Below are 115,343 nucleotides of genomic sequence, written 5' to 3' on the forward strand. Positions count from 1 at the left end.
AACATCCCGGTGACGGCGGTGGTGTTTCATAACCGGCAGTGGGGCGCGGAGAAGAAGAACCAGGTGGACTTCTATAACCGGCGTTTCGTAGCCGGCGAGCTGGATAACCAGAGCTTTGCGGAGATCGCCAAGGCCATGGGCGCTGAAGGGATCGTGGTGAACCGGCTCGAGGACGTGGGCCCTGCGCTCAAGCGTGCGATCGATTTGCAGATGAATCAAGGCAAGACCACCATCATCGAGATCATGTGTACGCGTGAGCTCGGCGATCCGTTCCGTCGTGATGCACTCGCTAAGCCCGTGCGCATGCTCGATAAGTACAAAGACTACGTGTGAACGTTCCAGTTTCCGTGGGCTCATCAGGCTCTCGTGAAACCCGACGTGCAGGAAATGGACCACTGCCGTTTCCTGCATCAGTCCACCGTCTTTTGGCAACCGTGACCGAGTGACCCATGAAGCTGATCAACCGCATCATCGAGCGCGCTCGCATTCATCCTATGCGCATCGTACTGAGCGAGGCGGAGGACCCGCGGATTCTCCAGGCGGCGCAACGCGTGACCGAAGAACGCATTGCCCGCGTGATTCTGGTGGGGGATGTCCCACGCATTCTTCAAGTGGCGGCCAATGAGGGTGTCGATCTGGCCGGCATCGAACTGGTGGACCCATTCACTTCGCCGCTCGGACCATCCTTATTCCTATGCCTCTTCGAACTGCGATCCGGCAAGGGCATGACGCTGGACGAGGCGAAGCGGGAAGTGCTTAAACCGCTTTGCTTTGCTAACCTGATGGTGCGCCTTGGTCATGCCGATGGTTCTGTATCAGGCGCAGTCAATACCACCGCCGACGTGGTTCGCACCGCTATCCAGATCATCGGCATCGATCCATCGTTCAAGCTGGTTTCCAGTTTCTTCCTGATGATGTTGTGCGAACCTTTCCACACGCTCAAGGGTGGGCTTATCTTTTCCGATTGCGGGTTGGTGGTGGACCCGAATGAGGATGAACTGGCTCAGATCGCCATGGCCGCAGCGGATAGCGCGCAGACCCTTCTGATGGATGAACCACGCGTGGCCATGCTGTCATTCTCGACGAGCGGCAGTGCCCGGCATGCGGCGGTCGACAAGGTGGTGGAGGCAACGCGCCTGGTCAGGCAGCAGCGCCCGAACCTTGCTATCGATGGCGATGTGCAGCTCGACGCGGCGCTCGTCGCCGAGATCGCAGAACGCAAGATAGATCACTCGAACGTCCACGGCCGGGCAAACGTGCTGATCTTCCCGAGTCTGGAGGCCGGCAATATCAGCTACAAACTGGCGGAAAGGGTGGGTGGCGCAAAGGCGATCGGCCCGCTTTTGCAGGGCCTTCGAAAGCCCGCCAACGATCTGTCACGCGGCTGCAGCGCAGAGGATATTTATTACGTCATTGCCGTGACCGTGGTGCAGGCGCAAGCGACATTGGATGCCACACAAGCACTCGCAGACTCTCGCATCGACAATCACCCGTCGTGCTGATGCACGGCTGGCTACGGCGCCTTGCAAAAGATGCAGATGATAACGCTCGAGACGCGTCAAGACGCCACTTCAACGGACGCTCATACCCGGCATTGAGTCCAGCGAACTCGGGACCAAAATTTCCGCTGCTCAGTGGACCTTTTCAGCCGCCTGGAAAATCCGCCCACGCACGATACCGATAGCCTGCTTGAGAGCATAAACGTCCTGAAAATAACGCTCAGGCATCCTTATCTGGCTAGCATGCGCATCGATGCTCTCGATTTCTTCGCGCCATTGCGCAATTTTGTCCGGGGTCGGTTGCGGAGTTCTCCATATTTCATCTTCCAGCGATTTGATTTCCTTATACCAGACCACGAGCCGGTTTTTTATCCGCGTCTGTGCCATGCGCGGTAATGCCTGCAGCAAGCCTATCAGCAAGGCCATGAAGGGCAGCAGGATCAGCAGTCGCCTTTCGATAAAGCTGGCCAGCCAGAACGGAAGGTATCTCTGCAGGAAAGGGCGGCCGGATTTGAAATAGCGCGTGCTTTCGTCGGAGATAGGAAATTCATCGGTGTTCAGGTTGGGAAACGCGCCGAGCGGGGTGAAGTAATCTTCACCGCCGTGAACGGTTTTGGCCGCCTCCAGCAGCAGGTAGGCGAGAGCAGGGTGCAGGGTGTCCTTGGACACAAGCAGGGCTGTTGCGGCCAGCAGGGTGACATCAGTCTGCGGAAGATCGTTGACGATGCTGGTCGACGCACGCGGAAAAATAATCTTGGAAAGTGACGGGAATTTTTGCACCAGGGCGTCGGCCTGGGCAAAACTCATCAATTTCAGATTGCTATTAAGCAACGTTTGCTGCGTGGAAGCATCGGGCCTGCCGATAAAGAAAGCGGCATCCAGAGTACCATTTTCGAGGTCTTGATATGCCTTGGATGCGTCCATTTCCAGCAGCTTGGTGTTGTTGCCGGTGATGCCGCTATAAGAAAGCAATACCTGGGCAACGTTGAGCAGACCGCTGCCGGGAACGCCTATGGCAATCCTTTTGCCGCGTAGCTGTGCCAGCCGGTTAATCGTTGTATCGGTCGCATCGCCACGATAAAAAACCCAGATCGGTTCATATGAAACGGCAGCGATCGTCTGCAGGTCGTCCGTCTCTTTCGGTCGGGTGGTGCCTGACTGGATAAAGCCCACTTCATATTCGCTATCAGGATCCTTCAGTCGCTGATAGTTTTCGATCGAGCCCGAAGAACTGCGGATATCAAGGGTTATGCCGTCGCGTTTCAGAAGGGGGGCATACCGATCCGCGAAGCCACGATAGATACCGTTGTCCGCCCCGGTTGTAATGACGATGGTGTGCTGGATGGCGGGCTTGAGTAAGGTCGCCAACCCCCAGCCGAGTGCGGCGATCAGCAGTATGGCGCCAATGGTGAGAAGCCGCCTGCGCCCCGGTGTGATGGGGGCTTTCTGGCTACGATGAAGCGCTGGGTTGTGCCTGGGCATTGCTCGGCCTCTCTCGTCAGGTCTCTCAGGCCCGGGCTGCGGCACCTGAAGGCATGTCCTTTACGAATGGATGGGCATGCTCTGGGAGGAGAGCATGTCGAAAGTCGATGGAACAAAGCCCGCCGTCGATCAACAAATTTTCCCACCGCCTGTATAGGTCATCTTTATCATATTATCCTTGTTGCGACCGTCGACATTACGTTGCACGGTCCACCTTTGGCAAGAGTCCACCTGAATTGCCAACTGTTCCGGGCAACCTGCAGGGCTGCAGGACTCGATCACCAGTCTCGTCAAACGGCATTGAAAACTGCGCCCGTGCACTATTATAATTTGGATAACTTATCAAGGCTGTTCGCCCGATCACGGCGAATGCTGTCATCGAGACCGTGGCGCTGATTGCCGTTTGCCTGGGGGTCGGCTCGGCGCTCGCATTGTGGCTGGCAGGCACAGCGTTCGAGTTACCCGCGTTCGTGTGCGTTTTGTTCGTCGGCGTTAGTCTGCGCAACGGCCTTTCCCTGCCGGGCTGGTATGAGGTCTTCGAGGACGAAGTATCGCTGGTTGGAAATGTCAGCCTCGGACTGTTCCTCGCGATCGCGCTGATGAGCCTGCGCTTAGGGGAACTGGCCTCGCTCGCGCTGCCGCTCTTCGCCATCCTGGTCGTGCAGGCGATCGCCACAGATAGTCAAACCCACAAGCCGGCTTTCCAGTTGCTGTCTCTCCAGCCGGCAACCGAGTGAAAAAGCAAATCGATGGCCGGCTGCGAGGGCGCCTGATTAGCTGAGCGCGTAGCGTTCGAGCCAATGCGCGTAAGGTGCGGGCAGCGTCCACGATGGGCGAGCAATACCGAGCTTCTTCGCGGCGTAGTACGGCCAGTGAGGATTGGCCAGATTTGCCCGGCCGACCATGACGAGATCGAGCTGGCCTTCGCGGACTACGTTATCGGCGAGTTCCGGTGTATCGATTCCCCAAGCCGACGATACAGGCAGTTGCGCCTCACGCCGCACGCGGTGCGCAATAGGCGCGAGGAACGCGGGCGCCCACGGAATGTTGGCGGTCGGCGTAGAAAAACCCACGCTGACGCTGAGCATGTCGAGCCCTTCACGCTTGAAATTTTTCGCCAGCTCGATCGACTCCGCGAGGGTTTCCTCATCGCGGCCGTCATATTCGATTACGCCGAAACGAGCCGTCAGCGGCAGATGCTCGGGCCATACTTGGCGCACTGCAGCCAGCGTCTCCAGCATGAAGCGGCTGCGGTTCTCGAGGCTCCCGCCATAGGCATCGTCGCGTTGATTGGAGTGCGTCGAGAAAAAGCTCTGACCGAGATAGCCGTGGGCGAAGTGCAGTTCCAGCCATTCAAAACCCGCATCGAGTGCTCGTTTTGCAGCATCTACAAAATCCTGGCGAACGCGGGCGATATCGTCGAGTGTCATCGCTTTGGGTACCTTGGGCAAGGCGGCCCCGAAGGCAATAGCCGAGGGAGCGATAGTGTCCCAGCCGCGCGGATCGTCTTCGCTGATGTGGTCGTCGCCTTCCCACGGCCGGTTGGCGCTGGCCTTGCGACCTGCGTGGGCGATCTGGATCCCCGGCACGGCGCCGGCTGCCTTGATCGATGCAACAACGGGTACGAACGCCTGCGCCTGCTCGTCATTCCAGATGCCAGTGCATCCCGGGGTAATCCGGCCTTCAGGGGATACGGCCGTCGCCTCGACGATAACCAGGCCGGCGCCACCGCGCGCGAGACCCGCCAGATGCACGCGATGCCAGTCGTTGATCAGGCCGTCGACAGCGGAGTACTGGCACATCGGCGGGATCGCGATGCGGTTGCGCAACGAGATGTCTTTGAGTTTGAAGGGTTCAAATAGTGCGGGCATGGGGCAGGCTCCGTGGAATAATCTAGTTCGATTGTTCGATATAAATCGAACTATCGATTATCACAGAAACCGGTACCATCTGCAGTATGCGCATATATAACCATCCTGAGCCCGAGGGCTTCACCCTCCAGCGGATCTTCAACGCCTTGAGTGACCCGGTGCGTCTCGACATCGTGCTGCATTTGTCGCATGTCACCGAAGCCACCTGCGGGGAGCTCGACGGGGGCCGCCCGAAATCGAGCATGTCCCATCACTTCCGCATTTTGCGCGAGGCGGGTCTCGTGCAAACCCGCGTGGCCGGCACGGTTCATCAGAACACGTTGCGACGTGCCGAACTCGACAGCAGGTTTCCGGGACTCATGGACGCCATCCTCAGCCAGACTCCCTGACGAGCTTGCTGATCACTTGACCGGCGCCGCCAACCGCGCGTCTTTTGTCAAGGTGGCGGATGCGCGTACCTTGCGCCTTCACAAGCCGCTGACGAACGCGTGAGTTCGCTCATAGCGGCACGGGCCTTCGCCGCGCTTGCAGATTGAAATCCATAACTTAAAAGGAATGATCGATGGCCCGACTGCTTCCCGACGCGCTCACCGCGCTTGCTGTTGACTCGTTGCTTGCGGCCGGCGCATTGCCCTCGACCGCACAATCGACGGCCCGTGCGCTTGTTTACGCTGACCTGCGCGGGTTGTCGTCGCATGGGGTATCGCGTCTGCCGATGTATTGCGCGCAACTCAGGAATGGCCGCGTTGATCCGTTGGCGCAACCGGGCATTGTCTCGGATCGCGGTGCGACCGTGCTGGTCGACGGCGCGGATGGACTCGCTTATCCCGCCTGCGATCTCGCGACCAGTGCGTTGATCGAACGCGCGCGGCAGTTCGGCAGCGCGGTGGCAGGCGTCAGGCGCAGCCATCATTTCGGCGTCGGCGCCGCACATGTGCAGGCGCTTGGGGCTGCGGGCATGGTCGGTCTTGCGTTCAGCAACTCGCCTGCGGCCATGCCCGCGTGGGGCGGTCGGAGGGCGCTCTTCGGCACCAACCCCATTGCCGCCGTCTTCCCGCGCCGTCACGCGGAACCGCTGGTGATCGACCTGGCGCTCTCGCAGATTGCGCGCGGCAAGGTCGCCATTGCCGCCCGCGACGGCAAGCCCATTCCTGAGGGCTGGGCGACCACCCGCGACGGCCACCCGACAACCGATGCCCGTGCCGCCCTCGACGGCATGATGCTGCCGTTCGGCGGGGCGAAGGGTGCGATGCTGGCGTTGGTCGTCGAGTTGCTGGCAGCGGCGCTGACCGGCGCGAACTTCGGTTACGAAGCCGGTTCGTTCCTGACGGAGGAGGGCGAGCGGTCTCGCATTGGTCATTTATTCTGGGCGATCGATCCGGGCGCACTGGCCGGCGACGACACCTATCTCTCACGAGTGGAAACGCTGATCGAAATGATGCTCATGGACGACGACGTCCGGCTTCCGGGCTATCGGAGAGAACGTCTTGCCGAAGCGTCGGAACAGGAAGGTGTTGAAATTCCCGATGCACTGATCGCGCAACTGAAGGCAAATTGAAACCATCAGCGTAGCGGATAGTTCCTCTCGCAAATCGCGATTTCCCTTGGCGACCGGCGGCGATTAGGATGGTCACGATCGGATCGGTACCGCTTCGACATACCGGAAGCCGCGAGGGAGAACCAGCATGGAACATCACGCCCGCACGCAGAACGAGCGGCTTGAGATCAAGACGACCACCTGCTACATGTGTGCTTGTCGCTGCGGCATTCGCGTGCATTTGCGCGAAGGCGAAGTGCGTTATATCGATGGCAACCCGGAACACCCGCTCAACCAGGGCGTGATCTGCGCGAAGGGCGCGTCCGGCATCATGAAGCAATATTCGCCCGCTCGCCTCACGCAGCCATTGATGCGCAAGGCGGACGCCGAGCGTGGCAGTGCGCAGTTCGAACCGGTGTCATGGGAAGTCGCATTCGAGATCCTCGAAAAGCGCCTTGCCGGGATTCGCGCTACCGATCCAAAGAAGTTCGCGCTGTTTACCGGCCGCGACCAGATGCAAGCGCTGACAGGTCTCTTTGCCAAACAGTTCGGTACGCCTAACTATGCGGCCCACGGCGGCTTTTGTTCGGCGAACATGGCGGCCGGCATGATCTACACGATCGGCGGCTCGTTCTGGGAATTCGGCGGTCCCGATCTCGACAGCGCCAAACTGTTCTTCATGATCGGCACGGCGGAAGATCATCATTCGAATCCGCTGAAGATCGCGATCTCGAAGTTCAAGCGCGGGGGCGGACGCTTTATCGCGATCAATCCCATACGCACCGGTTACGCCGCTATTGCCGACGAATGGGTGCCGATCAAGCCCGGCACCGACGGCGCCCTGTTCATGGCGTTTCTTCACGAGTTGATTGCAGCCGACGCCTGGGACCACGAGTTCGTGCAGCGCTATACGAACGCCGCCGACCTCGTCGATCTCAACGAAGGGAGTGAGAACTTCGGCCTGTTCGTGAGCGACCCCGGCACACCTGCCGGCAATCCGCTGTTTCCGCAAAATCACGCGTGGTGGGATGCTGAAGCAGCGCGTGCCGTGCCGCATCATTCGCCCGGCGTGAGGCCCGCGCTCGATGGCCGCTATACGCTTGAGGACGGCACGCCCGTCGCGCCGTCGTTCACGCTGCTGCGCGAGCGCGTGGCGGATTGCACGCCCGAGTGGGCCGCTGACATTACGGGCATTCCCGCTGCCACCATTCGTCGCCTCGCGCAGGAGATGATCCAGACGAGCCGCGATCACCGGATCACGCTGCCCATTCGCTGGACCGATGCATGGGGCACGACCCACGAAACTGTCACGGGTAATCCCGTCGCGTTTCACGCCATGCGTGGGCTCGCGGCGCACTCCAACGGCTTCCAGTCGATCCGCGCGCTCGCGGTGCTGATGTCGCTGCTGGGCACTATCGACCGGCCGGGCGGCTTTCGGCATAAGGCGCCGTTTCCGCGTGCCGCGCCGCCATCGGCGAAACCGCCGAACAGCCCCGATGCCGTCAAGCCGAACACACCGCTTGCATCGGGACCGTTGGGCTGGCCCGCAGCGCCCGAAGATCTTTTCATCGATGAAAACGGCGGCCCCGTTCGCATTGATAAAGCGTTCTCGTGGGAGTACCCGCTTGCCGTGCATGGTGTGATGCATAGCGTGATCACCAACGCGTGGCGAGGCGATCCGTACCCCATCGACACGCTCATGATCTTCATGGCCAACATGGCCTGGAATTCGTCGATGAATACGACGAAGGTGCGCGAGATGCTCGTCGACAAAAACGCGAATGGTGACTACAAGATTCCGTTTCTCGTGGTGTGCGATGCGTTCCAGTCGGAGATGACGGCGTTCGCCGACCTCATCCTGCCGGATACGACTTACCTTGAACGCCATGATGCGATGTCGATGCTCGATCGTCCGATCTCCGAATTCGACGGTCCAGCCGATTCCGTACGCGTGCCGGTCGTGCCGCCTTCGGGGCAGTGCAAGCCGTTCCAGGAAGTGCTGATCGAACTCGCGTCGCGGCTGAAGTTTCCGGCCTTCACCACGGCCGAAGGCACGCGGCGCTTTCGTGATTATCCTGACTTCGTGGTCAATTTCACGACGACACCCGATTCCGGGGTAGGGTTCCTGATTGGATGGCGTGGCAAGGACGGGGACAAGGCGCTCGTCGGCGAGCCGAATCCGAAGCAGTGGGAGCAGTATGCGAAGAACAACTGCGTGTTCCATCACGTGATGCCCGAAGACCTGCAGTACATGCGCAACTGCAACGGGCCGTATCTGGACTGGGCGGTGAAAAACGGGTTCCGCAAGTTTCGCGAGCCTATCGTTATCCAGCTTTATTCCGATGTCATGCAGAAGTTTCGTCTCGCGGCGCAAGGGCGAACGAAAGGCAGGCAGCCTCCTGATCACTTGCGCGAGCGTGTCGAAAAATACTTCGATCCGCTGCCGTTCTGGTATGCGCCGCTTGAAAGCGACTCGACCGATCTTGAGCGCTTCCCGCTTGCCGCGGTGACGCAGCGGCCGATGGCGATGTATCACTCATGGGACTCGCAGAATGCGTGGCTGCGGCAGATCCATGGCGAGAATTATCTCTACATGAATCCGTTGATGGCCGCAGAGAACGGCATTGCTGACGGCGGCTGGATTTACGTTGAATCACAGTGGGGCCGCGTGCGCTGCATGGCTCGCTTCAGTGAAACGGTTGAACCGGGGACGGTATGGACCTGGAATGCGATCGGCAAGGCGTCGGGTGCATGGAACCTCGGCGCGAGCGCGAGTGAATCGCAACGTGGTTTCCTGCTCAATCACCTGATCACCGACGAGCTGCCCGGTGCAGATGAAGCCGCCGGGCGTCTCTCGAACTCGGACCCGATAACAGGACAGGCTGCGTGGTACGACGTGCGCGTGCGGGTCTATCCGGCGGAGGCCGACGCGCAGCACACGCTGCCGCAGTTCGACGCCATGCGTGCGCTGCCGGGCTCGAATGGCGTGATATCGCGGATCGTGCAGACCTACTTCGCCGGGCAAGGCGAATTTGCGGCACGGCTGCGCGGCGCGGTAGGGCGCAAGTAGCGACTCTAAGAAGCAACTGCGAGAAGTAAGGGGAAATGCAATGACTCAGATGGCGCTGGTGATCGACCTGAACGTGTGCGTGGGGTGCCATGCTTGCGTGACGAGTTGCAAGGAGTGGAATACATCGGGCGAGTCGGGCAGCCTTGCCGACCTGAATCCCTACGACGCCGATCCGTCCGGCACGTTCTTCAATCGCGTCCAGAGCTTCGAGGCGGGCAGTTATCCGAACGCCGAGACTATCCATTTCCCGAAGTCGTGCCTGCACTGCGAGGACCCGCCGTGCGTGCCGGTGTGTCCAACCGGTGCGAGCTACAAGCGCAAGGAAGACGGGCTCGTGCTGGTGGACTTCGATAAATGCATCGGCTGCAAGTACTGCGCGTGGGCGTGTCCGTACGGTGCACGCGAACTGGACGAAGAGCGCAAGGAGATGACGAAGTGCACCTTGTGCGTGGATCGTATCCATGACGAAAACCTCTCCGAGCGCGATCGACAACCGGCATGCGTGCTCGCGTGTCCGACCTCCGCGCGATTGTTCGGGGATATCCACGATCCGGAATCGGTGGTGTCGAAGGCGATCAAGGAGCGCGGCGGTTATCAGTTGATGCCTGAATGGGACACCAAGCCCGCGAACCATTATTTGCCGCGCAAGACGACGTCGGCTTCGGGTTGTGGAGAGGGCAGTTGTTCGTGCAAGACGGGTTCGGCTGAGTCCATGCCGCAAACCGTGGACGCGCAACTTGAGCGTGGGCAACTGCATCTTGCGTCGGTCGCGACGCGCATCTAAAGGACTCCGCAATGAACCCCGCTTTCTCAGTCGTCTTCCTCACCACGCTAAGTGGCGCCGCGCAGGGCCTGCTGATCGCGCTCGTCGGCGTGGAGACGGCAGCGTATCTTGGTCTTCTTGCAGCGCCGCCGACGGCGTTTTATGTCACGGGTGCAGGGTTGTCGGTAGCACTCGGCGGCCTCGGACTCATCGCCTCGTTCTTCCATCTCGGGCATCCCGAACGCGCGTGGCGGGCGGTCGCCATGTGGCGGACCTCGTGGTTATCGCGCGAATGCCTGTGCCTGCCCGCGTTTCTCGCGTGCGCGTTTTTCTATGGCGTCGCTCACTGGTTCGGCTCGCCATGGTCGCTCGCGCTGGGGGCGCTGGGCGTGCTCGCGAGCGCCGCACTCTTTGTTTGCTCGGCCATGATCTATGCATGCCTGCGCTTTCTCCAGGAGTGGGCCACGCCGCTCACGCTGGCCAACTTCGTCTTGCTTGGCTGCGCGTCCGGGTTCACACTGGTCACCGCACTCAGTGCGTGGTTCGCGCCTCCACTCACCGCCGGCCTTGCCGCCTGCGCGTGCGCGCTGACGCTTGCCGGTTGCGCGAGCCGGTCGGCATCCCTTGTGCGCAATGCACGACTGCGGCCCAAGTCCACCGTGCAGAGCGCGACCGGAATCAAGAACGCTAAGGTCGTCCAGGTATCGCGCGGTTTCACGGCCGGCGCATTCAATCTGCACGAGTTCTTTCACGGTAAATCGGCAGGTACGCTGCGCGGGGTCAAGTGGGGATTCCTTGTGACAGCGTTCGTTGCTCCCATTGTGCTGATGGCGTTGGGCGCAGGCGTGCATTCGATCGGCATTTCAGTCGTCCTGCTGGCCGCAGCGTGTCTCGTGCAGTACGCCGGCCTGGTGGCGGAACGATGGTTCTTCTTCGCCGAGGCGAAGCATCCGCAAAACCTGTATTACGCGCGAGTGGGATGACACCTGGCTTGGCGGTGAGGCGCGGTCTGATCGTGCACGAGACCGCCACAGCGGAGCAAATTGCTCCCTTCAAAACCATGCATGCGAAACGATCGGCGGGATGTTGAACCGCTGAATCATCTCGCGCGCTCAATACACGCGTGAAATATTGCGTAAGGCCTTGAGAAGGTCGCCTCCTGTTCGATCGGTTCATTCGCTCGAAAACAAGGATCATCCCGTTGACGAACTCAGACTTCAGGCATGCGCCCAAGCAACGCTCTCGCATAGGCGGTGGCGAACCGCGCTTGGGGGCGACAGGTATCGCAGACGTGAGCGATGAACCGTGAATATTTTTACGCGTCATCAGAAGTGCTTCCTGAAGTCGGCGTGCGACCGTTCGTTTCAAGGCTACCGCTTAAAAGCTTAGCCGGGCGAATGGAGGGCATTGCGTTCGATCACCGCAACTTCAACGATGAATCAACGGGGGCAGGAATGACCAAGTCAGGAAAATTGAAATCGAAACTGTTCAACGTAAGGCGCGCTGCCGGGGCCGCCACGCTGGCGTTATTGCTTTTGGGCAGTGGTTTTTCCGGATCCGCGCAGGCCGCGAGCTTCCATTGCGGCAAGAAGGTCTCAAGCTCGGAAAAGCTCGTTTGCAACGATCCCGAACTGTCGTCTCTCGACGACAAGCTGGCGATCTCGTACAAGCGCGCGAAAGACGTTACGCCCGATACGGCAGCTTTTGAGGACGACCGGGTCAAGCAGTGGCAGTGGCGCCAGCACAACTGCAAGGACAAGGTCTGCGTGATCAACTGGTACAACCGTCGCATCAGTGAGCTCGATGCAGACTTCAATCAGGGAAGCGAGAACCAGGTGACCGTGCTTAAGGCCAGCCTTGCTCAGCAGAATCTGGTGCCCCCGGCTCAAGCTGCCGTGTTGAGGATGAAAGGCGACGCAGGTTCCTTATCTATGCAATAGCATGCAGACGCTGCTTGTCTGATGAAGGTATCTTGTGCGCAGGACTTCCCTGGCCGGCAGCAACTGTCGTGAGCGCGTAATGCCTGCCTTATGGTGGTTGATCTGGCTGGGGCCGAACCAACAATCGCTTGGTTCTCGGCCCCAGCATGCCTCGCGCGACTGCTCTACGGCTTGGCGCAGGATGTCGCTAGGGTTGATTTACTTAGTCCCGGGCTGTTCAAACGGGGACCGCGGCAAGGGCTCGCCGTCCACGAACGCCGTGGCGCTGCGCACAGCGAACTCGAAGGCACAGTCACGATTGGCGAACTGTCCAAGATTGCCAAGAGAAGTCGCTTCGCCATCCTCCTCCAAAATGGAAACGCGTGCGAGGAAGGTGTTGCCTAGTCTTGTTACCGACGGTTGAATAGCCGCACCATGGTGATAAAAGACCATCGCATCTCCTTTCATTGATTGTCGAGCTTCGATCACTGTAGTCCTGCCATTCGCCGATCAAAAATATTAATTTTTTGTGCGCTGGGCACATAATTAAAAGCAGAAACCCAGCACTTGGATAATCGGTACGTTCGTCCCGATCCGCGCACGCGAGCACGCTGAAAGCGGCAGTGGAGGGGGAGGTGGGAACATAAAACGATCGAATGGAGAGTTTTTTGAATCTACGCGGGTCAAGCGACCGTTCTGTGACGCAAGAGCTCGCAGACTGATCGAAGCGCGCGCGACGAACGCCCGTGCGCTGTAAACCTAGCCGTCGCACGAGACATAAACTCGCAGCAGAATTCAGCGCCGGATCACGTCTTCACGAGTAGTCGCATCGTGAACATGGCTTCATTGGCAATACGCAGAACCCATTGGCTGGTCGCTGAAGGGCAAGCCTGCGTCGGTCGACACGCATCGCAGCGTAATTGACATCATTGTGCTGGAGAATGAGGGCGCGACCGCAACTGGTGTCCCGGTTATATCGAGCCCGGGTTGCTTGAGTCGCACCCGCGCAGCTAACGACGCTGCTATAAGGATCATCCAATCGAATGCGTATTCTTCGGCCTCTCATGCTTCAGTTCGTGACCGACGACCCTGGTGCGCTGTTCGCGCGATATAACCCCCCAGGTTCACCGGGCACGTAATCAGCCTGACAGAGGGGAAGCGCCTGACGATGTCGGCGGTGCCGTCGGTCGAGCCGTTATCGACCACGATAACCTCGGCGAGCAGTGGATGTACCGTTGCAACGGCCAACACCGTGCCGATCCGTGGGGCTTCATTAAACGCGCAAATGATGCATGAGACACGGTGGCGTTGGACGATGTGGAGAGGGCAGTCATGCGGGACGGCAGAAGAGCGATTGGAGAAGCGGCACCAGGATGCCGCTAAGGCGCGGGTACTGAGCGCGACTTGCGATCTGGCATCCTACCGCATGCAGCGGCAACGCGTTCCGCGAGCCTGAGGCATCCTGGTGAGGGCGCCTGCTGAAGCTTATTGCCTGCGTCGCCTGGCTAGCATTCTCTAATCATGCTTTGGTCCGGTGATTGTTGTGCCGGCGTACGCATTAAGCGCAGGCGTATTGCGCCCAGCGCGGAGAGACAGCAGAGACAGCAATGGCTATTCACTACCCGGATGCACGCTCGTGCCGTCGGCTACCTCGGCTTCGAGATAACCCCGGCCCATCTCCTTGGCAAAGCGCGCCGGATTACCTTCCCAGACTATGCGGGCGTGCTCGAGCACGTAGACGCGATCGGCGTGCGGCAAAGCAAAGGTGACGTTCTGCTCGCCCAGCAGCACGGTTATCGGCGTTGTCTGTTGCAGTCTTTCCAATGCCTTCGAGAGTTGTTCCAGGATCACCGGTGCGAGCCCCAGGGTCGGCTCGTCCAGGACCAGGAGTTTGGGTTGCATCATGAGCGCGCGTGCAATGGCCAGCATCTGCTGTTCGCCGCCGGAAAGCGTGCGTGCTGTCTGACCCTGCCGTGACTTCAGGATCGGGAATAGCTCGAAAAGCCAGGTCAGCTGTGGCAATCGTGCGCCGGAGGGGAGGTGATAACCGCCGAGATCGAGGTTTTCACGCACGGTCATGTCTCCGAAGAGCTCGCGGGTCTCGGGGCATTGGACTATGCCGGCGCGAGCAACTGCCGCCCCTGTCATGCCGTTCAGGTCGCGTCCGCCGAAGCGGATCCTGCCTTGGTAGGGCAGCAGCCCGGAAATTGCGTTGAACAGAGTCGTCTTACCCGCACCATTAAGTCCTACTACTGAAACGAACTCGCCTTCGCGAACATGCATACTGACCGTGTCCAACGCACGGGCCTTGCCGTAGAACACGCTGAGGTCCTGAACCTCCAGGATCGACACCTTGCTGCGTGCCTCGTCAGGCGGACGCTCCCTGGTTTCGATCTTGCCGCCTATATAAACTCGCCGGACGGTTTCATCCTGCATCACCTCCTCGGCAGTGCCTTCTGCAACATGCTCGCCAAGATACATGGCCAGTACACGATCGACCAAGGCCGCCAGACTCTTGACGTTGTGATCGACCAGCAGCACCGCGCGGCCCTCGGCGCGAAAGCCCCGGATCAGTGCAGCGAAGGATTCCGACTCAGCCGCATTCAGCCCGGCAAAGGGCTCGTCGACCAGCACCACTTTGGGATCCCGCGCGATGGCCTTGGCCATTTCCATTCGGCGCAGATCGGCGAAAGGAAGGCTGGAGGGATGGCGGTGCATCACCGCGCCGAGCTCGACCCGTTCTGCGATTTCACGAGCGCGGCGCTCGACGTGTGGATCGGCGAACAGCTTGATCAGGGAGTCGGGCAGAAGCGCCAGCTTGATATGTTCGAGTACCGTTTGCCGATGCAGCGGCCGCGAGTGCTGGAACACGATACCGACACCGGCTCGCGCAATCCTGTGTGGCGCCCAGCCAGCCATTTCCACGCCGTCGAGCTTGACCGAACCTGCATTGGGCCGTTCGATGCCCATGATCAGCTTCATCACAGTCGATTTGCCCGAGCCGTTCGGACCGATGAGACCGAGGATTTCGCCGGCCTGGATGTCGAAGCCGATACCCTTCACGGCCAGCAAGCCGCCGAAGCGCTTGGTCAGGCCGCGTACCTGGAGGCGAGGGGTATCGGTACCGCTCATTCCCGCTCCCTGGCCGTGACACGCAGCAGATTGCCGAGAAGGCCGTCCGGAAAGAACAAAATGACGGCCAGCGCCACGGCCGCGACCACGAAGGTGTTGATCTGGCCAAGGGGGCGCAGGAATTCGCCGGCCACGATCAGAAACACCGAGCCGAGCACGGCGCCAAGTATGGTGCGCCGGCCGCCGAGCACGGCAGCGATGATGATCTGGACGCCCACGCCCAGGTCAACCACGGTGCTGACCGACGCGGTGCCCTGATAGAAAATCAGCATGGCCCCGGCGACACCCGAGAACACCGCGCTGATGCAAAACGCCGCGAGCTTGTGCTTCGTAACGTTGAAGCCAAGCGCTTGCGCGCCAACGGCGTCCTGGCCGCTCGCCTGCAAAATGAGTCCGATCGCCGAACGCGACAAGCCAAACAGAATGATCGCGCAAACAATCAGAAAGGCGAGTGCATACCAGTAGTTGTCTTCCGCGCGCACGGACAGGACGTCGGGTACCGTCATGCCGATCTCGCCACCGGTCACGCCCGCGAAAATCACGATGCAGTTCTGCAGCAACAGCACGGCGACCAGTGTGACGAGACCGAAGTAGGGACCGCGCAAGCGCAGCGCAGGCAGGGCGAGCAACAGGCCCCCGATCAACGCGACCAGCCCCCCGGCGATGATGCAGACCGGGATCGGCGGCCCCCACTTGGCATCAAGTATGGCGGCTGTATAAGCACCCAGGCCGATCAGGAACGTGGGGCCGAAGTTGACCTCGCCGGCGAAGCCGAACAGCAGGTCCCAGGCCATCGAGAAGACGCCGAAGTAGTAAGCAACCGTCAGGACGCCGAGCACGTAGCCGGACAGCCACCAGGGCAGGGTAGCCGCCACTGCCGCCAGCAGCAGCGCGGCCCAAAGCACAGGGGAGCGAAGCAGGTTCGTCATGGTGGCTTCCCAAGCTAGCGCCGGCCCAGCAAGCCCTGAGGCCGTACATAGACCACGAGCACGAGCAACAGGAGCGCGGGCAGGGGACGCAGCGTGGGTGCGATCAGATACGCAGTAATGGTCTCCAGATAGCCCACGACGTACGCCGCCATCAGCGAGCCCGAGACACTGCCAAGACCGCCGAGGACCACGATCGAGAAGGCGCTTGCCGTGAGCTGGCCGGTGTTGTTGGAACTGACGCCGAGGAACGACGCCAGTAGCACCCCAGCGACCCCGGCAAGCACGCCGTAGATGGTCCACGCCAGCAAGTAGACGCGAGCGAGCTCGAAGCCGAGCAGCGTCAGCCCGCGTGGGTTGATCGATGCGGCGAGCAGTGCCTTGCCTGCGCGCGTACGGTTGACGAACAGCCAGAGCAAGCCGATTACGACCCAGCAGATCACCGCGATCATGATTTCGTTAAGCGGGGTGCGTACGCCGGCAATGCTGACTACACCAGCAATCAGCGGACGCATGGTCACCGGGTTGTCGGTGAAGAGATAGGCCATGCCCTGCTGGATCATGATGCCCCACAGCAGAGTGCCGGTGAGCACGAAGATCTCTTTCTCCTCGCGGGGAATCGCGGCTGAGCGCTGGATGGGCCGCACGACCATGAGATAGGTCACATAGGCGCAGGCCAAGCCCGACAGCACGCCCAGCAAAGTGCCGAGATAGGTGCCAATGCGGGCCTCGCCCGCGAGCATCCAGCCCATCAGCGCGGCAACCAGCATGACGCCCCCGTGCGCGAGATTGAGGACGCCCGATACGCCGAAAATCAGCGTGAAACCAATCGCCCCCAGCGCGTACAGGGAGCTGATGGCAAAACCGTCGATCAAGATTTGCAGCCAGACCATTCCCGCCCCTTGTGGCCCGGCAAGTGACCGGATCCCTTGAACGACGTAGTGAATGACGTACTTGAATGAGCAGCGGCCGTGATCCAGATTCATCTGGAGCGCGGCCGTTTTTCGTTTTCGGGGCTAGTTGGCCGCAGCTTGCTGCAGCTTGATGAAGGACGGGAATTTGACCGTCGCGTTGGCTACGCTCTTCGGCCAGATTGCTACTTGCTTGCCATCCTGCCACTGGAGATTGATACCGGTAATGTAGCCCGGGCCGTACTTGAGGGCGTGCGTGAACTGGTCGTTTTTGCCATAGAACTGCCAGCGGCCTATCGTCCCTACATAGTCGGTCTTCTCGAGCGCGTCGACCATCTTGTCCGGATCGGTTGCACCCTGGTTTCGCTTGATGGCGTCCGCGAGGATGTAGACCAGGTCGTAGCTCGTGAACCCGCAATAGGCCGGAGAAACGCCGAACTGCTTGGTGTAGGCATCGACGAACGGCACCGTCTTCGGCGTTATGGCAATGCCCGGAGCCGCGGCGCTCGCCGTAATGACACCTTCGGTGGCACCGTTGGTGTCCTTCCAGAAACTGCTGGTCGTGGCCTGCGAACTTTGGCCGCTCATGGGGATCGGTACTTGCTGGTCATGCCATTGCACGGTCGGTTGAACGCCTACATGGCTGATGCCCGTGGTGATTGTGTCGGGGTGCTTGCTTTCGATCTGATTGAAGATCGGCGTGAAGTCCGACGTGTCTGGGTTGAAGCGAATGTGGTCGAGCACCTTGAGCCCGGCTTTCGGCAGACATTCGAGGAAACGCTCGTCGAGCGGTTTGGTCCAGGCGGCATCTTCGCTCATCACGACGGTCGTCTTCATGTGGAACTGGCCCACCAGGACGTCGTGCGAGAAGTCGCAGATCGACTGGGCGATAAACGCCGACGTCATCCAGCCGTGAAACGTGTATTTGTAGTTGTTGTAGTCATCGTGGACGTGCTTGGAAATATCGTTGCTCGCCGCGCCGGGCGTGATGAAGGGCATCTTCAGGCGTGCCGACCAGGGTTCCATCGCGAGTGCTACCTCGCTGATGTAGCTGCCGATCACGGCAACGACCTTGTCCTGGGTAGCCGCACGCTGGAAGGCGCGGACCCCGTCGGATGCAGAGGAGTGATCGTCGTAGGCGATGATCTGGATCATCCGGCCGTCTACGCCGCCATGAGCGTTGATCTCATCGGCTGCAAGCTGGGCCGCCTTGGTAATCGATGCGCCGGTTACCGCAGACTCCTCGCCAATAACCCCGATCTTGATGGGATCTCCCGCAGCGTGAGCCGAAACGGCGACGCCGAGCGACGCAAACGCTGTACCCACCCGAATGAGGCCGCACAGGCGCTGCCACGTTGAATTCTTGGACATCGTGGGTTCCCCGTTTCTTTTGTCGTGGAGGAGCACCTGTCAGAAGACATCGCGGTAAATAAGTAGGTGCGCAAATAACAATAGCATTCGCACAGAAGTCCGACATTGGTAGTAACGATGATGGGTTCGGGTACAGGCACGACGCCTGGGAATATGAGCAGGGAATTGAAGGGGGTGGACTGAGCAAACGAACTGACAGCCGGTGGTGGGCCAGGTGAGATGTCTGAAGCGGGTGGTTCGTGCGTGCGTCAGGTAGGCGCGTCAATTTCAGATCGCTACCTTCATCACGCTCGATGAAGGACGGATGTCAAACGTTGCTCGATTCCGTCGTTGACGTTTGACGATGGAATAATGATTCGTTATCCTATTTTTTAAGAAGTCAGTCAATACCCATTGGCCCACGTGCGTCAAGTGTGCATTCTCGCGGGAAGGGTCCTTCTCGGTAACACCCGTCCCCGGCTTGATCCGCGACCATTCAGGTAGCTGCGCGCAGCGCCGCCTCTTTCACATAGTCAATAAACAATGCGGGCCCGGGCTCCGGTTGGTCACCCCGTTTCAGCGCGAGTACGTCTGAGACAAGGCGATTGCTTTTCATCGGCCTGAAGACTACGCCCCTGTCAGGAGAGCTGCGCAATGCCTGAGGAACCAGTGCGATACCCATTGCGCGACCGACCATGGTCACGACGGTCTGCCAAAGCCTGACTTCGTGACGAATGCGCGGACTGAAGCCGGCTTCCACGCAAAGCGCAATGATCAGGTCGTGGTAATGAGGCGAGACCTGGCGCGGGAAAAGGATGAAGTCATCCTGCGATAGCTTACGCAGATCGATGATCTTGTTTGACGCCAGCCGGTGATGTTCCGGCAAGCAGCAGACAAACGGTTCAGTGACAATAGGGACCGAGACAACACCCGCCGGCAGATCGCACCAGTAGGCGCACCCGACGTCGATCTGCATTCGTTGGAGTGCAGGGACCTGTTCGTTCGTATTCATCTCGGTCAGGACAATCTCGAGTGCCGGATGATCGGCTTCGAAGCGCTTCACGGCTTCCGACAGGCCCCTGTACAGCATGGAATTGACGAAGCCGACGCGAAGCCGCCCGGCGAGCCCTTGCGCTGATCGCACCGTCAGCCGCTCAGCTTGCGCGGCCTGCTGCAACAGGTTGCGCGCTTCGCTAAGTAACACTTGCCCTGAGTTGGTCAGTGCCACGTTCTTGTTGGTTCGGGCGAGCAATTGCACACCGAGCTGTTCTTCGAATTTACGAATCTCGAAGGAGAGCGCAGGTTGCGAAACGTGAAGCCGTTTTGCCGCCCGGCCAAAGTGCAGCTCTTCCGCCGCCGCGACAAAAAACCGGAGTTGCCTGAGTTCCATGACCTTTTCCCATCGATAAGCTGCGTTTATCGTACCAAACAAAACCGGTATTAGACGATTATCGATGTGACGCCTAAGCTTGGGAAAACTGCAAAAACGTGGAGACAGCATATGGGCGTCATGGAGCGCGGGCCGGTCATTGGCCAGTCGAATATTCCCGACAGCCGGGGCACCAATTTCTACTGCAGCGATCCGGGCTTTGGGTCGCTGTTGCGTGTGTACCTCGGCCAATCTGCTTACGAGACCCTTGAGCCGAAACTGATCGATCTAGGTCGCCGCGCTGCGGACGAACTTGATGCGCTGGCCGCAACGGCCGACAAGAACCCGCCGGCGTTACGCCACCGGACACGGCGTGGCGAAGATCTCCAATCGATCGACAAACATCCCGCTTACGTCGAACTCGAGCGGATCGCTTATTCCGAGCTCGGACTTGCGTCCATGAGTCATCGCGGTGAGGCCATTGCGCCGCTCGTGAAATACGCGCTGACTTTTCTTTTTGTCCAAGCCGAATTCGGTCTGTGCTGCCCGGTGAGCATGACGGATTCCCTGACACGCACGCTGCGCAAGTTCGGCTCCGCCGCCCTGGTCGAACGATTCCTGCCGAACCTGGTTTCGCAGGACTTCGACACCTTGTTTCAGGGCGCGATGTTCATGACCGAGCAAGCAGCCGGTTCCGACGTAGCGGGCATTACGACGCAAGCGCTGAGGACGGGTGACGAATGGCGGCTCACTGGCGATAAATGGTTTTGTTCCAACCCCGATGCAGACCTGGCGATGGTGCTCGCTCATGTCGATGGCGCTGCAGCCGGCATGAAAGGACTGGGGCTGTTCCTGCTTCCCAAGACCCTCGCTGATGGCACGCGCAATCATTATTGGATCGTGCGGCTGAAGGACAAGCTGGGTAGCCGCTCCATGCCGAGCGGCGAAATTATTCTCGACGGCGCTCATGCTTATCTGATCGGCGAGGTAGGACGCGGCTTTCATCAGATGGCCGACATGATCAACATGTCGCGGCTCTCCAACGGCGTGCGGGCGGCGGGACTGATGAGGCGCGCCGTCAATGAAGCGCTGCATGTTGCGCGCAATCGAGAGGCCTTTGGCGCCAAGCTCGTCGACCTGCCCCTGATGCAGCGTCAACTGGTCAAGATGATGTTGCCCACGGAGCAGGCCCGGTCCATGTTCATGCAAATCGCGATCAATCTGCCTCGCGCCGATGCGGGCGATGAGCAAGCAAAGAAGATCGTGCGCATCCTGACTCCGCTGATCAAGTTCCGGGCGTGCCGCGACGCGCGTCGCGTGACCGGCGACGCCATGGACGTGCGCGGCGGCGTGGGTTATATCGAGGAATGGAGCGACCCGCGGCTGGTACGTGACGCGCATCTCGGATCGATCTGGGAAGGCACCAGCAATATCGTGGCGCTGGACATTGCGCGCGCGGTCAGGCGCGAAGGCGCGCTCGGACCGCTGCAAGACTATCTCGCACGGCTGCTCGATGAAGCGCGATTGCCGCCACGCAGCCATGCGCTCTTCGCGTCATTGTTGGAGCGTGCTTGTAGCGCCATGCTGCGAGTCGCCCTCGGTGCCGACGGTGCAGATACCCAACGCGATGAATTCGTGCGCGAGGCAGGGACGGCGCTTTATCACGCGTGCACGGCGATCTTCATGGCAAGCGAAGCCTCAAAGCAGGCACCTGACTACAGAAGGCTGGGACTCGCCCACCTGATCGCCCGATACAAGCTTCTCCCGCGAGACCCACTTGCCATTGGCGCAGAGGACGACATGCAGGAAACCCTGGCGTTGATGGTAGCCGAGGTGCCGCTGTCGCTGGATGATGCGCTTCGACTGCTGCCGGAGCAAAGTGAGCAAGCATCATGAGCGCGAAAACAGGCGCCCTCCAGGGGCTGAAAGTCATCGATCTGAGTCGCGTTCTCGGTGGCCCGTATTGCACGCAGGCCATTGCCGATCATGGCGCTACCGTCATCAAGCTCGAACCTCCCGCAGGCGATGAAACGCGAGGCTGGGGACCGCCTTTTGTCGGAGAAACCGCGTCGTACTTCGAAGGGGTGAATCGCAACAAGCAGGGCATCGTGGTCGACCTCACGCGCGAAGAGGGCCGCGAGATCGTCCTGCAACTGCTGGCCGATGCAGATGTCCTGATCGAGAACTTCAAACCAGGCACGCTCGAGCGCTGGAACATGGGCTATCAGCAGGTACTGAAGTCGCGTTTTCCCAAACTCATCCATTGCTCGATCTCAGGTTTCGGCCCGGACGGCCCGCTTGGTGGCTTACCCGGCTACGACGCGGTCATCCAGGCGATGACCGGCCTCATGAGCGTGAACGGCGAAGCGGGAGCAGGGCCGTTGCGGGTGGGTTTGCCGATTGTCGACATGGTGACCGGGCTCAACGCGTTCGCCGGCATCCTTCTCGCGCTCCACGAGCGAGCCTTGAGCGGACTCGGCCAGTCGATCGATATTGCACTTTACGACTGCGGGGTATCCCTGCTTCATCCGCATCTGCCGAACTACTTCGGCTCCGGCAAGACGCCTGTTCGCACCGGCAACGCGCATCCGAACATTGCGCCTTACGACAGCTACCGGACCGGAAGCGAACCGATTTTCCTGGCCGTGGGAAATGATCGCCAGTTCTTGAAATTGTGCACGCACCTCGGTGCCTCACAACTTGCCGCCGATGCACGCTTTATCGACAACCGGACGCGCTGCGCGCATCGAGCAGAACTGAAAGAAGCGCTCGAAGCACTGCTTGTCACGCACGAATGCAGGGCCCTGGCTGCAATGCTGATCAGGGAAGGCGTGCCGTGTGGCCCCGTGCAAGGCGTCGACGATGTCGCGCGCCATCCGCACACGCTGCATCGAGAGATGGTGGTGGAGATGGGCGCGTATCGCGGAACCGGTACGCCGATCAAGTTGTCCCGCACGCCCGCGACGTATCGATCACGTCCACCCGCGCTTGGAGCCGACACGGTCGCCGTGCTGGATTCACTCGGTATCGACCAGGAAACGCAGGCGAAGCTGATTGCAGCAGGTGTGGTCAAAGCCCGATAAACCGCGCGAAGCGGACCGCTCGAGTCCGTGCGCAGAGCCTACACAGGAGACAAGCAAATGAACCCAGACGTACAGCACCCGGGACAGCGCCAGCCCGCGCGGGCCGCAGGTGCGGCATTCGTTGGCACTACGATAGAATGGTATGATTTCTACATCTATGCGACCGCTTCAGCGCTGATCTTCGGCAAACTGTTTTTTCCCTCGCATGATCCGTTTCTCAGTACCCTCGCTTCTTTTGCCACGTTCGCGGTCGGCTTCTTTGCGCGGCCGTTCGGCGGGCTGGTGTTCGGTCATTTGGGAGATCGCATCGGCCGGAAAAAAGCCTTGCTGACGACGCTGGTCATCATGGCGATCGGCACTGTCGGGATTGGTTTTCTGCCGACCTTCGAACGCATTGGCGTGTGGGCGCCCGTGTTGCTCATCGTGCTGCGGGTGGCGCAAGGTGTGGCGATTGGCGGTGAATGGGGCGGAGCAGTGCTGCTTGCGGGTGAGCATGCACCCGCGAAGCGCCGCACCTTCTTTGCGTCCTTTGCGCAGTTGGGGAGTCCCGCAGGGTTGATTCTGTCGCTGATCGCATTCCGGGTCGTTTCGTCGATGCCTGCCCAGGATTTTTGGAGTTGGGGATGGCGAGTCCCGTTTCTCGCGAGCGCGGTGTTATTGCTGGTCGGTCTGGTTATCCGCCTGGGTGTGGCCGAATCGCCCGCGTTCGAGCAGATGAAACTTGAACACAAGACCGTCAAGCTGCCGATAGCGGTCGTCGTGCGGGACGAATGGCGCACGGTCCTCCTCTGCCTGGGAGCGAACGTCATTGGCGTAGCGGGTGCGTGGTTCGTGAACACCTTCATGTTGAGCTACACCACGCAGACACTTCACTTCGACCGGGCAATGGTGCTGAGTTGTCTGTTCATTGTCGCAATCGTGCAGTTTTGCACCCAGCTCGCGTCTGGCTGGCTGGCCGATCGAATCGGTAACGTGCGCTTTCTTAAACGGGCTGCCTTGCTCGCGATGTTGTCACCGTATCCCATGTTTCTACTGGTCCAGACGGGCCGGCCTGTGGCCATTGTGATCGGCGTGGGGTTTGCCGTCATGTGCATGTCCAGTTCGTACGCGGTCATGGCGGGCTTCATGACCAGCGTTTTTCCAGTACGCGTGCGCTACTCGGCCATCTCTCTTTCTTATCAACTTTGCGCGGCGTTGGCGGGCGGATTGACACCGTTGATCGGAACGGTGCTCGTGCATCAGTACGCCGGGCAATGGTGGCCTCTGGCCGCGTTCTATAGCGTGCTCGCAGCCATCACGCTGATTTGCATCGCCCGATTGGAACGGCGGCGCAATGCAGGATCGCCCTCAATGGAACGAGCGTTTGTCGAGCCGCAGTCGTGAAACCAGATTCGTTCGACACGGAGCGCTGCCGGTGCTTGCGCGAACCTGCTCAGGGCATCTCCCGCAGCATGTCGACGAATGCTTTCAGCCCTGAGGGCACATGGCGGTGCCCGGGGTAATAGAGGAACAATCCGGGGATGGCAGGGCACCAGTCGTCCAGCACCGTCACGAGCTTCCCGGTATCGATAAACGGCTGCGCGGTGCGATCCGGCACATAGGCGATCCCCATCCCGTCTGCGGCCGCCTCGGTCATTAACCCCGGATGGTCGAGGGTCAACGGACCCGGCGCATCGACTGTCAGTTCCTGGCCGTGTTTCTCGAACTCCCATCGATAAAGCTTGCCGCTTGGCAGGCGAACGCGAATGCAAGCGTGCTCCTTGAGATCGTCCGGTACGAGCGGCGGTTTGCGCCCGGCGAGGTACGCGGGCGATGCAACGGCAAGAAAGCGCACCGGGCCGCCAAAGCGCACGGCGATCATGTCCTGCGGCAGTGCTTCGCCAAGTCTTACACCGGCATCGAAACCACCAGCGACAATGTCGACCAGCCGGCCCTCCGTTGCGAGGTCGACAGACATGTCCGGATATCGCGCAAGGAAGGCAGGGACAACCGATTGCATGAGCAGCCGCGCCGCCGGCTCGCTTGCGTTGATACGAAGCGATCCGCTGGGACGACTACGCACCGCATCGACTTCTTCCAGCGCAAGGTCGAGTTCTTTCAGCACCGGTTGCAAGCGGGAGACGAGACGTTCGCCGGCCTCGGTCGGAGAGACACTGCGTGTCGTGCGGTTCAGCAGACGCACGCCCATCTTCAGTTCGAGCGTTCGCATCATGTGACTGAGCGTGGAGGGCGAGACCCCCAGTTCGTCCGCCGCTTTGCGGAAGCTGCGATGCGTGACGATCGCGGCCAACGCCGTCAGGTCGCCAAGAGCGGGCCGGTCATTCATGGCTAATTTTCACTAAGTAATCCGAGATCGTGCGGATAGTATCAGGAATAGAGGGGGTCTAGTATGGTCTTCAGGACACGCTGCAATCTCGTGGCGCGGCTCTTTTTTGGAGACAACTCACATGGCTCAAACATGGCTTATTACCGGTAGCTCTTCCGGTTTCGGGCGCCTGCTGACTGAGAAGCTGCTGGCGCGTGGCGACAGCGTGGCGGCGACGTTGCGCAAGGTGCACGCCCTCGACGGCTTGAAGGAGCAGTTCGGCGAGCGCCTTTGGGTGGCGTCGCTGGATGTGACGGATACGCCAGCCATTCAGCAGGTAACCAGCCGGGCATTTGCCGAGATGGGGCGTATCGATGTCGTCGTCAGCAACGCGGGCTACGGACTGGTCGGTGCAGCGGAAGAACTGAGCGACGAGCAGATCCGGCAGCAGATCGACACGAACCTGATCGGCTCGATCCAGGTCATACGCGCCGTGTTGCCGTATTTGCGGCGCCAAGGCGGCGGCCGGATTCTTCAGGTGTCCTCAGAGGGCGGTCAAATTGTGTATCCGGACTTCAGCCTGTATCACGCGACGAAATGGGGAATTGAAGGCTTCGTCGAGGCCGTTGCGTTGGAAGTCGCATCGTTTGGGATCGAGTTTACGATCGTGGAACCGGGCCCCGCAAAAACGAGTTTCAGCGGGGGCATTGTCAAATCGGTGCCCATGGCAGCCTATGACAACACGCCGGCCGGCGATGTCCGGCGCGCAATCGAAGCAGGTTCGTTCGTGTTGAAAGGCGATCCGGACAAGATGGTCCAGGCCATGATCGATAGCGTCGAGCGCACGCCTGCACCGATGCGGTTGACCTTGGGCAGCGACGCTTTCGACAGGGTTCGCGCCGGGCTGTCAAAACGGCTTGCCGAGCTCGATGCGCAGAAGGACGTTGCCCGGTCGACCGAGCTGGACGACGCGTAACTCAATGACGTAACTCAGTGACGTAACTGAGTGACGTACTCAGTGTTTCCCGTAGACGTCGTTGTCGTTCGCCAATATCTGCCGTTCGCGCCGGATCCTGCGTTTTTCGAACGCTTGCCGATGCGTCACGATCTGAGAACCGCCCAGTTGGTTGACCTTCACCGCAGTGACCTGGTTTGCGCCCGACTGCGTGACGGCACGTAGAAGCATTGCGCGCGCTTCGGAATCGGATACGTCGCTCGCTAGTGCGTCGCCTGCCGATCGCAAGACGCAGGGCACGTCGCCTGCCTTCTCGCAGGCCCGGGCAAGGCCCAGGGCTGAATCTCGCGCGCGCTCGCGCTGGACCAACTCGTTGGTGATTCGCTGGACATCAGCCCGTTGATCCTCACCTGGCGGAAGCATCGCCAGTTGCTGCCGAGCGGCGTTCAGCTCGCCTCGCACCATGGCCGAACGCACCGCATCGATGGTTCCCATTACATCGATCGCGGCGTTTTTTGCGGTGACGGGGGCGTTGATGCTGCCGGGCTGAGCGGCAACAACCAAGCCGTTCTCGGCGAGCGGCCCGGTCCCGGGCTTCGCTTCGTGGATGTCGTAGTTATTTTGACCGGACCCGTGGTACAGGTACGAAGCGCCCGCAATCAGCGCAGCCAGGGTGATGAGAGCGGCCCCGGCAAGCTTGATGCGCCGGCTCGACTGGCTTTGCGAGGCGAAGGTAGAAGTTTCCGCTTCCGACAGGCTCGGATAGGGCGAATCGACCGGGGTCCGCTTTTCTTGGAGCCGGTCGGGCAATACCTTTTTCGGCATTGCTTCAGGCGAGGGTGACTCTGCTGTGCTCGCGGCCGCGGGTTCAGTTTTGCAACGCGGACAAGCCGCATCAGGCGATGCCAGCAGGTTGCCGCATACGGGGCAATCACCGGCGGTTTCTTGGTTACGCACGTTTAAGTCAGTCATCAAAAGGCTAGGACAAGCATTATGCAGGTCACGGTGTTTTCTTACTGCGCGGTGCAGATCGATGCTGAAGCGTTCGCCCAGGTAGAGCCTGCCTCGCAGCGATAGGCTATACCTGGACGTAGCCGAAAACGGCCCGTCTAACCTAATTGCGGCTTGCTGCGCATTATGAACCGGGCGCAAGCCAATGCCTTGATTTCCGTGCGTTTTCAGCCACCGTGACCACCAGGCCCGAGTTGTACGCGTGATTGAATCGCCTCTATGACCTGCTGACGGACGAGCGCGCTGATCCCCTGCAAAAGCACAGCGCGGTACTGACGTTCTTTGGCCACGTAATCCTGGTTAGATAGGGCCAACGACCTAGCAGTTCATGCAGTCCCAAACCGGTGGACAACAGCACAACGCGAAGCCAAACGTCGCCCCGGCCACATGCCGCATGCTTGCCGCAAGTCCGTACTGCGCGCCGGCGCTCAGCGCGACGATATTGACCGGTCTGGGCGAAATGGACGTGGCCAGCGCAAAGGCTGCCATGGAAAGAAAGATGCTCGTGTATTACCCCTCGTCTATCAGCCGGCTCCCTCGTTGGGGAGGTCCTGGAGACCGAAGGTATAGGGCGACGTGGGTACCTGTATTGAAGAAAATTACCCTTTGAGTTTTTTACAGCCGAGTCTTTGGAGGAAATATTCGCAGACCACCCGCCACCGCATGCCCCGCGATGCCTCATAAAATAGTTCGCGCGCCATGTCGATTCCCGAGCGCACTGCGCGTCGTGTGGATAGGGCGGTGATCGGGTGCTGCAGTGCGATCCGATCCGAAAGATGTTGTTTCGCGGCCCCATTTATTTTCAACGACATGGAGAGTGTTCATGACTTACATAGATGGATTTGTCGTCGCGGTGCTTACGACCAATCGCGAAACGTACAGGAAGTTTGCTGAATCGGCAGCGGTAGTCTTCAAGGAAAACGGCGCATTGAATGTAGTCGAGTGTTGGGGTGATGACGTGCCGGAAGGGAAGCTGACGTCGTTCCCAATGGCGGTCAAACGCAACGACGACGAGACGGTGGTGTTTTCATGGATTGTCTGGCCGTCGCGTCAGGTAAGGGATGAAGGGATGAAAGCGGTGATGGCCGATCCTCGGGCGCAGCTTGACATGAATGCGATTCCGTTCGACGGCAAGCGCATGATTTACGGCGGTTTCGAGGTGATCGTGGACGTGTGAGTCCGCGTGACCACCACCCGGGAGATGCGGTTGCGGGCGCTACGAAAAGATACCCGCGCCCGCTTTATTTCACAGGCGCCTCGCGTCGCGCGCCCATGCCCGGAAGCCGCTTGATCACACCCGTAGCCAGGGCCGTCCCGACAAGAATAGCGACACACGCCTTGATCATTCCGGGTGATACGTGTTCCGAGAGGAAGAGCGCGCCCCACAGGATGCCGAAGATCGGGATGACAAACGTGACGCTGATCGTGCGCGCGGGGCCGGTTGCCGCGATCAGCCGGAAGAACAGCATGTAAGCGACGCCGGTACACGCTACGCCCAGCGCGATTACCGCTCCCCAGGACTGCGACGAAATGGGCGTGGCCGGCCACCAGAACACGGCGAACGGCAGCAGCACGACGGTAGCGGCGGTCATCGTGCCGGTGGCGACGGCGAGTGAATCGACACCGGTTAGATTGCGCTTGGTGTAGCTCGCCGCGATCCCATACAGCAGCGTGGCGCCGAGCGCTGCGACTGCGGCAAGCGCAGTGGTCACTGGCGGCACGGTCGTCCCAGCGCTGGTTGTCCCCACGTTTATCTGATTCCAGACCAGGGCGACCACGCCTGCGAAACCAATCACCAGTCCGGCGATGCGTAGCCCGCTCAGCCGATCCTTCAGCCACAGGAACGCAACGATCGCGCCCCACAGCGGCGTAGTCGCGTTGATCACCGACGTCACGCCCGCTGACAGCGTGAGTTCGGCATAAGCGAAGAGGCAGAATGGCGCAGCTGAGTTCAGGATGCCAACCACAAACAGCGGCCATGCATGGGTGCGCAGTAGCTGAAAAGAGCCGCTCGCGGACCTGCGCATGACCAGCACGATCAGCAGGAACAACGCGCCGATGCCGACCCGCAGTGCCATTAACGGCGCGACGCCAAAGTCGGCAACACCCATGCGGATAAAGAGGAACGACCCTCCCCATAAGGCGGCGAGGATGAGCAACTGGACGATATTTATAGGATTCATTTTTAGGGCGTCGAGCGCAATGGAGTCGCGACGCGGAGCCATCGTATAGGCGGTGTAGTGCTAGATGATTCAGTCCGGCGTGAAATGACCAAGCATTCGATCAAGCATTCCGACGGCAAACGTCTTGGTCCACTATACGGCTGCAATCGTAGGCCGTGGATAGGTGGCCGCCAAACGAACAATTCTCATGCGTATGTGAGAAAAATTACGATCGGATCGCACGGCAAGTTGAGTTGGCTAGCGGCGGATGGCTTTCTCAGGGTTATCTCTAGTATCTCGACAACTGGCGAAATTTGTATGATGACCACATCACCCAACAAATAGAGGCGGCATGTTCGACAAGATCCCTGCGCAAGCCTTGAGCGACACGGTCGCGCAGCAGATTCAGTTGCAAATCGAGAAGGGCAGCTTCGTAAAAAGCGGAAAATTGCCGACCGAAGCCGTGCTCGCGCAGGAGTTCGGGGTGAGCCGCACGGTCATCCGCGAAGCGATCTCGCGCCTGAAAAACGAGGGTATGGTCGAGCCGCGCCAGGGCAGCGGCGTGTTTATCGTCGAGCGGGCGGGGATCAGGCCGCTGCGGATCGATTACGCGCAAGCAGTCGAGCCCGGCGCGGTTGTGCAGATTCTGGCGCTGCGCCGGGCGATCGAAGCGGAAGTCGCGTCGGAGGCCGCCATGCGCCGCACGGACGCGCAGATGGACGAGATCGAAGCGAAGCTGGCGCGCATCGATGTTGCCGTGGCGAAAGGCGAGGACGGCGTAACTGAAGACGTCGAGTTTCATCGCGCGATCGCAAGAGCCACCGGCAACCCGTATTTCCTGACCACGCTTGCATTCCTGAACCAGTATCTCGAGGCCGGCACGCTCGTTACGCGCCGCAACGAATCGCTGCGAGAAGACTTTTCGCGGCAGGTTCGGGAGGAACATGCGCGGATCGCGGCTGCCATTCGCGCTGGCGACCCCATGGCTGCGCGCAATGCCGCACAGACCCACCTTTACAACGCCGCTCGCCGCCTCGCGGAAGCCGGCATTTGCTGACCAGTTGATTCGAAGGATAACGAAATGTCCAGAAACGTGGGAGTGATCGGCTTGGGCGCAATGGGCCTGGGCGTCGCGCGTTCGTTGTTGCGCGCGGGCTTCAAGGTTCATGCTTGCGACGTGCGTACTCAAGTGCTCGACGCGTTCGCGGGCGAAGGCGGTATCGCCTGCGCTACGCCTGCCGAGTTGGGCAGCCAGTGCGACGTCGTAGTAACCGTTGTCGTCAATGCGGCGCAAACGGAGACCGTATTGTTCGGCTCGGAGACTCAACCCGGCGCCGTCTCCGCGATGAAACCTGGCGGCGTGGTACTGGCTTGCGCGACGGTGTCTCCCGCGTTTGCCATCGAACTCGGCAAGCGTGTGGAAGCGGCTGGCCTGCATATGCTCGATGCCCCCCTGTCCGGTGGCGCGGCGCGCGCGGCATCCGGCGAAATGACGATGATGACGTCAGGCCCCGCGTCCGCCTATGAGGCCTGTGAGGACGTGCTCGAAGCGATTGCGGGCAAGGTTTACCGGTTAGGCGATGAGCATGGCGCGGGCTCGAAGGTAAAGATCATCAATCAGCTCCTGGCGGGCGTGCATATTGCCGCGGCGGCCGAGGCCATGGCGCTTGGGCTTCGCGAAGGCGTGGACCCGGACGCGCTCTACGACGTCATCACGCATAGCGCGGGCAACTCGTGGATGTTTGAGAACCGCGTCCCGCACATTCTCGCAGGAGACTACACGCCGTTGTCAGCCGTCGATATCTTCGTGAAGGATCTTGGTCTCGTACTCGATACGGCGCGCACCTCGAAGTTTCCGCTGCCGTTGTCGGCCGCGACACACCAGATGTTCATGATGGCGTCAACAGCCGGACACGGTGGTGAAGACGACTCGGCGGTGATCAAGATTTTCCCGGGCATCGACATACCGAAGGGGGCCAAATAATGACCAAAGCGCTGCTTGGCTGCATCGCCGACGACTTCACCGGTGCCACCGACCTCGCCAATATGCTCGTGCGCGGCGGTATGCGCGCGGTGCAGACCATCGGCGTGCCGGCATCGGACGCATCGGACACATCGGACACATCGGATATAGGCATTGAAGCGGACGCGCTGATCGTCGCGTTGAAATCGCGCACCATTTCCGCGCAAGAAGCGGTCGCGCAATCGCTGGCGGCGCTCGAGTGGCTGCGTGCGCAGGGCTGCCGGCAGTTCCTGTTCAAGTACTGCTCGACCTTCGATTCCACTGATAAAGGCAACATCGGGCCGGTTGCCGATGCATTGCTCGACGCGCTGGGCGAGGACTTCACCATCGCGTGCCCCGCGTTTCCGGAGAACGGCCGCACGATCTTTCGCGGCAACCTGTTCGTGGGCGATGTGTTGCTGAACGAGTCGGGCATGCAAAACCATCCGCTCACGCCCATGACTGATCCTAACCTTGTGCGTGTGCTGCAACACCAGACGAAATCCAAGGTCGGGTTGATCGCGTATGACGTCATCGCGAAGGGACCGCAAGCCGTGCGCGACAGAATCGCTGTGTTGCGCAACGATGGCGTGCGTATGGCCATCGCCGACGCCGTCTCGGATGCCGATCTCTACGTGCTGGGCGAAGCATGCTCGGATCTCAAGCTGATTACGGGCGGCTCGGGCATCGCGCTCGGCTTGCCGAATAACTTCCGCGCGGAGAACTTGCTCACTGAAGCGGACCATGCATCTGAGCTGCCCAGGATTGAAGGCCGATCCGTCGTGCTGGCGGGTAGTGCGTCGAAGGCGACCAACGAGCAGGTGGCGCAGTGGCGCGCAACGAAGCCGAGCTTTCGTATCGACCCGCTCGCGCTCTCGCGCGGCGAACCGGTGGTTGAGCAGGCCGTTGAATTCGCGACGAAGCATGCCGATGAACCGGTGCTGATCTACGCCACATCCACGCCCGAAGAAGTCAAGACCGTGCAGAAGGAACTGGGCGTCGAGAAAGCCGGACATCTGGTCGAACAAGCGTTGGCATCGATTGCACGCGGGCTTCGCGATGCGGGTGTGCGGAAATTTGTTGTTGCGGGCGGCGAGACCTCCGGCGCGGTCGTGCAGGCGCTGGGCGTGAAATCCCTGCGCATTGGCGCGCAGATAGATCCTGGCGTGCCGGCGACGCAGTCTATCGGCGAAGATCCGCTGGCGCTCGCATTGAAGTCAGGCAACTTCGGCACGAAGGATTTCTTCATGAAGGCGCTGAAGTCTCTCGATGGAGTCGCGTGACCATGGCGACGAATGAGAACCGCATTCGCGAGGAAATCTGCGAGACGGGCGCGAGTCTTTATGAGCGTCGTTATACGGTTGGCACTGCCGGGAACATCAGCGCACGGCTTGACGACGGTTGGCTGATCACGCCGACCGATGCCTGCCTCGGTCGCCTTGATCCGGCGGATATCGCCAAGGTCGATGCAGCGGGTAATCACGTGTCCGGCGGCAAGCCATCGAAGACTCTGGCACTGCATAGAAAGATCTACGAGAACAACAGCGACACGCACGGTATTGTCCACACGCACTCCACGCATCTGCTCGCTTTGACGCTTGCCGGTATCTGGCGCCGCGACGACGTATTGCCGCCCATCACGCCGTACTTCGTGATGAAGGTCGGCCATGTGCCGTTGATCGCTTACCGGCGTCCGGGCGATCCCCTTGTCGCGCAACAAGTGGCGGCGCTTGCGTCGAAGGTGCGGGCGGTACTGCTGGAAAGGCTGGGGCCGGTCGTTTGGGAAAAATCGGTCAGCCATGCGTCGTACGCGCTGGAAGAGCTTGAGGAAACCGCACGGCTTTGGCTCCTCGCGCGCTCGACCAATGCACCGCTTCCTGAGCCGCTCGATGAGGCCGCCATCGACGACCTGCGCAAGACCTTCAACGTGCGCTGGTAGCGTCCACCGCTCCCAAGCCACGTACGCAACAGAATCAACGAACACGAAACTGCCTTCCGGAGACAAGCATGACCCCTGACCAAGCGGTGCCTGGTGGCCCGCGCACGCCTGCAGCTTCTGCGTACGACAATAAAGAACTTACCCGCACCTATTCGAAGGTGTTCTGGCGCATCGTGCCGTTTCTCATGCTGTGCTACGTGGTGGCCTATCTGGATCGCGTGAATGTGGGGTTTGCAAAACTTCAAATGTCGCAGGATCTTGGTTTTAGTGAGACCGTATTCGGCTTCGGCGCAGGCGTATTTTTCTTGGGCTATTTTCTGTTCGAACTGCCAAGCAATATCCTGATGCACAAGATCGGCGCGCGCATCTGGATAGCGCGGATCATGATCACATGGGGCATTCTCTCGGCGCTCTTTGTATTCGTGAAGACCCCCACGCAGTTCTACATCTTGCGGTTCCTGCTCGGGTTGGCCGAAGCCGGGTTTTATCCCGGCGTGATCCTTTACCTGACCTACTGGTTTCCGTCGCACCGGCGCGCGAAGATTGTCGCTGTGTTCATGTCGGCTATTCCGGTGGCGGGCATCTTCGGTAATCCGTTGTCCGGCTGGATCGTGCAGACGTTCTCGGACAGCCGGCATTTCGAAGGCTGGCAGTGGATGTTCCTGATCGAAGCAGTCCCGGCGCTGTTGATCGGCATTGCGACCATCCTCTATCTGGACAACAACATCCGCAGCGCAAAATGGCTCAGCGAACGCGAAAAGCGCTTGCTGGAAGATGAAATCAGCGCGCAGCCGCAGCACGCCGGAGACAGCACCAGACATTCGCTGCGCGCGCTGTTCGCCGATAGCCGCATGTGGTGGATGTCGCTGATTTACTTTGCGTTCGTCACCGGTCAATACGGGCTGACGTTCTGGATGCCGACCTTCATCAAGTCCACGGGCGTGAGCGGGGCGTTCAATATAGGCTTGCTGAGCGCCATTCCGTTTCTGGTGGCTATCGTGGTAATGAACGTGTTGGGCCATAGCGCGGACAAGCGGCGGGAACGTCGCTGGCATCTGATTGTGCCGGCGCTTGCTGCCGCGATCGGCTTCTCGGTGGCTGCATCGTTCGCGGGCAACACGGTGGTGTCGATCATCGCGCTCTCCGTGGCCGCCGCCGGTGTGCTGACGTGCGCGCCGTTGTTCTGGTCCTTGCCGACAGCCTTCATGTCCGGAGCCGCAGCGGCAGCCGGGATCGCGGTGATCAATTCGATCGGCAATCTGGCTGGCTTTGCGAGCCCCTACATGATTGGTTACCTGAAGGACCTGACGCACAGCACGGCGACGGGCATGTACGTCCTCGCCGCCATGCTTGTAATTGGTGCCATCGCCACGTGGCTCGTGCCCGCCAAGCTCGTGAATCGCTGAACTCATTCAAGGAGTCGATGTTATGCCCCGTTTTGCCGCCAATCTCACGATGATGTACACAGAGCACGCGTTCCTCGACCGTTTCGCTGCTGCAGCGAAGGACGGATTCAAGGCCGTGGAGTTCCTGTTCCCCTATGACTTTGCCGCAGCCGAAATCAAGGCGCGGCTCGACGAACATGGCCTCACGCAGGCCTTGTTCAACGCACCGCCGGGCGACTGGGCGGCGGGCGAGCGCGGGACCGCTTCGTTGCCGGGGCGCGAGGAAGAGTTCGCGCGCGCCCTCGATAAAGCGCTGGAATACACCGCGGTGCTCGGCAACAAGACGCTGCATGTGATGGCGGGTCTGATCACGCCGGAACAGTCGCGTGAAAGACATCGCGCGGTGTATGTGAAGAACCTGGAACTGGCGGCCAACGCCGCACACACGTTGGATATCACGGTCGTTATCGAACCGATCAATACCCGTGACATTCCCGGCTTTTTCCTCAACCGCCAGGACGACGCGCAAGCGATCTGCGAGGAGATCGGCGCGCCGAACCTCAAGGTGCAATTCGATTGTTACCACTGCCAGATCGTGGAGGGCGACCTGTCGGTCAAGCTCAGGCGCGACATGAAACGCCCGCATGCGGGCATCGGTCATATCCAGATCGCGGGCGTGCCGCAGCGGCATGAGCCGGACATGGGCGAGCTGAATTATCCGTACCTGTTCGACCTGATCGATTCGCTCGGCTACGACGGCTGGATCGGCTGCGAATACAGGCCGAAAGCCGCGACGTCGGACGGACTCGGCTGGATCAAACCTTATCTGCAACGCGCGTGAGGGCAACATGAACATTCTTATTACCGGCGGCGCCGGTTTTCTCGGACAACGGCTTGCACGTCGTCTTCTCGAACGCGGCAACCTGTTGGGCCAGCCGATCACCGGACTCACGCTGCTGGACGTCGTGCGTGCGCCGGATCTGGGCGACAAGCGCGTGCGAACCGAGACCGGCGATATTGCGGATCGCAGCGTGCTTGAGCGGTGCATCGGCGCGGACACTCACGCGATCTTTCATCTTGCCGCGATTGTGAGTGGCCAGGCGGAAGCGGATTTCGAACTGGGCATGCGCATCAACCTGGACGCATCGCGCCTGCTGCTCGATGTGTGCCGCTCGCTTGGACACGCGCCGCGGGTGTTGTTCACGAGCTCGGTCGCGGTGTATGGCGGCACGCTGCCCGAGGTCGTACGTGACGATACCGCGCTGAATCCGAAGTCATCGTATGGAACGCAAAAAGCGATCGCGGAGTTGCTGTTGTGCGATTACTCGCGACGCGGGTTTGTCGATGGCCGCGTGCTGCGCCTGCCGACCATCAGCGTGCGTCCGGGACGGCCGAATGCAGCGGCATCGTCATTTGCCAGCGGCATCATTCGCGAGCCGCTGAATGGCGAGCGCGCAGTGTGTCCGGTGGGGGGCGACGTGCGTTTGTGGCTGCTGTCGCCGAAACAGGCAATCGAATCGCTGATAGCAGGGTGCGAGCTTGAACAGGCCGAGCTCGGCACGTGGCCGGTCGTCAACATGCCGGGCCTCTCGGTCAGCGTGACGGAAATGGTCGATGCACTGAAAGAAGTGGCGGGCGAAGAGGTGGCTGCGCTGATCGACTGGCAACCGGATCCGAAGATCGAAAAGATTGTCGGGAGCTGGCCGGGTGCGTGGGAGACTGAGCGAGGCGAAAAGCTGGGGCTGGCGGCCGATCGCAACTTCAGCGATGTGATTCGCGCCTTCATTGAAGAGAGCAAGTCCGCTGGCGCGTGAATGCTTAAGGCAGCCAGGCGATCGGGGCGGGCGCTGAACGGCGCCCGTTGCACGTCGCCCGTTGCACGTCGCCCCCTAAAGTTCCAGCCGATACCCCACGCCGTAGACCGAAACAATCGGTTCGCTGTCAGGACGCACGACCTGAAGCTTGCGGCGCAGGTTCTTGATGTGACTGTCGATGGTGCGGTCGGTCACGACCCGATGATCGTCGTAAAGCTGATTGAGCAGGTAATCGCGCGGGAAGATCCTGCCCGGCGATTTCATCAGCAATGCCAGCATGCGCAGCTCGACCGGCGTGAGCTTGAGCTCCTCGCCGTCGAGCCGTGCACGATGAAATTGCTGGTCCACCTCAAGGCCCGTCGCAACGGGTGCAGCCGTCGCTGCGGGCGGGGCCGAACGGCGCAGGATGGCCTTCACGCGTGCGACGACCTCGCGTGGACTGAAGGGCTTGCAGACGTAGTCATCGGCGCCGATCTCGAGGCCGCGCAGGCGATCGGCCTCATCCACGCGCGCCGTCAGGATGATCACCGGGAGCGTCGAGAACTGTCGTACCTCACGGCATATGTCCATGCCGTTGCGCCCGGGCAGCATCAGGTCGAGCAGCATCAGGGAGGGCGGGGTGGTGCGAATGAACGGGATCACTTCGGCGCCGTCGCTGATCGACGTCGTTTCGAATCCTTCGATATGCAGGTAGTCCGCCATGACCGCCGCCAGCTTCGGCTCATCCTCGACGATCAGGATTCGAACGCCGCGTCTCTCGGTAGTCATGCCACGCCTCCTTCCGGTTCAAAATGCGCGGTTATCCAGACGCCGCCAAGCGGTGATGGCCGGGCAACCGTGGTCCCGCCGTGGGCGGTCACAATAGCGCGGCACAGTGCAAGGCCGAGGCCTGCGCCACCGCTCTGGCGACTGCGCGATTCATCGACTCTGTACAAGCGTTCGAACAAATGCGGCAACGCTTCGGCAGGCACTCCCGGCAGAGAGTCCTGGATATCGAGTTGCCAGCCGCGAGGGCCGACGCTCACCGAGACGCATACGCTTCCGCCTGGATCGGTATAACGCAACGAATTGAGCAGCAGGTTTTTAAGCAACTGCACAAAGCGCGCGGGATCGACCTGGAAGATCACGCCGGCGGCTCCGTTAGCCGACTCTTGCGCCGACAGTTCCGGCAGCGTCAGGCTCAATGCAATCTGCTTGGCCCTGAACGATTCGCGCATCGCCTCGACCGATGCGCGTACCAGTTGTCCGATGTCGGCCGGCACCTTCCGGTAGCTCAACGCACCGACATCGCTCAACGATAACTCGTACAGGTCCTCGATCAATTTGTTCAGCATCGCGACTTCGGTTTGTAGCGAGGCCAGCGAATGTCGATCAAACGCATGCACGCCGTCCTCGATCGCTTCCAGTTCACCGCGCAATACGGCGAGCGGCGTGCGCAGTTCGTGCGAGATATCGGCGATGAAATCCCGGCGCGAGCGTTCCGCGCGCTGCAGGGAATCCGCGAGCACATTGAAGTCGCCCGCCAGCCGGTCCAGTTCATCGCGGCGCCCGGCGGCAACCCGGGTGGTGTAGTCGCCGCCCGCCAGCCGGTGCGTTGCGATCATCAACCGCTTGACCGGCGCCAGCACGATCCGCGCAAGCAGCATGGCAACCAGTGCAGCCACGATCACAGCCACGCCGGCGATCTCCCAGGTCGCACGCGCCTGCTGGGCCTGGAACGCGATATCGGCGGCATCGGAAAGTGTATTGGGCGCGTTGGCCGCGACCCAGCCGACGATCTTGCCGTTGTAGACCACCGGCTTGAGGGCGGTGTCGGGCGGCGGCTCGGAGTCAGTCGTGGCGACCAGGTCATGGTTGGCGTCGTAGAGCGTGGCGGGTTGGGGAGCGCCGCGTCCTCCGCGTCCCATGAGCGGACGCGGAGGGCGCTCGTAGGACGGTTCGTCGAATGGCACGTCGCGTCCCACGCTGCGGTCGCGGTTTGCCGCCACCCCCGAGTCGGCGAACGCGGGGGCAGGCAGGCGCATGCCCCAGTGCGAACCCTCTTCGCTACCCGAGAGCGGTCCGAGCATTTGCTGCACGCTGGCGCTGCCCGGGAAAGTGCGCCAGCTCGGCAGTTTGTTCGTCTGCGCCTCGACCATCTCCTGCCTGAGGGCCTGATCATGTGCGGCGTCGAGCAGCGTTATCCATTCTTCGGGATGCTGACGCAGGAAATTCCAGCTGCCGTGAGCGGCGTATTCAGCCGTCACCTTCGCCATGACGGCGTTCAGCCGCCCGGCGTCGCGCGCGCGGACGTAATGCAGGAAGCCGTTCTCGAAACTCAGGCGCAGCGCGTATCCCATCGTGAGAGAAATCGTCAGGCAGGCGATCAGTACCGCGAGGAACATCTTCCACGTAATGCCAAAGCGAATCTTGCCTGCCCGCGCGCGGGAGCGGGTTCCAAGTGCTTTCAAAATGTTACGCGAGCTGCGGCGCGGCGTTTGGCCCGTGGTTGAGGCCACGGAGGGGCCCGTCGATGAGCCTGCCTGTGCGCCGAGTGGTTCGCTATGTGTTTCTCTGTGCATTCGCGGATTCTAGTGGAAACAGGGAAGCTGCCTCACGTTTGCGCGACGTTCCGGAGCAACCTCCACGATTTCTCCTTCTTTTGTTCATTGTCAGTGCGTGATGCCTGGCTAGTATTCGATCCTGCCAATGGGGTCATGCAACCCAATCCACTCAAGGCTGATTCAACTGCCGATTCATTGTCGATTCTGGAGAGAACACATGCAAACCGCGTCGAGCGTTCAGCGACCCTCATCGAAGGTCTTCGGACGCGTTGCTTCGCCGTCCCGTGATAGCGGCAAAAGGCCGGCGGCGAAGGCACCCGCAGCCGCCTGCGCGAGCGCTGCGCAACAGGTCATCAAGCTGCGTGGTGCACGGGTGTCCGAAACGCTGCCGCGGCCATGGGGCGAGTGCTGCAGGATTGTGGAATGGGTCAATCGCGAGGGGCAATACTCGTGTCTTGCGGTGCCGGGCGACGCGTCGGAAGACGAAATTCGCCATCGGATGCGTTCACACAAGAACGGCCCGCAGCACCTTGTGACGGACGACCGTGAGTTGCCGGCGCGCGTAGTATTGCCGCGAGCATAGCGGCATGGCGCTATCGGGCAACGCATCGCCCGTTTGCTGACGCTCATCTGACGCTCAGGAAGTCCCCTAGGAAACACAGTGAAAACACGTATCTTTTTTGTCGAGGCCAATCCGGCGATCCACGGGAATCTTCGCGATGTCCTTGAAAGCCGCTACATGGACGTCCATACGCTCGGCAGCGGCAGTGCGTTGATCGGACGCATGGGGCACGATGTCCCGGCTTTGATCGTGCTGCGAGACGGCTTGCCCGACATGAGAGCATCGGCCGTCCTGCAGGCGCTGCGACAGGCCGGCCATGACACCCCGGTGATCGTGATCGGGGACTCGCTTGACTCGGTGGAGCTGATCGTATGCCTTGAACTGGGCGCCGATGATTACGTCAGGATGCCTTGCAATCCACGCGAGCTGCTGTCGCGGGTCGAGAACGTGTTGCGCCGCGCCCCGCACAAATCCCACGCGCCGTTGAATGCCATGGGACGGTGCGACATCGGCGAATTTGTCCTCGATTTCCGGGCCCGCATGCTGACCCGCCACGGCGTGCCCGTTGCTCTGCATTCGAGCACGTTCGCGTTGCTGCGCCTCTTCGCGCAACATCCGCTAGAGGTGTTGTCCCGACGCGTCATCGCTGACAAATTGCGTGGCGCCGGCGAAGGGCATTGCGACCGTTCGCTCGACGTGCTGGTCTGCCGGTTGCGGCGGATTGTCGAAGCTGACCCGTCGACGCCGCGCCTGATCCAGACCATTCGCGGGCGCGGTTATGTCTTCACCCCGTCCGGGATGAGTGCCGCTTCCATGGATTACGACGAACTCGACGTCATGCCGCCGGAACCGGCGTGGAAGCGAGTCCCTGCGGTGAACAGCTACGCTTAGCCGCCGCGTTGTCCATGCCCGTTGTCCATGCCCTTCACCGGTCCTTACACTCGGTCTAACCGTACTTGCGGGCTGCCTGCCGGGTCAGTCGCGCGAATGCTGCGAGCACGCGGTTGCACGTCAGCGTTTGACGCCATAGTTTCTCTTTCAGATACGCGCTCGGCACCCACTGCCACGGCAACACAACGTCGACCACGCCCCACGCGGGCCGCCAGCGCTCGGCCACCCGGCGACGCCGGAACAGGCTCAAGCTCGGAATCCCGAGATTCGACGCGAGATGGCCAATGCCGGAGTCGTTGCCGATAAACCAGCCCGACTCGTACATGCAGCAGGCAAGCTCGTGCAGGTTCGCAAATTGGGGCGCCGGAATATCCAGCGTCGAGAGATCGCGCCAGCGTTCTCGCTCATGCGGCGCGATCACGAACTGCACGTCATAACCGCGTTTTCGCAGGCGCTGGGCGAGCCGCACGAAGCGGTGCGAGGACCAGCGTTTGTCCTCGGTGCTGGCCTCGGGATGAATCATCACGCGCTTGCCGTTCCTGCGATGCACAAGGCTCGCAGGCGCTCTCATTCCGTTATCCAGCACCGGCGCGCTCAGCGCCAGATCGTCCCGGCAGAAGTCAGCGAAGCGCTGTGCCATGCAGCCCGGGCGGTCGCCGAATTCGACGTCATGCAGCGTGACCACGTGAGGATGAACATCGGCGAGATCATGCAGCGGCTGGTTCCGTTGCATCTGGAAAACCGTGTCGTACTGAGCGAACGCAGTGGCGAGATTGTCCTGCGGCAGCGCAAAGATAGTGACGCCGGAAAACCAGTGCCGAAGCGCGTGCGCGGGCGTGCCGTACACGGTGACGTCGATACCGTTGTCGATCAGGTTCCGCACGATCACCATCGATACCAGCGTGTCGCCTATCGCGTTGGACGTGACGAACGCAACCCGCCTGAACGGGGCAAGCGCAAGCGACGAGGGGCGGGTGGGGTTAGGCATGCGTTTCTGCGTTCATGCGTTGGCAGTCAGTGCGCGCAGCCGGTCGAATGCTTGAGACACCGTGTTGACCGACAACATGTATTTCCAGTAACGCTCCTTGAGCCACCCGGTCGGCAAATACGCGCTGCCGATCAGCACCTGCCCCACGCCCCAGCCGGGACGCCATGTGCGAGCTGTGCCGCGGCGCATGAAGAGCGATAGCGTGGGGATCTGGAGGCTCGACGCAAGGTGTCCCACACCTGAATCGTTGCCGATGAACCAGCCGGACTCATAGAGCCACCCGGCGACCTGATCGAGCGGTCCGAGATCGGCGAGCGTGAGCCCGAATCGTTCAATATGCGTCCAGTGCGCGCGTTCCTCGGGCGCCACGACGAATTGCGGGTCAAAGCCGCTGTCCCGCAGCTTGATCGCAAGCCCGATGAAGCGTGACGCCAGCCAGCATTTGTCGGTCGTGCTGGCCATGGGGTGGATCACCACGCGCAGCGAGCGCTGGCGATGAGTCAGGCCGGGCAAGGGCGTGATGCCGTTGGCTTTGTCGACGAGGGTGAGGCGCAGTTCGTCGTGGCAGAACCGTGTCAGGCGTTCGGCCATCGACTCGGTTGAATTGGCGCTGCACAGATGGGCCAGGACGATGACCTTGGGATGCAGCCGTTCCAGGTTCACAAACGGTTTGTTGGCGTGAAGCTGGATCACCGTGTCGAAGCGGGCGAGTTGATTCGCGCAGTCGTCCGGTTTCAGTTCGGGTTCAATATCCATGCCGGGAAACCAGCTCCGCATGTTATCGATTTGCTGGCCAAACACCGTGACCGACACACCGTTCAATCTGAGATTGCGTGCTACGGTCATCATCAGCAGCGAGTCGCCGAGCGCCGACGAGAGGATCAATGCCACACTCGACAGTGGCTGGATTGCGTGCGGCATACATGCTTCCGGCGAGGCACTCCGCTGTCGGGGGAGCGCTTTCCGCTCAGGATGGATCCCCGAGCCGGAGGCAGTCTAAGATCCCGCTCCATTACGTGGGTTACGGCACAACTTACCAATACTTAGGAGCCGGGCAATGTCAGGGCAACAAAGTACCGATGCCGCGCGGATCGTCCCGGGTCAATGGCGAGTCGGATCATGCGATAACTACGTGACCGCCGTGTGTCGGATGTGCATTTGATCTGCGTTTGATGTACTTCCGATCGTCGTTTCAGGCGGCGCCGCCGTCGCCCAAACAGGCGGTGTTTCCACTCGCAGACCTCGCGCGATTCGGCGACCGGCTTGCGTTCACCACCGACAGCTACGTCGTCGACCCCTTGTTTTTCCCTGGCGGCGACATTGGCACGCTGGCGGTATCGGGCACGGTCAACGACCTCGCCGTGTCGGGTGCGAAACCGCTGTTTCTATCGTGTGGGATGGTGATTGAAGAGGGCCTTGCGGTTGATGTTCTACGCCGGGTGGCGGCAAGCATGCAGCGTGTCGCGATCGAAGCGGGGGTGTCTATCGTTACCGGCGACACCAAGGTGGTCGAGCGCGGTTGCGCGGACAAGCTCTTCATCAACACCGCAGGCGTGGGCGTCGTGCCGCCTGGCGTGAATATATCGGCGCGTCGTGCGCAGCCAGGCGATGTCGTGATAGTGAACGGCTTTCTCGGAGACCATGGCGCGGCGATCCTGGTCGCACGGAAACAGCTTGCATTGCAGTCCGATATTGCCAGCGATGGCGCGCCGCTCGCGTCACTGGTGGATGCAATGCTGGGTGCGTGCAAGGACATCCACTGCATGCGCGACGCAACGCGTGGCGGAGTCGCCACAGTGCTCAACGAGTTCGCGGCGTCGTCGGGTGTGGCGATCCGCATCCAGGAAAACGCGCTGCCGATCCGCGAGGAAGTGAAGGGCGCATGCGAGATCCTCGGCCTGGATCCGCTGTATCTGGCGAACGAAGGCAAGCTGCTTGCGATAGTTCCCGCACACGCTGCATCAAGCGTGCTCGCGGCGATGCATGCGCACCCGGCTGGCACGCGGGCGGCTGTCATCGGTGAAGTCATTGCGCAGCCCGCGGGCATCGTGGTGCTGCATACGGTGTTCGGTGGACAGCGAATCGTCGACATGCTGACGGGCGAGCAACTGCCCCGGATCTGTTAGGCGGCATCGAGCATAGGGGCGCAGTGTCATGCATGAACTGAGCATCGCGAATAGTGTCGTCGAGCTGTGCGCCGAACGCGCGATGGGCGCGCGGGTGTTGCGCGTGACGCTGGAGATCGGCCGGTTGTCGGCGGTGATGCCTGACGCAATCCGCTTTTGCTTCGATGTCTGCGCGAAAGACACCGTGGTCGAAGGCGCGGCACTGGAGATTGTCGAGACACCGGGCCTGGCGCGCTGCCTCGACTGCGGCGGCAGCGTGGACATGACCGATCTGCTCGAACACTGCGCGTGTGGAAGCGTCAATCTAGAACTGCTGGCCGGCAGCGAGCTGAAGATAAAACAGATGGAGGTGGTTTGATGTGTACCACATGCGGTTGCTCGAAAGGCGCTGGCGCGGTGATCACAGACCCTGAGACGGGTGAGCAGATCGAGACGCCGGCAGGCAGGAAGCGCTGCTGCGCGCGAACCGGGTTCATGGCGGCAACTTGCGACCGGGTCGGCGGGTGCAAGCGTGGCCGCGCATCTGCATGCTCGCGCGCATCGGCATACTCATGCCGCTCACGTTCACGAACATGACGGGCACGTGCACAGTCATGAACATGTTCACGAACACGATCAAACCCAAACGCCCGCAGCCCTCGAGCACCCAGACACCGGACACTTGCCGGTATCCCTGTCCGAAGTGGCGATTGCCGCGGCAACCCACGGCACGACGATCGCCCTCGAACAGGATGTTTTGGCGAAGAACCAGTTGCTTGCCGAACACAACCGCGGCTGGCTGGCGAGCCGCGATATCACCGCACTGAACCTCGTCAGCTCACCGGGAGCGGGCAAGACCACGCTGCTTGAACGCACTATCCGCGATCTCCAGGATCTACACAGCGCCCAAACAATCCAGGTAATCGAAGGCGACCAGGCGACGCTCAACGACGCCGAGCGGATTCGCGCGACTGGTTGCCGCGTGGTCCAGATCAACACGGGCACGGGTTGTCATCTCGATGCCGGCATGGTGTCTCGCGCGCTGGCGCAACTTGATCCGCCGGCCCAATCGTGGCTGATGATCGAGAACGTTGGAAACCTTGTATGCCCCGCGTTGTTCGATCTCGGCGAACAGGCGAAGGTGGTGATCCTGTCGGTGACCGAGGGCGAAGACAAGCCGCTCAAGTATCCGCATATGTTCCGTGCAAGCCGCCTGATGCTGTTGAACAAGATCGATCTGCTGCCGCACTTGCGTTTCGATGCAGCCCGCTGCATTGCGTATGCGCGACAGGTGAACCCTTCTATCGAAATACTGCAGGTATCGGCGCAAACCGGGGCGGGGATGAAGGCATGGTACGCGTGGCTGGAAGCAGCCGCGTTGGCGGAAGTCGGGGAAACAGTGCGCTAGAGCGCCAGCAGCGCGGCGGTTGGATCGTGTTGCAGCTTACGGTACGAGCAAGGATGCGAGGCTCATGATGCCGAACCAAATGTCTCAGCTTTTTAATGACCGCCCAACAGGTCTGCGCCACAAAATTGCCGGTATCTACGCGCTCCTGCTCGTCTTCAGCGTGGTGGCATGGGCATGGGCGCTGACGGCTTTTCACGGGCAGCCAGCGCTTCTGGGCACGGCACTTTTAGCGTACACGTTCGGGCTGCGCCATGCGGTGGATGCGGACCACATCGCCGCTATCGATAACGTCACGCGCAAGCTGCTCCAGATAGACCGCAGTCCGCTCGGCGCCGGCTTGTTCTTCTCGCTCGGCCACTCGACGGTGGTTGTCGCGCTGACAGTGGGTGTAGCGTTCGCGGCAACCGCATTGACGACGCATTTCGATGACCTCAGAGGGTTCGGCGGCCTGATCGGCACCAGCGTGTCGGCGCTGTTCCTGTTCGTGCTGGCCATCGCGAACCTGGTTGTGCTGGGGTCCGTGATCAGGTCGTTTCGCGCGGTGCGCCGCGGCGAGCCGCAAGTCGAAACCGATCTCGACCTTCTGCTGAACAATCGCGGATTCCTCTCGCGCTTGCTTCGGCCATTGTTGAGACTCGTATCGCGTAGCTGGCATCTTTATCCAGTGGGGTTCCTCTTCGGGCTCGGATTCGATACCGCGACCGAGGTTGCGTTGTTCGGCATATCGGCGGCCCAGGCGTCGCATGGTCTCTCGTTCTGGTCCGTGCTCGTGTTGCCGATCTTGTTCACGGCAGGCATGTCGCTGGTCGACACCACCGACGGCATCCTGATGCTCGGTGCGTATCGCTGGGCCTTTTGTCCGGCCCATGCGCAAGCTCTACTACAACATCACGATCACGTTCGTTTCCGTGGTGGTCGCGGTGGTGATCGGCGGGATCGAGGTGCTGGGTTTGCTCCAGGACAACTTCGGGCTCAAGGGCCCATTCTGGGATGCTATCGGCAGCCTCAACGAGCACTTCGGGCTGTTGGGCTACATCGTCATTGGTATTTTCATTGTGAGCTGGATCGTCTCCATAGCAATCTACAAGCTCAGGCGTTACGACGATATCACCGTGAAAACGCTGTGACTGAAAACGCTGTGACTGAAAACGCTGTGACACTACGGCTAAACGCTAAAATTCATCTGAGCACTACAAGTGTGGATGCCTCCGAATGCCTTACGCCGGAAATAGGTAAGCTTGGCCACGCTCACTCCGCTATGCCGGGATGCATTTTTTACTAGCGTATAAACACGGTTAACCATTATTGGAATCAAAGAAGGAACACGCATGCTCAATCGTCATCCGCGACTGCGACTTGATCCGGATGCAGCGTCCGAGCGTCGCTGGCCTGTGACAGGATATCCCCTCGCACTGAAGGTCACGGCGGCCTGGCATGCGGTGGCACTAGCAGGCTGCGCCACCGTGCCGGAGTTGTGGCCTTGGTGGTTGGCAGGCACGGCGGTGAACCACGCGACAGTCACGGCAGCGGGATTATGGCCGCGCTCAACGCTGCTTGGCGCCAACTGGACCCGCTTGCCCGCCCTTCCGCGCAATGCAAACGCCATCGCGCTCACGCTAGACGACGGTCCTGATCCGCTTGTCACGCCCCAGGTTCTCGACCTGCTCGATGCGCACCGGGTTCGCGCCACGTTTTTCCTGATCGGCGAACGCGCGCGCCGATATCCCGCGTTGACCCGCGAGATCGTCGCGCGAGGGCATGGCGTGGAGAACCACTCGCAGAAGCATGTGCACACTTTTTCGGTAACGGGCATGGGCGCGCTAAGCCGGGAAATCGCCATGGCACAACGCACGCTGACGGAACTGACGGGCGAGCGGCCGGCTTTCTTTCGTGCACCGGCGGGCTTGCGTAATGTCCTGCTGGAGCCAGTCTTGCAAAAGCTCGATCTTAGGCTAGCCGCCTGGACGCGACGCGGCTTTGATACCCGCGAGCGCGACCCCGGAGTCGTCGCGCGGAGATTGCTGCGCGATCTGGCACCGCGCGACATCCTGCTGCTCCACGATGGCGACGCCGCGATCACCGACGACGGTCAACCTGTATTGCTCTCTGTCTTACCGCGGATCTTCGACGCTGCCAAAGAACGAGGGCTGCACTTCGTTACCTTACGAGAGGCATTCTGACCGAGCGGCCAAACAGAGCCAAACAGAGCCAAAAAAAAGAGCCAAAAAGAGCCAAAAAGAGCCAAAAAAGAGCCAAAAAGAGACCGGCAATACGTCTGCTCACATTATCGAGTAAGAGACGTTACGCATTGTACGAATCCGAGCGCCGCGCCAATTAAGTCACGATTTACCGACTTATATTCTCCCGGGACGCTTGGCATGACGTAGCGCTCCGATATTCTCCGTACTGCTTCGGAGGAGGTCTTGTTGCTGGTGAGCGCCGCGACGATCGGAGACATCGAGGGCGCAAGCCCTCAAGCGCGACATGCCGGAGTTAGTTCCGCAAAAATGTGCGATCCCGGCGGCACAATCGCTAGACCGCAGAGTGACTTGGCACGCGTCACCTCGACGACCGGATCGACGATTGGTGAAGAGAGGAAGAACAACCGGCGATAGCCAGCGCAGCGGGAGGAACATACATTCCGTAACTTTTTCGATTTGGACAATGCGGGTGCGGCGGCTAGATTGGCGGTATTGCACCCGGATTCCGGTCAGGGGCCTTGAATCAATGTCGGATTTCCGTCGTATATGTGAGACTTACCCAGGCGTGAACTGGTTTTCTGGCTGATTTAGCAAGCAATTTTCAGTATGATTCGCCCCTCAATGCGGAGTCGATCCAAGTTCAAATAATTTATTTACCCGCTTCACTTACCCGCTTCATTTACCCGCATATGGCATTAAACAATCGGCACAAACTGCCGTTAAGTCTATACATGCATCGGTATATCGGCCGGGCATCTCCTGACAGCCGATTGAAGATCGTCCGGCTTGATCGGGCTCGTTCATGTGCCCCCCGCACAGGCGGATCCTGGTGAGTTGCTGGTGCCTTTCACATCGTAAATACCGTATGCACGATCTGCGCTGGACCATGCCCGTTGTCCGATGGTCTGCCACCGCTGCCGCTGCGACCTCCGATATCAGCTTTATCGAGCCGATCGTCCGCCGTCGTCTGAGCAGCCTGTCCCGAAGCGCCCTCAAGGTCGCCCATGACTGCGTGGCAGAGCGGGAGCGCGTGCGCGTGGTGTTCGCCTCGCGGCACGGAGAACTGCGGCGCACGACCGACATCCTGCGCGCCATCAGCACGGGCGAGCCGGTATCGCCGACCGCATTCAGCCTGTCCGTCCTCAACGCCATGACCGGCATATTCGGCATCGCACGCGGCGATCGGTCGCCTGCCAGCGCGATTTCCGCCGGGGCGCAAACGCTTGGATTTGCATTGCTCGAAGCGCATGCGCAATTCGAAGCGGACCCGACGTCGCCCGTGCTGGTGGTCTATGCGGACGAGCCGGCCGATGCCGCTTTCGGCACGATCGAAGACGAGGTGCAAGGCGGTGCGCTCGCGATCCTGCTCGACACCCGAGCGCCAGGACAGCTTGCATGCACAATATCGGCTACGGGGAGCGTTTCGGGGGTGTCTGCATCAGCATTGGGAGGTCCCACCGCGTCCGCGCTCCCCACCATTCCTGACGCTTTCCTTACGCAGAGCGAAGCGGTCCAGCGCTGTCTCGACACACGGGCGCCCGCCACATGGCAAAACGCCGGTACTACCTGGCATTGGAGCTGGCATGAACGCGCGGCTTAACTACGGCTGGCGGCTGGTCGCCACGGGCATGAGCTTCGTCGCGTTCGGCGTCTGCGGACTGCTGTTCTCGGTGCTGGTGTTTCCGCTCGCGTGGCTGTGGCCGCATCGCGCGTCGCGTCAGCGGATGGTCACGACCATCATTCACTGGTTCTTCCGGGCACTGGTGGCCTTTTTGCAGTGGGTCGGCGTGATGGAACTGGAAGTCTCGGGAGCTGCCGCTTTGCGCGACGCCGGCCCCGTGGTTGTCGTGGCCAACCATCCAACCTACCTCGACGTAGTGGTGCTGCTCGCGCTCACGCCTTCTGCCTGTTGCGTGGTCAAGAACGCGCACTGGGGTAATCCCTGCTTCTGGGGCATCGTGCGGGCCGCCGAATACGTGAGTAACGTCGACCCGGTCGAACTCGTTGAAGCCAGCGCCCGGCAGATCGCAGCGGGCTATACCATGATCATTTTCCCGGAAGGCACGCGTAGTCCCGCGCCGAACCGGTTGCATGCGTTCTCGCGCGGTTTTGCGCATATCGCCCTCAAGGCGGGCACGCCGATCCTGCCCGTGCTGATGGATTGCGACCCGCCGGCCTTCACCAAGCAGATGCGCTGGTATCACGTGCCGTCACGGGCGTTCCGCATCCGCGTGAGTGTGCTCGAGCCCGTCGCGGCTGACAGGCCCATGGCGCATGATGCCTTGCATGATGCCTCGCATGCGTTTCTTCCTTCGGCCCTTGCCGCGCGCACTTTGACCAGCGCTGTTGAAGCGCACATTAACCAGCGGCTGTTCGACTATGGATTCTTTGAAACTGGAAATTAAGCAGCTTCTGATCGATGCACTCGATCTGGAAGACCTGACGCCTGCGGACATCGATGACGATGCGCCGCTGTTCGAAACCGATGGCATCGGGCTCGATTCGATCGACGCACTCGAGATCGGCATCGTGCTGCGCAAACACTATCAATTGACGATTGCGGCGAACGACGAACGCACGCGAGAGCACTTCCGTTCGATCAGCACGCTCGCCGCGCTGGTCGCCAGCCAGCGAGCCGGGCTGAGCGCTACGAACGACATCGGGGAAAAGGGGAGTAAATCGTGACCGAGACAGAGATCCTTGAGCGCATCCGCGCCATCTTCAAAGAGAACTTCGCGATCGAGCCCGATCGCGTGACGCCACAAGCGCATCTGTACGAGGACCTCGACCTGGATAGCATCGACGCCGTCGATCTCGCCATCAAGCTGCAGGAAATGACCGGACGGCGCATCAAGCCGGAAGAGTTCAAGTCGGTACGCACGGTTGGCGATGTGATCGGTGCGGTGGAATCGCTGCTGGCGGAACAGGGGTGATGCAAGCGGAGCATTCACGTTCCGGCGGGCAGGGCGCCCCGGTGCCCGAGGCTGACGGCTGTAACTCGCAAGCGAGGCCGCAAGGCTTGCTGCGCGCGGTACTGCAAGTCGCTCTGAAGGTTGCTTACCCGTTGATGATCTTGTGTGCATGGCGCTGGGATTCGCCGCGATACATCGGCGCCGCGCTATTTGCTCTGCTATGGCTGCAGCGCTGGGCCGGGACGGGCACGTTCGCGACGTCGCTGCGGCAGCTTAGCGCGACCGACTGGTGCGTCGCGGGCCTTCTAAGCTGCGCGTCGGCGGGGATCGTATTGTCCGGCAGTGAATTGCTCTTGCATCTGTATCCCTCGTTTGTGAACCTCGGACTGCTGGTCGCGTTCGGCGCGACGCTTGCGCGCGGGCCATCGATGATCGAAAAATTCGCGCGCATGGGCAATCCGGCGCTTGGCGCGCATGCGGTGCAATACACGCGCCGGGTCACGCAAATGTGGTGTGTGTTTTTCACGTTGAACGGTGCATTTTCCGCCTATACCGCGTTGTTCTGGACGCGTGCTGCATGGTCGCTGTACAACGGCGCGATCGCGTATGGCCTGATCGGTGTGTTGCTGGTTGGAGAGATAGTATGGCGCTACGTGGCCGTGCTGCCGCGCGCCGCGCGCTCGGAGGCAGCATGATCGCGTTGCACGATCTGTTGTGGGCCAAGCGTGATGCCGGCACGGCCGTTTGCCGCGACGGTACTGACGTGCTCGATTTCGCCACGTTCCTCGCGCGAGTGCGGGCTATCGCCGCGCGTTTAAGCGAGCAGCCGGCGCGCCGCTATGCATTGTGCATCGACGACCCGTTCCACTTCGCCTGCGCGCTTTTTGCGTTATTCGCCTGCGGCAAGGAACCGGTCATTCCAGCACATGCAGCGCCCGGTTATCTGGCCGATCTCTCGAATGCCTACGACGCTGTATTAACCGATGCCGACATGCCTGCGCCGGCGTCTAGTTCGGAGTACGTTGGATTTTTAGCATCGATCGACCCGCACGCGCCGCTCACGCTGTACACGTCGGGCAGCACCGGCACGCCGAAGCCAATCCGCAAGACACTCGCGCAATTCAACGCTGAAGTTCATACGCTCGAGGCGGAGTGGGGCATGCTTGTCGGCGACGCGACCGTGCTCGGCAGCGTCCCGCATCATCATATCTATGGGCTGCTGTTTCGCGTGTTCTGGCCACTCGCGGCCGGGCGGGCATTCGACCGCGCGCTCAGCATCGAACCACAACAGTTGCAGGCGCGGATCACGCAATGCAGGTTGGGGTCTTCCGTCGTCGTGTCCACGCCGGCGCAACTATCGCGCTGGCCTGAACTCGATGGTTTCGCAAGTTTGAGTCCTGCACCCCGTGTGTTTTTTTCATCCGGTGGTCCGCTTGCGGGAGACGCAGCCAGGAAATACGCCGAGGCCTTCGGCGCGGCGCCGGTCGAGATCTATGGCAGTACGGAGACGGGCGGTATCGCATGGCGTCGGCAGGATCAGACGGACGCGTGGCAAGCGTTGAGCGGTATCGAGGTACATCGCGGTGACGGCGGGACGCTTAACCTGCGTTCACCGCATCTGGGTCATGACGACTGGCATCGTACCGATGACACCATTGCGGTTGACCCGGATGGCCGCTTTCGTTTGCAAGGCCGCCTCGACCGCGTGATCAAGCTCGATGGCAAGCGCGTGTCGCTGCCCGAACTCGAAGCTCGCCTCGGGCTGCATCCGTACGTGGCGCAGGGAGCGGTTGTATCGCTTGAAGGGATGTCGCGCGAGCGTGTCGGCGCGGTGGTGGCGCTCACCGACGCCGGTAGTAAAGCTTTGCTTGAGCGAGGCCGTGTTGCGCTCGCCAAGGTCCTGCGCCGTCACCTTGCGGCGTATTTCGATATCGTCGTACTGCCGCGTTTCTGGCGCTTCCGTTTTACACTTCCCTTCGATGCCCGTGGCAAGTTGCCGGCCGCTGCAGTTGCCGCGGCGTTCGACGCATGCGCGCACGGCGTCGAAGTGCTCTCCGAAGTGCGCAGCGAAACCGCGCTGCACTACGAACTTCGCGTGCCGCCGACGCTCGTGCATTTCGCCGGCCACTTCCCCGGCTTGCCGATCCTGCCGGGTGTTGTACAGATCGACTGGGTGATGCGATTGGCGGCCGAGCAAGTGCCCGGCATGCGCATGCTGGCATCGATCGATCAGTTGAAATTCAAGGCGCCGGTGCCACCGGGCGCGCTGCTCGATCTCACCTTGACACATGACGCGTCGCGCCGGCGTGTGCAATTTGCGTATCGGCTTGGGCGCCGCGAGTGCGCATCGGGCGTCATTGTTTATCAGGGGATCGCATGAGCCTTGGGTCGCCCAACCTGCCGTGCATCATTATTCCGATCTACAACCACAGGGAAGCGATCAGCTCGACCGTCGAAAATCTGAGCGTGCATGGGTTGCCGTTTTTTGTTGTCGATGACGGCAGCGACCAGGCCACCCAGGACGTGCTCGCCACGCTTCGCCGACAGTTCGCGGACACGCTCACGCTGATCCGACTGCCGATAAACGGCGGCAAGGGCGCGGCGGTGATGGCGGGCCTGCGGGCAGCGCGGCAGGCGGGTTTCACGCATGGCTTGCAGATCGACGCGGACGGACAGCATGACAGCGCCGATGTACCGCAATTCATCGAAGCTGCGCGCGCCGAGCCTCGCGCTGTGATTCTCGGCCGCCCCATCTATGACGATTCCGTGCCGAAGTCGCGTCTCTACGGCCGCTACCTGACGCATGTGTGGGTGTGGATCGAAACGCTCTCGTTCACGATTCGCGATTCGATGTGCGGTTTTCGCCTGTATCCACTCGACGTGGTCTGCGCGCTGATCGATGACGTGAAGTTGCCGACGCGAATGGATTTCGACATCGAGATACTCGTGCGGCTGTACTGGCGCCGGACAGCGTTCCGTTCGATCCCGACGCGCGTCACCTACGCGAGCGACGGCGTTTCGCACTTCGACGTGCTGTGGGACAACGTGCGTATCAGCCGTACTCACACGCGGCTCTTTTTAGGCATGCTGGGGCGGCTGCCAATGCTGCTTGCACACAAGCTGATGCCGCGCGAATCGGTCACTTCATCGACTGAAAACGAGCAGCACTGGTGGCATATCGCTGAGCGCGGCAGCCATCTCGGCATGTCCCTGCTTGCGCTTAGCTGCCGTCTCTTCGGCACGCGCTTCACCGCGTTGTGGCTGCATCCGATCGTCGCGTATTTCCTGCTGACCGGGAGCCGCGCACGCGCTGCGTCGCGCAGCTATTTCGTGCACCTTCAGCAAGCCGCACCGCAGGATCAAACGCCTCAGCCAGGCTGGTGGTCCGCGTATAAACACATGCTGGCATTCGCGCGATCCGGTTTCGATAAACTCGCTGCATGGTCGGGTCGCGTCAACATGGACGACGTGAAATTCGAGGACCCGAGCGCGTTCGAAGCGTTGAGCGCGAGCGGCCGTGGCGCACTCGTGATCGGCGCGCATCTCGGCAACCTCGAGATGACGCGGGCGCTTGCCTCGCGCGGCGCGCATGCGAAGGTCACCGCTGTTGTCTATACGGAGCACGCGCGCCGATTCAACAGCGTGCTGGCATCGGCGAATAGCGAGTTCGCGCAACGTCTTGTCGAGGTCAGCGACTTCGGCCCCGAGACGGCGATGATGATGCAGGATCGGGTGGAGGCGGGCGAGCTGCTGGTGATCGTCGGCGACCGGGTGCCCGCGCATGATTCCGGCCGCACGACCGAGGCACAGTTTCTTGGCTCGACGGCGCCTTTCGCCCAAGGTCCATACGTGCTGGCCCATGCGCTCGGTTGCCCCGTGTACCTGTTTTTCTGCCTGAAGGAAGAGCAAGGCTACAGGCTTTACTTCGAGCCGTTCGCTGAGCGCATCGAGTTGCCGCGCCGGGAACGTGCGCAGCATCTCGCCGCGTGGGCACAGCGTTATGCGTCGCGTCTCGAACACTATTGCCGCAAGGCGCCGTATCAATGGTTCAATTTTTTCGATTTCTGGGCGCGTCCCAATGGCAATGGTAATGGCACTGGAGGCGCGAATGGCCGAACATGATTCGAGCGGCAAAATGGCCGGCGTACGCAACGTAGCGGTGCGAGCCGAAGCAGCGATCGTCATCGGCGGCAGGCGGCTGACGATCGAAGAGGTCGTATCGATTGCGAATCAGCGAAGGCCTGTGGCTTTAAGCCCCGACCCCGCGTGGCGCGCACGCATTGAACGCGGCGCCGATTTCCTGCGCCGCCATCTGGCACAGGGCGCGACCGTCTATGGCGTCAATACCGGTTACGGCGACTCGTGCGTGGTCGATGTACCCATGGAACTGGTCGAAGTGTTGCCCCTGCAATTGCTGCGTTATCACGGCTGCGGCATGGGCCAGCATCTCGACGACGCGCAGACGCTCGCCGTTATCGCCGCGCGGCTCAATTCGCTGGCATACGGGTTCTCAGGAGTACGGCATGTGCTGCTTGAACGGCTCGCCGACCTGATCAATCATCGCGTGCTGCCGCGGATTCCATCGGAGGGATCGGTGGGAGCGAGTGGTGACCTGACGCCGCTGTCCTACGTGGCGGCCGCGCTGGTGGGCGAGCGCGACGTGCGGTTTCGCGACGAGTTATGCGATGCCCGCAGCGTCTGGGCCAAACTTGGGCATACACCGCTCACGCTCGCGCCGAAAGAGGGGCTCGCGCTGATGAACGGCACGGCGGTCATGACGGGCCTAGCATGCCTCGCGTTCGCCCGTGCCGCTCACCTGACGCGGCTCGCAGCACGCCTGAGCGCATTGTCCACTGTCGCGCTCGACGGCCGCGCCGCGCACTTCGACCCGATGCTGTTCGAAGTCAAACCACACGCGGGGCAGGCCGAAGCCGCGGCATGGATTCGCGAGGATCTCGCTGGCCGTGAGGACACGCCGGGGCATCGCCTGCAGGATCGCTATTCCATCCGCTGTGCGCCACACGTGATCGGCGTTGCGCGCGATGCGCTGTCATGGGTGCGGCGCGATGTCGAAAATGAGTTGAATAGCGCCAACGACAATCCCCTGATCGATCCCGATGGTGAACGCGTGCTGCATGGCGGCAACTTCTATGGCGGCCATATTGCCTTTGCGATGGACGCGCTGAAAGTGGCGGTCGCAAATCTTGCCGACCTGATGGATCGCCAACTGGCGCTGCTCGTCGACGATAAATTCAACAACGGCTTGCCGCGCAGCTTGTCGGGCGCGGCGCCTGAGCGAGCATCGATCAATCACGGCTTCAAGGCGGTGCAGATATCGTCGTCGGCATGGACCGCGGAAGCGCTCAAGCTGACCATGCCCGCCAGCGTGTTTTCACGTTCGACCGAAGCGCATAACCAGGACAAGGTGAGCATGGGCACGATCGCCGCACGTGATTGCCTGCGGATCCTGGAGCTGAGCGAGCAAGTCGCCGCCGCACATACGCTCGCTACTGTTCAGGCTGCGCGCTTGCGTCTACGCATCAACAATACGACACCCATCCCCCTGCCGTTGCAAACATTCATGGACAGCGTGACAGCCGGATCGCCGTTCGTCGATGAAGACCGCGCGCTTGAAAGCGACCTGCGCGCATTGACTGCGCGAATCGCGGCTTGCGATATGGTCGGGGGCTATGGTGGAGAGGATCAGCATGAGTGAAGCTGCAGCCCCCAGGGTCCTGACGGCGAGCGCGGCCGTTGAAGTCCCGTTCCACGACGTCGACGCCATGAACGTCTGCTGGCATGGCCACTACTTGAAGTACTTCGAGATCGGCCGGGCGGCGCTGCTGCGCGTGTTCGACTATGACTATCGTGAGATGCAGGCGTCGGGTTATCTCTGGCCCATCGTCGAAGTGCATCTCAAGTACGTGCGCCCGGCTACTTACGGGCAGAAGATCGAGGTACGCGCGCAGTTGCTGGAATATGAAAACCGCCTGAAAATTGGCTACGAGATTGTCGATGCCGCTTCACGCGAGCGGCTGACCAAGGGCTATACGATCCAGGTTGCTATTCACGCCGCGACGCAGGAACTGCAGTTCGTGTCGCCACCCGTGATGATCGAGAAACTGGAGCGCGCATGGGCACGTTGAATTGGCGCAGTCTTGTTGCGGCTGGGTTTATCGCCTTAGCACCGCCCGTGTTCGCTGCGCAGCCAGCGCCAGCGAGCGACACGGGTCTCGTTTCGCAGATAGCAGGGCATCTCGCCCAAGCGAAGGGCGTTCGCGCGCAATTCACGCAAACTCAAACGCTGTCCGCGATGAAACAGCCGCTCGTCAGCACGGGTTCGCTGGTTTTTTTCCGCGAACGCGGCGTGATCTGGCAGATCGATACACCGTACAAAGCGACCTACGTCATCACCGACACCGGCGTGAGCGAAGTGAACGCCAACGGCCAGCGGACGAACTCGAAGAGCAGCGACGGCGTGCGCGGCGTGGCGCAGGTTTCGCGGATGATGCGCGCGATGCTGGGTGGCGATCTCTCGGCGCTCTACGCACAATTCGACGTGCACGCGGACGGCACGCCGGCGCAATGGCGTATGCAACTGACGCCGAATCAGCCCCAGCTCGCGCAGTCGATCAAGGGCCTTGAGATGAGCGGCGGGGATTATTTGCAGGCGCTGCGCATTACGCTTGCGAATGGCGACGTCACGCGCATCGACTTTGCGAACAGCGCGGCGGTGAGTGAGTTGCCGCCGGCCGATCGCACGCTGTTCGGAGCGCGGTAATGCAGGTGCAGCAATCACAGGTCGCAAAACCCGCGTGGGGCATGCGCGTCGGTTGGCTACTGCTCGCGCTCGTCGCAACGCTTTATTGCGTGTGGCGATTCGCCGGGCCGTCGCCACTGCAGACGAACCTGCTTGCGTTATTGCCCGCAACAGAAGCGGATCCAGTCGCTGAAAAAGCCGTCGATACATTGGCGACCGCGCTGGGTGATCGTACGGTTTTCCTCGTGACCAGCCACGACGCAGCGCACGCTAAAGCCGCGGCGAAACAGCTTGGCGCGACATTGTCGGCAAGCGGAGCGTTTGGCTCGGTGACAGCGGAGTTGCCCCCGTTCGATGTATCAAAGATCGCCGGGCTGTACATGCCGTATCGATTCGGCTTGCTTGCACCTGCCGATCGCGCCGCGCTCGCAGACGGCACGCTCTCTTTACACGACACACTCGCGCGACGCCTCTATAGCCCGCTGCACGGCGGACTCGCGACCCAGCTCGCCGACGATCCGTTCGGCTGGCTCGAACACTGGCTTGCGGGCTTGCCGCTGGCGACCTCGAATCTGGAGGTTGAAGACGGTTTGCTGGTGGCGCATCGAGGCAATGCGGCCAGCGTGCTTGTGATGGCGACGTTGCCGGGCTCGGCGTATGAGTCGAAGGTCCAGCATGCGGTCCATGAAGCTGTGGCGCACGGCGAAGGCGCTCTCAGGCAAAATTTTCCCGATGTCACCCTGGCCCGCACCGGCGCTGTTTTCTACGCAGAAGCGGCGCGCGCTGCGTCGGAGCGCGAGGTGCATTTGATCGGTATTGCATCGCTCTGCGGAATTGCGTTGCTGATGTTGTGGGTGTTCCGTTCGCCCCGGCTGATCCTGCTGGGTTTCGTCTCGACAGCGCTCGGCATTGTCTGTGCGCTCGCCGCCACCATGCTGATATTCGGCAAGCTGCATCTGCTGACGCTGGTATTCGGTGCGAGCCTGATCGGCGAAGCCGTCGACTATTCGATCCAGTATTTTGTTGTCTATCTCGGTGCAGGACGTGACTGGGATGCGCAACGCGGCGTGCGGGCCGTGCGGCCCGCACTGATGGTCGCGCTCACGACAAGCCTGTTGGGTTACGCCATCCTGACGTGGGTGCCGTTTCCTGCGCTCAAGCAGATCGCTTGTTTTGCGATCGTGGGTATCTGTACCGCGTTCGCGTCAGTGATGTGGCTTTTGCCGGCGTTGCTGGTCCGTGCGCCCAAGCGCAGTCCGCAGCGCGTATTCGCCGGGGCGGCACGTTTGCTTGGGGCGTGGCGCATGGTGATCGGTGGGCGGCGGGCGTGGGGCGTGGCGGCTCTTCTGCTGATTCTTGCAGTGCCGGGCTGGCTGCGGCTCACGAGTGACGACGACATCCATTTGCTGATCCAGCGCGATCCTGTGCTCCTGGCGCAGGAGCAGAAGGTCCGCGACGCGGTCGGTTTCGATAACAGCACCCAGTTCTTCGTTGTGCGTGGCGAGACGCCGGAGATCGTGCTGGAGCGCGCTGAAGCGCTGGGCGCGAAGCTCGACGGTTTGACGGGCGCGGCCCGGCTGAGTAGCTGGCAATCGATAACGTCGTTCGTCCCGTCGGCAAAGCGGCAGGACGAAGACCGGACGCTGCTTGGTCAACGTGTATTCAATGATCCGTCCGCGTTACGCGGGACGCTTGTTCAAGCCGGTTTCCGCGATGAAGTCGCTGACGGGTGGCTCGCGGCCTACGCAAAGTCGGACCACTCGGTGCTGAGCATCGATAGCTGGCTTGCGGCACCATGGTCGCAGCCATTTCGTCACTTGTGGCTCGGCAGAGTCGACGCGGCATCAACGTCAGGCGGTTATGCCGCCGTCGTGATTCCGCAAGGCGTTACACCGGCGAACCAGCCTGCGCTAATTGCCACTGCTCACACGCTGCCAGGCGTGACGTTTGTCGATAAAGCCGCGAGCGTGTCGACGCTATTTGGTGCTTATCGCGTCGACAGCGGCATCTGGCTGGCGGGCGCGCTGCTATGCGTTCTCTTGCTGATGATGGCGCGCTACCGGCCGCTCGGCGGCATTGTCGTCACGCTGCCGGTGTTGCTGGCGGTCGGTGTAACACTCGCCGTATTCGGCTATGCAGGCGTGCCGCTGAACCTGTTCAACTGGCTCGCATTGATGCTCGTGCTCGGCGTGGGCGCAAACTATGCCGTGTTCCTGCGCGAAGGCGCCGCGCGCGCGGACGCCGATCTTGGCGCGGTGTGGACGGGCGTGCTGCTGTCGGCGGCAACGACCTTGCTTTCCTTCGGCCTTCTCGCCATGAGCGCCATGCCCGCGCTCAGGAGTTTCGGCGCGACGCTTGGCACTGGTATCGCGGTATCGGTGCTGCTTGCGCCGATCGGCATGCCATCGCAACGAAGGAGGGCCGCATGAACAGGCCACGGGTTTATCTACATGCACTCGGCATGATCAATGCGCTCGGCGATAGTATCGACTCGATCATGCCGGCGCTCGCAGCCGGTATATCTCCCGGCATGGGAACGATCCATACCGGCATCGGCGATGCGTTTGCCGGCAGCGTTACCGTGCCGCTCGCTCTCGCGCCTGCGGACTCGCTCGCGCGTTACGACTGTCGCAATAACCGGCTGCTGCTCGCCGCGCTTGCGCAGATCGCGCCTGCGGTGGAAGCCGCTCGTGAGCGTTATGGCGGGCACCGGATTGGCGTGGTGCTTGGAACGAGTACGTCGGGTATTGAAGCGGCCGAGGCTGCGTTCGTGTATCACGCACAAGCAGGCAAGTTGCCGGTGGACTTCGATTATCGGCAAGTGGAAATTGGTACGGTAGCGCCGTTCGCCGCCGCAGCGCTCGACCTTCATGGCCCGGCATTCACGATCTCGACCGCATGCACATCGAGCGCCAAGGCATTCGTCTCCGCGCGTCGGTTACTCCAGTTGCACCTGTGCGATGCGGTCGTGGTCGGCGGTGTGGATTCCTTATGCGAATTGACCGTGCAGGGTTTCGCATCGCTCGAATCGACCAGTGCAGTCCGCTCCAATCCGATGAGTCGCAATCGCTGCGGGATCAATGTGGGCGAGGGCGCAGCCGTGTTCCTGATGAGCCGCGACGAAGGCTCGGTCGTACTCGCGGGCGTGGGCGAATCGAGCGATGCGCATCACATTTCCGCGCCCGATCCACATGGCGCGGGCGGTGAAATCGCATTGCGCGCAGCGCTGGCAGACGCCGGTCTTGCGCCGGCTGATATTGCCTATGTGAACCTCCATGCAACGGCTACGCGCAAGAACGACGACATGGAAGCGCACCTGATGGCGCGGGTGTTCGGGGGCGGCGTCGCGGCCAGCGGCACCAAGCCGCTGACCGGACATCAACTCGGCGCAGCGGGCGCGACTGAGCTCGGGTTCGCGTGGCTCACGCTCGCACGCGACGACGTCGCTTTGCCGCGGCATCTGTGGGACGGCGAGGCTGACACGGCGTTGCCGCCGCTTGATCTCGTCGAAAGCGAGCGTTATCTGCCGCGCATGGCGGGCGCGCAGTATGTGATGAGCAATTCGTTTGCGTTCGGCGGCAGCAACGTCAGCCTGATTCTCGGCCGGTGATACTGTGACGATCCCTATGAATAACAACAGCTTTGGCTCCATTGAAACGATCTTGCCGCACCGAGGCACGATGCTGCTGCTCGACGGCGTCAACGCCTGCACGGACGAAACCCTGACCGCTTACGCAATCGTCCGGGCGGATGCCTGGTACGCCGATGCCGACGGCGCGATGCCGGGGTGGATCGGCATCGAACTGATGGCGCAGGCGATTGCCGCTCACGTCGCTTTACTTGCGATGCGTGCAGGCGGGCGGGCACGTCCCGGCGTATTGCTCGGATCTCGCCGGTACGAGGCACACATACCGGTGTTTGGCCGCGGTGCCCGGTTGCGCATTGAAGTGAAAGAACTGCTGCGTGGCGACGAAGGCCACGGCGCGTATGAATGTTCGATCCATCACGACCAGGAACGCGACCAGAATCGCGGCAGCGTGTGCTGCGCCGAGGCAGTCATCAAGGTGTATCAACCGGCTGATTTTCAGTCGTTTATCGAAGGGAGTCTCGGATCATGAGCCGGCGTGTTCTTGTAACGGGCGCAAGCCGCGGCATTGGCCGCGCGATAGCCTATCAACTCGCGACAGACGGCTTCACGGTCTCCGTGCATTGCCGCAGCGGCCGTACCGAAGCTGAAGCTGTCGCAACCGGCATTGCCGCGCAGGGCGGCACGGCGCGCGTGCTGCAATTCGATGTACGCGACCGCGCCGCATGCCGCGAGGTGCTCGAAGCAGACGTCGCCAGCCATGGCGCGTATTACGGCATCGTCTGTTGCGCGGGCGTGACGCGTGACGCGGCGTTCCCGGCGCTCACGGAAGAGGACTGGGACATCGTGATCGAAACGGGTCTCGACTCCTTCTATAACGTCGTCCATCCGCTGACCATGCCGCTCGTGCGCGCGAAGCAGGGCGGCCGCATCGTGACGATCGCTTCGGTCTCGGGCGTGATGGGCAATCGCGGGCAGGTGAACTACAGCGCGGCGAAGGCGGGACTCATCGGCGCCACGAAGGCGCTCGCCGTCGAACTGGCAACGCGCAATATCACCGTCAACTGCGTGGCGCCTGGATTGATCGACACCGGCATGCTTGAGGGTGTACCGCTCGATCAGGCATTGAAGACGGTGCCGATGAACCGCGTCGGGCAACCGGCTGAAGTGGCGTCCGTGGTGAGTTTTCTCATGTCGGATGCCGCCTCGTACATCACGCGCCAGGTGATCGGCGTCAACGGCGGGATGATCTGATGAAGCGCGTAGTCATTACCGGCATGGGCGGCGTCTCGGCATTCGGCAATGCCTGGGACGAGATCGAAGCAAACCTGAGAAGCGGTCGCAACGCTGTGCGCCGGATGCCCGAGTGGGACTACTTCGAGCTGCTGCATACGCGACTCGCGTGCCCATTGCCCGCCTTCACTACGCCAGCGCATTACCCGCGCAAGAAAACCCGTTCGATGGGACCCGTGTCGCTGTATTCGGTACGCGCGAGCGAACTGGCGCTGGCCGACGCAGGTCTCGCCGACGACCTGACGATCAAGGACGGCCGCATGGGCGTGGCCTACGGATCGTCGTCCGGATCGGTCCAGCCGATTCGCGCATTCGGCAAGATGATCGAAACCGGTTCGATGAGCGACGTGACCTCGAATAGCTACGTGCAGATGATGCCGCATACCACGGCCGTCAACGTCAGCCTGTTCTGGGACTTGAAGGGCCGCATTGTGCCGACATCGTGCGCGTGTGCATCGGGTAGTCAGGCGATTGGTTACGCCTACGAGATGATTGCAGCCGGCAAGCAGACGCTGATGCTCGCGGGCGGTGCTGAGGAGCTGTCCGGGCCGGCAGTCGCCGTGTTCGACACGCTCTATGCCACCAGCACGCGCAACGACGAGCCGCATCTGACTCCGCGTCCTTTCGATGTCGCCCGTGACGGTCTCGTGGTCGGTGAAGGCGCGGCGACTTTGGTGCTCGAAGAGTATGAACACGCGCTTGCCCGCGGAGCGCACATTCATGCGGAAATCGTAGGCTTTGGATGTAACTCGGACGGCGCACACATGACGCAGCCATCGGCCGAGACCATGGCCTTCGCCATGCAGCTCGCGCTGCGCGACGCACAGCTTCCGGCTGAAGCTATTGCCTACGTCAACGCGCATGGGACCTCGACGGACCGCGGCGATGTAGCAGAAAGCCACGCGACCGCGCAGACCTTTGGCGCGCGTTTGCCGATCAGTTCGCTAAAGAGTTATGTTGGCCACACGCTGGGCGCGTGCGGTGCGCTGGAGGCATGGTGGACCATCGAGATGATGAAGCGGAACTGGTATGCCCCGACGCTCAACCTCACGCAGGTCGATCCGGCTTGCGCACCGCTCGATTACATCATGGATAGCGGCCGTACTATTGATGCCGACTATGTCATGAGCAACAACTTCGCGTTCGGCGGCATCAATACGTCGCTGATTTTCAGGCGCATGCCATGAGTGCGACTATGCCGACGTCCCGTGGTCTGTCACGCGTGGTTGTGACGGGCATGGGTATTGTGTCGTGCCTGGCCAATACGCTCGACGAAGTGTCTGCCGCGTTGCGCGCAGGCAGAAGCGGTATTACGCGCGTCGACGCATGGCGTGAACGTGGTCTGGCAAGTCAGGTGGCGGGTGTGGCGTCTGTCGTGGACGAACCGCCGTTCGATCGCAAGCTCGAGCGTTTCATGGGCGACACGGCGCGTTTTGCATGCCATTCAGCGCGCAAGGCAATACACGATGCCAACCTTGATCTCGCCCTTTTGCGTTCGCCGAGTGCAGGCGCGGTGATCGGCTCGGGCACCGGCACGATCTCCGCTTATGACGCAGCGATGGTGGTTGCTCACGCGCGCGGTATCGAGAAAGTGCCGCCGTACGTGGTCCCGCAGGTGATGGGCAGCACCACATCGGCGAACGTGGCCCAGGTGTTCGGGCTCGAGGGTATGACCTATTCGCCGTCGTCGGCTTGCACGACATCGGCGCTTGCAATTGGTCAAGCGATGCAACTGATCCAGACCGGCCGCCAGCAGATCGTGCTCGCGGGCGGCAGCGAAGGTTTGCACGACAACATGACGCTGATGTTCGACGCAATGGGTGCATTGTCGCGTCGTTTTAACGACGCGCCGGAACGGGCCTCGCGTCCCTACGACAGCACGCGCGACGGTTTCGTGATTGCGTCGGGCGGTGGCGTGCTGGTGCTGGAGTCGCTGGACCATGCGTTGTCGCGAGGCGCACGCATTCATGCCGAGCTGACAGGCTTTGGCCATTGCACGGATGGTGCGGGCATGGTGAGCCCGCATGCATCTGGCATTGCGCGCGCCATGCGTGGCGCACTCGACGAAGCGGGCACACGTCCGTCCTATATCAATACGCATGCACCTTCTACGCCGCTTGGCGACGTCGAAGAAGTGGATGCGTTGAGGGATGTATTCGGAGATGACATTCCGTCGTTTTCATCGACGAAGGGTTTGTCGGGCCATCCGCTTGGAGCCTGTGGCGTGCACGAGGCGATCTACGCCTTGCTGATGATGCGCGATGGTTTTGTCGCCGGGACGGGGCCGATCGAAACGCCCGATCCACGCGTGAACGGCATGCCGCTCGTGCGGAGCTCAAGGCCGATGAAGATAGACACCGCGATGTCGATTTCATTCGGGTTCGGCGGCAGTTGCGCCAGCCTGGTCTTCAATGCGTGGAAGGGTGCTTGAAAAGGCTCCACTGACCGTAGCAAGCTTAATGAACACAACGACCGTAATAATAACTAACCGGGGAAACAGGATGAAGAGCAAGTATGCGTTTGGTGGACTGATGGCGATTGTAGCGACGTTGTCCGGGTGTGCAACGCAGGTGAAGTCGTTGCCGCTTGCGCCGGTGGTTGCTCGGTCCGCTCAGCCGGCGCCAGGCGCGCAGGTCGCGTTGTATTTCGGCTCGCAGGATCATCCTGCCGTGCAAAGTCAGCTTGGACAAACCACTGCGTCGGTGCGTATCGCGCGTGAGACCGATGGGCAGGATGCGGCATGCAACCGTGCGCTCGCCGCTGCGCTGGAGAAGTTGCGCGCGTATGCCCGGGATCGTCACGCGAATGCCGTTATCAATGTCGGGACGAGTTTTCATAGCACTGAATCGGCGTCGGCCACCGATTTCACCTGTGGCGTGAGCCCCAGCGCGGCGGCCTTGCGGGTGCGTGGGGACGTGGTTGTGCTTGACGCGCAGTAACGTGGAATTAACGCGGAAAATTAAAGCAAAGCTGCGATCGGCCGATTCAACCTGCCTTGATCGCAGCCACATTGACAAGCGTTTCACGACGCTTGCCCGGCAACGGGCGGTGCAACCCAAGCCGTTCAAGGAGTCCGAAGTCCGCCGCACGACTCCACCACAGGTAGGGCATGGAAACGTTTTGTGAACCGAATGCAAAGCCTGCATTGCGGATCATATCGAGGTAACCGTCGGCGCTTTTCTGCACATGCATGGGATGGCGGAACAGCAAGCGGATCACCCAGGACTTGATATACGCGTCGGTTGATTCGGCGAACAGCAAAACCCCGCCGGGCTTCAGCACCCGGCGAAATTCATCGAGGCAGCGGTCTTGATCCACGAGGTGATGAAAGGTCTGATGGCAGAACACGATGTCGGCGCTCGCATCGGGCAAGGGCAGTTGCGCGCAGTCACCGTGCAGCAACTCGATCTCGCACGCCCAGCCGTCGCCGCGCGAGCAAGCCCGCGCAGCATCCTGGGCTTCCACGAGCGAAGGCTCATGGAAATCGACTCCGATGATCCGGCCAGGCCTGAACGCCTCGCCGAGCAACCGGAGCGATTGCCCTTGTCCGCAGCCCACATCAACGATCACGGGGGCCGCGGGCAGGGTGGTATCGACCAGGCGCTTGAGGTCGTTGATCGCTACGCGCAGTACGTGATGTTCCCACGTGGCGGTACGCAGGAACCAGAGCCCGAAGGCCGTCTCCGGCACGAAGGCAACGCTGGATGTTTCGGATGACGACACGAATTTCTCTCCGGCAACAATGGATGCGAGCAGGGCGTATGTCATTGTAATCGCAAGCATGGCACGTATAGAAGCGAGAGCGGGAAAGTTGATCCAAGCAGATGATTGGGTAACTTTCGCCGCAAGAAATTTTACCGACAGCCCCAGGGCCTAAGCGAGGCACCCTTGAATACTGATTCTTCGACGCAAGACACGACTGTCGATGTAGCCATCATCGGCGCGGGCCCCTCGGGAGCGGTTGCGGCTGCGCTGCTCAGAAAGGCGGGCCGTTCGGTGCTCGTGCTCGAACGCCAGCATTTTCCGCGCTTTTCGGTGGGCGAGAGCCTGTTGCCGCAAAGCATGGCATATCTGGAAGAGGCCGGCATGCTGCAGGCCGTCGTGGAAGTAGGGTTCCAGTACAAGAACGGCGCGCATTTCATTTATCGCGACCAGTCGTCGTCCTTCGATTTCCGCGATAAACACTCGCCCGGATGGGGCACGACATACCAGGTCGAACGGGCGGTCTTCGATGACCTGCTGATTCGCTGCGCCGCCGATCAGGGCGCCGAAGTGCGTTTCGGCCACACCGTGCAGGCGATGCAAACCGGCACCGCGCCCGTGCTGGACGTGATCGATGAGGCGGGTGTCGCATACCGCGTGCAAGCGCGTTTCGTGCTCGATGCAAGCGGCTTCGGCCGTGTCTTGCCGCGTCTCCTGAATCTCGAAGCGCCTACGCGGATGCCCACGCGCGCGGCCGTCTTTACTCATGTGCGCGACGGCATACCAGCCGGCGGCACGGACCGCAACAAGATCTGTGTCGCGACGCATCCGGAACATCGCAATGTCTGGTTCTGGATGATCCCGCTGGCAGGCGGACGCTCGTCGGTCGGGTGTGTTGCGGAAGCGAGTTTCCTGGAGGGGCCGGAGGATGAACGCGATGCAAAGCTGCGCGCGCTGATTCAGCAGGAGCCGACGCTCAACCGGCTTATCGGGGAGGCGCCGTTTTTGATGCCGGTGCGACATATCGGCGGGTATTCTGCGAACGTCGAACGGCTGCATGGTCCGGGATACGCGCTGCTTGGTAATGCCGGCGAGTTCCTCGATCCGGTTTTTTCATCGGGTGTAACGATCGCGCTGCGCTCCGCGCACCTGGCGGTACAAACGCTCGAGCGGCGGTTCAACGGAGAGACGCTCGACTGGCAGGCAGAGTACGATGTGCCGCTACGAAAAGGGATTGATACGTTCCGTGCATTCGTCGAGCGGTGGTACACGGGAGAGTTGCAGGACATCATCTTTTATCCGCATAAAACACCGCAGATCGCGCGGTTTATCAGCGCGGTGCTGGCGGGGTACGCGTGGGACGAATCGAATCCGTACGTGGCCGATCCGGTGCGCAGGCTCAACGCGCTTCATGAGGTATGCAAGGGAGCGTGAGGGGACATGGATGCTGCCGACCTCTGGCTTCACATCTGCGGATCGTTGATCGGGAAAGTGGGGCGTCCGTCCTTCGCGGGAAGCCCCCACTTCTGCATCACACTTTGATAAAGCCCTTGCTTTTGCAACTTGATCAGGGCTTGCTGGAACGCATGAGCGAGCCGCTTGCCGTTGTCGTCGACGCCAAAGCCGATTCCGTATGACGAGAGGTTGTAGTAGTACACCGCCTGGTATTTGTCTGGAAATTTCTTGATGTTGTAATTCGCAGCGGGCGAGTCGATCCACACGACCTGGCTTGCTTCGTTGGTCAGCGACATCAGCGTCATGCTGGTGTCCGGATAGGTGGCGATCGAGATCGCTTTCTTACCGTCCGCCACGCATTTGTCGCTCACTTCATTGGCCCGTTGCAGGGGGGCTGTGCCACGCGGCAGTGCGATCTGCATCCCACATAGATCGTCGAGCGACTTGAGCGTCGGTTGCCGCTTAGGCGAGGCGACGATCGTCTGGCCGACGTTCAAGTAGTCGATGAACGTCACCTTGCCATGACGCGACGGAAAATCGCCAAGCGACAGCAGCACATCGAAGCGGTTCGCGGCTAGGCCCGGAATCAACGAATCAAACGATGCCTGCACGAACTTGATTTTCAGCCCCAGCACTTTGGCCGCAGCGGAGATCAGATCGGGCGCGAAACCCGCCACGTCGCCGTCTTCGTCGATGAACTTGACAGGCGCGATCTCCGGATTGACCGCAACCGCAATGGGTTGCTTCTGACGATAGAACGCCGGCACGAGCGCGGAAAGCGCGGGGTCGGCTGGGATCGCGTCGACATTCGGCGGGCCTTCGGCGAATGCCGGTGACACGACGCACAGCGCAACGTTGAGACTGAGCGCGGCGGCGACGGTGAGTCGCGCAATGATTCGGGTGGAACGCACGGGCGTGGTCATGATGTGGGGCGATTCGAATGGGGTTGACCGGGCTAAAGCGTACGCGCTGCTGTGACGCTCATCGCGCTTGCACCGCAGCGGCCGCGAAATGACGCTGATGCCACAACAGACAGTGGGCGCACGGATCGTCGTGCGTCGATGAATCGGTGATCTCGCCGATAAAGATCGTATGCGAATAGCCGTTGTGCGTCGCGATTACCTTGCAATCGAGAGAGACGACACTGCCGGTCAGCAACGGCGCGCCACTCTTGCCAGCTGTCCATTGCGCGGGATCGAAACGAGACGGGCCTTTCTCGCTGGCAAAGCGTTGCGCGACGTTCTTCTGATCGGCGGACAGCAGGTTGACGGCAAACACCTTCGCACGCAGGATCACGTCGTGTGCGCTCGCGCTCCGGTTCACGCAGACAAGCACCGTCGGCGGATCGGCTGACAGGCTGCACACCGATGTCGCGATCAGACCGAACGGCGTGCCGCTTTCAGCGGTCGTGATGAGCGTGACGCCGTTGGTGAAGCGCGCCATCGCGTTGCGGAAAAGTTCGTCGTTTGTGTCGGTGTTCATGGAAAACGCCTCGCGTCAGGCGTGCGCCGCTCCGTGGCAAACGGCGCACGATATTTTTAGTCACCGGAATTTAGTCGCCGAAGTGCAGGGGCTGCAGTCCGAGATTGCCCCTCAGCGTGCTCGCCTCGTATTCGGTGCGGAACAGTCCGCGCTTGCGCAGCTCGGGAAGAATGTATTGCGTCAGGTCGTCGACACCTTGCGGCAACGTCGCCGGGCAGATATTAAAGCCATCGGCAGCGCCGGCCCGGAACCACCTTTCCAATTCGTCGACGATGTCCTGCGCAGTGCCAACGATCTGCCAGTTATTGCCCGAGGCGACGCGCTTGTACATTTGACGGATAGTCAAATTTTCCCTGTGCGCCAGCGCGAGCAGATTCTCCGCGATACTGCGCACACGCTGATTGCCGACATCGGGCACCGGGCCGTCTAGATCGTATTCGGACAAATCGCCGAGCACGCCGTACAGAATGGCCATTCCGCTAAGCGGATCGATCAGGTTTTGCAGCTGATCGAACTTGTCCTGCGCCTCGCCGCGCGTCTTGCCGACATACAGCGTAACGCCGGGCATGATCAAAAGTTGATCCGGCGTGCGGCCATATTTCGCGAGGCGGCCTTTGAGGTCGTCGTAGTAGACTTTGGCGCCTTCCATGCTGCCTGCGTTGCTATAGACGACATCGGCATAGCGTGCGGCAAGCTCGCGTCCCGCTTCGGCGGCACCGGCTTGCACGATGATCGGACGGCCTTGCGGCGTGCGCGCGGAGTTCAGCGGGCCGCGCACCTTGAAGTGCTTGCCCTTGTGATTCGGGACGTGCAGCATGGTCTCGTCATAGAAGACACCGCTCGCCTTGTCACGGATAAACGCGTCGTCTTCCCAGCTATCCCACAGCTTCCTGACCACTTCGACGAACTCGTCCGCGCGCTCATAACGCTCTTCATAGCCGAGATGCTCGTCGCGGCTGAAATTCCACGCTTCTTGCTGTGACCACGACGTGACGACGTTCCAGCCCGCGCGACCGCCGCTGATATGGTCGATCGACGCATACTTGCGTGCGATATGGAAAGGCTCGTTGTATGTCGTCGAAGCCGTCGCGACCAGGCCGATGTGCGACGTGCACGCACCGATCGCCGCCAGCAAGGTCAGCGGTTCGAGTTCGGCATTCTTTGCGTCGCGGGCGAGCGATCCTTTTGGCGTATCGTTTGCGCGGACGCCGATTCCGTCGGCAAAGAAAATCATGTCGAGTTTGGCTTCTTCGGCTTTTTTTGCAGTCCGAAGAAAATAATTGAAATCGATTGCGCCTGCTGCCGGCACATCCGGATGCCGCCATGCGGCCATGTGATAACCCAGATATCGCATCGACAGGCCAATTCTGATCTTTCCGTCTGTAGTAGTCATTTTTTCAAATTCCGATCGAAATTTCCAAATCACCGATTAACCGTCATGCACTAGGTGCGCAGGCTGGACAGAAAGCGTTTGCAGCGTTCGGTTCCGCCGCCATCGAAGATATAGGCCGGTGTGCCCTCATCGACGATGCGGCCACCGTCCATCAGCACTACGCGGCTCGCCACCTTGCGGGCAAATTCCATCTCGTGCGTGACGACGACCATCGTGGTGCCCGTGAGCGCCAGTTCCCTGATCACGTTGAGCACTTCGTTGACGAGTTCCGGATCGAGCGCACTGGTGGGCTCGTCGAACAGCATCACTTCTGGTTCCATCGCGAGCGCGCGCGCAATCGCGACGCGCTGCTTCTGTCCGCCGGACAGTTCGGAGGGGTAGTGGTGCATTCGGTCCGCGAGTCCAACGCGCGACAGCAGATACTTGCCGCGCTCCATCACGTCGCGCTTGCGCTTGCGCCCGACGATGCACGGCCCGGCCAGCACGTTGTCGAGCGCCGAATAGTGCGGGAACAGATGGAAGCCCTGGAAGACCATGCCGAAGTAACGGCGTTGCTGGTCGAGCGTTTTGTTCGGCAGGCGGACGCAGCGCGTACCGCGCATTTCCGTGCCGAGCACTTCACCCTTGAAGGTAATGCTGCCGGCATCGATCAATTCAAGCATGTTGATGCAGCGAAGCAGTGTGCTCTTGCCCGAGCCGGACGGCCCGATCATCGCGACGACTTCGCCTTTGGACAGCGAGAAGTCCACAGCATCTAGCGCGGTGAAGTCGCCAAACTGCTTTGTGACGGAACGCATGTCGAGAAAGCGTGTCGTGTCGTTCATCGCCGACGTGTCCTTGAGGATCGCGTTCACGTCCGCACTCCTTTCCTGAAGTGACGTTCAAGCAGACTCTGTGCCGCCATTGCGAGGCTCGTCAGCGCCAGATACCAGATACAGGCGACGGTCAGCAGCGGAATCGTTTCGAAGTTGGTCGCGTAGATCAGTTGCACGGTCGTCAGGAGTTCGACATAACCGATCACCGTGACGAGCGACGTGTTCTTGAACATTGTGATCAGTTCGTTGGCGAGCGGCGGAATGATGATGCGCACCGCTTGCGGCATGACCACATGCCACATCGTCCGGAAATCGCTCATGCCGATCGCCTTGCAGGCTTCGCGCTGTCCCCGATCGACGGCTGAGACGCCGCCGCGAAAAATTTCCGCGCTATAGCCGCCGAGGTACATCGCGAGACCGATCACGGCCGCGCTGAAGCGCGAGATGATCTGGTTGGTGTCGACATCGAACAGATTTGCGTGAAGTAACGGCAGCGGCAGATAGAGCCGCGGAATGAGCGCCGAAAGGAAGAACAGGAACAGCAGCATTGCAAGCGGCGGCGTTGCGCGGATGATCCAGATGTACACATAGCCGGCGGCGCGCAGCACTGCGTTGTCCGCCATCCGGCAGGCGGCGATCACGACCCCGAAACACAGGCCAAGCGCGCTCGACAGCACGGTCAGGATCAGCGTATTCCCCAATCCCTTCATCACGCGCTTGTTGAACAGATAATGGGCGACGATGTCCCACTGCCAGCGCTGGTTGTCGACCACCAGTTCGACGAACAGTACGACGACGACGAAGAGCATGGCGTACCAGAACCAGTCGGATTTCTTCGGGCGCGCATGAATGCGTGAGCCCGCAGGCGGCTGCCCGCCGGGCCTGTACGCTTCGCTCTCATGCCGGTGGCCGAGCGACGCCTCCGTGAAAAACGCAGCGGGGTCCTGCATGTCTTTTCTAGCTTCAATGTCCACTGGCCCGTCCTCGTGAAGCAGTCGTTTCGAAAGATGCGCAATGCGTCGATGAAGCGACTATAGGCAGGCAAAACTATTACATCCAACACAATTTTGTTCGTTTGATCCTATTCTATGTAATGCCTTAAGATCGCTGCACGGTGAGCTTTCAACGCTGCCGCATTGCACCAATATTCGAGGTGACACGCTCGTGGCCAGACTCAATGCCAAGCAAATGGAAGTGTTCGTCGCGGTGATGACGCACGGCTCGATCACCGCCGCCGGTCAGCGCCTGAACGTATCGCAACCGGCCGTGAGCCGGATGATCGAGCGCTTCGAGCAGGAGGCCGGTTTTGTCGCTTTCGAGCGGCGCCGAGGCAAGCTGGTGCCGACGCCGGAAGCGGAAATCTTCTTCGCCGAAGTCACGCAGGTCTATCGCGGCCTCGATTATCTGAACGAAGTGGCGAGGGAAATCGGCACCACGCGGCGCGGCTATTTACGCGTCGGCGTATTTCCCGCATTCGCCGAGGGCTGGATCACCGAGCGCATCACCCGCTACGTCGCGGGGCGTGAGGAACTGCTGACGTCGCTGGAGCCAATGTCGACGGATAGCGTGATCGAAGCCGTGTCGCGGCAAACCATAGATCTCGGTATTGCGTTGCGCGCGTCGGATCGCGAGGGTTTGCGCAGCGAGGAAATCAACAGTTCGGAGATCGTCTGCATCCTGCCCAAAGGGCACCGCCTGACTGGACGACCCTTGTTGCAGCCGGCCGATCTGTCGGGCGAAGACTTCATTTCGATGGCCGCCAAGGTGAAGGCGCGCACGTCGATCGATGCCGTGTTCGATTCGAGCGGCGTCGAGCGACGCATTCGCGCTGAGACACCCTGGGCATCGACGGTCTGCCATATGGTGGCGCATGGTTTGGGCGTCGGGCTCGTGATCCACGAGTCGGCGCTCGAGTTCGCACATCTCGGCTATCACATTGCCGCGTTCAAGCCGCACATCGACTATCGCGCGTATCTGATTACGTCGACCGCTCGCCCGTTGTCTACAGCGGCAAAGGGGTTTCGCGACATGCTGCTGCTCGATTTCGACCAGGCAAAGAAGGCGCCGCGGGCGTCGAAGCGTTGGCCGACTTGAAGGGGCGATGAGCTCACAGGCACCGTGGAGAAACGCAATTGCGCGAACGCTAATAAGCTTAGCTAATTAGCGGCCCAGCGTCGGATTGCTGAAGCCCGGGCGGTTGATTTAGACGTCTCTTGCTGGATCTTGTAAATGAATGCCGAAGGATAGGTTGTTCGGGCATCACGGCGCAACGTGGTCGAGCGCACAGACTGCCGATACGGCTTCGTGGTCTGGTTGAGGCGTTTGGACTTCCCGACCCACCAGGAATATTCCGTTCGGACTGCGCACTGCGCAACCACAATAATGAGTACATGGGTACATGAGCTGCCGTTATGGTTGATGGCACTTGTCACTTTCGGTGCGATATTTCTCGTGGGCGCGGCCATCCATTTCGTGACTGGATGGCTTGCTGCCGGTCGATATGAGCGATCATTCAAGGCAATTTCGCCCGGTCTGCTTTCTCCACTCGGTATCATATTCGGCTTATTTATCGCTTTCACGGCCTCGCAGGTATGGAACGATACAGCGCGCGCCAATGCCGCGGTGGCCACTGAAGCGAGTGCGCTGCGATCGGTTGTCGTGATGTCCGCCGTTTTGCCAATCGAAGCCCAGACCGAACTGCGCAGGATGATCCGAGACTACATCCAGTACACCGCGACGATTGAATGGCCGCTCGTGGCGAAGGGGGCCGTCACACTTAACGTTAGTCCTCCTACGCTGAACAATGCACTGAAGTTCACACTATCCCTGCCAGTCCTTACGCCCGGACAGCAGACGGCGCAGCGCGAGGTCGCGGCGTCCCTGCAACACGCTCTCGAAGTGCGTCGCGAGCGTATCCTGATCAGTCGCAGCGAAGTGAATGGTGTCAAATGGTTATGCCTGGCGTTTTTGGCAGTGTGCCTGCTGTTCGCCATCGCGTTCGTTCATTGCGACAACCGGCTGGCATCTGCCGTGGCAATCGGTCTGTTTTCGGCGGCACTCGCCACAACCTTTTTGCTCATCCTCTCCCACGATCGGCCCTTTACAGGAGAAATCGCGCTGACGCCGGAGCCATTGCTGCAGGTGATGCCTGAGAACCGCTGACCGTTGCGGTATCCCAAGCCACCGCCCCGGCCGAACAGCCGACTACACATCGAAGCGTCTGAACGAGCACTGGCAAGACGGATGTGACATTTAAACCTCGCGGCAGAGATGAAAGCGAGCGCTCCCTTATTGCCGCCCGCTACCTTACACCAATCGGCGGTACCGACCGTCACTTGACCTTCGCATCGCGAGAAATCAGCCACTCGCGGGCCACGCTTGCCAGTCCCGAGCCACCCATTCACGCGTGAACGCGCAACCACCTCGCGGACCGGCTAGACGCGCTGCCCGGTCTAGCGCGTTTGCCTGCACTGGAAACGCGACCAACTCAACTTTTTCCCTACCCCGCCGATATACCGCCTGAAGGCAGCATCGGATTGGACAGACGCGACACTCGTTGCAGCGGTGAGTGTTGGAGCAGCGAACGAAGAAGGACATTTTCTGCGGAGCACCGCTCGCCGAACGGGCGGGCGCCGTGGGGGTACGCCTCGAAGAAGACCCTGCCAGATCGAAGCATCTTCCAGCCCATAGCGTGCATGCGAGCACGACAACAAACGCCGCCACAGGAAACACCAGTAGCTCTGCATGCGGCGTCCACCACGTCATCAACGCCGCGACCACGGGCTACGCCACACTCACCCAACCCAGGTGCCTCAAAAGGGCAGCCTTCAGGATCATGAAACGAATCCCTGCCACGTTCCTCGCTGCGCTACTGATCGCGACCATTGCGCCCTTGTGCCAGGCGCAATACACCACCGACTGGCTGGCAAACACATTGGGGACCAACGCCACCCGCGTGGGTAGCGTCGCGCGCTCCATGTGGGTAGCGCCCGAGGGTGTGATCTATACGGCTTCAATGTGGGACGAAAACGAGGGCGGAGTCGCCCTCTACCAGAACGGCCAAAGTATGGGGTCCATAGGAGGGCACGGCGATTTCCAGGGCGGGGCCATTACGGGTAATGCAACTTCAATCTTCGCTGCGCTGGCATTTACTAGCACTTACGGCAGCGGAACGGTGGGGCGGTACAACCGGACCAGCCAATCCCGCGATCTGCTGATCTCGGTCAGCGCGACAACGACTGAGCAGCGGGCCGATGTAATCACGGGACTCGCGACGTCGGGCTCACTCCTTTATGTAAGCGATTTTCCGGGAAATCGCGTCCGGGTCTACACCACCGACGGCACCTGGCGACAGGACATCAACGTCCCAGGCCCTGGCGGGCTCGCCGTGGACGGCGCAGGAAACATCTGGGTCGCGCAGAAGAGCGCGGGCGCGATCCTCGAATTCAATCCGGCCGGCGCGCCGCTGAACACCATCCAGATGTCCGTCACCGCTCGACCGTCCGCGCTGTATTTCGATTCGTCGACCGGGTATCTCATGATCGGGGACGAGGGCCCCGACATGAACATCAAGATCTACAACATCTCGAGCACGCCAGTTCTGGTCAGTACGTTTGGCATCCAGGGCGGATATCTCGACACGACGGCTGGAACAAAAGGCCGGGTCGGCGATAAGCGGTTCACCCGCGTCACCGGCATCGGCAAGGACTCAGCCGGCAACCTGTACGTCCTCAACAACCCATGGGGCGGAAGCTGGGACCTCGGCCGCGACGGCGGCACGGACATTCACTCTTACAGCAGCGCCGGCACCTTGCAATGGAAGCTTCAGTCTCTCAACTTCGAAGGGGTCGCCGCTCCGGACCCCGGCAGTGACGGTGCCTACTTCTATGGAGGCACCAACCTCTACAGCGGCACCGCTGGAGGAACCTTCGTCGCGAACACGGTCGATCCGGTCGACTATCCCGCTGATCCCCGAATCAACATCAACGATGCCTCTCGCGATGAGCACTTTGGTCAAGTCGCCGCCGTCGGCACCAACCGAATCCTTGTGGCGTCCGGCCAGAATCCCGATACCTTTTACTTCTTTCACTTCAATACGGCGAATGGCTACATCGCCATCCCGGATGGCTCGATTCCAGGGACATTGTTCAACGCGACCGCGCCAGTCAGGGACGGATTTTGCCTTGACAGCAAAGGAGACGTCTGGGCCGGTCTGGATAAGACGAATGCCATCTGGCACTACCCGCTGACCGGCTTTGACGGCAACGGCAAGCCGACATGGGGAGCAGGAGTTGCAACGCCGATACCGAGCACGATCACGCCGTTGTCGCGGATCATCTATTTGCCCGATAGCGACACCATGATCCTTGCACAGGGCCTGACCGGGGGCTCAGGCTGGACGTCGATCGGAACGAGGGTCGAGGTGTATCACGGCTGGCTCGCAGGCAACACGACCGCACCCAACCCCGTGATCAACCTCACCAGCGCCAATCCCAAGTCGATCACGGCAGCCGGCAACTATCTCTTCGTCGGATACGTACACACCGTACCCAACATCGATGCCTTCAATCTGACCACCGGCGGCCTGGACACCACGTTTATCAACAGCAGCCCCAGCACCGTGTATGTAGGCAACGACGTGGATTCCATGTACGGCCTCAGATCGTACCTTCGGTCGACCGGAGAGTACGTGGTCACGAAGGACAACTACAACGGTACCAGCATCGTTGTTTATCGTTGGACACCCTGATCCGCCCGCGTCGCTCTTCCCGAAAAACACGTTGAATTCAGGGATGGACTTCTCAGGAATGGTGGCGCCCGGCACCGGCCGTGCAAACATCCGCATTTTGCGAGTAGCATGTAACGCCTCGGCAAGCACACACATCATGCTTGACCGGGCCGATCCTGCGCTCGCTCGCAGCATCGCTTAAGCCTCGAGCATCGTAGATAAAAAAACGTGCCGTACCGGAGGAGACAAAGAATGCGCAAGATGCGTTGGATGGTCATATTTCTATGCTTCCTGGCAATCGCGATCAACTATGTCGATCGTGCGAACCTCGCTGTCGCAGCACCTCAAATTCAGAAGGCGCTCAACATCGGCCCCGCACAAATGGGCCTTGTGATGAGCGGTTTCTTCTGGACCTACGCGCTGATGCAAATGCCTTTCGGCTGGTTCATCGATAAAGTCGGCGCACGCATCGCATTGCCGCTTGCAGTCGGGTGGTGGTCCATATTCACCGCGCTCACGGCGGCGACCTCGAGCGTAGCGGGTATGTTCGGTTGCCGCCTCATGCTCGGCGTGGGCGAAGCGGGCGCTTATCCGGCGTGTGCGAAGCTGGTTGCGCAATGGTTCAAACCGGCGCAGCGCGCGTTCGCCACCAGTATCTTCGATAGCGGCTCGCGGGTCGGCTCCGCACTCTCCATCCCGATTGTCGCGCTGATCATCAGCGGCTTCGGCTGGGAAGCGTCGTTCGTCGCGACGGGCGCGGTCGGCTTGCTGTGGGTGCTTGGCTGGTTCGTGATCTACCGAAATCCGTCGCGTGGGGATCTGACCGGCGAGGAAAATACAACGCCTGTGCCGCGCGAAAAGACAGCCGGCCAGAACGTCACGTGGGCCTCGCTCTTCAGGCATCGCACGCTGTGGGGCATGATGCTCGGCTTCTTCTGCCTGAACTTCGTGATCTACTTTTTCATCACGTGGTTTCCAAGTTATCTCGTGCAGACCCGCGGCTTTTCGCTCAAGTCGCTCGGCACGCTCGGCATGATTCCCGCGCTCATCTCCATTCCCGGAGGCTGGCTGGGAGGCATCGTTTCGGATGCGCTCTACAAGCGCGGCTGGAGCCTGACGAAGTCACGCAAGACCTGCATGGTCGGCGGCATGCTGCTTTCGTCGATCATCACGCTGTCGGCGTTCACGACCAGCATCTATGTGATGCTTGCATCGTTCGGAATTGCTTATGGCAGCCTCGCGTTCGCTGCGGCAAGCATCTGGTCGCTCCCCGGCGACGTGGCGCCGACGCCGGATTACGTGGCTTCGATCAGCGGTATCCAGAACTTCGCATCGAATCTCGCGGGCATCGTGATCACCACGTTCACCGGCTTTATGCTCGCACTCACCAAAGGGTCGTTCACCATTCCCCTGATCGTCGCGGGCGGTTTCTGTTTTCTCGGCGCATTCAGTTATCTGGTGATCGTAGGCAAGATCGAGCCGCTGCAGATTCCGGGTGACCAGTCGCTCGACGTAGCTGAGTCCCAGGGAGCGGGGGGACGTTAACGCTCCCGGGTGCATTTTGTAAGCGTCGCCGCAACTCGACGGCCATGAAATGCCCCTGGCAAGCCAACTGGAAGCTTCAGTCGCCGCCCCGCGATCGGCTTAGCCGCTCAGCTGCTCAGTGGCTGCAGACGGTGATTAGCTCGGTGATTAGCTTCGTGGCCCGGGGGAATCCTGCCGGAGCCATCCCTGGCGCCGCAGTCTTTACTGCGTCGCATGAGAAAATTTCGCATCGTCCGATGTTTCGTTGTATACTTCGTCCCCGATTGAGCAAACGGTTGTGGAGCAAGGCTGTCAAGGCTGGCAGGGTGTGTTGACAAACCTTCTGGCACACCGCGTTCCGGTTCAATCGGCCGACGGGTTGTTGCAAATGATTGAATTAATCGGCTGCGCTGTTCTCGTGCGGATCGTTGCAAAAGATGCAAGAAAGGAGTGGTAGTTCAGTTGGTTAGAATACCGGCCTGTCACGCCGGGGGTCGCGGGTTCGAGTCCCGTCCACTCCGCCAGCATTCACGAGAAAGGCGAACTCCGGTTCGCCTTTTTTATTGCCCGCTGCTGTAACATCGGGCGTTTCGTATTAGGCAGAATCGTCACGCATGCTCGACTTTTTCCGTAATCACCAACGCCTGATGATGGCCCTGTTGATCCTGATCGTCGTGCCGGGATTAGGAATTGTAGGTATCCAGGGCTTCAGCAGTTTCTTCGACGAAAACGCCAACGTCGCCAGCGTCAACGGCCACAAGATCACGCGTGTCGAGTACGACGGCGCGATGCGCCAGCAAGTCGATCGCGCGCGTCAGATGCTCGGCGCCCAGTTCGACCCGAAGATGTTCGAATCGCCGGAAATGCGCGCGTCGCTGATCGACAGCCTCGTGCAACAGCGCGTGCTCTCAGACGAAACCCAGCGCCTCCATTTGACCGCGTCCGACGCAGCGGTACGCCGCGCATTGCTGGCCGATCCGACCATCGCTTCGCTGCGCAAGCCGGACGGTTCCATCGATGTGGACCAGTACAAGCAATTGCTCGCGATGCAGGGCATGACGCCTGAGCAGTACGACGAACGCGTGCGTTATGGCCTGGCCTCGGACCAGATTCCGGCGAGTATCCAGTCCACGGCGTTCACGTCGAAGACCCTGGCGCAGACGCTGACCGAGATCGCCGAGCAGCGCCGCGACGTTCAAGGTCTCGCGTTCCGTACCGTCGATTACACCGCGAAAATCCAGCCTACCGACGCGCAGGTGAAGTCGTATTACGACGCCCACAGCGCTGAGTTCGCTACGCCCGAGTCCGCGACTATCCAGTACCTGGTGATGTCGCCGGCTACTTTGTCGGCAGCGGTCAAGCCGTCTGACGCGGATCTCAAGAAGTACTACGACGACAACATCGCGCGCTTCAAGACGCAGGCTCAAGTTCGCGTGAGCCACATCCTGATCACGGCGCCGAAAGACGCAAGCGCCGCCGACAAAACGAAGGCCAAGCAGCAAGCCGAAACCCTGCTCGCGCAGGTCAAGGCGCATCCGGATCAGTTCGCCGAGATTGCACAGAAAAATTCGCAGGACCCGGGATCGGCGGCAAAGGGCGGTGACCTGGGCTATTTCAGCCGCGGCATGATCGCAGGCGGCCAGGCATTCGACGACGCCGCGTTCGGCTTGAAGAAGGGTGAAATCAGCGGGATCGTGCAGACGGATTTCGGTTATCACATCATCGAAGCGACCGACGTGAAGCCGTCCGTCACGCAGCCGTTCGACGAAGTGAAGGACGCGATCACGAAGGAAGTCGTCGCGCAGCAAGCGGCGAAGAATCTGGCTGACGACGCGGAAGGTTTCACCTCGACGGTGTACGAACAATCGAAGTCGTTGCAGCCCGCGGCTGACAAATACAAGCTGCAAATCCAGACGGCGACGGTTGGATCAAAGCCCGATCCGAAGCTGCCGCCTGATAGCCCGCTGAACAATACGAAGTTCCTCGCAGCCGTATTCGCGCCGGACGCCGTGAAGCAGCACAACAACACGCAGGCTATCGATATTGGCAACAGCACGCTGATCGCAGGCCGTGTGACGGACTACAAGGCGGCGGCCGTACCCGCACTCGATACCATCAAGGACGCCGTGCGCACGAAGGTCGTGGCGGAAGAAGCAGCCCAAGCCGCTCGCAAAGAGGGCGTGGCCAAGCTGGCCGAGTTGCAGAAGTCGAACTCGACCACAGGTTTTTCGTCGGTATCCAAGGTGTCGCGTAACGACGCGCAGGGCATGCCGCCCGCCGCGCTCGCCGCTATCTTCAAGGCGGATTCGTCGAAGCTGCCGGCTTATGTAGGCGTCGATCTTGGTGCGGACGGATACGCTATCTATCGCGTGAACGGTATCGAGAAGCCTGATCCTGTGACCGCGGACCGTCTTGCCGGCGCACAGCAGCAAGTCGCTCAGGTCTACGCGCAAGCCGAGATGGAGTCGTACCTCGATTCGTTGAAGGCGCGCTCGAAGGTGAAGATCACGAACGTGCCGACCACGTCGGATCAATCGCAATGATCCTCGCGGTCTGATTCACTCGATTTGACCCGCACGATAAAAAGCCCCGCTGGCGAACCCAGCGGGGCTTTTTCATATCGGGCTTCCTTCTTCCGAAAGTCCAAGGAGAAGGCGCCCGATGGATGGGTTACAAGACCTTCAGTGAGGTCAGAGGCATGCCTGGATGTCGCCGGCGGCATCGCTGCCGGCCGAGCCCGCAGCGCGGAAACCGACCCATGTACCGGGACCTGAATAGTTGGGGCGTACGATAGCCTTGGCGCCATCGGGCGGTTGCTGACCCGGAACGTAGACGTCAGCTGCCATGTCGTTCGCGAGCGTGTCTTGCGAAACCACTTGTTGCTGTGATTTATCGGCCCATTTCTGCGCGATACATTGTGCGACGACCTTCGGGGGTTGCTGGCTCGTGCCGACCTGACTGACGCCAGGGGACATGGGAGCGGCGCAAGCCGAGATCGCGACGGTCAAAGCGAGAATTGGTAAATATTTCACGTTACCTCCTTTCAATGCGCTCACAGCGGAGCCGGGGTTTTTCAGGGTTACGCGAAAATCTTGATTGCTGAATCGTGGCCGTATTCCGCGCATGGCTAAAAGCCAACCAGGCGACGCGCTGACAGGGTTATATCGATGAATCGCTTCGATCAGCTATAACCTCCGGTCATTTCGATGGCGCGCCCAGCAAAGGTCTTAAAACTGGCCAGACGTTGTTCAATAGCAAGGGCTGGGCCTGAGGGGTCGGATGAATCTGGTCGGCCTGGAACATCTCGGGCTTGTTTTCAATACCAGCCAATAGAAACGGGACTAGCGGCACCTGTTTTTCTTTGGACAATTGTTCATACACACCGTGAAACTTTTGCGAGTAGTCGGGGCCATAGTTAGGCGGAACATACATCCCGACGAGTAAAACTTTCGCGTTGGCGGCCTGTGATTTCTCGATGATCGCCCGCAAGTTCGCTTCTGTGGTCGCGAGCGGTACGCCGCGCAGCGCGTCATTGGCGCCGAGTTCCACAATGACTATGGCTGGCTTGATGCGGTTGAGCGCAGCGGGCAGGCGGGCAAGGCCGCCGCTGGTGGTGTCGCCGCTGATGCTTGAATTGGCGACGCTATAATTGAAGTGCTCTTTTGGAAGCTTTGAGCGCAGCAACGCAACCCAGCCTGTATCGCGCGGCAGGCCGTACTCCGCGGAAATGCTGTCGCCGAGGACCACGATCGACGGTTTGCCGCTCGTTGCCGTAGCGCTCGCCGCAACTGCAACGGCAACTGCAGCCGCGTCTTGCGCGGCATACACCGGCGTAGCGCCCATGCATGCAACCAATGCAACAAATGTCAGCGGTGCCAGCGTGGCGCGCGTTGTCCAGTTCACCTTAAGTCTCTCCATGCAAAACAATATCGAACCAGTCATTGAAGTACGGGGTTTAAGCAAGCGGGTGAAGGACGCGACGGGCGAATTGATCATCCTTGATCAGATCGACCTGTCGATCGAAAAGGGCAGCAGTGTTGCCATAGTCGGCGCATCGGGGTCCGGCAAGTCCACGCTGCTCGGTCTGCTTGCGGGATTGGACAGCGCGACGGCGGGCTCGGTTCGCTTGCTCGGGCGCGACCTGGGCACGCTGAACGAAGACGAACGCGCGGCATTGCGCAGCGGCTCGGTGGGATTTGTCTTCCAGTCGTTCCAGTTGATGCCGCACCTGAGCGCTCTCGAGAACGTGATGTTGCCTCTGGAATTGCGCGGCGATGTGCCGCACAAAGAGATTGCGAGCCGTGCACGGGACCTGCTCGAACAGGTCGGCCTCGGTCAGCGGACCGCGCATTATCCCAAACTGTTATCCGGTGGCGAGCAACAACGCGTGGCGCTTGCGCGCGCGTTTGTCACGCATCCGGCCGTGCTTTTCGCCGATGAACCTACTGGCAGTCTTGATGCGGCAACAGGTTACGCGATCATCGATTTGATGTTCGAGATGAACCGCCGCAATGGCGCCACGCTCATTCTGGTCACGCACGATATTGAACTGGCCGGGCGATGCGACGCCACGGTGACAATTGAAGCAGGGCGCCTTGTGAATGGCCTGAGCGTGTAGTCGGCTTAGAGAGAGGTATCTCGCGTCTTCATCAACCGAAGACGTGAGATACCCGTTCATCAACCGTTTACAGCCCCTTCAACGCGGCCTGCGCACGCGCGATCAACGCCGATGTCGACGAATCATGCTTCGCGGGATCGGCCTTGTCGCTGGTGATATCGGCTTCCACCACTTTGCCGAGGATCTTGCCCAGCTCAACGCCCCACTGATCGAACGAGTTGATGTCCCACACCGCGCCTTGCACCAGCACCTTGTGCTCGTACAGCGCGATGACCGCGCCCAATGTCTCGGGCGTGAGTGCATCGAGAATAATCGTTGTCGTCGGGCGATTACCGGGGAAGCTAAGGTGAGTGGCAAGCTCTTCCTTGCCCGGTCCTGCGACCTTCTTCGCTTCTTCCATTGTGCGTCCGAGCATCAGCGCTTCGCTTTGCGCGAAGCAGTTCGCGAGCAGTTTCGCGTGATGGTCGATCAGCGGATGTTCCGGCGTCAACACGGCGATGAAGTCGATCGGAATCATCGTCGGTCCCTGATGCAGCATCTGGTAGAACGCGTGCTGACCATTCGTGCCGGGTTCGCCCCAGATCACGGCGGCGGTCGGATAATCGACCATGGTGCCGTCAAGCCGTGCCGACTTGCCGTTGCTCTCCATCTCGAGTTGCTGGAGATACGAAGACAGGTAGCGCATGGCTTGCGAGTACGGCGCGACCATCACGCTTTGCGACTCGAAGAAGTCGCGATACCAGATGCCGATCATGCCCATCAGCACGGGCAGGTTGCGCTCGAACGGCGCGGTACGGAAATGCTCGTCCATCGCATGCGCGCCGGCGAGCAGCTTCTCGAAGTTCTCCGGTCCAACCGAGATCACGATCGACAGGCCAACCGTGGACCATAGTGAATAACGGCCGCCGACCCAGTCCCACATCTCGAAGACATTTTCCTTCGCAATGCCGAACTTGACCACTTCCTCAGGATTCGCCGATACCCCCACGAAGTGCTTTGACAGCGCTTCTTCCGGGCAACCGCTTTTCACGAACCACTCGCGCATGGAGCGCGCGTTGGTCATGGTTTCGAGCGTGGTGAAGGTCTTCGACACAACGATAGCCAGCGTCTCTTCAGCGTTCAGGCCCTTCAGTACGTTGTAGATATCGGCCCCATCGACGTTGGAGACAAAATGCGTGTCCAGACCCGGCTGTGCCAAGTGCTGTAATGCATGCACGACCATCTTTGGTCCGAGATCCGAGCCGCCAATCCCGATGTTCACCACATGGCGAATCCGCTTGCCGGTGTAGCCGGTCCACGAGCCGTCGCGAACCTTGTTCGCAAACGTCGCCATCTTGGCTTTTTCAGCGCGGATTTCTTTCTGGAAAGGGGAATTGTCGTCGGTGGATCGCAAGGCCGTGTGCAGCACCGCGCGATGTTCCGTGACATTGACGATATCGCCGGCAAACACGGCGTCGCGCTTGTCAGCGACCTTGGCCTGCTGCGCGAGTTCGACCAGCAGCTTGAGCGTGGCTTCGGTGACGCGGTTCTTCGAGAAATCGATGGAGATGCCGCCGCCGTCAAAAGTCAGGCGCTCGGCGCGGGACGGCGTTGTGTCGTTTTGCGGCGCGAACCAGTCGCGCAGGCGTTCGTCACGGATGGCATCGTAATGCGTCTGGAGCGCCGGCCAGGCAGGAAGCGAATTGAGCGTCATAACGGTCCGTTTATCAGAGGGTGACGGGAAGTGCTGTTCATCGCGCGGAGTCTGATGAGGGTTCATCTCGACGGGCTCATCGACCGCCGCGTCGACCAGCTTACGCGCGAGTCAACAAGTATAGCCACGATGGATGAATGATTGCTTGCATGGAAGTCAAGGCGCGTTGGCCATGGCTTCCTGCGTTGGTTCGTGTTTCGTTCGTCCTGGATAAACGCCGTTCGCAAACGACACCACCGGCGGGCTCGCTTATGCGGCGTAAAACAGCCGGTTGAGCAAGCTGCGTACCTTCGGAGCCAGCTCGCCCGCGGTCAATCCTGCGGGACCTTCGCCTTCGCGGGTCAGCTCTTCAGCGGCCAGCCCGTGCAGATAAACGCCCGCCAGCGCCGCCTCATAAGGCGGCAACCGCTGCGCGAGGAAGGCGCCGATCAACCCGCCCAGCACGTCACCCGTCCCGCCGGTGGCGAGCGCGGCATTGCCGGTGGGATTCACTGAAACGCGTCCGTCCGGCGAAGCGACGATCGTGCCCGTGCCTTTCAACACAGCGACCGCAGCGAAGCGCGCGGCCAGCTGCCGTGCGGCAGCGATGCGATCGGCTTGCACTTTTTTTACATTCGATCCGAGCAAACGCGCGGCTTCGAGTGGATGCGGCGTCAACACGCACGGGTCCCCGCTCGCGCCCCGCTCGGCGACCTTGGCAGCCAGCTTTTCATCCGATGAAATCAGGTTGAGCGCGTCGGCATCGAAGAGTTTGGGGACATCGAGCGCGAGGACATCGACGAGCACCTTCTTCGCGCGTTCACTCTGGCCCATGCCGCAGCCGAGCGCGAGCGCGTTCATCTTGTCGAGTGAGAGCTGGTCGACGTGGTGCAGCATCAGCTCGGGATGCGGCGGGTCATAAGGCGGTGAATCAGTGCCGATGAACGCCACGTTCACTTTGCCCGCGCCGCCGTACAACGCCATGCGCGCGGCCAGGATCGGCGCGCCGCACATGCCGGTGTCGCCGCCGAGCACGGCCAGCGTGCCGAATGTGCCCTTGTTGGTCGCGTAATCGCGGGGCGGCAAGTGCGAGCCGAACAGCGATGGCGCGTTCAGCACGACACAGGATTCAACGGGCGGCTTGACGCCCAGGTCGGCGATATAAAGCTTGCCCGTGAGGTCGCGCCCATCGCCGGTGAAATGGCCCGGTTTCGCGCCGATAAACGTGATGGTGTGCGTGGCACGCACGGCCTGTGCACGGCCGTCGGCGCTCCGGCTGACCGGTTCGCCGGTGTCGCTCGACAGTCCGCTCGCGATATCCAGCGCAAGCACGCCGCCGCTCGCCTTCGAACGCCGCGACAGGCGTGCGGCGAGATCCGCGAACACGCCTTCCAGCGGCCGTCCGAGACCGATGCCGAACATGCCGTCGACGAGCCAGCCGAGGTTGTCGAAGGATTGGGGGGAATCGGTGGTGATTTTCACGCCCGCTTGCCTGGCTTCGGCTAGCGCCCAGCGTGCATCGTCGGGTTTGACTTCCACCGGCATGCAGACTTCGACGTCGATGCCGGCTTGCCGCAAGCGGGCAGCCATCACGAGCGCATCGCCGCCATTGTTGCCCGGCCCGGCCACGATCCAGACCGGCAGCGCGGCAAGATGCGGCATATGCCGGTTCTGGTCGATGACAAATTGCGCCGCAGCAGCCCCGGCGCGTCCCATCAGCGTATTGGCGGGCAGGGAAGCCGCCGCACGGCTTTCAAGCGTGCGGAGTTCGTCGAGTGTCAGGAGCGCCAGCGCGTGATCGCGCGGCTCGACGTAGGGCGGCGCAGAGGTGTTTGATACGGCGGAGGAAGGGGAGTTGGAGTCGGTCATGGCGCCAGCGTTGGAGGAGTGCGTGAGCTCATCGCAATTATTGCGCCCAAATGGCTGCAGACACCGGCCAGAGATTCGTAAAGTGTGTGACGTTCGCGAAAGGCGCTTTGCGGCTGCTTTCGCTAGTCCACGCCGCTCTTCGCCTTTGCTTTTTCGCTTCGCTAGCCCTTAGCCGCTCCGGATGCAAGCCGGATAACGCTCAACCCTTCCTAAAACCGGTCCATCCGCAGCGCGCTGAGCGTTTCAACAGGCACGTCGGGTGTGATTCCGGAGACCATTGCGGCGACCACCTTGGCCGCCCCGCAAGCGATTCCCCAGCCCGCCGGCCCGTGCGCGGCGTTGATGAACAAGCGCGCATGCGCGCTCGGGCTCACAACGGGCAAACCATCGGGCGACACCAGCCTGATGCCGTCCCAAGCCCGCGCCGCCGATACCTTCGCCGCGCCTGGAATCCAGTCGTGCGTTGCTTGGCCGAGCAGCGCGAGGGCGCGCCGCGTCATGCTTTCGTTCATCGGCTTCTGCGCTTTTGCCACGCTCTCGAGCACCGCACCGCCAGTCACGCGCATGCGCTGGTTGATCCGCGTCATGGTGATGCGCTTCACGGAATCGACCACCGTAATGTGCGGCGCGCGCTCTTCGTAGGCAATCGGCGCGGTCAGGGTGTGCAGGCGCAGCGGATGCAGCGGCAACGTGATTCCCAGCGTCGCCAGCAATGCGAGCGTGCCGGTGCCGGCTGCGACCACGATGGCGTCGGCGCCGATCAATTCCACGTCGCGGGACTTGCGCCCCTTGCCGTCGACTTCACCCGCCCGCGGTCCGAGTTCTACGGCGGCACGCTGGGAGTCGGCGCGAATGGCCGTGACTTCGCGACCAAGCTGGAACTGCACGCCGCTGTCTTCCAGCACTTGCTTCAGCAGCTTGGTGAACAACGGACAATTGGCGGTGCGGGCATCGCCAAGCAATACGCCGCCGGCGAGCGGCGGATCGTCGGGAATGGACGGTTCAGCCGCCACGCATTCCTCGGGTGTCAGCATGCGGTGCGGCGTCTCGAAGCGCTGCAGCAGCGCAATCGCGGACTGCGCCAGCTCGAGATCGCGTTCATGGCGGAACACGTGCAGCACGCCGGTGCGCTGTTCGTAATCGAGTGCGTACCGGGAGTCGATATCGGCGATCACGTCCCGCGATACGTCCACCAGCGGCCGCAAAGCGGCGTATTGACCGGTGAAAAGCTCCGGATCCTTGAACCGCGCGAGTTGCTTCGCGAACTCGCGGGTGTCGGAATTGAAGCCGGGTTTGAACACAATGCCGGTTTTGGCCGCGCGACGTGTCTGCATGAACGTCGGACCGAACCACACGTCGAGCGGTGAGGGCAGCACGGAGCCGCCATGACCGTAGGTTGCGCCCTGCGCAACGGTGGCATGGCGCTCGACCACGCAGACACGGTGGCCGTTTGCACGCAATTGGTACGCGGTGGCGATGCCGGCGATTCCGCCGCCGATGACGATGACATCCATGATTCGTTCTCGCCCGAAGGCGCAAGACCAGACTGGTTCACGAGCCGGTGCCCGACTGTGTCAGGGCGCCCGGGATTCGCCGGGATTCTCGTGAGAGAGGCGAACCGGCGTTTGTGCGTTTGTGCGACCAAACGCCGGTCAGGGAAAGCGCGCCATGATAGCGCCAAACGGGCGTCGACGGGACGCCAAGAGGCGCGGGACAGCAACGCCGATGAGCGCACCGGAGGCTGAAAACCCTTGCGTGGCAAGGCTCTTGAAGCGCGCGCCCGGATCTTCGCAAAAACGTCGCGGGTGTATTTCAGAGATTGCGCGTGTGCCGTCGGGCCGTTTCGCGGCTTGGCCCGGGGTCCGTTTTCGAGACACTTCCGGGTTATAATCCGGGTCTTCCCACCGCCATTTGCGGCACTGCCGCAAATGGCTCCGACGTCTCTCGTCTCGACGTCTGCCTCGGCGTTTTTGACGTCCTTTAAGCACCGCGACAAATGGCCCACTTCTCGTGTTTCCCCGGCGCTTCGGCCCTCTCCGATTTCCGTCAAACCCGCCTGCTCGAAACATTGACGCGCATCGACCCGGCAATTGTCGGCGTGCGCGGCCAGTATCTGCATTTCGTGAACTCGGCCGAACCGCTCTCCGATGAGGACAGCAACCGCGTTCACGCGCTGATGCACTACGGTGCGCCGTTCGAGGCCAGCACTGAGCGCGGCGCGCAAGAGACCTTCATGGTCGTGCCGCGCTTTGGCACCGTTTCGCCGTGGGCGAGCAAGGCGACAGATATTGCGCATCACTGCGGCCTGACGCAGGTCCGGCGGATCGAGCGGGGGATCGAATATACGGTGATCCTGAAAAGCGGCTTGCTTGGCAGCGGCATTGGTGGCAAGAAAGCGTTAAGCGAGCAAGAGCGCGCAGCAGTTGTGGCCGCGCTGCACGACCGCATGACCGAGAGCGTCGCGCCGTCGCGGGATCACGCGCTGCATCTCTTCGACGAACTGCCGGCCCAGCCGCTGCAAGCCGTCGATATCCTGGGCCATGGCCGCGACGCGCTGGAAGCGGCGAACGCGGAACTGGGTTTGGCGCTGGCGGACGATGAAATCGACTATCTCGTTGATTCGTTCAAGCAGTTGGAGCGCAATCCGACCGACGTCGAACTGATGATGTTCGCGCAGGCCAACAGCGAACACTGCCGTCACAAGATTTTCAACGGGCAGTGGACCATTGACGGCGAGCCGCAGGACATCTCGCTGTTCAGCATGATCCGCAACACCGAGAAGCTGAACCACGCCGGCACCATCGTCGCGTATTCGGACAACTCGGCGATCATGGAAGGCGGCACGGCCGAGCGCTGGTTCCCGCGCGGTTCGAATGAGCATTACGGCCGCCACACCGAGTTGACGCACACGTTGATGAAGGTCGAGACGCATAACCACCCGACCGCCATTTCGCCGTTCGCCGGCGCGGCAACAGGCTCGGGCGGCGAAATCCGCGACGAAGGCGCGACGGGCCGCGGCGCGCGCCCGAAGGCGGGCCTGGCGGGTTTCACGGTATCGAACCTGGACTTGCCCGATGCACGCCAGCCGTGGGAAAACGCCCGCGACAGCGCTGTGCCGGTGCCGCAGCGCAATCCATCGGATGCCCACGAGCCGTACGGCAAGCCGGAGCGCATTGCATCGTCGCTGCAGATCATGATCGATGGCCCGATCGGCGCGGCCGCGTTCAACAACGAATTCGGCCGGCCCAATCTGGGCGGCTATTTCCGCGCGTATGAGCAGAATGCTGCCGGGCGCGTGCGGGGTTATCACAAGCCGATCATGATCGCGGGCGGGATCGGCAATATCTCTGACCAGCACACGCACAAGATGGATTTGCCGGCGGGATCGCTGCTGATCCAGATCGGCGGTCCGGGCATGCGGATCGGCATGGGCGGCGGAGCGGCGAGTTCGATGGCGACCGGCGCAAACACCGCGCAACTCGACTTCGATTCCGTCCAGCGCGGCAACCCGGAAATCCAGCGGCGCGCGCAGGAAGTCATCAATGCGTGCTGGCAGTTGGGCGCTGATAACCCGATCCTGAGCATCCACGACGTGGGCGCGGGCGGGTTGTCGAACGCATTCCCTGAACTGGTCGATGGGGCCAGCAAGGGCGCGCGATTTGAATTGCGTCGCGTGCAGCTTGAGGAATCCGGTTTGTCGCCGCGCGAAATCTGGTCGAACGAAGCGCAGGAACGTTACGTCCTGGCTATCGCGCCGGAAAGCCTGCCGGCCTTCGAAGCCATCTGCACGCGTGAACGCTGCCCGGTGGCCGTGGTGGGCGTTGCGACGGAAGAACGCCAGTTGCAGCTGATCGACGACTTGAAGAGCGCCGATGAAAAGCTCGAACCCGTCGATATGCCCATGGAAGTCCTGCTCGGCAAGACGCCCAAGATGCATCGCGACGTGAAGCGCGAGGTCTTGAAGTTCGAACCCGTCGATGTGACCGGTATGGTTTTGTCGGAGATCGCGGTGAGCGTGCTCAAGCACCCCACGGTCGCCAGCAAATCGTTTCTGATCACGATTGGTGATCGCTCGGTGGGCGGCACGACGGCGCGCGACCAGATGGTCGGCCCGTGGCAAGTGCCGGTCGCCGATTGCGCGATCACCACCATGGACTACGCGGGCTATCGCGGCGAAGCAATGACCATTGCCGAGCGCACGCCGCTTGCCGTGATCGATGCACCCGCATCGGGTCGCATGGCAGTGGGCGAAGCGGTGACGAACATTGCGTCCGCGCCGATCGAATCGTTGAACAAGCTGAAGCTGTCCGCCAACTGGATGGCCGCGTGCGGCAGTCCCGGCGAAGACGCAGCGCTGTTTGACACCGTGAAGGCCATTGGCATGGAGTTGTGCCCGGCGCTGGGCATCAGTATTCCTGTCGGCAAGGATTCGCTGTCGATGCGCACCAAATGGCAGGACGCGACGGGTGCAGCGAAGGAAGTGGTGTCGCCGGTGTCACTGATCATTTCGGCGTTTGCGCCGGTTGAAGATGTACGCCGCCAGCTCACGCCGCAGTTGCAGCGTGGCACGGACACGGTGCTGATCTCGATCGACCTCGGCCGCGGCAAGAATCGTCTGGGCGGCAGCATTCTGGCGCAGGTGACGCAGCAGATCGGCGATACGGTTCCCGACGTCGATGACGCCGAGGACCTGAAGCGGTTCTTCAACGCGATCCAGTCGCTGAATGCCGCGGGCAAGCTGCTCGCGTACCACGATCGTTCCGATGGCGGCCTCTGGGCGACTGTCTGCGAAATGGCGTTTGCGGGTCACGTGGGCGTGTCGCTGAACGTCGACATGCTGATCCTCGATCCCAACCATGAATCCGATTACGGCGATGCCAAGGACTGGGCGAAGCAGACCAGCGGCCGTCGTGAGGACCGGACCATTCGCGCGTTGTTCGCTGAAGAATTGGGCGGCGTGATCCAGGTGCCTTTGGCGGATCGCGATGCCGTGATGGCTGTGTTGCGCGAGCACGGGTTGTCCGCGTGTAGCGAAGTGATCGGCAAGCCGAACGAGCGTGATGCGATCGAGATTTATCGCGATGCCAAGAAGATCTATGAATCTCCTCGGCATGAATTGCAGCGGGCGTGGAGCGAAGTGAGCTGGCGCATTGCGCGGTTACGCGATAACCCCGCCTGCGCCGACGCTGAATACGATGCGTTGCTCGACCCTGCTGATCCGGGCATTTCGCCGGTGCTGACTTTCGATCCGACGCAGGATGTATCGGCTCCATTCGTGAGCAAGGGTGCGCGTCCGCGCGTCGCTATCCTGCGAGAGCAGGGTGTCAATTCGCATCTGGAAACGGCTTACGCGTTCGACCGTTCGGGGTTCGACACTCATGACGTCCACATGAGCGATTTGCTGGAAGGCCGGGTCACGCTGGCGGACTTTGCTGGTGCGGTTGCGTGCGGCGGTTTTTCTTACGGCGACGTGCTGGGTGCCGGTGAAGGCTGGGCGAAGACGATTCGTTTCAATCCGCGTCTGGCTGATATGTTCGAGGCGTTTTTTGGTCGCACAGATACCTTTGCACTGGGCATTTGCAATGGTTGCCAGATGATGAGCAGCCTCGCTTCGATGATCCCTGGCGCGGATGCCTGGCCGAAGTTCACGAGAAACAAGTCGGAGCAATTCGAGGCGCGGTTTGCGTCGGTTGAGATACAAAGTTCGCCGTCGATATTCTTCGCCGGAATGGAAGGGTCGCGGATTCCAGTGGCCGTCGCACATGGCGAAGGCTTTGCGGATTTCTCGCAGCAAGGCGATCCTGCGAACGCTTTAGTTGCAATGCGTTTCATCGATAACCAAGGCGCTGCAACCGAGCGTTATCCGTTGAATCCGAATGGCTCGCCGGAGGGGATCACGTCGGTGACGACGCCTGACGGACGCTTCACGGTGCTGATGCCGCATATGGAGCGGGTGCACAGGAATGTGCAGATGAGCTGGACGCCCGCCGATTGGACCGCAGACGCAAGTCCGTGGTTGCGCGTGTTCCAGAACGCACGGCGCTGGGTGGGATAAAGTTGCGCGGCACCTTTTTCACCATGGAAGAGGGCACCGCAGCGCAAAACCAAAGCCCAATAAAAAGGCCCCGCTGATTTGCGCCAGCGGGGCTTTTTCACATGGTCGAACATCCGAACAATTACTTGATAACAGCCTTCTTCTGCAAACCTTCTTCAAAGGCCTGCAGCTTTTCCTTCTGAATCTGCTCCGCAATCTGCGCCTTGACTTGCTCGAGCGGCGGCGGGGCGACATCGCGAATGTCGTCCAACCGAATGATGTGCCAGCCGAATTGCGTCTTCACCGGCGCGTCGGTCATCTCACCCTTCTTCAGCTTCTCAGCCGCCGCGCCAAACTCCGGCACATACGCTTGCGGGCTTGACCAGTCCAGATCGCCGCCATTCTTGCCCGATCCTGGATCCTTCGAATATTGCTTCGCCAGATCTTCAAAACTCGCGCCGGCCTTGATCTTCGCAATCAAGTCCTTAGCCTGGGCTTCATTGTCGACGAGAATATGGTGCAGGTGATACTCCTTGCCACCGCCAACCTGCTTCACCATGTCGTCGTAACGCGCCTTGATCTCGGCATCGGTCGGCGGATTGTTCTTCACGAAATCTTCAATCAATGCACGCAGGACCACAGTCTGCTGAGCAACGGCAATTTGCGCCTTCACGTCGGGACGTGTGGCAATACCGCGCCGCATCGCTTCCTGCATCAGGATCTCGCGATTCACCAACTCTTGACGCACGGCCGCCTGCAATTGCGGCGTGTCCTGCTGACCCTGCTGAACGAGTTGCGCGACAAGCGCATCGACACGGGATTTCGGAATCGGCGTACCGTTCACCACGGCAATGTTCTGAGCAAATACGGGCGCCGCCGCGAACGCGGCCAGCAACACCCAAATACGGGGATTTTTTAAAATCATCAATAGTTCCTGATCAGGACGAGGACTGGGAATCTGGCTGAAATCTGTTGGCTGAAAGCAAAACTGAACTGAAGGTCAGTTCTGACGGACGGTCACTCGAACTGGTCCGCAAACTCTTCAGGTGTGAAAGCCTTGATGGCAAGCGCATGAATGCCCTGCCGAAGCTCGTCGGCCAGCGCATCATACACTAGCCGGTGCCGCGCCACGCGTGGCTTCCCGGCGAATCGGGCCGCCACGATGGTAACCGTATAGTGACTTCCCGCCGAGGCTCCGGCATGGCCTGCATGCGCTGCGCTGTCATCGTCGATATGCACCGACGAAGCTTCCAGTGCCGCATTAAGCCGCGCTTCCAGATAAGCGATCTTGCCTTCGGCCGACGCGTTGACGAAGTTCTCGATAAAACCAGGATCGCTCATTTCCCTTCGTCCTCTTTCATGTACTTCGCGAGCCACAAACTCTGGGCCACGATAAACACCAGCAAACACCCGGTCGCACCGAACAACTTGAAGTTGACCCATTGATCGGTGGTGTAGTTGAACGCCACGAACAGATTGACCACGCCAAGAATCGCGAAAAACACGGCCCACGCAAGATTCAATTGGCCCCACACGCGATGCGGCAACACAATCTGCTTGCCCATCATTGCTTCAATGAGGTTCTTGCCGAACGCAACCTGTGACACGATCAGCGCGCCGGCAAAAAGCCAGTAAAGCGCGGTGGGTTTCCACTTGATGAACGTATCGTTATGCAGGACCAGCGTCGCGCCGCCGAATACGACCACCACACCCAGGCTCACCCACAGCATGGGATCGACCTTGCGATGCCGGAACGCAACCCAAGCGATCTGCACAAGCGTGGCGACAATGGCGACAGCGGTGGCGGTGTAGATGCCCCAGATCTTGAATGCGACGAAGAAGAGGAGGATCGGAAATAGATCGAACAGAAATTTCATGTCGTAGGGGTGAGGAGGGCATCAAATCTAAAAGCGCGCACGCGCCGCGTGTCACCGGTTCGCTACCGGCACAGCACGACGCCTGGCGAGTGAATAGCCGCAGCCAGCCGCAATTGAAAGCGCGCGGCGAAGTGGCCCGCCGCGCCAACGCCGACTTGCCGGCGCATTGGCTCACCGGCCGGCGTTGCCCGACGCGCTTACTTGGGTTCGAATTGTAGCGCAGCCGAGTTGATGCAGTACCGCAGACCGGTCGGCGCGGGACCGTCTTCGAAGACGTGGCCCAGATGCGCACCACAGTTCTTGCATTGCACTTCAATGCGCAGCATGCCATGCGCACGATCGGTTTTTTCGTTGATGACTTCGCCGTTGATCGGCTTGAAGTAGCTGGGCCAACCGCAACCCGCATCGAATTTCGTATCCGACTCGAACAACGGCGTGCCGCAGCACACGCAGTCATACACACCGCGCTCCGTGTGATCCCAGTATTCGCCGGTAAACGGCCGTTCGGTGGCGGCGTGGCGTGTCACCTGGTACTGGATATCGCTCAGTTCCTTTCGATACTCGGCGTCGTCCTTCTGCAGGGGAGCAACGGGGTCTTTAGTGAGATCGTCTCGGTTCATGGTTCTCTATCTCCAGATCTTTAGCGGAGCCTAAAAGGGATCCCAAGGCGGAAACCCAAAGGCGGCTCATTTATTTGGGGGTACTTTCAGGAAGAGCAACTGACTTCCAGGTCGCTCGCCCAGTCGGGAGGCAGGCCGGCATACGCTTCAAATTCAGGTTGTTCATCGAATGGGCGGCGCAGTACCTGTGCCAGCCGTTCAACTTCGGAAAAATCCTTCTCTTTCGCCAGCCGGATGGCGTTTTCGGCCAGATGATTGCGTAAGACATATTTTGGATTCACGGCGTTCATCGTGCTTGCACGTGCTTCGTCGCTCCGTGTTTCCTCCGACAAGCGCAGCCGGTAGTCGTTCGCCCAGACATCGAAAGCGGCGCGATCGAGGAACAGGTCACGCACCGGCGCGTCGCCAGAAGTGTCAGCCTTGCGCATTTTGGCCAGGTTTCGGAACGTGAGCGTGAAATCGGCACGATTGGCGTTCATCACTTCGAACAGGCGGTTCGCGAGTTTATCGTCGCCTTCGCGAATCTCAGCCAGACCGAGCTTCGCACGCATGCGGCGTTCGAGTGCGGGCGCAAAACGGTCCTTGAACCCTTCCAGCACCCGCTGCGCATCTTCGATCACCTTGTCGTTGCGATTGTCGCTGTCGTATTGCGGACCAAACAGCGGCACTAATGCCTGCGCGAGGCAAAACAGATTCCAGTAGCCAATCTGCGGCTGCATTTTATAAGCGTACCGGCCCCGCGAATCCGAATGGTTGCAGATGTGATTCGCGTTGAATCCATCGATAAAGCCGAACGGGCCGTAATCGATCGTCAGCCCGAGAATCGACATATTGTCCGTGTTCATCACGCCGTGGCAAAACCCGACAGCCTGCCAGTCCGCCATCAGGTCGGCGGTGCGGTTGGTGACTTCCTGCAAGAGCGCCAGAGCGGGATCGTCGGCTTCGCGGCATTGCGGATAAAACCGGTCGATCACGTGATCGGTGAGCTTTTTCAATTCATCGAACCGATCGTTCGTGTAGAAGTGCTCGAAGTGGCCAAAGCGCACGAAACTCGGCGCGACGCGCGTCACAACGGCGGCCGTTTCCATCGTTTCACGGCGCACCGGCTGGTCCGAACCAATGACGCACAACGCCCGCGTGGTCGCAATGCCGAGATGGTGTATGGCTTCGGAGCACAAATATTCCCGTATCGATGACCGCAGCACCGCCCGGCCGTCGCCCATGCGCGAATACGGCGTGCGTCCCGCGCCTTTCAGCTGCAGCTCGAGTCGCTTGCCGTCGTGTTCAATCTCGCCGAGGCCGATCGCGCGCCCGTCGCCAAGCTGGCCGGCCCACACGCCGAACTGGTGCCCCGAATACACCGATGCATACGGCAACTTCTCCGTCGGCCATTCCCGCGTGGGATTGCCCGCAAAAAGTTCTGCAAACGGCTCGGCGAACGCGGGATCTTGCGCGTCAGCGGCGTTGAAACCCAGTTGCGCGGCGGTATCGGCGGAAATGCCCACCAGATAAGGCTCAGGCAACGGTGTGGCGGGCAGGCGGGTGAGAAAGGCGGAACCGAGTGAAGCGAACGCATCGGGCCGATCGGTTTCGATCGATGCGAGCAGCGAATCCACGGGTGCAGCCAGGGGCGCGAGGCCTGCCGGATCGGCAACTGCGGCGGTGCTGCTTGGGGAAAACGACATATTGAGCACCTCATGATTAACCGATATTGTAAATCCGCCCCCGCGCCGCTGCACGAGCCCGCGCGATCGGCTCCCACATTGGCTCAAGGATCGATTAAGGTATTTGTTCCCGTCGTAGATCACGCATCAAAACCCGTACATCCGGACTTGTGAGGAACTCACCCATGACGTCGCCGCTTTTCGGCCAGATGATGGATGTACCGCTGCTCGCTTCATCGTTGTTATCCCACGCTGCACGCCATTTCGGCGATACCGAGATTGTCTCGCGCCGCATTGAAGGCGACATTCATCGCTATACCTGGCGCGATTGCGAAAAGCGCGCGAAACAACTGTCGCAGGCGCTGATCGGGCTGGGTGTGCAACCGGGCGAACGCATTGGCACATTGGCCTGGAACGGGTACCGCCATCTGGAATGTTATTTCGGCGTGACCGGCATGGGCGCTGTCTGCCACACGATCAACCCGCGGCTTTTTCCCGATCAGGTTGCGTTTATCGTCAATCACGCCGACGACGAATACGTCGCGTTCGACATGACGTTCGCCACGCTGGTGGACATCATTGCGCCGCAGTGTCCGAACGTGAAGGGCTGGATTGCGCTGGGTGACGAGACCTGCATCAGCACCCATCTCGCCGACATGGCCACGCCCGCGCTCAGCTACGAAACGCTGATCGGCAGATGCGACGGCGACTACCCGTGGCCGGTTCTTGACGAACGCTCGGCATCGTTTCTTTGCTACACATCCGGTACGACCGGCAATCCGAAAGGTGCGCTTTATACGCACCGGTCAACCGTGTTGCATGCGTTCGCCGCGTCGCTGCCCGACGCCATGGGCTGTTCCGCCCGCGATGCAATCCTGCCCGTCGTGCCCATGTTCCACGTCAACGCGTGGGGAATTCCGCACGCCGCGCCGCTGGTCGGCGCGAAGCTCGTGCTGCCCGGTAATTGCCTCGATGGCAAAGCGCTCTACGAACTCATGGAAGCCGAAGGCGTGACGTTTTCGGCAGGCGTGCCGACGGTCTGGCTCGGTTTGCTGAACTACATGAAGCAGGCGGGCGTGCGTTTCAATACGCTCAAACGTACCGTGATTGGCGGCTCGGCCTGCCCGCCGGCCATGCTGCGCAGCTTCGAGGACGAATACGGCGTCGAGGTGATTCACGCGTGGGGCATGACGGAGATGTCGCCGCTCGGCACGCTCGCCAAGCTCACCTGGAGACAGCAGCAACTAACGCCGGATGAGCAGCGGCATCTGCGGGAAAAGCAGGGGCACGTGATGTTCGGCGTGGACATGAAAGTCGTCGGCGATGACGGCCAGGAGCTCCCTTGGGACGGCACTTCGTTCGGCGATCTGCATGTGCGCGGGCCGTGGGTGATCGACCGGTATTTCCGCAAGGATGATTCGCCGCTGATCGACGGCTGGTTCCCGACCGGCGATGTAGCGACCATCGACGCCGATGGTTTCATGCACATCACCGATCGCAGCAAGGACGTGATCAAGTCGGGCGGCGAATGGATCAGTTCGATCGACCTGGAGAACGTGATGATGTCGCATCCGCAGGTGGCGGAGGCGGCGTGTATTGCGTGTTCGCATCCGAAGTGGACGGAGCGGCCGCTGGTGGTGGTCGTGCTGCGTCCGGGCGCGACCGTCACGCGTGAGGAACTGCTCGCGTTCTACGACGGCAAGGTGGCGAAATGGTGGAAGCCGGATGATGTTGTTTTCGCCGATGAACTCCCGCATACGGCTACCGGGAAGTTGCAGAAACTTCGCCTGCGCGAGTTGTATCGCGAGCATGTGCTGCCGACGGTTGATGAAAAAGTGGTTTGATTTTTTTAGGTTTCTCTTGCTTTGTGTTTAAGCCGGACTGCATATGCGGCCCGGTTTGCGCCGCCGTGCATTTCTCCCCGTTGAGCAAAAATACAATCGTATGAGCGCCGCCGCTGTTTGGAATCATGCATCGAGTCATTTGCTCCTTCGCGAATCTCGAAGTCGACCCATTCGACTGGCGTCTACTAGCTGAAACCTTGCTGATAAATATAGTTGGAAACGTTTTTTTGCCGTCCGACGACTGCCAATTTTCGACAAAAGCTCCGTTACGGGTCTCACCGCTGAAACTACCCGTAACTTGATTACGGATCGATCCATACTCATTTATCTTAAATTCCCCCGAATCCGAGATATAGCCCTCTAATTTTATGCGGCCGCCACCGCTTGAATGGTACTTGTACCAACCGACTAATGTGTTTGCGCTCTTTTTTGAGATGCATGGAAATCAGTATCCGCCTCCCGATGATCCCGGAGAGATCATGCGAACCATTTAGAATAGGTAGAGAAATGGAGCGGCAAGCGATATCTGCAATGGGGAAATGGTCGCTATCACTAGAGTATGGTGCAAGACATTTTGACGACGCGGGTTCATTAATATCGCCGATAATAGATACGGACGTAGACGGCCATCCATTAGCGAGCACGGAGGGCGCCCGTTTTGTGGTTCGCGGTTGGACAACCGGTTCGGCGTTGCTCCATTTATTGAACTAACAATACCATTTCCTTTAGAAACCCGTTGTGCATCCCAAATGGGAGTAGAGCGACCAGTTGAAGCGATCAAATTAATTGAGAAATAGAAGGCCGCGCTATAGGCCAGCCTTCCGTTCCTTTCCTCAATAGGAATGGCGACCAAAGCTCTGTCATCAGAAAAGTTTTATTTTACTAAAACGTATTGTTCGCCATATCTAAAGACGGATACATCGCTAAAGGAGCCGTTTGAATCGATATCGACGATCCGCTAATCAGCTTCCCTATGCACCAGTGCACCAGCGTTGTCGATGAAATAACGGCAGTCAGTCCTGATCTGGTTGCAGGCAGTCGCCGCACTCACCGCAAATGGAAAAGCCATCATCAAGAAAAATGCGAATATCTTCATAGACACTCCAGCAACATTGCTTCAAATTTCGAGCGTAATTGGCAATTAGCTCTGCCCGGTCGGTACTGTTCATTATCCGCCGAGCTTCGACATGGCCAACGTTCGCTCCACTGGTGTAGCTGGGAAGCTTGTGACCTGTAAAGGCGCCATTTAGCACGCATGGAATATTGTCCGGTCATTACACAAGCCACTCGAACATCCACTTCCCAGGATTCGCCGATTGGCTCTCATGCTTCAAATCAGCAGCGATAACAGCAACTGAAGTCAACGATCCCGAGAGGTCTCACACAATTCGTCAACCGTGTTTGCGCCGATGCCCGTTGTAAACACCCAGCGTAGACGTTGCCGCAACGGACTTAGCTTTGCAAGCACGGCCCGTACGGCGCATGCGTATCAAGCTAGTAGTCGAAACATGCCTTGGGCCTAGCGAACATCGAATGCATAGCGCTTGTGTCGCTTCATTTATATCCCCAATCCGCAAGTTGCTTCTTGACCGACTTCGCCGTTTTAAATCTATAAATTACGCGCTTTCCTTCCCGAGTTCCATCAAATCCCACGCCGAAGCGGTTCATAAGCACTGCATCCGGGATCAGTCGTGTTAATTTTTCCCTGTTTTCAACCTTTTCTCATAAACGTAAACTTGATAGAGAGTCCCGCCTGTCCCAATAGAAGAAACGTCAGCTGCCCAATCAACGATAACAAATAACTTTCGTGGAGCATAACCATTGACAAAAACGCTGGCTATCTTTGGAACCGATCCGCCTTCCGGTTCATAACGGTCCACATAAATTTTTCCACCGTTCGGTCTTTTTGAACTAAACATATTAACTACAATGGCCTCGCCGTCTTGACCTTCGATTTCGGTGAACTCTATTGTGTTTCTTCCACCCAAAAATGCGATTTTGTATTTTGTTGTTTCGGCAGCCGACACACCAAAATTAGCGAACATAGCCAGGCACAAGACGACAGAAAAAATCCGAACTTTAACCATTATTCAACTCCATCAAACAACCCAGCCTTCCATATCGCATGAAAGTTACTGCTCCGAGCAGTATAGCTGTCCGTTTTAAGATTAATTACTGCAGTAATTTTATCGACGACGCCGTCAGCGAATCCTTCATCGGCCAGTTCCGGTAGTCCGTTTGCTATCCAAAAATAGATCGCCGAGCGTGTCGCATATTTTATTTCGGCAACAAGATCGGAATTAGATATAAAGTCCGCTGTATCATCGGTCCACAGGGACGGGTAAAATTTCTGAAACGCTTGATAATTCGCCTTTCCCGTGAGCTGCTTCAGTCCGCGCCCTCTATACTTCCAACCGTCACCGCTCTCAACGGAGCCATTGCCGATCTTGTGAGCATAAGCGCGGTTCGCAATCGACTCTGGATCTGCTGAGTGCTCCGCTGTTCGACCATATACTTCCGCATCGGCCCGGTGCGAATTGAAATAGCCGAATTTTTGGGTAAGAACATCAGCCCGGTAGTTCAGGTTTTCTGTGGTGTTAAGACCCGCCCCTGCTTCCTGGCGGATCTGCGCAAAAAAGTGAGAAAGCCGAAGTCGAGACCCAAGCTTAAAGTCTTTTAACCGTGGATTCAGCTCGTCAACAACAGCTTGAAGCTGCTCCGAAGACGCTTCCGTGAAGATTGCACGAAGCATCGGAAACGTAATTTTTCCGCCAAGCTTTCGAAAATTTCCCACCAACCCCACCGGATGAATATGAAACACATCCGCCGACTCCGGAAGTCCCTCAATCTTCCCCGTCACCGCATCCCACCACACCAACTTCGCGATGCGCTTCTGTTCTTCTTCATGCGCCGGATCATGTCCGGTACGTTGCTCAATCCACTCGTGCAACTGTTTCCACTTCCCCGGATTCGCCCATTCGCTCTCATGCTTTACGATCAGCCGCGATAACCGCAACTGCAGCCACGGATCCCGCGAAGCCTTGCGCAATTCGTCAGCTGCATGTGAACCGCTTCCCGTTGTAAACACCGAGCGATACACCTTCCCCGCGAGTGGACTCAACTTCGCCAGCGCAGGCACGTCCGGCTCGTCCGCATCGAGCCAATAGTCGAGATACGCCTTGGGCGTGGCGAACATCGTGTGCATCGGGTCATGAGCTTCTTCGTGTATCTCGAAGTCCACCCACTTACACGCGAACTCGCGCGTCACCTTACCGCCCGCGTGATTCTGTTCGCGCACCCACCCCGAGATCGGGGCGCGACGCACATCCGCGCTGTCGATCTTCCACCAATGGAACTTCGATCCATCTGTGCCGGTGGTCGGTTCCTCGAACTGATCCTCTTTTGGACCCTGAGCAAGTGCTGAAAGTGGATAGATCTGGATCACACCGGTTTGCGGCGCATCGGCGCCTTCCCGGCCCATCGCCTTATACAGCTTCACTCTGCGGTCGATACGCAAAATTGTGGGCTCAATTTTCCACGCGTTTTTGTCGACCCACGCCCGGCCCTGCTCGATGTACGGCTTGATCTTCTCATCGCAGAACACCTCGATATGCACCATCCGGTTGCCCGCGCTCGGCTCGCCCAACTGGTCGTAGTGGCCCAGATGTCCAATCAAGTCTCCAGCGTTGATCTTGACGGGTTTAGGCAGCACAACGATCTGGTCGAAGTGCGACTTTGATAGCACGCCCTCCACCAATTGATGTCCGTGTTCTCTCCCCAGAAATATCCAGCCGGTGTTCGCCTTCGAATCGGCGAAACTGCCAACGCTCGCGGCAATGACGGGACCGCCCGACTCAATCGATGCAATCTGCCCCCACGATCCTTGTTGCGCGCCGATCTGCACCTGCGCACCCTGGCGCAGGATACCAATCACCGACGTGCTGATAGGCGCACGACCGATAGGCGCGGAACGAATGTTCAGTCCGATCTGTCCCGCAGCAGCCTTCCCGCGATGCACATCCGGCTTAGGAATGTCCTTGGCGAACGGCGTGACTTTCCAGACCTTCGTCCAATACGACGGCATCTTGAGCAAGGTGTCTTTCTGATACTCCTCGAAGCTCTTCAAATGCATGTACAGGCTGAAGAAGGTCAGCTTCGTGCCGTGCGGAAATTCAGTCCTGTGGCGAACGAGTGCAAAGCCCGTGCTGTAGGTCGCCTTGACGGCGGGTTTTCCAGCCAGAGCTGGCAGTTCGCTCACTGGGTACGCCCGATCAACCCGATACGCAACCACTTCGCCATCGGCGATGCAGCGCACGCCATTGTTTAGATCGAGTGATGTGCCCGCACCGCCTGCGGTGACGTGCATGCCACCATGCCACATGCCCGAATCGCTAACCGGAAAGAAGCCGCCACTCTCGCGTGCGAGCAGCGCGTGGAATTGGTGTTCATCGATAAAGTCCTTGCCATCCGACTTCTTGAAAGGGAAGGCAAAGTTCAGCGCGGCGGGTGGGCTGTCATCCGCCTTTTGAGGCGGCAGAGGAGTGTCGCTTGGTCGAGCGGGCGTAGCAGTCGTCATTTCCAACCCAATCAGAGTTAAGTGTTAAAGCGCACTTCGAAATATGAAAGGCGTTCACACATAATTCCGTTTTTTGACTCGACAGGGCGCTCCGCCACCCAATTTGACACTTTTAAAAACAGATAAATGAGACAAACCAGGAAATGGCGACGGCACACAAGAAACATCTCAAATATGCGGCGACGAAACCGTTGAAATTTAAGACTAACTGCCGTCGAACAACATCAGTACGGCTGACGTGGTATCCCACCGAAGCGCACTTGCATCGTTTTCGACTTCCGGACACTAAAGAACACCTTCGAGGATGAGGAATTGGTCGAAGAAAGAAATGTGCAAAATTGGCACATTCGTTCAGTATCGAGAACATGTTTGCATTGCGACCAGAACTAGCCTGAAGCGCTCTGAGGCTGTCATTTAACTTACGTTCCTTTCGACGCACCCGGCTAACGGCCATCGCCACCTCATCTCAAAATTTCCACTAGTGCGCCAGCGTCGTCGATGAAATAACGACAGTCAGTGCTCATTTGGTTGCAGACAGTCGCTGCATTTACTGTATATGTAAACACTACCGTCAGGAAAAATGCGAATATTTTCATATGCACTCCAACAATATTGCTTCAACTTGCTCGCGTAATTGGCGCTTACTTCTGCCCGGTCGGTACCATTGATTATCCGCCGAGCTTCTACATAGTCAGCGTTCGCTCTACTGATGTAACTGGAAAGCTTGTGACCTGAAGGCTCCATTCAGCATGCCGCTAATCATTAGCTTTACTGCGTGGTCAAGCGGCAAGGCGGCCTGCGGATTCGCTACAAGATCAATCCCGATGATTGGAGTGAATTTCTCATAATTTTGCTTCCATGTAATCTGAACGAACCCGCGACCTTGATCCTAGTCCGTGCTTGAGTGCTGCTAAATCCGGCGCAACAGATTACCGCCGTCAAGAGCCGGATATTGGGGTAGGGTTTTCGCCGTCAGGCCAGAGTCCATTTTGGGTGCAAACTCAGTTGTGCACTTTGCCTCTGTACACCCCTCATCATTATTCATGATCGAGTATTTTCTGTAATCTATCCCGCATTACTTTTGACAGGCACTTTTCGTCCGTGTCACACGCGTTCCGTTTTTTTATCCAGTTCCGCTGGGACGCTCTGAGTAAAATTTTTCCGGAAGAATCGCCTGACGAATTAAGGTCTCTCAGATATTTTTCATATGCTGCATTAACGCTACGATCCAATAACGAAAGTTCAGCCGATGAACAGACCGTGGTTTCAACTTTCGTTGCGGCAGATTGACAAGAGTACGACGGACCGGAAGTAGTAGAGGCTGATATTTTTTTCAAAACGAGTAATACATCGTCATACCAATGTATTAACAATATTTCCGAAGAATGAATTAAAATCCAGGATCCTTGAACACCATTTTCGGCTCCAATGCCATTATTCCAGAGTTGCGCCGCGCACGAGACACTGGCAATCTCGACGATATTTCCTAAGGAAAAATTGAGACCAAAATCGCCAGGCTGGACCTCAGTATCACCAGTTAAGCGCTTCGCGAAGCTGTCGCGAAAAAGCGAGATCGCACTTATTTTTTTTAGGCTGAAGGTCGCTTCTGCACATCCATTTTCATCATCTTCGGTGTCGTCGACTATTAAGTTCGGAGAGATAGAGAATGTATGCCCGAGGAGACGTCTGTCCCCTTCGTTGTATTGTCGCGCTCGTGTAGCGAAGTGATCAATATGGACTTCGACAACCTGCCATTGCCCGAGCAATTCTTCGGGCAACCCGCGTTCTGTGTCTTGGACCGGTTCTGCCGCATTACAGCCGCCGTAAACCATGGATAGTATCAAACTCAAGTAGATTGATACCAAAATTTTTATAAAATCACGGTATGTCATTAATTATACTCCGCGTTTTCGTATAGCCGCACTTCAAGATCTCGACGTATTACCAAGCCTCTCATAACGACGCCTCCTGAAGTATTGACTGATTTTAGGACGTTCATTGCATCCGAAGCGTTATTGGAATTGACAAGCCCCAAGACTTTTGACAGCTGACCTCCTGGGTTATATGCGAATGAAACAAGGGCATCAAACTGATTTTGCGTTTGAAGTACTGTTAACCTATGCCGCACTAAATCCTCGTAATGAGAAACTACGTGATGCAGCAACCCCATCTCTCGCTCATTGGTTAGATCAACAAGAGCGTGATTATCGGCGGCAAACTGCCGCGCTTCAGTACCAGCTTTCCCGGAGGCTTGAGAGATCTGACTGGCGATGTCTTCGGTTAACCCGATCGAAGTCATGTCCTTCGCGATTTCAGACGGGCCGCGCAGCTTCATATCGTAGCCAGGGCCAAGGGTTACGCCGCTAGATCCACCTGGCCAGTGAAGGTGATTACTTACCCCGGCCTGTGCCTCACGGCGGAAAATGAATCTCAACCCATTTTCCGAAATTGCGAGAGCTGCGGGTCGAGCAACAAAATTCCCCACCAACCCTACCGCGTGAATATGAAACACATCCGCTGACGCGGGAAACCCCTCAATCTTCCCCGTCACCGCATCCCACCACACCAGCTTCGCAATGCGCTTCTGTTCCTCTTCATGCGCCGGATCATGTCCGGTACGTTGCTCAATCCACTCGTGCAACTGCTTCCATTTCCCCGGATTCGCCCATTCGCTCTCATGCTTTACGATCAGCCGCGATAACCGCAACTGCAGCCACGGATCCCGCGAAGCCTTGCGCAATTCGTCAGCCGCGTGTGAACCGCTTCCCGTTGTAAACACCGAGCGATACACCTTCCCCGCGAGCGGACTCAACTTCGCGAGCGCAGGCACATCCGGCTCATCCGCATCCAGCCAATAGTCGAGATACGCCTTGGGCGTGGCGAACATCGTGTGCATCGGGTCATGAGCTTCTTCGTGTATCTCAAAGTCCACCCACTTACACGCGAACTCGCGCGTCACCTTGCCACCCGCGTGATTCTGTTCGCGCACCCATCCCGAGATCGGTGCGCGACGAACATCCGCGCTATCGACCTTCCACCAATGGAACTTCGATCCATCTGTACCGGCGGTCGTTTCCTCGAACTGATCCGCTTTCGGACCCTGCGCAAGCGCCGAAAGCGGATAGATCTGGATCACACCCGTTTGGGGCGCATCGGCGCCTTCCCGACCCATCGCCGCATACAGCTTCACCTTCCGGTCGATACGCAGAATCGTGGGATCGAGCGTTCCCGCGTTTTTCTTGACCCATGCGCGGCCCTGCTCGATGAATGGCTTGACCTTTTCATCGCAGAACACCTCGATGTGCACCATCCGGTTGCCCGCGCTCGGCTCTCTTAAATGGTCGTAGTGGCCCAGATGCCCGATCAGGTCTCCCGCGTTGATCTTGACGGGTTTAGGCAACACGACAACCTGATCGAAGTGCGCCTCCGACAGCACTGCTTCCAACAGCTGATGGCCATGTGATTTGCCCAGAAATATCCAGCCGGTGCTGGCCTCTGGATCGGCGAAACTGCCAACACTCGCGGCAATGACGGGACCACCCGATACAATCGATGCAATCTGCCCCCAGGAACCTTTTTGGGCGCCGATCTGCACCTGAGCGCCTTGGCGCAAGATGCCAATCACGGACGTGCTGATGGGCGCTCCGCCGATGGGTGCGGAACGAATGTTCAATCCAATCTGTCCCGCAGCAGCCTTGCCGTGATGCACATCCGGTTTCGGTATGTCCTTCGCGAACGGCGTGACTTTCCAAACCTTTGTCCAATACGACGGCATCTTGAGCGAGGTGTCTTTCTGATATTCCTCGAAGCTCTTCAGATGCATGTACAAGCTGAAGAAAGTCAGCTTCGTGCCGCGGGGAAATTCGCTCGTGTGGCGAACGAGGGCGAAGCCCGTGCTGTAAGTCGCCTTGATCGCGGGTTTGCCCGCGAGCGCCGGCAACTCGCTCACTGGATACGCACGATCAACCCGGTATGCAACCACTTCGCCATCGGCCAGGCAGCGCACGCCATTGTTCAGATCGAGCGATGCGCCCGCACCGGCGGCGGTGACGTGAATGCCACCGTGCCACATGCCCGAATCACTAACGGGGAAGAAGCCGCCGCTCTCGCGCGCGAGCAGCGCGTGGAATTGGTGCTCATCGATGAAGTCCTTGCCGTCCGATTTCTTAAAAGGGAACGCAAAGTTCAGCGCTGCGGGTGGGCTGTCATCTGTCTTTTTTGGCGGCAAAGAAGTGTTGCTTGGGCTAACAGGCGTAGCAGTCGTCATTTCCAACCCAGTCAGAGTTAAGCGTCAAAGCGCACTTCGACATACGAAACGCGCTCGCACATAATTCAGGGTTTTGAAGTGACAGAGTGCTGCGTCAACCTAATTTGACAGTTTTGCAAACAGGCCAATGAGACAAAACCAGGAAATGGCGACGGCTTGCAAGAAACATCTCAAATATGCGGCGGGGAAACGAAGAAATTTAAGACTAGCTGCCGTCGAACAACACCAGTACGGCTGACGTGTTATCCCACCGAGGCGCACTTGCATCGTTTTCGACTTCCAGACACTAAAGAACACCTTCGAGAATGAGCAATTGGTCGAAGAAAGGAATGTGCAAAATTGGCACATTCGTTCAGTATCGAGAACATGTTTGCATTGCAACCAGAGCGAGCCTGAAGCGCTCCGAGTCTGTCATTTAACTTACGTTCCCTTCGACGCACCCGGCTAACGGCCGTCTCCGCTTCATCTCAAAATTAACAGAATTGAACGAGCGTTCTTTTTTGTGTATTCTTCTCGGGTAACTCACAATCCCAGCGACACGGTAATCAGCGCTTTCCGGGAGTTTCCCGGAGAATCTGACTATCGCAGGCATCGAATGGAGGTAGACAAATGGCAGTGGACTACACGACTCGCGACGGCATCGCCGTTATCACGCTGAATAATCCGCCGGTGAACGGCCTCGGGTTTTCCACCCGGCTTGGCATTGTCGAGGGCCTTGAAAAAGCGCAGGCGGATGCGTCCGTCAGTGCGATCGTGATCATCGGCGCGGGCAAGGCGTTTTCCGGTGGCGCCGATATCACCGAATTCAACACGCCCAAGGCGACCCAGGAACCCACGCTGCATACGGTCATCAAGGTCGTAGAAGGCAGCGCAAAACCTGTCGTGGCAGCAATCCACAGTGTTGCAATGGGCGGCGGCCTCGAACTGGCGCTCGGCGCGCATTATCGGGTGGCGTCGGCGGGAGCGCAGATCGCGTTGCCCGAAGTCAAGCTCGGCATCCTGCCGGGCGCAGGCGGCACGCAGCGCTTGCCGCGCGCGGTCGGCCTGGAAACGGCGTTGAACATGATCGTGTCGGGTGCGCCGGTAATGTCGGAGAAACTGGCCGGAACGGGTTTGTTCGATCACATGGCGCAAGGCGATCTGCTCGACGAAGCCGTCAAATTCGCGCAGAAAGTGGGCGCGCAAAGCGGCCCGCATCCGAAGGTGCGCGATCGCAAGATCGAGCATCCGAACGCCGAAGGTTTTATCCAGTTCGCGCGCAACGGCGTCACGCCGCTCGCGAAGAACTTCCCGGCGCCGCTCAAATGTATCGATGCAGTGGAAGCCGGCGTGAAGCTGGGTTTCGATAAAGGCGTCGCTGTCGAACGCGAATGTTTCGTGGCGCTGGTGCAGACGCCTGAGAGCCGCGCGCTGCGGCACGCGTTCTTCGGCGAGCGCGCGGCGAGCAAGATTCCCGACGTGCCTTCGAGCACCCCGGTGCGCAAGATCGAGCGGGTTGGCGTGATCGGCGCGGGGACGATGGGCGGTGGTATCGCCATGAATTTCGTCAACGCGGGCCTGCCGGTCACGCTGCTGGAGACGAAGCAGGAAGCGCTGGAGCGTGGCCTTGCCACCATCCGCAAGAACTACGAAAGCGCCGTAAAAAAAGGCCGTCTGACGGCGGAGAAACTGGAAGAACGCATGGCGCTGATCACGCCGACACTCGCCTACGAGGACCTCAAAGAGGCCGACCTGATCATCGAAGCGGTGTTCGAGGAACTCGGCGTGAAAGAGCAGGTGTTTTCGAAACTCGATCAGGTCGCAAAGAAGGGGGCGATCCTGGCATCGAATACGTCTACGCTCGATGTGAACAAGATTGCAGCGTTCACCAAACGTCCCGAAGACGTGGTCGGCATGCATTTCTTTAGCCCCGCCAACGTGATGAAGTTGCTGGAAGTCGTGCGCGGCGCGAAGACATCCAAGGACGTGCTGGCCACCGTCATGCAACTCGCCAAGAAGATCAAGAAGACAGCCGTGGTGTCGGGCGTCTGCGATGGTTTTATCGGCAACCGGATGATCGAGCAGTATCTGCGTCAAGCGCTTTTCATGCTCGAAGAAGGCGCCTTGCCAGCGCAAGTGGACCGCGCTGTCGAGAAATTTGGCTTTGCGATGGGACCGTTCCGCATGAGCGACCTGGCGGGAAATGACATTGGCTGGGCAATCCGCAAGCGCCGTTATCAGGAGAAGCCGGATCTGAAGTATTCGAAGATCGCGGACCGCTTGTGCGAGACCGGACGCTTTGGACAAAAGACCGGCGCGGGCTGGTACGACTACAAGGCGGGCGATCGCACGGCGCATCCGTCGAAGATCGTCGACGAGATGATCGTTGCGTATTCGAAGGAACAGGGCGTCACGCGCCGCAAGATCTCCGATGATGAGATCGTCGAACGACTGGTGCTCGCGCTCGTCAACGAAGGCGCGCTGATCCTGGAGGAAGGGATTGCATCGAAGGCGTCGGACATCGACATGGTCTACCTGACCGGCTACGGTTTCCCGTTGTATCGCGGCGGACCGATGCTGTATGCGGATACGGTCGGCCTGTACAACGTCGAACGCGCAATGCGCAAATATGCCGCGCAAACCAACGGCGAAGCATGGAAGCCGGCGGCGCGCGTGACCGAACTGGCCGCTGAGGGCCGTGGCTTCAACAGCTAGACACAACCGGTGAGATTCGCGATGAAAGGCGCTGACGAAGTCCTGCTTGTGATTGATGTCCAGAATGATTTCATGCCTCGCGGTGCGTTGCCGGTCGCTCACGGCGATGAAGTCGTGCCCGTGATCAACCGCCTCGCGCGTGCGTTTTCGCATGTGGTGGCGACACAGGACTGGCATCCGGCGAAGCACATTTCCTTCGCGGAAAACCACACGGGACGCGCGCCTTTCGACATGGCCACGCTGAGCTACGGCCAGCAGGTTTTATGGCCGGCGCATTGCGTCCAGAACACGGACGGCGCGGCGCTGCATCGCGACCTCGACGTGCCGCACGCGCGCATGGTGATCCGCAAGGGCCATCACGTGGATGTCGATAGTTATTCGGCTTTCATGGAAGCCGACCGCATCACGCCGACGGGCCTCACGGGGTATCTCCGCGATGTCGGCGTGAAGCGGGTCTATTGCTGCGGGCTGGCGACGGACTATTGCGTCGCGTGGTCGGCGCTCGATGCGCGCAGCGCGGGTTTCGAAGCAGTTGTTATCGACGACGCCTGTCGCGCGATCGACCTCGACGGCTCGCTTGCGCGAGCGTGGGAGCAGATGACGGCAGCGGGTGTATCGCGGATCGGATCGACGGACTTGCTACGCTGAACAGTGGTTAAAGCCAAATTGAACCAACACTATTCGTATTCGAAGTGGAGACAAGCATGACTGACGCGGTAATCGTATCGACGGCGCGCACGGGCCTCGCCAAATCCTGGCGCGGCGCATTCAACATGACCCACGGCGCGACGCTCGGCGGGCATGCCACGCAAGCGGCTGTGGCGCGTGCGGGCATCGACCCGGCGCGCGTGGAAGACGTGATCATGGGTTGTGCGAATCCGGAAGGCGCGACCGGCATGAATATCGCGCGGCAGATTGCGTTGCGCGCGGGCCTGCCGGTCAGTGTGCCGGGCATGACCGTGAATCGCTTCTGCTCGTCGGGGCTGCAGACCATCGCGCTGGCGGCACAACGCGTGATCGCCGGCGAGGGTGATGTCTATGTGGCAGGCGGTGTGGAGTCCATCTCGTGCGTGCAGAACGAGATGAACCAGCACATGCTGTTGGATGGCTGGTTGAAGGAGCACAAGCCCGGCATCTACTGGTCGATGTTGCAGACGGCCGAAAACGTCGCCAAGCGCTACGAGATATCGAAAGAGCGGCAGGACGAGTACGGCGTGCAGTCTCAATTGCGTGCAGCCGCGGCTCAAGCAGCGGGCAAGTTCAACGACGAAATCGTACCGATCACGGTGCTTGCCGGTGTCGCCGACAAAGCCACGGGCCGCATGTTCACGAAGGAAGTCACGCTGGCCGCCGATGAAGGCATTCGCGCCGACACGACGCTCGAAGGGGTGTCGAAGATTCGCACCGCGATGCCTGGAGGCGTGGTCACCGCGGGCAACGCGAGTCAGTTCTCCGATGGCGCGTCGGCCTGTGTGGTGATGAACGCTGCGCTGGCTGAGAAAGAAGGGCTGAAGCCGCTGGGGATTTTCCGGGGGTTCGCGGTCGCGGGTTGCGAGCCGGATGAAATGGGTATTGGTCCCGTGTTCGCCGTGCCCAAGCTGTTGAAGAAAGCGGGCCTCAAGGTCAGCGATATCGACCTGTGGGAACTGAACGAAGCGTTCGCCGTGCAAGTGCTCTATTGCCGCGATACCTTGGGTATTCCGGCTGATCGTCTGAATGTGAACGGTGGCGCAATTGCGGTGGGGCATCCGTATGGCGTGTCGGGCGCGCGGCTCACGGGGCATGCGTTGATCGAAGGCAAGCGGCGCGGCGCGAAGTTTGTCGTGGTGACCATGTGCATTGGCGGCGGGCAGGGCGCGGCCGGGTTGTTTGAAGTAGTTTGATTTGACCGGTCGCCCGGCGTTTTTGATACGCTTGGGCGATCGACTGAGTCACCGTCTACATTCAGGAGCCCGTCTTGTTACGTCATATCGTCATGTGGAAGTTGAAGGAAAGCGCCGAGGGCGGCACTCGCGCTGAAAACATCGTCAAACTGAAAGCCAAGCTCGAAACCTGCCGCAGTATTGTTTCAGGTCAGGGCCACTTCGAAGTGGGCGTGGCGCAACCCGGTTTCGAAGCCACGTACGACGTGGTCCTCGTCTCCGATTTCGACAATTCCGAAGCCCTTCAGGCCTATCAAGTTCACCCGAAGCATCTGGCGATCAAGGACTTCGTTGCAGCGGTACGTGAATCGCGTCAATGCATCGATTACGAAGTCTGAGACCATGACCGATTTTTCCACGCTCCCTGAAAGCCCGTTCGTCGATTCACTCGGCGTGCAACTTATCTCCGCCGAAGACGGCGCAAGCGAAGTACTGCTGCCGCTGAGCGCCACGCACATGAATACCTGGGGCATTGCACACGGCGGCGTGACCATGACGCTCGCCGATGTCGCCCTCGCGATGGCCGCGCGCAGTCTCGCCGACAACGGCATCGGCGTGGTCACTGTCGAAATGAAAGTCAACTTCATGCAGCCGGGCCGCGGTGAACTCCGCGCGTTTGCCCGCGTGCTGCATCGCTCGACCACCATGGCGTATTGCGAAGGCGAAATCCGCGACAGCGAAGGCCACTTCGTCGCAAAAGCGCTCGGTACCTTCAAATACATGCGTAAGCTTGCCGTCGGTCGCGACATTGCGCAGCAACGCCTCCGTTCAGATCCGTCCGCCACACCCGGTCCCAGCGACGCCTGAAGCCGCTACCAGGGCGCGCCTCGCGCTTTGGCTTATCCCAGGACCGCACAGGAGCAACACGATGTCAGAACACAATTCAATCAACCGCCAGATCCTCCTCGTTTCGCGCCCGCAAGGCGCGGCAAGCGTCGATAACTTCAAACTCGTCGAAACCCCGCTCGAGCCGCTGGCCGAGGGGCAAGTGCGCGTGCGCAATCACTTCCTCTCGCTCGATCCGTACATGCGTAGCCGGATGGACGACTCGAAGTCGTACGCCGCATCGCAGCCGCTCAACGAGGTGATGATCGGCGGGACGGTGGGCGAAGTGGTGGAATCGAAGAATCCGAAGTTCGCGATCGGCGACAAAGTGGTCGGGATGTACGGATGGCAGGAATTTGGTACGTCGGATGGCAAGGGCTTACGTAAAGTCGACGACACCCATATCCCGCTTTCAGCGTATCTCGGTCCGGTCGGCATGCCCGGCGTAACCGCTTGGCTTGGACTCAACAAAATCATCGAGCCGAAAGCGGGTGAAACGGTCGTTGTCAGCGCGGCGAGTGGCGCGGTGGGAAGCGTGGTCGGCCAGTTGGCGAAAGCAGCCGGCTGCCGCGCAGTGGGCATTGCGGGCGGGGCGGACAAATGCCGCTACGTCACAGAGACGCTGGGTTTCGACGCATGCGTCGACTACAAGGCCGGCAACCTCCATGACGACCTCAAGGCGGCGTTGCCCAACGGGGCCGACGGTTACTTCGAAAACGTCGGCGGCGAGATACTGGACGCCGTGTTGTCGCGCATGAACGCGTTCGGGCGGATTGCGTTGTGCGGGATGATATCGAGTTATGACGGTTCGCCGATGCCGCTCAAAAAACCCGCTCTGCTGCTCACGCAACGCTTGAAGGTGCAGGGGTTTATCGTCAGCGAATCGCCGGAAGTGTGGCCCGAGGCGCTCACGCAACTCGGCGGGCTCGTTGCGCAGAAGAAGCTGCAATATCGCGAGACGATTGCGCAGGGCCTGGAAAATTCCCCGGAGGCTTTTCTCGGATTGCTCAAAGGCAAGAACTTCGGCAAGCAGCTCGTCAAGCTGATCTGAACGTTCGGATCGACAAGATCTAAAGGATTGAAAGGAGACAGCGTGGACCAGTTCGACGGCAAAGTGGCCGTGATCACGGGCGCCGGCAGCGGCTTCGGCCGCGAGTTCGCATTGAAGGGGGCGGCGCTGGGCATGAAGCTCGTACTCGCCGATGTCGATGTGAAAGGCCTCGCGGAAACGGTCGAGATGGCGCGCAATTTGGGCGCTGAAGCGCTCGGCGTGCCCACTGATGTCTCCGATGCCGCGCAGGTCGACGCGCTTGCGCGCACGACTATCGATACCTACGGCGCGGTGCATCTGCTCTTCAACAACGCGGGTGTCGGCACGGGCGGTTTCGTCTGGGAAAGCAGCGCGAACGACTGGGCGTGGGTGTTCGGCGTCAACGTAATGGGCGTGGCCAACGGCGTGCGCGCGTTCACGCCGTTGATGCTCGCGCAGCAAGAGCCGGCACATATTGTCAACACGGCGTCGGTGGCGGGCTTGCTGTCTGCGCCTGGGATGGGCGTCTATAACGCATCGAAGCACGCGGTCGTCGCGTTGACGGAGACGCTTTATCACGACCTGAAAATTGTCGACGGCCAAGTGGATTGTTCGTTGCTCTGCCCGGCATTCGTGCCGACAGGCATTGCGAACGCCGAGCGGGTGCGGCCCGAAGGCTTGCGCAACGATGACCCACTGACGGCATCGCAGCGCATGGCCGGCAAGCAGCTCACGAAGGCAGTGGAGAGCGGTAAGCTGAGCGCGAAACAGGTGGCGGAACTGACCTTCGACGCGGTGCGCGAACGGCGGTTTTACGTGCTGACGCACCCGAAGATCCTGGCGTCGGTGCAACTACGTTTCGACGACATCAAGCAGTTGCGCAATCCGACCGATCCGTTGTCGTTGAAGCCGGAGGTGAAGGGGTAGGAGGAGGGCGTTTGCAAGCTGACGCCCCAATTCGCAGCCCTATGTCATCATGGCGAGCTTACAACGCTCGCCAATTTCCCTGCTCCCATGCCGCTGAATCCCGCCATTGCACAGGTCGTCGAACTCATCGCGAAAGCCAAGCGGCCGCCGTTCCACACGCTTTCCGCTTCCGCCGCGCGCGCGTCCTACGAGCGCAGCGCGCTGATCCTCGACATCGCGCCGGCCGCGATGTTCGACGTCCACGAGCTCGCCATCCCTACGCGTGATCAAGCGTCCATCCGTGCGCGCCTTTACCACCCGGTCGAGCCCAACTGGGCAGCCCCTACGCCTACGCTGGTCTACTTTCACGGCGGTGGTTTTGTGGTCGGCAGCATCGATACCCACGACTCGCTCTGCCGACGCCTCGCCGCTGACTCAGGTTGCGCGGTGGCGTCGATCGACTACCGCCTTGCGCCCGAGCACAAGTTTCCGACCGCCGTGCACGATGCCTTCGACGCCCTCACGTGGCTTCACACGCAAGCGGCGTCGCTGGGGCTCGACAACATGCGCTTCGCGGTCGGCGGCGACAGCGCCGGTGGCACGCTCGCCACGGTGTGCGCCTTGCTCGCACGCGATGCCGGCATCCCGCTGCGTTTGCAGTTGCTGATTTATCCCGGCGTCAGCGCGCGGCAGGATACCCAATCACATGCTCAATTCGCCGAGGGGTTCGTGTTATCGGCGAAGACTATTCAGTGGTTTTTTGCGCAATATATTCGCGACGACGAAGACCGCGACGACTGGCGTTTTGCCCCGCTGGACGCACGCGGGCCAGTGCCGGATTTCACCGGTGTCGCCCCTTCGTGGATCGCCGCCGCCGATCACGATCCGCTCTTCGACGAAGACATAGCGTATGCGGCCAAGCTCGAAAGAGCGCATGTCCCAGTCGAACTGGTCCGCTATAAAGGCATGACGCACGAGTTCTTCAAGATGGGTGGTTTTGTGCCGGAGGTAGCGAAAGCGCATGCGGACGCGGCAGATGCATTGCGTCGATACATGGACGCTGGAAATAGCTAGGTGGGTTGACGTCAGACG

Annotated in this window: 99 protein-coding genes, 1 tRNA gene and 2 pseudogenes; 64 read left to right on the top strand and 38 right to left on the bottom strand. The window is 60.2% G+C overall.

Annotation, left to right across the window (positions count from 1 at the left end):
- The coding region (locus BSU04_RS08700; RefSeq protein WP_256982331.1) for a thiamine pyrophosphate-dependent enzyme at positions 1–333 on the top strand (333 nt) is incomplete at its 5' end.
- A 116-nt stretch (positions 334–449) separates the two neighbouring features.
- On the top strand, positions 450–1,502 hold the full coding sequence (gene pta, locus BSU04_RS08705; protein ID WP_089160242.1) for a phosphate acetyltransferase: 1,053 nt from the start codon (positions 450–452) through the stop codon (positions 1,500–1,502).
- A gap of 129 nt (positions 1,503–1,631) precedes the next feature.
- Here the strand turns inward: pta and BSU04_RS08710 are convergent, their stop codons facing one another.
- Positions 1,632–2,981 carry a TAXI family TRAP transporter solute-binding subunit gene (locus BSU04_RS08710; protein ID WP_089160243.1) on the bottom strand — a complete coding sequence of 450 codons (1,350 nt, stop codon included), beginning with the start codon at positions 2,979–2,981 and terminating at the stop codon, positions 1,632–1,634.
- Positions 2,982–3,340: 359 nt separating this feature from the next.
- Between BSU04_RS08710 and BSU04_RS08715 the strand changes: the two genes are divergently transcribed.
- Complete coding sequence (locus BSU04_RS08715; RefSeq protein WP_256982347.1) at positions 3,341–3,718, top strand: sodium/glutamate symporter; 378 nt, start codon at positions 3,341–3,343, stop codon at positions 3,716–3,718.
- A gap of 36 nt (positions 3,719–3,754) precedes the next feature.
- On the opposite strand, the gene BSU04_RS08720 is transcribed toward BSU04_RS08715, so the two are convergent.
- On the bottom strand, positions 3,755–4,852 hold the full coding sequence (locus BSU04_RS08720; protein ID WP_089160244.1) for an NADH:flavin oxidoreductase/NADH oxidase: 1,098 nt from the start codon (positions 4,850–4,852) through the stop codon (positions 3,755–3,757).
- Positions 4,853–4,938: 86 nt separating this feature from the next.
- Between BSU04_RS08720 and BSU04_RS08725 the strand changes: the two genes are divergently transcribed.
- The 6 genes from BSU04_RS08725 (at position 4,939) to BSU04_RS08750 (ending at position 12,162) form a co-directional block, all read left to right on the top strand.
- On the top strand, positions 4,939–5,241 hold the full coding sequence (locus BSU04_RS08725; RefSeq protein ID WP_089160245.1) for an ArsR/SmtB family transcription factor: 303 nt from the start codon (positions 4,939–4,941) through the stop codon (positions 5,239–5,241).
- Positions 5,242–5,414: 173 nt separating this feature from the next.
- The gene (locus tag BSU04_RS08730) at positions 5,415–6,410 is read left to right on the top strand and encodes an Ldh family oxidoreductase (RefSeq protein ID WP_089160246.1); all 996 of its coding nucleotides are present in this window, start codon (positions 5,415–5,417) and stop codon (positions 6,408–6,410) included.
- A gap of 127 nt (positions 6,411–6,537) precedes the next feature.
- Positions 6,538–9,459, top strand: a complete 2,922-nt coding sequence (locus tag BSU04_RS08735) for a molybdopterin-dependent oxidoreductase (protein ID WP_089160247.1) — start codon at positions 6,538–6,540, stop codon at positions 9,457–9,459.
- Between the two features lie 40 nt (positions 9,460–9,499).
- Complete coding sequence (locus BSU04_RS08740) at positions 9,500–10,243, top strand: 4Fe-4S dicluster domain-containing protein (RefSeq protein WP_089160248.1); 744 nt, start codon at positions 9,500–9,502, stop codon at positions 10,241–10,243.
- Positions 10,244–10,254: 11 nt separating this feature from the next.
- Positions 10,255–11,205, top strand: coding sequence for a dimethyl sulfoxide reductase anchor subunit family protein (locus BSU04_RS08745; protein WP_089160249.1), 951 nt, complete (start codon positions 10,255–10,257; stop codon positions 11,203–11,205).
- 315 nt (positions 11,206–11,520) lie between these two features.
- Entirely contained in the window at positions 11,521–12,162 is a 642-nt protein-coding gene (locus BSU04_RS08750) for a lysozyme inhibitor LprI family protein (protein WP_144021166.1), read from the top strand.
- A gap of 198 nt (positions 12,163–12,360) precedes the next feature.
- Here BSU04_RS08750 and BSU04_RS08755 read toward each other — a convergent pair whose 3' ends face one another.
- The 7 genes from BSU04_RS08755 to BSU04_RS08785 form a co-directional block, all read right to left on the bottom strand.
- The gene (locus BSU04_RS08755) at positions 12,361–12,594 is read right to left on the bottom strand and encodes a hypothetical protein (protein WP_031361641.1); all 234 of its coding nucleotides are present in this window, start codon (positions 12,592–12,594) and stop codon (positions 12,361–12,363) included.
- A gap of 609 nt (positions 12,595–13,203) precedes the next feature.
- On the bottom strand, positions 13,204–13,458 hold the full coding sequence (locus BSU04_RS08760; protein ID WP_089160251.1) for a glycosyltransferase family 2 protein: 255 nt from the start codon (positions 13,456–13,458) through the stop codon (positions 13,204–13,206).
- 294 nt (positions 13,459–13,752) lie between these two features.
- Positions 13,753–15,273, bottom strand: a complete 1,521-nt coding sequence (locus tag BSU04_RS08765; protein ID WP_089160252.1) for an ATP-binding cassette domain-containing protein — start codon at positions 15,271–15,273, stop codon at positions 13,753–13,755.
- The gene (locus tag BSU04_RS08770) at positions 15,270–16,202 is read right to left on the bottom strand and encodes a branched-chain amino acid ABC transporter permease (RefSeq protein ID WP_089160253.1); all 933 of its coding nucleotides are present in this window, start codon (positions 16,200–16,202) and stop codon (positions 15,270–15,272) included. The genes BSU04_RS08765 and BSU04_RS08770 overlap by 4 nt, the downstream gene beginning before the upstream one ends.
- Positions 16,203–16,216: 14 nt before the next feature.
- A complete protein-coding gene (locus BSU04_RS08775; RefSeq protein WP_256982332.1) occupies positions 16,217–17,185 on the bottom strand; it encodes a branched-chain amino acid ABC transporter permease in 969 nt (322 codons plus the stop codon).
- A gap of 30 nt (positions 17,186–17,215) precedes the next feature.
- Positions 17,216–18,481 carry an ABC transporter substrate-binding protein gene (locus tag BSU04_RS08780; protein ID WP_089160254.1) on the bottom strand — a complete coding sequence of 422 codons (1,266 nt, stop codon included), beginning with the start codon at positions 18,479–18,481 and terminating at the stop codon, positions 17,216–17,218.
- A gap of 475 nt (positions 18,482–18,956) precedes the next feature.
- Positions 18,957–19,850: a LysR family transcriptional regulator gene (locus tag BSU04_RS08785; RefSeq protein WP_089160255.1), complete on the bottom strand. Its 894-nt coding sequence runs from the start codon at positions 19,848–19,850 to the stop codon at positions 18,957–18,959.
- 111 nt (positions 19,851–19,961) lie between these two features.
- Here BSU04_RS08785 and BSU04_RS08790 point away from each other — a divergent pair, with 111 nt between their 5' ends.
- From BSU04_RS08790 to BSU04_RS08800, 3 genes are read left to right on the top strand one after another with little or no spacing between them, the layout of a single operon-like run.
- Positions 19,962–21,725 (top strand): acyl-CoA dehydrogenase family protein, encoded by a 1,764-nt coding sequence (locus BSU04_RS08790; RefSeq protein WP_089160256.1) that lies wholly within the window; start codon positions 19,962–19,964, stop codon positions 21,723–21,725.
- Positions 21,722–22,912 carry a CaiB/BaiF CoA transferase family protein gene (locus tag BSU04_RS08795; protein ID WP_089160257.1) on the top strand — a complete coding sequence of 397 codons (1,191 nt, stop codon included), beginning with the start codon at positions 21,722–21,724 and terminating at the stop codon, positions 22,910–22,912. Before BSU04_RS08790 ends, BSU04_RS08795 begins: the two co-directional genes overlap by 4 nt.
- 57 nt (positions 22,913–22,969) lie before the next feature.
- A complete protein-coding gene (locus tag BSU04_RS08800; RefSeq protein ID WP_089160258.1) occupies positions 22,970–24,295 on the top strand; it encodes an MFS transporter in 1,326 nt (441 codons plus the stop codon).
- A 49-nt stretch (positions 24,296–24,344) separates the two neighbouring features.
- Here the strand turns inward: BSU04_RS08800 and BSU04_RS08805 are convergent, their stop codons facing one another.
- Positions 24,345–25,238 carry a LysR family transcriptional regulator gene (locus tag BSU04_RS08805; RefSeq protein ID WP_089160259.1) on the bottom strand — a complete coding sequence of 298 codons (894 nt, stop codon included), beginning with the start codon at positions 25,236–25,238 and terminating at the stop codon, positions 24,345–24,347.
- Positions 25,239–25,359: 121 nt separating this feature from the next.
- On the opposite strand from BSU04_RS08805, the gene BSU04_RS08810 reads away from it, so the two are divergent.
- Positions 25,360–26,193, top strand: a complete 834-nt coding sequence (locus BSU04_RS08810) for an SDR family oxidoreductase (RefSeq protein ID WP_089160260.1) — start codon at positions 25,360–25,362, stop codon at positions 26,191–26,193.
- 39 nt (positions 26,194–26,232) lie between these two features.
- Here BSU04_RS08810 and BSU04_RS08815 read toward each other — a convergent pair whose 3' ends face one another.
- Together BSU04_RS08815 and BSU04_RS47435 are read right to left on the bottom strand one after the other, a co-directional pair.
- Positions 26,233–26,997: a hypothetical protein gene (locus BSU04_RS08815; protein ID WP_089160261.1), complete on the bottom strand. Its 765-nt coding sequence runs from the start codon at positions 26,995–26,997 to the stop codon at positions 26,233–26,235.
- 478 nt (positions 26,998–27,475) lie between these two features.
- Positions 27,476–27,672 (bottom strand): annotated as a pseudogene (locus tag BSU04_RS47435) (LysE family translocator); the annotation flags it as partial.
- A gap of 334 nt (positions 27,673–28,006) precedes the next feature.
- On the opposite strand from BSU04_RS47435, the gene BSU04_RS08830 reads away from it, so the two are divergent.
- Positions 28,007–28,360, top strand: coding sequence for a DUF1428 domain-containing protein (locus BSU04_RS08830; protein ID WP_089160263.1), 354 nt, complete (start codon positions 28,007–28,009; stop codon positions 28,358–28,360).
- Between the two features lie 64 nt (positions 28,361–28,424).
- Here BSU04_RS08830 and BSU04_RS08835 read toward each other — a convergent pair whose 3' ends face one another.
- Positions 28,425–29,408, bottom strand: a complete 984-nt coding sequence (locus tag BSU04_RS08835; RefSeq protein ID WP_373452812.1) for a DMT family transporter — start codon at positions 29,406–29,408, stop codon at positions 28,425–28,427.
- Positions 29,409–29,697: 289 nt separating this feature from the next.
- On the opposite strand from BSU04_RS08835, the gene BSU04_RS08840 reads away from it, so the two are divergent.
- The 7 genes from BSU04_RS08840 (at position 29,698) to denD (ending at position 36,485) form a co-directional block, all read left to right on the top strand.
- On the top strand, positions 29,698–30,402 hold the full coding sequence (locus tag BSU04_RS08840; protein WP_089160264.1) for a FadR/GntR family transcriptional regulator: 705 nt from the start codon (positions 29,698–29,700) through the stop codon (positions 30,400–30,402).
- A 24-nt stretch (positions 30,403–30,426) separates the two neighbouring features.
- Entirely contained in the window at positions 30,427–31,329 is a 903-nt protein-coding gene (gene ltnD, locus BSU04_RS08845) for an L-threonate dehydrogenase (protein WP_089160265.1), read from the top strand.
- The gene (gene otnK / locus BSU04_RS08850) at positions 31,329–32,630 is read left to right on the top strand and encodes a 3-oxo-tetronate kinase (RefSeq protein ID WP_089160266.1); all 1,302 of its coding nucleotides are present in this window, start codon (positions 31,329–31,331) and stop codon (positions 32,628–32,630) included. The genes ltnD and otnK overlap by 1 nt, the downstream gene beginning before the upstream one ends.
- 2 nt (positions 32,631–32,632) lie before the next feature.
- Positions 32,633–33,286 carry a 3-oxo-tetronate 4-phosphate decarboxylase gene (gene otnC / locus BSU04_RS08855; RefSeq protein ID WP_089160267.1) on the top strand — a complete coding sequence of 218 codons (654 nt, stop codon included), beginning with the start codon at positions 32,633–32,635 and terminating at the stop codon, positions 33,284–33,286.
- A gap of 68 nt (positions 33,287–33,354) precedes the next feature.
- Entirely contained in the window at positions 33,355–34,692 is a 1,338-nt protein-coding gene (locus tag BSU04_RS08860; protein ID WP_089160268.1) for an MFS transporter, read from the top strand.
- 22 nt (positions 34,693–34,714) lie between these two features.
- Positions 34,715–35,512 carry a 2-oxo-tetronate isomerase gene (gene otnI, locus BSU04_RS08865; protein WP_089160269.1) on the top strand — a complete coding sequence of 266 codons (798 nt, stop codon included), beginning with the start codon at positions 34,715–34,717 and terminating at the stop codon, positions 35,510–35,512.
- 7 nt (positions 35,513–35,519) lie between these two features.
- Positions 35,520–36,485, top strand: coding sequence for a D-erythronate dehydrogenase (gene denD, locus BSU04_RS08870; protein ID WP_089160270.1), 966 nt, complete (start codon positions 35,520–35,522; stop codon positions 36,483–36,485).
- Positions 36,486–36,560: 75 nt separating this feature from the next.
- Here denD and BSU04_RS08875 read toward each other — a convergent pair whose 3' ends face one another.
- Together BSU04_RS08875 and BSU04_RS08880 are read right to left on the bottom strand one after the other, a co-directional pair.
- A complete protein-coding gene (locus BSU04_RS08875; RefSeq protein WP_089160271.1) occupies positions 36,561–37,253 on the bottom strand; it encodes a response regulator in 693 nt (230 codons plus the stop codon).
- A complete protein-coding gene (locus BSU04_RS08880; protein ID WP_256982337.1) occupies positions 37,250–38,935 on the bottom strand; it encodes an ATP-binding protein in 1,686 nt (561 codons plus the stop codon). Before BSU04_RS08880 ends, BSU04_RS08875 begins: the two co-directional genes overlap by 4 nt.
- A gap of 310 nt (positions 38,936–39,245) precedes the next feature.
- Here BSU04_RS08880 and BSU04_RS08885 point away from each other — a divergent pair, with 310 nt between their 5' ends.
- A complete protein-coding gene (locus tag BSU04_RS08885) occupies positions 39,246–39,611 on the top strand; it encodes a DUF2866 domain-containing protein (protein ID WP_089160272.1) in 366 nt (121 codons plus the stop codon).
- A gap of 78 nt (positions 39,612–39,689) precedes the next feature.
- On the top strand, positions 39,690–40,481 hold the full coding sequence (locus tag BSU04_RS08890; RefSeq protein WP_089160273.1) for a winged helix-turn-helix domain-containing protein: 792 nt from the start codon (positions 39,690–39,692) through the stop codon (positions 40,479–40,481).
- A gap of 55 nt (positions 40,482–40,536) precedes the next feature.
- On the opposite strand, the gene BSU04_RS08895 is transcribed toward BSU04_RS08890, so the two are convergent.
- Positions 40,537–41,469 (bottom strand): glycosyltransferase family 9 protein, encoded by a 933-nt coding sequence (locus tag BSU04_RS08895; protein WP_089160274.1) that lies wholly within the window; start codon positions 41,467–41,469, stop codon positions 40,537–40,539.
- Positions 41,470–41,481: 12 nt separating this feature from the next.
- Positions 41,482–42,390, bottom strand: a complete 909-nt coding sequence (locus BSU04_RS08900) for a glycosyltransferase family 9 protein (protein ID WP_089160275.1) — start codon at positions 42,388–42,390, stop codon at positions 41,482–41,484.
- Between the two features lie 251 nt (positions 42,391–42,641).
- Here BSU04_RS08900 and hypE point away from each other — a divergent pair, with 251 nt between their 5' ends.
- The 22 genes and pseudogenes from hypE (at position 42,642) to BSU04_RS09010 (ending at position 64,673) form a co-directional block, all read left to right on the top strand.
- The gene (gene hypE / locus BSU04_RS08905; protein ID WP_089160276.1) at positions 42,642–43,595 is read left to right on the top strand and encodes a hydrogenase expression/formation protein HypE; all 954 of its coding nucleotides are present in this window, start codon (positions 42,642–42,644) and stop codon (positions 43,593–43,595) included.
- A gap of 28 nt (positions 43,596–43,623) precedes the next feature.
- Positions 43,624–43,953: a hydrogenase maturation nickel metallochaperone HypA gene (gene hypA / locus BSU04_RS08910; protein WP_089160277.1), complete on the top strand. Its 330-nt coding sequence runs from the start codon at positions 43,624–43,626 to the stop codon at positions 43,951–43,953.
- Between the two features lie 60 nt (positions 43,954–44,013).
- Complete coding sequence (hypB, locus tag BSU04_RS08915) at positions 44,014–44,982, top strand: hydrogenase nickel incorporation protein HypB (protein ID WP_256982338.1); 969 nt, start codon at positions 44,014–44,016, stop codon at positions 44,980–44,982.
- Positions 44,983–45,049: 67 nt separating this feature from the next.
- Positions 45,050–46,109 (top strand): annotated as a pseudogene (locus BSU04_RS08920) (HoxN/HupN/NixA family nickel/cobalt transporter).
- Positions 46,110–46,310: 201 nt separating this feature from the next.
- Positions 46,311–47,162: a polysaccharide deacetylase family protein gene (locus BSU04_RS08925; RefSeq protein ID WP_089160278.1), complete on the top strand. Its 852-nt coding sequence runs from the start codon at positions 46,311–46,313 to the stop codon at positions 47,160–47,162.
- Between the two features lie 886 nt (positions 47,163–48,048).
- On the top strand, positions 48,049–48,783 hold the full coding sequence (locus BSU04_RS08930; protein ID WP_089160279.1) for a beta-ketoacyl synthase chain length factor: 735 nt from the start codon (positions 48,049–48,051) through the stop codon (positions 48,781–48,783).
- Positions 48,767–49,588, top strand: a complete 822-nt coding sequence (locus BSU04_RS08935; RefSeq protein WP_089160280.1) for a lysophospholipid acyltransferase family protein — start codon at positions 48,767–48,769, stop codon at positions 49,586–49,588. Before BSU04_RS08930 ends, BSU04_RS08935 begins: the two co-directional genes overlap by 17 nt.
- Complete coding sequence (locus BSU04_RS08940; protein WP_089160281.1) at positions 49,563–49,868, top strand: phosphopantetheine-binding protein; 306 nt, start codon at positions 49,563–49,565, stop codon at positions 49,866–49,868. Before BSU04_RS08935 ends, BSU04_RS08940 begins: the two co-directional genes overlap by 26 nt.
- Positions 49,865–50,116 carry an acyl carrier protein gene (locus tag BSU04_RS08945; protein WP_031359256.1) on the top strand — a complete coding sequence of 84 codons (252 nt, stop codon included), beginning with the start codon at positions 49,865–49,867 and terminating at the stop codon, positions 50,114–50,116. Before BSU04_RS08940 ends, BSU04_RS08945 begins: the two co-directional genes overlap by 4 nt.
- Positions 50,116–50,790 (top strand): hypothetical protein, encoded by a 675-nt coding sequence (locus BSU04_RS08950; RefSeq protein WP_089160282.1) that lies wholly within the window; start codon positions 50,116–50,118, stop codon positions 50,788–50,790. The genes BSU04_RS08945 and BSU04_RS08950 overlap by 1 nt, the downstream gene beginning before the upstream one ends.
- Entirely contained in the window at positions 50,787–52,475 is a 1,689-nt protein-coding gene (locus tag BSU04_RS08955) for an AMP-binding protein (RefSeq protein ID WP_089160355.1), read from the top strand. Before BSU04_RS08950 ends, BSU04_RS08955 begins: the two co-directional genes overlap by 4 nt.
- Positions 52,472–54,217: a glycosyltransferase family 2 protein gene (locus BSU04_RS08960; RefSeq protein WP_089160283.1), complete on the top strand. Its 1,746-nt coding sequence runs from the start codon at positions 52,472–52,474 to the stop codon at positions 54,215–54,217. Before BSU04_RS08955 ends, BSU04_RS08960 begins: the two co-directional genes overlap by 4 nt.
- Positions 54,204–55,811, top strand: coding sequence for an HAL/PAL/TAL family ammonia-lyase (locus BSU04_RS08965; protein WP_089160284.1), 1,608 nt, complete (start codon positions 54,204–54,206; stop codon positions 55,809–55,811). Before BSU04_RS08960 ends, BSU04_RS08965 begins: the two co-directional genes overlap by 14 nt.
- On the top strand, positions 55,804–56,241 hold the full coding sequence (locus tag BSU04_RS08970) for an acyl-CoA thioesterase (RefSeq protein WP_089160285.1): 438 nt from the start codon (positions 55,804–55,806) through the stop codon (positions 56,239–56,241). Before BSU04_RS08965 ends, BSU04_RS08970 begins: the two co-directional genes overlap by 8 nt.
- Positions 56,229–56,876 (top strand): LolA family protein, encoded by a 648-nt coding sequence (locus BSU04_RS08975; protein ID WP_089160286.1) that lies wholly within the window; start codon positions 56,229–56,231, stop codon positions 56,874–56,876. The genes BSU04_RS08970 and BSU04_RS08975 overlap by 13 nt, the downstream gene beginning before the upstream one ends.
- Positions 56,876–59,284, top strand: coding sequence for an MMPL family transporter (locus BSU04_RS08980; protein WP_089160287.1), 2,409 nt, complete (start codon positions 56,876–56,878; stop codon positions 59,282–59,284). The genes BSU04_RS08975 and BSU04_RS08980 overlap by 1 nt, the downstream gene beginning before the upstream one ends.
- Entirely contained in the window at positions 59,281–60,465 is a 1,185-nt protein-coding gene (locus BSU04_RS08985) for a beta-ketoacyl-[acyl-carrier-protein] synthase family protein (RefSeq protein WP_089160288.1), read from the top strand. The genes BSU04_RS08980 and BSU04_RS08985 overlap by 4 nt, the downstream gene beginning before the upstream one ends.
- Positions 60,466–60,481: 16 nt before the next feature.
- A complete protein-coding gene (locus BSU04_RS08990; protein WP_089160289.1) occupies positions 60,482–60,973 on the top strand; it encodes a hotdog family protein in 492 nt (163 codons plus the stop codon).
- Complete coding sequence (locus BSU04_RS08995) at positions 60,970–61,695, top strand: 3-ketoacyl-ACP reductase FabG2 (protein ID WP_089160290.1); 726 nt, start codon at positions 60,970–60,972, stop codon at positions 61,693–61,695. The genes BSU04_RS08990 and BSU04_RS08995 overlap by 4 nt, the downstream gene beginning before the upstream one ends.
- Positions 61,695–62,921 carry a beta-ketoacyl-ACP synthase gene (locus BSU04_RS09000; RefSeq protein ID WP_089160291.1) on the top strand — a complete coding sequence of 409 codons (1,227 nt, stop codon included), beginning with the start codon at positions 61,695–61,697 and terminating at the stop codon, positions 62,919–62,921. The genes BSU04_RS08995 and BSU04_RS09000 overlap by 1 nt, the downstream gene beginning before the upstream one ends.
- A complete protein-coding gene (locus BSU04_RS09005) occupies positions 62,918–64,165 on the top strand; it encodes a beta-ketoacyl synthase N-terminal-like domain-containing protein (RefSeq protein ID WP_256982342.1) in 1,248 nt (415 codons plus the stop codon). The genes BSU04_RS09000 and BSU04_RS09005 overlap by 4 nt, the downstream gene beginning before the upstream one ends.
- 70 nt (positions 64,166–64,235) lie before the next feature.
- Entirely contained in the window at positions 64,236–64,673 is a 438-nt protein-coding gene (locus BSU04_RS09010) for a signal peptidase (RefSeq protein WP_089160293.1), read from the top strand.
- A 46-nt stretch (positions 64,674–64,719) separates the two neighbouring features.
- Here BSU04_RS09010 and BSU04_RS09015 read toward each other — a convergent pair whose 3' ends face one another.
- A complete protein-coding gene (locus BSU04_RS09015; RefSeq protein ID WP_089160356.1) occupies positions 64,720–65,457 on the bottom strand; it encodes a class I SAM-dependent methyltransferase in 738 nt (245 codons plus the stop codon).
- 165 nt (positions 65,458–65,622) lie between these two features.
- Here BSU04_RS09015 and BSU04_RS09020 point away from each other — a divergent pair, with 165 nt between their 5' ends.
- On the top strand, positions 65,623–66,870 hold the full coding sequence (locus tag BSU04_RS09020) for an NAD(P)/FAD-dependent oxidoreductase (RefSeq protein WP_089160294.1): 1,248 nt from the start codon (positions 65,623–65,625) through the stop codon (positions 66,868–66,870).
- A 29-nt stretch (positions 66,871–66,899) separates the two neighbouring features.
- Here the strand turns inward: BSU04_RS09020 and BSU04_RS09025 are convergent, their stop codons facing one another.
- From BSU04_RS09025 to BSU04_RS09045, 5 genes are all read right to left on the bottom strand, one after another.
- On the bottom strand, positions 66,900–67,814 hold the full coding sequence (locus BSU04_RS09025) for an ABC transporter substrate-binding protein (protein WP_089160295.1): 915 nt from the start codon (positions 67,812–67,814) through the stop codon (positions 66,900–66,902).
- Between the two features lie 58 nt (positions 67,815–67,872).
- Positions 67,873–68,373, bottom strand: a complete 501-nt coding sequence (locus tag BSU04_RS09030; RefSeq protein WP_089160296.1) for a flavin reductase family protein — start codon at positions 68,371–68,373, stop codon at positions 67,873–67,875.
- A gap of 70 nt (positions 68,374–68,443) precedes the next feature.
- On the bottom strand, positions 68,444–69,766 hold the full coding sequence (locus BSU04_RS09035) for an LLM class flavin-dependent oxidoreductase (RefSeq protein WP_089160297.1): 1,323 nt from the start codon (positions 69,764–69,766) through the stop codon (positions 68,444–68,446).
- A gap of 50 nt (positions 69,767–69,816) precedes the next feature.
- Positions 69,817–70,620, bottom strand: coding sequence for an amino acid ABC transporter ATP-binding protein (locus BSU04_RS09040; RefSeq protein WP_089160298.1), 804 nt, complete (start codon positions 70,618–70,620; stop codon positions 69,817–69,819).
- Positions 70,617–71,555 (bottom strand): amino acid ABC transporter permease, encoded by a 939-nt coding sequence (locus BSU04_RS09045; RefSeq protein WP_089160299.1) that lies wholly within the window; start codon positions 71,553–71,555, stop codon positions 70,617–70,619. Before BSU04_RS09045 ends, BSU04_RS09040 begins: the two co-directional genes overlap by 4 nt.
- Positions 71,556–71,745: 190 nt before the next feature.
- Between BSU04_RS09045 and BSU04_RS09050 the strand changes: the two genes are divergently transcribed.
- From BSU04_RS09050 to BSU04_RS09075, 6 genes are all read left to right on the top strand, one after another.
- Positions 71,746–72,675, top strand: a complete 930-nt coding sequence (locus BSU04_RS09050; protein ID WP_089160300.1) for a LysR substrate-binding domain-containing protein — start codon at positions 71,746–71,748, stop codon at positions 72,673–72,675.
- Positions 72,676–72,999: 324 nt separating this feature from the next.
- Positions 73,000–73,743 carry a bestrophin-like domain gene (locus tag BSU04_RS09055; RefSeq protein ID WP_256982344.1) on the top strand — a complete coding sequence of 248 codons (744 nt, stop codon included), beginning with the start codon at positions 73,000–73,002 and terminating at the stop codon, positions 73,741–73,743.
- Between the two features lie 673 nt (positions 73,744–74,416).
- The gene (locus tag BSU04_RS09060; RefSeq protein ID WP_179258256.1) at positions 74,417–76,330 is read left to right on the top strand and encodes an SMP-30/gluconolactonase/LRE family protein; all 1,914 of its coding nucleotides are present in this window, start codon (positions 74,417–74,419) and stop codon (positions 76,328–76,330) included.
- A 231-nt stretch (positions 76,331–76,561) separates the two neighbouring features.
- Complete coding sequence (locus tag BSU04_RS09065; RefSeq protein ID WP_089160301.1) at positions 76,562–77,854, top strand: MFS transporter; 1,293 nt, start codon at positions 76,562–76,564, stop codon at positions 77,852–77,854.
- Between the two features lie 426 nt (positions 77,855–78,280).
- Positions 78,281–78,357 (top strand) — tRNA-Asp (locus tag BSU04_RS09070).
- A gap of 90 nt (positions 78,358–78,447) precedes the next feature.
- Positions 78,448–80,376 carry a SurA N-terminal domain-containing protein gene (locus tag BSU04_RS09075; protein ID WP_089160302.1) on the top strand — a complete coding sequence of 643 codons (1,929 nt, stop codon included), beginning with the start codon at positions 78,448–78,450 and terminating at the stop codon, positions 80,374–80,376.
- A gap of 147 nt (positions 80,377–80,523) precedes the next feature.
- On the opposite strand, the gene BSU04_RS09080 is transcribed toward BSU04_RS09075, so the two are convergent.
- On the bottom strand, positions 80,524–80,865 hold the full coding sequence (locus BSU04_RS09080; protein WP_089160303.1) for a hypothetical protein: 342 nt from the start codon (positions 80,863–80,865) through the stop codon (positions 80,524–80,526).
- A 166-nt stretch (positions 80,866–81,031) separates the two neighbouring features.
- Positions 81,032–81,751 carry an arylesterase gene (locus BSU04_RS09085; RefSeq protein ID WP_089160304.1) on the bottom strand — a complete coding sequence of 240 codons (720 nt, stop codon included), beginning with the start codon at positions 81,749–81,751 and terminating at the stop codon, positions 81,032–81,034.
- Here BSU04_RS09085 and BSU04_RS09090 point away from each other — a divergent pair.
- Entirely contained in the window at positions 81,750–82,451 is a 702-nt protein-coding gene (locus BSU04_RS09090) for an ABC transporter ATP-binding protein (RefSeq protein ID WP_089160305.1), read from the top strand. The two genes, BSU04_RS09085 and BSU04_RS09090, sit on opposite strands and share 2 nt — an antisense overlap.
- A 67-nt stretch (positions 82,452–82,518) precedes the next feature.
- Here the strand turns inward: BSU04_RS09090 and pgi are convergent, their stop codons facing one another.
- The 3 genes from pgi to BSU04_RS09105 all read right to left on the bottom strand — a co-directional run bounded on the left by pgi (position 82,519) and on the right by BSU04_RS09105 (position 87,506).
- Positions 82,519–84,144, bottom strand: coding sequence for a glucose-6-phosphate isomerase (gene pgi, locus BSU04_RS09095; protein WP_089160306.1), 1,626 nt, complete (start codon positions 84,142–84,144; stop codon positions 82,519–82,521).
- A 249-nt stretch (positions 84,145–84,393) separates the two neighbouring features.
- Positions 84,394–85,992: an NAD(P)H-hydrate dehydratase gene (locus tag BSU04_RS09100; protein ID WP_089160307.1), complete on the bottom strand. Its 1,599-nt coding sequence runs from the start codon at positions 85,990–85,992 to the stop codon at positions 84,394–84,396.
- Between the two features lie 209 nt (positions 85,993–86,201).
- Positions 86,202–87,506: an FAD-dependent oxidoreductase gene (locus BSU04_RS09105; RefSeq protein WP_089160308.1), complete on the bottom strand. Its 1,305-nt coding sequence runs from the start codon at positions 87,504–87,506 to the stop codon at positions 86,202–86,204.
- Between the two features lie 482 nt (positions 87,507–87,988).
- Between BSU04_RS09105 and purL the strand changes: the two genes are divergently transcribed.
- Positions 87,989–92,047 (top strand): phosphoribosylformylglycinamidine synthase, encoded by a 4,059-nt coding sequence (gene purL, locus BSU04_RS09110; RefSeq protein WP_089160309.1) that lies wholly within the window; start codon positions 87,989–87,991, stop codon positions 92,045–92,047.
- 121 nt (positions 92,048–92,168) lie between these two features.
- Here purL and BSU04_RS09115 read toward each other — a convergent pair whose 3' ends face one another.
- From BSU04_RS09115 to BSU04_RS09135, 5 genes are all read right to left on the bottom strand, one after another.
- Positions 92,169–92,951: a peptidylprolyl isomerase gene (locus BSU04_RS09115; RefSeq protein ID WP_089160310.1), complete on the bottom strand. Its 783-nt coding sequence runs from the start codon at positions 92,949–92,951 to the stop codon at positions 92,169–92,171.
- A gap of 92 nt (positions 92,952–93,043) precedes the next feature.
- Complete coding sequence (locus tag BSU04_RS09120; RefSeq protein WP_089160311.1) at positions 93,044–93,367, bottom strand: BolA family protein; 324 nt, start codon at positions 93,365–93,367, stop codon at positions 93,044–93,046.
- On the bottom strand, positions 93,364–93,903 hold the full coding sequence (locus BSU04_RS09125; protein ID WP_089160312.1) for a septation protein A: 540 nt from the start codon (positions 93,901–93,903) through the stop codon (positions 93,364–93,366). Before BSU04_RS09125 ends, BSU04_RS09120 begins: the two co-directional genes overlap by 4 nt.
- Before the next feature lie 197 nt (positions 93,904–94,100).
- Positions 94,101–94,523, bottom strand: coding sequence for a peptide-methionine (R)-S-oxide reductase MsrB (gene msrB, locus BSU04_RS09130; RefSeq protein ID WP_089160313.1), 423 nt, complete (start codon positions 94,521–94,523; stop codon positions 94,101–94,103).
- Between the two features lie 86 nt (positions 94,524–94,609).
- Positions 94,610–96,208: a protein adenylyltransferase SelO gene (locus BSU04_RS09135; protein ID WP_089160314.1), complete on the bottom strand. Its 1,599-nt coding sequence runs from the start codon at positions 96,206–96,208 to the stop codon at positions 94,610–94,612.
- 164 nt (positions 96,209–96,372) lie between these two features.
- Here BSU04_RS09135 and BSU04_RS09140 point away from each other — a divergent pair, with 164 nt between their 5' ends.
- Positions 96,373–98,031 carry a 3-(methylthio)propionyl-CoA ligase gene (locus BSU04_RS09140; protein WP_089160315.1) on the top strand — a complete coding sequence of 553 codons (1,659 nt, stop codon included), beginning with the start codon at positions 96,373–96,375 and terminating at the stop codon, positions 98,029–98,031.
- A gap of 958 nt (positions 98,032–98,989) precedes the next feature.
- Here the strand turns inward: BSU04_RS09140 and BSU04_RS46340 are convergent.
- The 5 genes from BSU04_RS46340 to BSU04_RS09160 form a co-directional block, all read right to left on the bottom strand.
- Positions 98,990–99,127 carry a hypothetical protein gene (locus tag BSU04_RS46340; RefSeq protein WP_179258257.1) on the bottom strand — a complete coding sequence of 46 codons (138 nt, stop codon included), beginning with the start codon at positions 99,125–99,127 and terminating at the stop codon, positions 98,990–98,992.
- A gap of 598 nt (positions 99,128–99,725) precedes the next feature.
- The gene (locus BSU04_RS09145; RefSeq protein ID WP_089160316.1) at positions 99,726–100,118 is read right to left on the bottom strand and encodes a hypothetical protein; all 393 of its coding nucleotides are present in this window, start codon (positions 100,116–100,118) and stop codon (positions 99,726–99,728) included.
- A complete protein-coding gene (locus tag BSU04_RS09150; protein WP_256982356.1) occupies positions 100,118–102,607 on the bottom strand; it encodes a glycoside hydrolase family 19 protein in 2,490 nt (829 codons plus the stop codon). The genes BSU04_RS09145 and BSU04_RS09150 overlap by 1 nt, the downstream gene beginning before the upstream one ends.
- A gap of 1,037 nt (positions 102,608–103,644) precedes the next feature.
- Positions 103,645–104,499 (bottom strand): lysozyme inhibitor LprI family protein, encoded by an 855-nt coding sequence (locus BSU04_RS09155; RefSeq protein WP_089160317.1) that lies wholly within the window; start codon positions 104,497–104,499, stop codon positions 103,645–103,647.
- Complete coding sequence (locus BSU04_RS09160; protein ID WP_144021168.1) at positions 104,499–106,430, bottom strand: glycoside hydrolase family protein; 1,932 nt, start codon at positions 106,428–106,430, stop codon at positions 104,499–104,501. The genes BSU04_RS09155 and BSU04_RS09160 overlap by 1 nt, the downstream gene beginning before the upstream one ends.
- On the opposite strand from BSU04_RS09160, the gene BSU04_RS45275 reads away from it, so the two are divergent.
- From BSU04_RS45275 to BSU04_RS09200, 9 genes are all read left to right on the top strand, one after another.
- Entirely contained in the window at positions 106,425–106,895 is a 471-nt protein-coding gene (locus tag BSU04_RS45275) for a hypothetical protein (protein ID WP_144021169.1), read from the top strand. The genes BSU04_RS09160 and BSU04_RS45275 overlap by 6 nt on opposite strands.
- A 588-nt stretch (positions 106,896–107,483) precedes the next feature.
- The gene (locus BSU04_RS09165; protein WP_089160319.1) at positions 107,484–109,568 is read left to right on the top strand and encodes a 3-hydroxyacyl-CoA dehydrogenase NAD-binding domain-containing protein; all 2,085 of its coding nucleotides are present in this window, start codon (positions 107,484–107,486) and stop codon (positions 109,566–109,568) included.
- 21 nt (positions 109,569–109,589) lie between these two features.
- Complete coding sequence (gene pncA, locus BSU04_RS09170; protein ID WP_089160320.1) at positions 109,590–110,216, top strand: bifunctional nicotinamidase/pyrazinamidase; 627 nt, start codon at positions 109,590–109,592, stop codon at positions 110,214–110,216.
- Between the two features lie 56 nt (positions 110,217–110,272).
- Positions 110,273–111,451 carry an acetyl-CoA C-acyltransferase gene (locus BSU04_RS09175; RefSeq protein WP_089160321.1) on the top strand — a complete coding sequence of 393 codons (1,179 nt, stop codon included), beginning with the start codon at positions 110,273–110,275 and terminating at the stop codon, positions 111,449–111,451.
- A 74-nt stretch (positions 111,452–111,525) separates the two neighbouring features.
- The gene (locus tag BSU04_RS09180) at positions 111,526–111,828 is read left to right on the top strand and encodes a Dabb family protein (RefSeq protein WP_089160322.1); all 303 of its coding nucleotides are present in this window, start codon (positions 111,526–111,528) and stop codon (positions 111,826–111,828) included.
- 4 nt (positions 111,829–111,832) lie between these two features.
- The gene (locus BSU04_RS09185; RefSeq protein ID WP_089160323.1) at positions 111,833–112,297 is read left to right on the top strand and encodes a PaaI family thioesterase; all 465 of its coding nucleotides are present in this window, start codon (positions 111,833–111,835) and stop codon (positions 112,295–112,297) included.
- Positions 112,298–112,358: 61 nt separating this feature from the next.
- Complete coding sequence (locus BSU04_RS09190; RefSeq protein WP_089160324.1) at positions 112,359–113,366, top strand: NADP-dependent oxidoreductase; 1,008 nt, start codon at positions 112,359–112,361, stop codon at positions 113,364–113,366.
- A 42-nt stretch (positions 113,367–113,408) separates the two neighbouring features.
- Positions 113,409–114,272: an SDR family oxidoreductase gene (locus BSU04_RS09195; protein ID WP_089160325.1), complete on the top strand. Its 864-nt coding sequence runs from the start codon at positions 113,409–113,411 to the stop codon at positions 114,270–114,272.
- Between the two features lie 87 nt (positions 114,273–114,359).
- Positions 114,360–115,325, top strand: coding sequence for an alpha/beta hydrolase (locus BSU04_RS09200; RefSeq protein WP_089160326.1), 966 nt, complete (start codon positions 114,360–114,362; stop codon positions 115,323–115,325).
- The last annotated feature ends 18 nt before the right edge of the window (positions 115,326–115,343 follow it).

This window comes from Caballeronia sordidicola, assembly GCF_002220365.1.
GTDB classification, from domain to species: domain Bacteria; phylum Pseudomonadota; class Gammaproteobacteria; order Burkholderiales; family Burkholderiaceae; genus Caballeronia; species Caballeronia sordidicola_C.

What these genes read in the sequence shown, in the direction of transcription:
- BSU04_RS08835 (WP_373452812.1), bottom strand. Translation starts at nt 29,408, where the DNA reads ATGGCTCCGCGTCGCGACTCCATTGCGCTCGACGCCCTAAAAATGAAT.
- BSU04_RS08960 (WP_089160283.1), top strand. Translation starts at nt 52,472, where the DNA reads ATGAGCCTTGGGTCGCCCAACCTGCCGTGCATCATTATTCCGATCTAC.
- BSU04_RS09075 (WP_089160302.1), top strand. Translation starts at nt 78,448, where the DNA reads ATGCTCGACTTTTTCCGTAATCACCAACGCCTGATGATGGCCCTGTTG.
- BSU04_RS09150 (WP_256982356.1), bottom strand. Translation starts at nt 102,607, where the DNA reads ATGACGACTGCTACGCCCGCTCGACCAAGCGACACTCCTCTGCCGCCT.
- BSU04_RS08860 (WP_089160268.1), top strand. Translation starts at nt 33,355, where the DNA reads ATGACCCCTGACCAAGCGGTGCCTGGTGGCCCGCGCACGCCTGCAGCT.
- BSU04_RS09145 (WP_089160316.1), bottom strand. Translation starts at nt 100,118, where the DNA reads ATGGTTAAAGTTCGGATTTTTTCTGTCGTCTTGTGCCTGGCTATGTTC.
- BSU04_RS08795 (WP_089160257.1), top strand. Translation starts at nt 21,722, where the DNA reads ATGAGCGCGAAAACAGGCGCCCTCCAGGGGCTGAAAGTCATCGATCTG.
- BSU04_RS09060 (WP_179258256.1), top strand. Translation starts at nt 74,417, where the DNA reads ATGAAACGAATCCCTGCCACGTTCCTCGCTGCGCTACTGATCGCGACC.
- BSU04_RS08995 (WP_089160290.1), top strand. Translation starts at nt 60,970, where the DNA reads ATGAGCCGGCGTGTTCTTGTAACGGGCGCAAGCCGCGGCATTGGCCGC.
- BSU04_RS08775 (WP_256982332.1), bottom strand. Translation starts at nt 17,185, where the DNA reads ATGAATCTGGATCACGGCCGCTGCTCATTCAAGTACGTCATTCACTAC.
- BSU04_RS08970 (WP_089160285.1), top strand. Translation starts at nt 55,804, where the DNA reads ATGAGTGAAGCTGCAGCCCCCAGGGTCCTGACGGCGAGCGCGGCCGTT.
- BSU04_RS09165 (WP_089160319.1), top strand. Translation starts at nt 107,484, where the DNA reads ATGGCAGTGGACTACACGACTCGCGACGGCATCGCCGTTATCACGCTG.
- BSU04_RS08875 (WP_089160271.1), bottom strand. Translation starts at nt 37,253, where the DNA reads ATGACTACCGAGAGACGCGGCGTTCGAATCCTGATCGTCGAGGATGAG.
- BSU04_RS09135 (WP_089160314.1), bottom strand. Translation starts at nt 96,208, where the DNA reads ATGTCGTTTTCCCCAAGCAGCACCGCCGCAGTTGCCGATCCGGCAGGC.
- purL (WP_089160309.1), top strand. Translation starts at nt 87,989, where the DNA reads ATGGCCCACTTCTCGTGTTTCCCCGGCGCTTCGGCCCTCTCCGATTTC.
- BSU04_RS08765 (WP_089160252.1), bottom strand. Translation starts at nt 15,273, where the DNA reads ATGAGCGGTACCGATACCCCTCGCCTCCAGGTACGCGGCCTGACCAAG.
- BSU04_RS08710 (WP_089160243.1), bottom strand. Translation starts at nt 2,981, where the DNA reads ATGCCCAGGCACAACCCAGCGCTTCATCGTAGCCAGAAAGCCCCCATC.
- BSU04_RS09085 (WP_089160304.1), bottom strand. Translation starts at nt 81,751, where the DNA reads ATGGAGAGACTTAAGGTGAACTGGACAACGCGCGCCACGCTGGCACCG.
- BSU04_RS08975 (WP_089160286.1), top strand. Translation starts at nt 56,229, where the DNA reads ATGGGCACGTTGAATTGGCGCAGTCTTGTTGCGGCTGGGTTTATCGCC.
- BSU04_RS08895 (WP_089160274.1), bottom strand. Translation starts at nt 41,469, where the DNA reads ATGCCTAACCCCACCCGCCCCTCGTCGCTTGCGCTTGCCCCGTTCAGG.
- BSU04_RS08935 (WP_089160280.1), top strand. Translation starts at nt 48,767, where the DNA reads ATGAACGCGCGGCTTAACTACGGCTGGCGGCTGGTCGCCACGGGCATG.
- BSU04_RS08720 (WP_089160244.1), bottom strand. Translation starts at nt 4,852, where the DNA reads ATGCCCGCACTATTTGAACCCTTCAAACTCAAAGACATCTCGTTGCGC.
- BSU04_RS09140 (WP_089160315.1), top strand. Translation starts at nt 96,373, where the DNA reads ATGACGTCGCCGCTTTTCGGCCAGATGATGGATGTACCGCTGCTCGCT.
- otnK (WP_089160266.1), top strand. Translation starts at nt 31,329, where the DNA reads ATGACCAAAGCGCTGCTTGGCTGCATCGCCGACGACTTCACCGGTGCC.
- pta (WP_089160242.1), top strand. Translation starts at nt 450, where the DNA reads ATGAAGCTGATCAACCGCATCATCGAGCGCGCTCGCATTCATCCTATG.
- BSU04_RS08780 (WP_089160254.1), bottom strand. Translation starts at nt 18,481, where the DNA reads ATGTCCAAGAATTCAACGTGGCAGCGCCTGTGCGGCCTCATTCGGGTG.
- BSU04_RS08735 (WP_089160247.1), top strand. Translation starts at nt 6,538, where the DNA reads ATGGAACATCACGCCCGCACGCAGAACGAGCGGCTTGAGATCAAGACG.
- BSU04_RS09100 (WP_089160307.1), bottom strand. Translation starts at nt 85,992, where the DNA reads ATGACCGACTCCAACTCCCCTTCCTCCGCCGTATCAAACACCTCTGCG.
- BSU04_RS08990 (WP_089160289.1), top strand. Translation starts at nt 60,482, where the DNA reads ATGAATAACAACAGCTTTGGCTCCATTGAAACGATCTTGCCGCACCGA.
- ltnD (WP_089160265.1), top strand. Translation starts at nt 30,427, where the DNA reads ATGTCCAGAAACGTGGGAGTGATCGGCTTGGGCGCAATGGGCCTGGGC.
- msrB (WP_089160313.1), bottom strand. Translation starts at nt 94,523, where the DNA reads ATGAACCGAGACGATCTCACTAAAGACCCCGTTGCTCCCCTGCAGAAG.
- BSU04_RS09160 (WP_144021168.1), bottom strand. Translation starts at nt 106,430, where the DNA reads ATGCATCTGAAGAGCTTCGAGGAATATCAGAAAGACACCTCGCTCAAG.
- otnI (WP_089160269.1), top strand. Translation starts at nt 34,715, where the DNA reads ATGCCCCGTTTTGCCGCCAATCTCACGATGATGTACACAGAGCACGCG.
- BSU04_RS08955 (WP_089160355.1), top strand. Translation starts at nt 50,787, where the DNA reads ATGATCGCGTTGCACGATCTGTTGTGGGCCAAGCGTGATGCCGGCACG.
- BSU04_RS45275 (WP_144021169.1), top strand. Translation starts at nt 106,425, where the DNA reads ATGCATGTACAAGCTGAAGAAAGTCAGCTTCGTGCCGCGGGGAAATTC.
- BSU04_RS09090 (WP_089160305.1), top strand. Translation starts at nt 81,750, where the DNA reads ATGCAAAACAATATCGAACCAGTCATTGAAGTACGGGGTTTAAGCAAG.
- BSU04_RS08745 (WP_089160249.1), top strand. Translation starts at nt 10,255, where the DNA reads ATGAACCCCGCTTTCTCAGTCGTCTTCCTCACCACGCTAAGTGGCGCC.
- BSU04_RS08930 (WP_089160279.1), top strand. Translation starts at nt 48,049, where the DNA reads ATGCACGATCTGCGCTGGACCATGCCCGTTGTCCGATGGTCTGCCACC.
- BSU04_RS09125 (WP_089160312.1), bottom strand. Translation starts at nt 93,903, where the DNA reads ATGAAATTTCTGTTCGATCTATTTCCGATCCTCCTCTTCTTCGTCGCA.
- BSU04_RS08755 (WP_031361641.1), bottom strand. Translation starts at nt 12,594, where the DNA reads ATGGTCTTTTATCACCATGGTGCGGCTATTCAACCGTCGGTAACAAGA.
- BSU04_RS09055 (WP_256982344.1), top strand. Translation starts at nt 73,000, where the DNA reads ATGGCACTTGTCACTTTCGGTGCGATATTTCTCGTGGGCGCGGCCATC.
- BSU04_RS09025 (WP_089160295.1), bottom strand. Translation starts at nt 67,814, where the DNA reads ATGACCACGCCCGTGCGTTCCACCCGAATCATTGCGCGACTCACCGTC.
- BSU04_RS08925 (WP_089160278.1), top strand. Translation starts at nt 46,311, where the DNA reads ATGCTCAATCGTCATCCGCGACTGCGACTTGATCCGGATGCAGCGTCC.
- otnC (WP_089160267.1), top strand. Translation starts at nt 32,633, where the DNA reads ATGGCGACGAATGAGAACCGCATTCGCGAGGAAATCTGCGAGACGGGC.
- BSU04_RS09190 (WP_089160324.1), top strand. Translation starts at nt 112,359, where the DNA reads ATGTCAGAACACAATTCAATCAACCGCCAGATCCTCCTCGTTTCGCGC.
- BSU04_RS09185 (WP_089160323.1), top strand. Translation starts at nt 111,833, where the DNA reads ATGACCGATTTTTCCACGCTCCCTGAAAGCCCGTTCGTCGATTCACTC.
- BSU04_RS08785 (WP_089160255.1), bottom strand. Translation starts at nt 19,850, where the DNA reads ATGGAACTCAGGCAACTCCGGTTTTTTGTCGCGGCGGCGGAAGAGCTG.
- BSU04_RS09030 (WP_089160296.1), bottom strand. Translation starts at nt 68,373, where the DNA reads ATGAACACCGACACAAACGACGAACTTTTCCGCAACGCGATGGCGCGC.
- BSU04_RS08885 (WP_089160272.1), top strand. Translation starts at nt 39,246, where the DNA reads ATGCAAACCGCGTCGAGCGTTCAGCGACCCTCATCGAAGGTCTTCGGA.
- BSU04_RS08805 (WP_089160259.1), bottom strand. Translation starts at nt 25,238, where the DNA reads ATGAATGACCGGCCCGCTCTTGGCGACCTGACGGCGTTGGCCGCGATC.
- BSU04_RS08740 (WP_089160248.1), top strand. Translation starts at nt 9,500, where the DNA reads ATGACTCAGATGGCGCTGGTGATCGACCTGAACGTGTGCGTGGGGTGC.
- BSU04_RS08965 (WP_089160284.1), top strand. Translation starts at nt 54,204, where the DNA reads ATGGCCGAACATGATTCGAGCGGCAAAATGGCCGGCGTACGCAACGTA.
- hypA (WP_089160277.1), top strand. Translation starts at nt 43,624, where the DNA reads ATGCATGAACTGAGCATCGCGAATAGTGTCGTCGAGCTGTGCGCCGAA.
- BSU04_RS08750 (WP_144021166.1), top strand. Translation starts at nt 11,521, where the DNA reads ATGAACCGTGAATATTTTTACGCGTCATCAGAAGTGCTTCCTGAAGTC.
- BSU04_RS09175 (WP_089160321.1), top strand. Translation starts at nt 110,273, where the DNA reads ATGACTGACGCGGTAATCGTATCGACGGCGCGCACGGGCCTCGCCAAA.
- BSU04_RS08815 (WP_089160261.1), bottom strand. Translation starts at nt 26,997, where the DNA reads ATGCCGAAAAAGGTATTGCCCGACCGGCTCCAAGAAAAGCGGACCCCG.
- BSU04_RS08790 (WP_089160256.1), top strand. Translation starts at nt 19,962, where the DNA reads ATGGGCGTCATGGAGCGCGGGCCGGTCATTGGCCAGTCGAATATTCCC.
- BSU04_RS08950 (WP_089160282.1), top strand. Translation starts at nt 50,116, where the DNA reads ATGCAAGCGGAGCATTCACGTTCCGGCGGGCAGGGCGCCCCGGTGCCC.
- BSU04_RS08770 (WP_089160253.1), bottom strand. Translation starts at nt 16,202, where the DNA reads ATGACGAACCTGCTTCGCTCCCCTGTGCTTTGGGCCGCGCTGCTGCTG.
- BSU04_RS08730 (WP_089160246.1), top strand. Translation starts at nt 5,415, where the DNA reads ATGGCCCGACTGCTTCCCGACGCGCTCACCGCGCTTGCTGTTGACTCG.
- pncA (WP_089160320.1), top strand. Translation starts at nt 109,590, where the DNA reads ATGAAAGGCGCTGACGAAGTCCTGCTTGTGATTGATGTCCAGAATGAT.
- BSU04_RS46340 (WP_179258257.1), bottom strand. Translation starts at nt 99,127, where the DNA reads ATGAAGATATTCGCATTTTTCTTGATGATGGCTTTTCCATTTGCGGTG.
- denD (WP_089160270.1), top strand. Translation starts at nt 35,520, where the DNA reads ATGAACATTCTTATTACCGGCGGCGCCGGTTTTCTCGGACAACGGCTT.
- pgi (WP_089160306.1), bottom strand. Translation starts at nt 84,144, where the DNA reads ATGACGCTCAATTCGCTTCCTGCCTGGCCGGCGCTCCAGACGCATTAC.
- BSU04_RS09200 (WP_089160326.1), top strand. Translation starts at nt 114,360, where the DNA reads ATGCCGCTGAATCCCGCCATTGCACAGGTCGTCGAACTCATCGCGAAA.
- BSU04_RS08840 (WP_089160264.1), top strand. Translation starts at nt 29,698, where the DNA reads ATGTTCGACAAGATCCCTGCGCAAGCCTTGAGCGACACGGTCGCGCAG.
- BSU04_RS09035 (WP_089160297.1), bottom strand. Translation starts at nt 69,766, where the DNA reads ATGACTACTACAGACGGAAAGATCAGAATTGGCCTGTCGATGCGATAT.
- BSU04_RS09120 (WP_089160311.1), bottom strand. Translation starts at nt 93,367, where the DNA reads ATGAGCGATCCTGGTTTTATCGAGAACTTCGTCAACGCGTCGGCCGAA.
- BSU04_RS09010 (WP_089160293.1), top strand. Translation starts at nt 64,236, where the DNA reads ATGAAGAGCAAGTATGCGTTTGGTGGACTGATGGCGATTGTAGCGACG.
- BSU04_RS08800 (WP_089160258.1), top strand. Translation starts at nt 22,970, where the DNA reads ATGAACCCAGACGTACAGCACCCGGGACAGCGCCAGCCCGCGCGGGCC.
- BSU04_RS09000 (WP_089160291.1), top strand. Translation starts at nt 61,695, where the DNA reads ATGAAGCGCGTAGTCATTACCGGCATGGGCGGCGTCTCGGCATTCGGC.
- BSU04_RS08830 (WP_089160263.1), top strand. Translation starts at nt 28,007, where the DNA reads ATGACTTACATAGATGGATTTGTCGTCGCGGTGCTTACGACCAATCGC.
- hypE (WP_089160276.1), top strand. Translation starts at nt 42,642, where the DNA reads ATGTACTTCCGATCGTCGTTTCAGGCGGCGCCGCCGTCGCCCAAACAG.
- BSU04_RS09065 (WP_089160301.1), top strand. Translation starts at nt 76,562, where the DNA reads ATGCGCAAGATGCGTTGGATGGTCATATTTCTATGCTTCCTGGCAATC.
- BSU04_RS08940 (WP_089160281.1), top strand. Translation starts at nt 49,563, where the DNA reads ATGGATTCTTTGAAACTGGAAATTAAGCAGCTTCTGATCGATGCACTC.
- BSU04_RS09155 (WP_089160317.1), bottom strand. Translation starts at nt 104,499, where the DNA reads ATGACATACCGTGATTTTATAAAAATTTTGGTATCAATCTACTTGAGT.
- BSU04_RS08900 (WP_089160275.1), bottom strand. Translation starts at nt 42,390, where the DNA reads ATGCCGCACGCAATCCAGCCACTGTCGAGTGTGGCATTGATCCTCTCG.
- BSU04_RS09105 (WP_089160308.1), bottom strand. Translation starts at nt 87,506, where the DNA reads ATGGATGTCATCGTCATCGGCGGCGGAATCGCCGGCATCGCCACCGCG.
- BSU04_RS09005 (WP_256982342.1), top strand. Translation starts at nt 62,918, where the DNA reads ATGAGTGCGACTATGCCGACGTCCCGTGGTCTGTCACGCGTGGTTGTG.
- BSU04_RS08810 (WP_089160260.1), top strand. Translation starts at nt 25,360, where the DNA reads ATGGCTCAAACATGGCTTATTACCGGTAGCTCTTCCGGTTTCGGGCGC.
- BSU04_RS08725 (WP_089160245.1), top strand. Translation starts at nt 4,939, where the DNA reads ATGCGCATATATAACCATCCTGAGCCCGAGGGCTTCACCCTCCAGCGG.
- BSU04_RS08985 (WP_089160288.1), top strand. Translation starts at nt 59,281, where the DNA reads ATGAACAGGCCACGGGTTTATCTACATGCACTCGGCATGATCAATGCG.
- BSU04_RS09115 (WP_089160310.1), bottom strand. Translation starts at nt 92,951, where the DNA reads ATGATTTTAAAAAATCCCCGTATTTGGGTGTTGCTGGCCGCGTTCGCG.
- BSU04_RS08980 (WP_089160287.1), top strand. Translation starts at nt 56,876, where the DNA reads ATGCAGGTGCAGCAATCACAGGTCGCAAAACCCGCGTGGGGCATGCGC.